Source organism: Streptomyces flaveus (assembly GCF_014647675.1).
Lineage (GTDB): Bacteria > Actinomycetota > Actinomycetes > Streptomycetales > Streptomycetaceae > Streptomyces > Streptomyces flaveus.
In genome coordinates this window covers 117,340-228,936 of the sequence record NZ_BMPQ01000005.1, presented here as the reverse complement: position 1 = coordinate 228,936, position 111,597 = coordinate 117,340, and the positions used below count along the sequence as shown (strand labels likewise).

The 111,597-nt window shown below is 69.6% G+C and carries 108 protein-coding genes and 3 pseudogenes (1 of these 111 only partly in view); 57 read left to right on the top strand and 54 right to left on the bottom strand.

Annotated features, from left to right (window positions below):
• Positions 1-30, bottom strand: the 5' end (the start) of a protein-coding gene (paaN, locus tag IEZ21_RS12970; RefSeq protein WP_189322032.1) for a phenylacetic acid degradation protein PaaN. 1,665 nt of this gene lie to the left of the window's left edge; only the first 30 of its 1,695 coding nucleotides appear in the window; it begins with the start codon at positions 28-30; its stop codon lies beyond the left edge, outside the window.
• A 201-nt stretch (positions 31-231) separates the two neighbouring features.
• Here paaN and IEZ21_RS12965 point away from each other — a divergent pair, with 201 nt between their 5' ends.
• Together IEZ21_RS12965 and IEZ21_RS12960 are read left to right on the top strand one after the other, a co-directional pair.
• Complete coding sequence (locus tag IEZ21_RS12965) at positions 232-1,746, top strand: 3-hydroxyacyl-CoA dehydrogenase (protein ID WP_189322031.1); 1,515 nt, start codon at positions 232-234, stop codon at positions 1,744-1,746.
• The gene (locus IEZ21_RS12960; protein WP_189322030.1) at positions 1,743-2,333 is read left to right on the top strand and encodes a TetR/AcrR family transcriptional regulator; all 591 of its coding nucleotides are present in this window, start codon (positions 1,743-1,745) and stop codon (positions 2,331-2,333) included. The genes IEZ21_RS12965 and IEZ21_RS12960 overlap by 4 nt, the downstream gene beginning before the upstream one ends.
• 81 nt (positions 2,334-2,414) lie before the next feature.
• On the opposite strand, the gene IEZ21_RS12955 is transcribed toward IEZ21_RS12960, so the two are convergent.
• A complete protein-coding gene (locus tag IEZ21_RS12955) occupies positions 2,415-2,900 on the bottom strand; it encodes an Lrp/AsnC family transcriptional regulator (RefSeq protein WP_189322268.1) in 486 nt (161 codons plus the stop codon).
• Between the two features lie 188 nt (positions 2,901-3,088).
• Here IEZ21_RS12955 and pdhA (IEZ21_RS12950) point away from each other — a divergent pair, with 188 nt between their 5' ends.
• The 7 genes from pdhA (IEZ21_RS12950) to IEZ21_RS12920 are packed head-to-tail and all read left to right on the top strand — an operon-like array spanning position 3,089 to position 11,222.
• A complete protein-coding gene (gene pdhA / locus IEZ21_RS12950; protein WP_189322029.1) occupies positions 3,089-4,240 on the top strand; it encodes a pyruvate dehydrogenase (acetyl-transferring) E1 component subunit alpha in 1,152 nt (383 codons plus the stop codon).
• On the top strand, positions 4,237-5,241 hold the full coding sequence (locus IEZ21_RS12945) for an alpha-ketoacid dehydrogenase subunit beta (protein ID WP_189322028.1): 1,005 nt from the start codon (positions 4,237-4,239) through the stop codon (positions 5,239-5,241). The genes pdhA (IEZ21_RS12950) and IEZ21_RS12945 overlap by 4 nt, the downstream gene beginning before the upstream one ends.
• Complete coding sequence (locus tag IEZ21_RS12940) at positions 5,241-6,782, top strand: dihydrolipoamide acetyltransferase family protein (protein WP_189322027.1); 1,542 nt, start codon at positions 5,241-5,243, stop codon at positions 6,780-6,782. Before IEZ21_RS12945 ends, IEZ21_RS12940 begins: the two co-directional genes overlap by 1 nt.
• Before the next feature lie 25 nt (positions 6,783-6,807).
• Positions 6,808-7,764 (top strand): NTP transferase domain-containing protein, encoded by a 957-nt coding sequence (locus IEZ21_RS12935; protein ID WP_246567658.1) that lies wholly within the window; start codon positions 6,808-6,810, stop codon positions 7,762-7,764.
• Entirely contained in the window at positions 7,761-9,044 is a 1,284-nt protein-coding gene (locus IEZ21_RS12930) for a molybdopterin molybdotransferase MoeA (RefSeq protein ID WP_189322025.1), read from the top strand. Before IEZ21_RS12935 ends, IEZ21_RS12930 begins: the two co-directional genes overlap by 4 nt.
• Positions 9,045-9,083: 39 nt before the next feature.
• The gene (locus IEZ21_RS12925) at positions 9,084-10,190 is read left to right on the top strand and encodes a potassium channel family protein (RefSeq protein ID WP_189322024.1); all 1,107 of its coding nucleotides are present in this window, start codon (positions 9,084-9,086) and stop codon (positions 10,188-10,190) included.
• Between the two features lie 51 nt (positions 10,191-10,241).
• The gene (locus tag IEZ21_RS12920) at positions 10,242-11,222 is read left to right on the top strand and encodes an NAD(P)H-quinone oxidoreductase (RefSeq protein WP_189322023.1); all 981 of its coding nucleotides are present in this window, start codon (positions 10,242-10,244) and stop codon (positions 11,220-11,222) included.
• 102 nt (positions 11,223-11,324) lie between these two features.
• On the opposite strand, the gene IEZ21_RS12915 is transcribed toward IEZ21_RS12920, so the two are convergent.
• A complete protein-coding gene (locus tag IEZ21_RS12915; RefSeq protein ID WP_189322292.1) occupies positions 11,325-11,753 on the bottom strand; it encodes a hypothetical protein in 429 nt (142 codons plus the stop codon).
• 196 nt (positions 11,754-11,949) lie between these two features.
• Here IEZ21_RS12915 and IEZ21_RS12910 point away from each other — a divergent pair, with 196 nt between their 5' ends.
• Entirely contained in the window at positions 11,950-12,489 is a 540-nt protein-coding gene (locus IEZ21_RS12910) for a bacterial proteasome activator family protein (RefSeq protein WP_033320381.1), read from the top strand.
• A 124-nt stretch (positions 12,490-12,613) separates the two neighbouring features.
• On the opposite strand, the gene IEZ21_RS12905 is transcribed toward IEZ21_RS12910, so the two are convergent.
• Positions 12,614-14,275 carry a Stk1 family PASTA domain-containing Ser/Thr kinase gene (locus IEZ21_RS12905; protein ID WP_189322022.1) on the bottom strand — a complete coding sequence of 554 codons (1,662 nt, stop codon included), beginning with the start codon at positions 14,273-14,275 and terminating at the stop codon, positions 12,614-12,616.
• A gap of 334 nt (positions 14,276-14,609) precedes the next feature.
• Between IEZ21_RS12905 and IEZ21_RS12900 the strand changes: the two genes are divergently transcribed.
• From IEZ21_RS12900 to IEZ21_RS12885, 4 genes are all read left to right on the top strand, one after another.
• On the top strand, positions 14,610-16,190 hold the full coding sequence (locus IEZ21_RS12900) for a protein kinase domain-containing protein (protein ID WP_189322021.1): 1,581 nt from the start codon (positions 14,610-14,612) through the stop codon (positions 16,188-16,190).
• A gap of 420 nt (positions 16,191-16,610) precedes the next feature.
• Positions 16,611-17,777, top strand: a complete 1,167-nt coding sequence (gene pdhA / locus IEZ21_RS12895) for a pyruvate dehydrogenase (acetyl-transferring) E1 component subunit alpha (RefSeq protein ID WP_189322020.1) — start codon at positions 16,611-16,613, stop codon at positions 17,775-17,777.
• A 2-nt stretch (positions 17,778-17,779) separates the two neighbouring features.
• Positions 17,780-18,760: an alpha-ketoacid dehydrogenase subunit beta gene (locus IEZ21_RS12890; RefSeq protein ID WP_189322019.1), complete on the top strand. Its 981-nt coding sequence runs from the start codon at positions 17,780-17,782 to the stop codon at positions 18,758-18,760.
• 10 nt (positions 18,761-18,770) lie between these two features.
• A complete protein-coding gene (locus IEZ21_RS12885) occupies positions 18,771-20,234 on the top strand; it encodes a dihydrolipoamide acetyltransferase family protein (RefSeq protein ID WP_189322018.1) in 1,464 nt (487 codons plus the stop codon).
• 392 nt (positions 20,235-20,626) lie between these two features.
• Here IEZ21_RS12885 and IEZ21_RS12880 read toward each other — a convergent pair whose 3' ends face one another.
• On the bottom strand, positions 20,627-21,526 hold the full coding sequence (locus tag IEZ21_RS12880; RefSeq protein ID WP_246567656.1) for a D-alanyl-D-alanine carboxypeptidase family protein: 900 nt from the start codon (positions 21,524-21,526) through the stop codon (positions 20,627-20,629).
• Positions 21,527-21,729: 203 nt separating this feature from the next.
• On the opposite strand from IEZ21_RS12880, the gene IEZ21_RS12875 reads away from it, so the two are divergent.
• Positions 21,730-22,431, top strand: a complete 702-nt coding sequence (locus IEZ21_RS12875) for a GntR family transcriptional regulator (RefSeq protein WP_189322017.1) — start codon at positions 21,730-21,732, stop codon at positions 22,429-22,431.
• Positions 22,428-23,741: an MFS transporter gene (locus tag IEZ21_RS12870; RefSeq protein ID WP_189322016.1), complete on the top strand. Its 1,314-nt coding sequence runs from the start codon at positions 22,428-22,430 to the stop codon at positions 23,739-23,741. The genes IEZ21_RS12875 and IEZ21_RS12870 overlap by 4 nt, the downstream gene beginning before the upstream one ends.
• A gap of 177 nt (positions 23,742-23,918) precedes the next feature.
• Here IEZ21_RS12870 and IEZ21_RS12865 read toward each other — a convergent pair whose 3' ends face one another.
• Positions 23,919-24,743, bottom strand: a complete 825-nt coding sequence (locus tag IEZ21_RS12865) for a maleylpyruvate isomerase family mycothiol-dependent enzyme (protein WP_189322015.1) — start codon at positions 24,741-24,743, stop codon at positions 23,919-23,921.
• Between the two features lie 137 nt (positions 24,744-24,880).
• Between IEZ21_RS12865 and IEZ21_RS12860 the strand changes: the two genes are divergently transcribed.
• Positions 24,881-25,684, top strand: coding sequence for a carbon-nitrogen family hydrolase (locus tag IEZ21_RS12860; protein WP_189322014.1), 804 nt, complete (start codon positions 24,881-24,883; stop codon positions 25,682-25,684).
• 22 nt (positions 25,685-25,706) lie between these two features.
• On the opposite strand, the gene IEZ21_RS12855 is transcribed toward IEZ21_RS12860, so the two are convergent.
• Together IEZ21_RS12855 and IEZ21_RS12850 are read right to left on the bottom strand one after the other, a co-directional pair.
• Positions 25,707-26,201, bottom strand: coding sequence for an LURP-one-related/scramblase family protein (locus IEZ21_RS12855; protein WP_189322013.1), 495 nt, complete (start codon positions 26,199-26,201; stop codon positions 25,707-25,709).
• Positions 26,198-27,196 carry a helix-turn-helix domain-containing protein gene (locus IEZ21_RS12850; protein WP_189322012.1) on the bottom strand — a complete coding sequence of 333 codons (999 nt, stop codon included), beginning with the start codon at positions 27,194-27,196 and terminating at the stop codon, positions 26,198-26,200. The genes IEZ21_RS12855 and IEZ21_RS12850 overlap by 4 nt, the downstream gene beginning before the upstream one ends.
• A gap of 52 nt (positions 27,197-27,248) precedes the next feature.
• On the opposite strand from IEZ21_RS12850, the gene IEZ21_RS12845 reads away from it, so the two are divergent.
• Positions 27,249-27,635 (top strand): cupin domain-containing protein, encoded by a 387-nt coding sequence (locus IEZ21_RS12845; protein WP_033320395.1) that lies wholly within the window; start codon positions 27,249-27,251, stop codon positions 27,633-27,635.
• Between the two features lie 45 nt (positions 27,636-27,680).
• On the opposite strand, the gene IEZ21_RS12840 is transcribed toward IEZ21_RS12845, so the two are convergent.
• From IEZ21_RS12840 to IEZ21_RS12830, 3 genes are all read right to left on the bottom strand, one after another.
• The gene (locus IEZ21_RS12840) at positions 27,681-27,932 is read right to left on the bottom strand and encodes a DUF6458 family protein (RefSeq protein WP_033320396.1); all 252 of its coding nucleotides are present in this window, start codon (positions 27,930-27,932) and stop codon (positions 27,681-27,683) included.
• A gap of 128 nt (positions 27,933-28,060) precedes the next feature.
• Positions 28,061-29,359, bottom strand: coding sequence for a M18 family aminopeptidase (locus IEZ21_RS12835; protein ID WP_189322011.1), 1,299 nt, complete (start codon positions 29,357-29,359; stop codon positions 28,061-28,063).
• Positions 29,360-29,524: 165 nt separating this feature from the next.
• Entirely contained in the window at positions 29,525-31,351 is a 1,827-nt protein-coding gene (locus IEZ21_RS12830) for an acyl-CoA dehydrogenase (RefSeq protein ID WP_189322010.1), read from the bottom strand.
• A 553-nt stretch (positions 31,352-31,904) separates the two neighbouring features.
• Between IEZ21_RS12830 and IEZ21_RS12825 the strand changes: the two genes are divergently transcribed.
• The 3 genes and pseudogenes from IEZ21_RS12825 to IEZ21_RS12815 all read left to right on the top strand — a co-directional run bounded on the left by IEZ21_RS12825 (position 31,905) and on the right by IEZ21_RS12815 (position 33,556).
• Positions 31,905-32,378, top strand: coding sequence for an SseB family protein (locus IEZ21_RS12825; protein ID WP_033320399.1), 474 nt, complete (start codon positions 31,905-31,907; stop codon positions 32,376-32,378).
• 135 nt (positions 32,379-32,513) lie between these two features.
• Positions 32,514-33,263, top strand: a pseudogene (locus tag IEZ21_RS12820) (pirin family protein); the annotation flags it as partial.
• A gap of 26 nt (positions 33,264-33,289) precedes the next feature.
• Entirely contained in the window at positions 33,290-33,556 is a 267-nt protein-coding gene (locus IEZ21_RS12815; protein WP_189322009.1) for a hypothetical protein, read from the top strand.
• Here the strand turns inward: IEZ21_RS12815 and IEZ21_RS12810 are convergent, their stop codons facing one another.
• On the bottom strand, positions 33,557-35,731 hold the full coding sequence (locus IEZ21_RS12810; protein ID WP_189322008.1) for a SpoIIE family protein phosphatase: 2,175 nt from the start codon (positions 35,729-35,731) through the stop codon (positions 33,557-33,559). It lies immediately after the preceding gene.
• 244 nt (positions 35,732-35,975) lie between these two features.
• Here IEZ21_RS12810 and aspS point away from each other — a divergent pair, with 244 nt between their 5' ends.
• From aspS to IEZ21_RS12795, 3 genes are all read left to right on the top strand, one after another.
• Entirely contained in the window at positions 35,976-37,739 is a 1,764-nt protein-coding gene (aspS, locus tag IEZ21_RS12805; RefSeq protein WP_189322007.1) for an aspartate--tRNA ligase, read from the top strand.
• A gap of 209 nt (positions 37,740-37,948) precedes the next feature.
• Positions 37,949-38,944, top strand: coding sequence for an intradiol ring-cleavage dioxygenase (locus IEZ21_RS12800; RefSeq protein ID WP_189322006.1), 996 nt, complete (start codon positions 37,949-37,951; stop codon positions 38,942-38,944).
• A gap of 217 nt (positions 38,945-39,161) precedes the next feature.
• Entirely contained in the window at positions 39,162-40,544 is a 1,383-nt protein-coding gene (locus IEZ21_RS12795) for a TerD family protein (protein ID WP_189322005.1), read from the top strand.
• 50 nt (positions 40,545-40,594) lie between these two features.
• On the opposite strand, the gene IEZ21_RS12790 is transcribed toward IEZ21_RS12795, so the two are convergent.
• Positions 40,595-41,347, bottom strand: coding sequence for an aminoglycoside 3'-phosphotransferase (locus IEZ21_RS12790; protein WP_189322004.1), 753 nt, complete (start codon positions 41,345-41,347; stop codon positions 40,595-40,597).
• A gap of 241 nt (positions 41,348-41,588) precedes the next feature.
• Here IEZ21_RS12790 and IEZ21_RS12785 point away from each other — a divergent pair, with 241 nt between their 5' ends.
• The 5 genes from IEZ21_RS12785 (at position 41,589) to IEZ21_RS12765 (ending at position 47,302) form a co-directional block, all read left to right on the top strand.
• A complete protein-coding gene (locus IEZ21_RS12785; RefSeq protein ID WP_189322003.1) occupies positions 41,589-42,197 on the top strand; it encodes a DUF4956 domain-containing protein in 609 nt (202 codons plus the stop codon).
• Complete coding sequence (locus tag IEZ21_RS12780; RefSeq protein WP_189322002.1) at positions 42,194-42,976, top strand: polyphosphate polymerase domain-containing protein; 783 nt, start codon at positions 42,194-42,196, stop codon at positions 42,974-42,976. The genes IEZ21_RS12785 and IEZ21_RS12780 overlap by 4 nt, the downstream gene beginning before the upstream one ends.
• Positions 42,977-42,990: 14 nt before the next feature.
• Positions 42,991-44,826 (top strand): carbohydrate-binding domain-containing protein, encoded by a 1,836-nt coding sequence (locus tag IEZ21_RS12775; protein ID WP_246567654.1) that lies wholly within the window; start codon positions 42,991-42,993, stop codon positions 44,824-44,826.
• A 191-nt stretch (positions 44,827-45,017) separates the two neighbouring features.
• Positions 45,018-46,346, top strand: a complete 1,329-nt coding sequence (locus tag IEZ21_RS12770; RefSeq protein ID WP_246567652.1) for a pectate lyase family protein — start codon at positions 45,018-45,020, stop codon at positions 46,344-46,346.
• Positions 46,347-46,579: 233 nt separating this feature from the next.
• Positions 46,580-47,302: a class E sortase gene (locus IEZ21_RS12765; protein WP_189322001.1), complete on the top strand. Its 723-nt coding sequence runs from the start codon at positions 46,580-46,582 to the stop codon at positions 47,300-47,302.
• Between the two features lie 43 nt (positions 47,303-47,345).
• Here IEZ21_RS12765 and IEZ21_RS12760 read toward each other — a convergent pair whose 3' ends face one another.
• The 6 genes and pseudogenes from IEZ21_RS12760 to IEZ21_RS12735 all read right to left on the bottom strand — a co-directional run bounded on the left by IEZ21_RS12760 (position 47,346) and on the right by IEZ21_RS12735 (position 50,629).
• Positions 47,346-47,579, bottom strand: coding sequence for a hypothetical protein (locus IEZ21_RS12760; protein ID WP_189322000.1), 234 nt, complete (start codon positions 47,577-47,579; stop codon positions 47,346-47,348).
• 183 nt (positions 47,580-47,762) lie between these two features.
• A pseudogene (locus tag IEZ21_RS12755) lies at positions 47,763-48,065 on the bottom strand (hypothetical protein); the annotation flags it as partial.
• A gap of 43 nt (positions 48,066-48,108) precedes the next feature.
• The gene (locus IEZ21_RS12750; protein ID WP_189321998.1) at positions 48,109-48,366 is read right to left on the bottom strand and encodes a hypothetical protein; all 258 of its coding nucleotides are present in this window, start codon (positions 48,364-48,366) and stop codon (positions 48,109-48,111) included.
• Positions 48,363-48,710 (bottom strand): hypothetical protein, encoded by a 348-nt coding sequence (locus IEZ21_RS12745; protein ID WP_189322264.1) that lies wholly within the window; start codon positions 48,708-48,710, stop codon positions 48,363-48,365. Before IEZ21_RS12745 ends, IEZ21_RS12750 begins: the two co-directional genes overlap by 4 nt.
• Before the next feature lie 263 nt (positions 48,711-48,973).
• Positions 48,974-49,930: a helix-turn-helix domain-containing protein gene (locus tag IEZ21_RS12740; RefSeq protein WP_189321997.1), complete on the bottom strand. Its 957-nt coding sequence runs from the start codon at positions 49,928-49,930 to the stop codon at positions 48,974-48,976.
• A 138-nt stretch (positions 49,931-50,068) separates the two neighbouring features.
• Positions 50,069-50,629 (bottom strand): ATP-binding protein, encoded by a 561-nt coding sequence (locus IEZ21_RS12735; RefSeq protein WP_189321996.1) that lies wholly within the window; start codon positions 50,627-50,629, stop codon positions 50,069-50,071.
• A gap of 154 nt (positions 50,630-50,783) precedes the next feature.
• Here IEZ21_RS12735 and IEZ21_RS12730 point away from each other — a divergent pair, with 154 nt between their 5' ends.
• Positions 50,784-51,659: a helix-turn-helix domain-containing protein gene (locus IEZ21_RS12730; protein ID WP_189321995.1), complete on the top strand. Its 876-nt coding sequence runs from the start codon at positions 50,784-50,786 to the stop codon at positions 51,657-51,659.
• On the top strand, positions 51,656-51,865 hold the full coding sequence (locus IEZ21_RS12725) for a DUF397 domain-containing protein (protein WP_189321994.1): 210 nt from the start codon (positions 51,656-51,658) through the stop codon (positions 51,863-51,865). Before IEZ21_RS12730 ends, IEZ21_RS12725 begins: the two co-directional genes overlap by 4 nt.
• Before the next feature lie 57 nt (positions 51,866-51,922).
• Here the strand turns inward: IEZ21_RS12725 and metG (IEZ21_RS12720) are convergent, their stop codons facing one another.
• On the bottom strand, positions 51,923-53,638 hold the full coding sequence (gene metG / locus IEZ21_RS12720; RefSeq protein ID WP_189321993.1) for a methionine--tRNA ligase: 1,716 nt from the start codon (positions 53,636-53,638) through the stop codon (positions 51,923-51,925).
• A 192-nt stretch (positions 53,639-53,830) separates the two neighbouring features.
• On the opposite strand from metG (IEZ21_RS12720), the gene IEZ21_RS12715 reads away from it, so the two are divergent.
• Entirely contained in the window at positions 53,831-54,040 is a 210-nt protein-coding gene (locus tag IEZ21_RS12715) for a type II toxin-antitoxin system VapB family antitoxin (protein ID WP_189321992.1), read from the top strand.
• Positions 54,037-54,474 (top strand): PIN domain nuclease, encoded by a 438-nt coding sequence (locus IEZ21_RS12710; protein WP_189321991.1) that lies wholly within the window; start codon positions 54,037-54,039, stop codon positions 54,472-54,474. Before IEZ21_RS12715 ends, IEZ21_RS12710 begins: the two co-directional genes overlap by 4 nt.
• Before the next feature lie 87 nt (positions 54,475-54,561).
• Here the strand turns inward: IEZ21_RS12710 and metG (IEZ21_RS12705) are convergent, their stop codons facing one another.
• Both metG (IEZ21_RS12705) and IEZ21_RS12700 read right to left on the bottom strand, forming a co-directional pair.
• The gene (metG, locus tag IEZ21_RS12705; protein ID WP_189321990.1) at positions 54,562-56,169 is read right to left on the bottom strand and encodes a methionine--tRNA ligase; all 1,608 of its coding nucleotides are present in this window, start codon (positions 56,167-56,169) and stop codon (positions 54,562-54,564) included.
• Between the two features lie 135 nt (positions 56,170-56,304).
• Positions 56,305-58,131: a VWA domain-containing protein gene (locus tag IEZ21_RS12700; protein WP_189321989.1), complete on the bottom strand. Its 1,827-nt coding sequence runs from the start codon at positions 58,129-58,131 to the stop codon at positions 56,305-56,307.
• A 263-nt stretch (positions 58,132-58,394) separates the two neighbouring features.
• On the opposite strand from IEZ21_RS12700, the gene IEZ21_RS12695 reads away from it, so the two are divergent.
• A complete protein-coding gene (locus IEZ21_RS12695) occupies positions 58,395-60,473 on the top strand; it encodes a PhoX family protein (protein WP_189321988.1) in 2,079 nt (692 codons plus the stop codon).
• Positions 60,474-60,541: 68 nt separating this feature from the next.
• On the opposite strand, the gene IEZ21_RS12690 is transcribed toward IEZ21_RS12695, so the two are convergent.
• Complete coding sequence (locus tag IEZ21_RS12690; RefSeq protein WP_189321987.1) at positions 60,542-61,558, bottom strand: endonuclease/exonuclease/phosphatase family protein; 1,017 nt, start codon at positions 61,556-61,558, stop codon at positions 60,542-60,544.
• A gap of 386 nt (positions 61,559-61,944) precedes the next feature.
• On the bottom strand, positions 61,945-62,733 hold the full coding sequence (locus tag IEZ21_RS12685) for an alpha/beta fold hydrolase (RefSeq protein ID WP_189321986.1): 789 nt from the start codon (positions 62,731-62,733) through the stop codon (positions 61,945-61,947).
• A gap of 87 nt (positions 62,734-62,820) precedes the next feature.
• Here IEZ21_RS12685 and IEZ21_RS12680 point away from each other — a divergent pair, with 87 nt between their 5' ends.
• Complete coding sequence (locus IEZ21_RS12680; RefSeq protein ID WP_189321985.1) at positions 62,821-64,218, top strand: aminotransferase-like domain-containing protein; 1,398 nt, start codon at positions 62,821-62,823, stop codon at positions 64,216-64,218.
• Here IEZ21_RS12680 and IEZ21_RS12675 read toward each other — a convergent pair.
• The 4 genes from IEZ21_RS12675 to IEZ21_RS12660 form a co-directional block, all read right to left on the bottom strand.
• Positions 64,133-65,032, bottom strand: a complete 900-nt coding sequence (locus IEZ21_RS12675; protein ID WP_189321984.1) for a hypothetical protein — start codon at positions 65,030-65,032, stop codon at positions 64,133-64,135. The genes IEZ21_RS12680 and IEZ21_RS12675 overlap by 86 nt on opposite strands.
• A 106-nt stretch (positions 65,033-65,138) precedes the next feature.
• The gene (locus IEZ21_RS12670) at positions 65,139-65,990 is read right to left on the bottom strand and encodes an ABC transporter permease (RefSeq protein ID WP_189321983.1); all 852 of its coding nucleotides are present in this window, start codon (positions 65,988-65,990) and stop codon (positions 65,139-65,141) included.
• Positions 65,987-67,021 (bottom strand): ATP-binding cassette domain-containing protein, encoded by a 1,035-nt coding sequence (locus IEZ21_RS12665; protein ID WP_189321982.1) that lies wholly within the window; start codon positions 67,019-67,021, stop codon positions 65,987-65,989. Before IEZ21_RS12665 ends, IEZ21_RS12670 begins: the two co-directional genes overlap by 4 nt.
• Positions 67,022-67,182: 161 nt before the next feature.
• Positions 67,183-67,575: a hypothetical protein gene (locus tag IEZ21_RS12660; protein ID WP_246567650.1), complete on the bottom strand. Its 393-nt coding sequence runs from the start codon at positions 67,573-67,575 to the stop codon at positions 67,183-67,185.
• Between the two features lie 133 nt (positions 67,576-67,708).
• Between IEZ21_RS12660 and IEZ21_RS12655 the strand changes: the two genes are divergently transcribed.
• On the top strand, positions 67,709-68,029 hold the full coding sequence (locus IEZ21_RS12655; RefSeq protein WP_189321981.1) for a DUF6191 domain-containing protein: 321 nt from the start codon (positions 67,709-67,711) through the stop codon (positions 68,027-68,029).
• A 196-nt stretch (positions 68,030-68,225) separates the two neighbouring features.
• On the opposite strand, the gene IEZ21_RS12650 is transcribed toward IEZ21_RS12655, so the two are convergent.
• From IEZ21_RS12650 to IEZ21_RS12640, 3 genes are all read right to left on the bottom strand, one after another.
• Positions 68,226-68,630, bottom strand: a complete 405-nt coding sequence (locus tag IEZ21_RS12650) for a hypothetical protein (RefSeq protein ID WP_189321980.1) — start codon at positions 68,628-68,630, stop codon at positions 68,226-68,228.
• Entirely contained in the window at positions 68,627-69,190 is a 564-nt protein-coding gene (locus IEZ21_RS12645) for a hypothetical protein (protein ID WP_189321979.1), read from the bottom strand. The genes IEZ21_RS12650 and IEZ21_RS12645 overlap by 4 nt, the downstream gene beginning before the upstream one ends.
• Before the next feature lie 232 nt (positions 69,191-69,422).
• Positions 69,423-70,607, bottom strand: coding sequence for a helix-turn-helix domain-containing protein (locus tag IEZ21_RS12640; RefSeq protein WP_189321978.1), 1,185 nt, complete (start codon positions 70,605-70,607; stop codon positions 69,423-69,425).
• A 119-nt stretch (positions 70,608-70,726) separates the two neighbouring features.
• Here IEZ21_RS12640 and IEZ21_RS12635 point away from each other — a divergent pair, with 119 nt between their 5' ends.
• Entirely contained in the window at positions 70,727-71,278 is a 552-nt protein-coding gene (locus IEZ21_RS12635) for a flavoprotein (RefSeq protein WP_189321977.1), read from the top strand.
• 277 nt (positions 71,279-71,555) lie between these two features.
• On the opposite strand, the gene IEZ21_RS12630 is transcribed toward IEZ21_RS12635, so the two are convergent.
• The 3 genes from IEZ21_RS12630 to IEZ21_RS12620 all read right to left on the bottom strand — a co-directional run bounded on the left by IEZ21_RS12630 (position 71,556) and on the right by IEZ21_RS12620 (position 74,287).
• The gene (locus tag IEZ21_RS12630) at positions 71,556-72,302 is read right to left on the bottom strand and encodes a hypothetical protein (RefSeq protein WP_189321976.1); all 747 of its coding nucleotides are present in this window, start codon (positions 72,300-72,302) and stop codon (positions 71,556-71,558) included.
• 116 nt (positions 72,303-72,418) lie between these two features.
• Positions 72,419-73,330: an ABC transporter ATP-binding protein gene (locus IEZ21_RS12625; RefSeq protein WP_189321975.1), complete on the bottom strand. Its 912-nt coding sequence runs from the start codon at positions 73,328-73,330 to the stop codon at positions 72,419-72,421.
• A gap of 645 nt (positions 73,331-73,975) precedes the next feature.
• Positions 73,976-74,287 carry a hypothetical protein gene (locus IEZ21_RS12620; RefSeq protein WP_189321974.1) on the bottom strand — a complete coding sequence of 104 codons (312 nt, stop codon included), beginning with the start codon at positions 74,285-74,287 and terminating at the stop codon, positions 73,976-73,978.
• 255 nt (positions 74,288-74,542) lie between these two features.
• Here IEZ21_RS12620 and IEZ21_RS12615 point away from each other — a divergent pair, with 255 nt between their 5' ends.
• Positions 74,543-74,983, top strand: a complete 441-nt coding sequence (locus IEZ21_RS12615) for a hypothetical protein (RefSeq protein ID WP_189321973.1) — start codon at positions 74,543-74,545, stop codon at positions 74,981-74,983.
• 177 nt (positions 74,984-75,160) lie between these two features.
• Here IEZ21_RS12615 and IEZ21_RS47025 read toward each other — a convergent pair whose 3' ends face one another.
• The 4 genes from IEZ21_RS47025 to IEZ21_RS12595 all read right to left on the bottom strand — a co-directional run bounded on the left by IEZ21_RS47025 (position 75,161) and on the right by IEZ21_RS12595 (position 79,488).
• Positions 75,161-75,697, bottom strand: a complete 537-nt coding sequence (locus IEZ21_RS47025) for a ribbon-helix-helix domain-containing protein (protein WP_213089294.1) — start codon at positions 75,695-75,697, stop codon at positions 75,161-75,163.
• Between the two features lie 214 nt (positions 75,698-75,911).
• Positions 75,912-77,117, bottom strand: a complete 1,206-nt coding sequence (locus IEZ21_RS12605; protein ID WP_189321972.1) for an ISAs1 family transposase — start codon at positions 77,115-77,117, stop codon at positions 75,912-75,914.
• Between the two features lie 331 nt (positions 77,118-77,448).
• The gene (locus IEZ21_RS12600) at positions 77,449-77,793 is read right to left on the bottom strand and encodes a hypothetical protein (protein ID WP_189321971.1); all 345 of its coding nucleotides are present in this window, start codon (positions 77,791-77,793) and stop codon (positions 77,449-77,451) included.
• A 348-nt stretch (positions 77,794-78,141) separates the two neighbouring features.
• The gene (locus tag IEZ21_RS12595) at positions 78,142-79,488 is read right to left on the bottom strand and encodes a hypothetical protein (RefSeq protein ID WP_189321970.1); all 1,347 of its coding nucleotides are present in this window, start codon (positions 79,486-79,488) and stop codon (positions 78,142-78,144) included.
• Positions 79,489-79,602: 114 nt separating this feature from the next.
• Between IEZ21_RS12595 and IEZ21_RS12590 the strand changes: the two genes are divergently transcribed.
• Together IEZ21_RS12590 and IEZ21_RS48795 are read left to right on the top strand one after the other, a co-directional pair.
• Positions 79,603-80,853, top strand: a complete 1,251-nt coding sequence (locus IEZ21_RS12590) for a molybdopterin-dependent oxidoreductase (RefSeq protein ID WP_246567648.1) — start codon at positions 79,603-79,605, stop codon at positions 80,851-80,853.
• Positions 80,854-80,864: 11 nt separating this feature from the next.
• Positions 80,865-81,377, top strand: a complete 513-nt coding sequence (locus tag IEZ21_RS48795) for a hypothetical protein (protein ID WP_246567646.1) — start codon at positions 80,865-80,867, stop codon at positions 81,375-81,377.
• 155 nt (positions 81,378-81,532) lie between these two features.
• Here IEZ21_RS48795 and IEZ21_RS48790 read toward each other — a convergent pair.
• The 3 genes and pseudogenes from IEZ21_RS48790 to IEZ21_RS12580 all read right to left on the bottom strand — a co-directional run.
• Positions 81,533-82,039, bottom strand: a pseudogene (locus IEZ21_RS48790) (class I SAM-dependent methyltransferase); the annotation flags it as partial.
• Positions 82,036-82,716 (bottom strand): TIGR04282 family arsenosugar biosynthesis glycosyltransferase, encoded by a 681-nt coding sequence (locus IEZ21_RS47535; protein ID WP_246567644.1) that lies wholly within the window; start codon positions 82,714-82,716, stop codon positions 82,036-82,038. The pseudogene IEZ21_RS48790 and the gene IEZ21_RS47535, both read right to left, overlap by 4 nt.
• Positions 82,713-83,450 carry a glycosyltransferase family 2 protein gene (locus IEZ21_RS12580; protein ID WP_373302219.1) on the bottom strand — a complete coding sequence of 246 codons (738 nt, stop codon included), beginning with the start codon at positions 83,448-83,450 and terminating at the stop codon, positions 82,713-82,715. The genes IEZ21_RS47535 and IEZ21_RS12580 overlap by 4 nt, the downstream gene beginning before the upstream one ends.
• Before the next feature lie 162 nt (positions 83,451-83,612).
• Between IEZ21_RS12580 and IEZ21_RS12575 the strand changes: the two genes are divergently transcribed.
• Both IEZ21_RS12575 and IEZ21_RS12570 read left to right on the top strand, forming a co-directional pair.
• Entirely contained in the window at positions 83,613-84,374 is a 762-nt protein-coding gene (locus IEZ21_RS12575; protein ID WP_189321967.1) for a response regulator transcription factor, read from the top strand.
• Between the two features lie 26 nt (positions 84,375-84,400).
• Positions 84,401-85,513 carry a sensor histidine kinase gene (locus IEZ21_RS12570; RefSeq protein WP_189321966.1) on the top strand — a complete coding sequence of 371 codons (1,113 nt, stop codon included), beginning with the start codon at positions 84,401-84,403 and terminating at the stop codon, positions 85,511-85,513.
• Between the two features lie 139 nt (positions 85,514-85,652).
• Here the strand turns inward: IEZ21_RS12570 and IEZ21_RS12565 are convergent, their stop codons facing one another.
• Together IEZ21_RS12565 and IEZ21_RS12560 are read right to left on the bottom strand one after the other, a co-directional pair.
• Complete coding sequence (locus tag IEZ21_RS12565) at positions 85,653-86,267, bottom strand: hypothetical protein (protein WP_189321965.1); 615 nt, start codon at positions 86,265-86,267, stop codon at positions 85,653-85,655.
• Between the two features lie 155 nt (positions 86,268-86,422).
• Positions 86,423-87,169 (bottom strand): response regulator transcription factor, encoded by a 747-nt coding sequence (locus IEZ21_RS12560; protein ID WP_189321964.1) that lies wholly within the window; start codon positions 87,167-87,169, stop codon positions 86,423-86,425.
• 203 nt (positions 87,170-87,372) lie between these two features.
• On the opposite strand from IEZ21_RS12560, the gene IEZ21_RS12555 reads away from it, so the two are divergent.
• Positions 87,373-88,782, top strand: a complete 1,410-nt coding sequence (locus IEZ21_RS12555) for a hypothetical protein (protein WP_189322260.1) — start codon at positions 87,373-87,375, stop codon at positions 88,780-88,782.
• 32 nt (positions 88,783-88,814) lie between these two features.
• On the opposite strand, the gene IEZ21_RS12550 is transcribed toward IEZ21_RS12555, so the two are convergent.
• From IEZ21_RS12550 to IEZ21_RS12535, 4 genes are all read right to left on the bottom strand, one after another.
• Positions 88,815-89,816, bottom strand: coding sequence for an NAD-dependent epimerase/dehydratase family protein (locus IEZ21_RS12550; protein ID WP_189321963.1), 1,002 nt, complete (start codon positions 89,814-89,816; stop codon positions 88,815-88,817).
• 350 nt (positions 89,817-90,166) lie between these two features.
• Positions 90,167-90,916 (bottom strand): DUF4240 domain-containing protein, encoded by a 750-nt coding sequence (locus IEZ21_RS12545; protein ID WP_189321962.1) that lies wholly within the window; start codon positions 90,914-90,916, stop codon positions 90,167-90,169.
• Positions 90,917-90,937: 21 nt separating this feature from the next.
• Positions 90,938-92,182 (bottom strand): amidohydrolase, encoded by a 1,245-nt coding sequence (locus tag IEZ21_RS12540; protein ID WP_189321961.1) that lies wholly within the window; start codon positions 92,180-92,182, stop codon positions 90,938-90,940.
• A 24-nt stretch (positions 92,183-92,206) separates the two neighbouring features.
• Positions 92,207-92,635, bottom strand: coding sequence for an ATP-binding protein (locus IEZ21_RS12535; protein ID WP_373302218.1), 429 nt, complete (start codon positions 92,633-92,635; stop codon positions 92,207-92,209).
• 84 nt (positions 92,636-92,719) lie between these two features.
• Here IEZ21_RS12535 and IEZ21_RS12530 point away from each other — a divergent pair, with 84 nt between their 5' ends.
• The 4 genes from IEZ21_RS12530 (at position 92,720) to IEZ21_RS12515 (ending at position 94,957) form a co-directional block, all read left to right on the top strand.
• A complete protein-coding gene (locus IEZ21_RS12530) occupies positions 92,720-93,568 on the top strand; it encodes a helix-turn-helix domain-containing protein (protein ID WP_189321960.1) in 849 nt (282 codons plus the stop codon).
• On the top strand, positions 93,528-93,788 hold the full coding sequence (locus IEZ21_RS12525; protein ID WP_189321959.1) for a DUF397 domain-containing protein: 261 nt from the start codon (positions 93,528-93,530) through the stop codon (positions 93,786-93,788). Before IEZ21_RS12530 ends, IEZ21_RS12525 begins: the two co-directional genes overlap by 41 nt.
• Positions 93,789-94,098: 310 nt before the next feature.
• A complete protein-coding gene (locus IEZ21_RS12520; RefSeq protein ID WP_189321958.1) occupies positions 94,099-94,242 on the top strand; it encodes a hypothetical protein in 144 nt (47 codons plus the stop codon).
• 103 nt (positions 94,243-94,345) lie between these two features.
• Positions 94,346-94,957 carry a dihydrofolate reductase family protein gene (locus IEZ21_RS12515; protein WP_189321957.1) on the top strand — a complete coding sequence of 204 codons (612 nt, stop codon included), beginning with the start codon at positions 94,346-94,348 and terminating at the stop codon, positions 94,955-94,957.
• Positions 94,958-95,089: 132 nt separating this feature from the next.
• On the opposite strand, the gene IEZ21_RS12510 is transcribed toward IEZ21_RS12515, so the two are convergent.
• Positions 95,090-95,983: an SDR family NAD(P)-dependent oxidoreductase gene (locus IEZ21_RS12510; RefSeq protein ID WP_213089293.1), complete on the bottom strand. Its 894-nt coding sequence runs from the start codon at positions 95,981-95,983 to the stop codon at positions 95,090-95,092.
• A 95-nt stretch (positions 95,984-96,078) separates the two neighbouring features.
• Here IEZ21_RS12510 and IEZ21_RS12505 point away from each other — a divergent pair, with 95 nt between their 5' ends.
• The 5 genes from IEZ21_RS12505 to IEZ21_RS12485 all read left to right on the top strand — a co-directional run bounded on the left by IEZ21_RS12505 (position 96,079) and on the right by IEZ21_RS12485 (position 99,983).
• On the top strand, positions 96,079-96,744 hold the full coding sequence (locus tag IEZ21_RS12505) for a TetR/AcrR family transcriptional regulator (RefSeq protein ID WP_189321956.1): 666 nt from the start codon (positions 96,079-96,081) through the stop codon (positions 96,742-96,744).
• A gap of 98 nt (positions 96,745-96,842) precedes the next feature.
• Positions 96,843-97,850 (top strand): permease, encoded by a 1,008-nt coding sequence (locus IEZ21_RS12500; RefSeq protein ID WP_189321955.1) that lies wholly within the window; start codon positions 96,843-96,845, stop codon positions 97,848-97,850.
• A complete protein-coding gene (locus IEZ21_RS12495) occupies positions 97,847-98,605 on the top strand; it encodes a TIGR03943 family putative permease subunit (protein ID WP_189321954.1) in 759 nt (252 codons plus the stop codon). The genes IEZ21_RS12500 and IEZ21_RS12495 overlap by 4 nt, the downstream gene beginning before the upstream one ends.
• Positions 98,606-98,743: 138 nt before the next feature.
• Complete coding sequence (locus IEZ21_RS12490) at positions 98,744-99,253, top strand: SigE family RNA polymerase sigma factor (protein WP_033320444.1); 510 nt, start codon at positions 98,744-98,746, stop codon at positions 99,251-99,253.
• The gene (locus tag IEZ21_RS12485) at positions 99,243-99,983 is read left to right on the top strand and encodes a L,D-transpeptidase (protein WP_189321953.1); all 741 of its coding nucleotides are present in this window, start codon (positions 99,243-99,245) and stop codon (positions 99,981-99,983) included. The genes IEZ21_RS12490 and IEZ21_RS12485 overlap by 11 nt, the downstream gene beginning before the upstream one ends.
• Positions 99,984-100,062: 79 nt before the next feature.
• On the opposite strand, the gene IEZ21_RS12480 is transcribed toward IEZ21_RS12485, so the two are convergent.
• Positions 100,063-101,007 (bottom strand): C45 family autoproteolytic acyltransferase/hydrolase, encoded by a 945-nt coding sequence (locus IEZ21_RS12480; RefSeq protein WP_189321952.1) that lies wholly within the window; start codon positions 101,005-101,007, stop codon positions 100,063-100,065.
• A 146-nt stretch (positions 101,008-101,153) separates the two neighbouring features.
• Between IEZ21_RS12480 and IEZ21_RS12475 the strand changes: the two genes are divergently transcribed.
• The 3 genes from IEZ21_RS12475 (at position 101,154) to IEZ21_RS12465 (ending at position 103,990) form a co-directional block, all read left to right on the top strand.
• Positions 101,154-101,729 carry a helix-turn-helix domain-containing protein gene (locus IEZ21_RS12475; RefSeq protein WP_189321951.1) on the top strand — a complete coding sequence of 192 codons (576 nt, stop codon included), beginning with the start codon at positions 101,154-101,156 and terminating at the stop codon, positions 101,727-101,729.
• Positions 101,730-101,826: 97 nt separating this feature from the next.
• Positions 101,827-102,711, top strand: a complete 885-nt coding sequence (locus IEZ21_RS12470) for a class I SAM-dependent methyltransferase (RefSeq protein ID WP_189321950.1) — start codon at positions 101,827-101,829, stop codon at positions 102,709-102,711.
• Between the two features lie 418 nt (positions 102,712-103,129).
• Positions 103,130-103,990 carry a DUF1963 domain-containing protein gene (locus tag IEZ21_RS12465; protein WP_189321949.1) on the top strand — a complete coding sequence of 287 codons (861 nt, stop codon included), beginning with the start codon at positions 103,130-103,132 and terminating at the stop codon, positions 103,988-103,990.
• Between the two features lie 164 nt (positions 103,991-104,154).
• Here the strand turns inward: IEZ21_RS12465 and IEZ21_RS12460 are convergent, their stop codons facing one another.
• The 5 genes from IEZ21_RS12460 to IEZ21_RS12440 all read right to left on the bottom strand — a co-directional run bounded on the left by IEZ21_RS12460 (position 104,155) and on the right by IEZ21_RS12440 (position 109,272).
• The gene (locus IEZ21_RS12460; protein ID WP_189321948.1) at positions 104,155-105,171 is read right to left on the bottom strand and encodes an FkbM family methyltransferase; all 1,017 of its coding nucleotides are present in this window, start codon (positions 105,169-105,171) and stop codon (positions 104,155-104,157) included.
• Between the two features lie 124 nt (positions 105,172-105,295).
• Entirely contained in the window at positions 105,296-106,534 is a 1,239-nt protein-coding gene (locus IEZ21_RS12455) for a cation:proton antiporter (RefSeq protein WP_189321947.1), read from the bottom strand.
• A gap of 7 nt (positions 106,535-106,541) precedes the next feature.
• Entirely contained in the window at positions 106,542-107,027 is a 486-nt protein-coding gene (locus IEZ21_RS12450; RefSeq protein ID WP_189321946.1) for a cation:proton antiporter regulatory subunit, read from the bottom strand.
• A 115-nt stretch (positions 107,028-107,142) separates the two neighbouring features.
• Positions 107,143-108,660: a flotillin family protein gene (locus IEZ21_RS12445; RefSeq protein ID WP_189321945.1), complete on the bottom strand. Its 1,518-nt coding sequence runs from the start codon at positions 108,658-108,660 to the stop codon at positions 107,143-107,145.
• Positions 108,661-108,756: 96 nt separating this feature from the next.
• A complete protein-coding gene (locus IEZ21_RS12440; RefSeq protein WP_189321944.1) occupies positions 108,757-109,272 on the bottom strand; it encodes an NfeD C-terminal domain-containing protein in 516 nt (171 codons plus the stop codon).
• A gap of 371 nt (positions 109,273-109,643) precedes the next feature.
• On the opposite strand from IEZ21_RS12440, the gene IEZ21_RS12435 reads away from it, so the two are divergent.
• Complete coding sequence (locus IEZ21_RS12435) at positions 109,644-110,705, top strand: PucR family transcriptional regulator (RefSeq protein WP_189322257.1); 1,062 nt, start codon at positions 109,644-109,646, stop codon at positions 110,703-110,705.
• Positions 110,706-110,772: 67 nt separating this feature from the next.
• On the top strand, positions 110,773-111,477 hold the full coding sequence (locus tag IEZ21_RS12430) for a response regulator transcription factor (RefSeq protein ID WP_189321943.1): 705 nt from the start codon (positions 110,773-110,775) through the stop codon (positions 111,475-111,477).
• The last annotated feature ends 120 nt before the right edge of the window (positions 111,478-111,597 follow it).

Here is a 111,597-nt window from a genome sequence, read left to right as displayed (position 1 = left end):
CTGGTGCGCGGTGAGTTCGGCGGCGGCCATCGGGGACCAACTCCTCGTCTCTGGAGCTCTTCGTTGAGCTCGCGACCTGGGCGGAAATATTGAGAGGTGTGACGCGAAGCGTCTCGTTCAGGGTGGTGGTGGGCGACGGGTGGGCAGTCAGAGTTAGAGTAACCGAACGATCGGTCGGGACAAGAGGGTCCGCTGAACCTGTGGAAAACCCCGTGCGGGAGGATCGCGAGCATGACAGCACTCGACCTCGCCGACCCGGTGGCCGTCGTCGGCACGGGCACCATAGGCCAGGGCATCGCCCAGGTCGCACTGGTCGCGGGCCACCCCGTACGGCTGTACGACGCAGTCCCCGGCCGGGCCCAGGCCGCGGCCGAGGCCATCGGTGCCCGCCTCGACCGGCTGGTCGAGAAGGACCGGCTGACCGGCGCGGACCGGGACGCCGCGCGCACCCGCCTCAGCCCCGCCGAGAGCCTGGCCGAACTGGCCGACTCGCATCTCGTCGTCGAGGCCGTCCTGGAGCGGCTCGACGTCAAGCAGCAACTGCTGCGCGAGCTCGAGGAGATCGTCACGGACGACTGCCTGCTCGCCACCAACACCTCCTCCCTGTCGGTGACCGCCATCGGCGGCGCCCTGCGAAACCCCGGCCGCTTCGTCGGCCTGCACTTCTTCAACCCCGCGCCGCTGCTGCCGCTCGTGGAGGTCGTCTCCGGGTTCGCGACGGACGTCACGTCGGCCACGCGCGCGTACGAGACGGCACGCGCCTGGGGGAAGACGCCGGTCGCCTGCGCCGACACCCCCGGCTTCATCGTCAACCGCATCGCGCGGCCCTTCTACGCCGAAGCCTTCGCGGTGTACGAGGCCCAGGCCGCCGACCCCGCCACGATCGACGCCGTCCTGCGCGAATCCGGCGGCTTCAAGATGGGCGCCTTCGAACTGACCGACCTCATCGGGCAGGACGTCAACGAATCGGTCACCCGCTCCGTGTGGGAAGCCTTCTTCCAGGACGTGCGGTTCACGCCCTCGCTCGCCCAGCGGCGGCTCGTCGAGTCGGGCCGGCACGGCCGCAAGACGGGACGCGGCTGGTACGCGTACGGGGACGACGCCGAGCGACCCGAACCGCACACCGCGGAGAAGGCCCAGCCGCCCGCGTACGTCGTCGCCGAGGGCGACCTGGGCCCCGCGGCCGAACTGCTCCCGCTGATCCGCGAGGCGAGCATCCAGGTCCGCGAGGACGAGGAGGACAACGGCACCCGCCTGGTGCTGCCCGGCGGAGGGCAGCTGGCCCTCGCGGACGGACAGACCTCCGTCGAGTTCCGTGACGTCGTCTACTTCGATCTGGCGCTCGACTACCGGAAGGCGACCCGGATCGCCCTGTCCGCCTCGCAGGACACCCGGCCGGGGACCCTCGCCGAGGCCATCGGGCTCTTCCAGGCGCTCGGCAAGGACGTCAGCGTCATCGGGGACGTACCCGGGTCGATCGTCGCCCGCACCGTGGCCCGCATCATCGACCTGGCGCACGACGCGGTCACCAAGGGAGTGGCCACCGAGGAGGACATCGACACGGCGATGCGCCTGGGTGTCAACTACCCGTTGGGACCCTTCGAATGGAGCCGAAAGCTCGGCAAGACCTGGGCGCACGACCTCCTGGAGGAACTGCATCTGCGCGACCCCTCCGGGCGGTACGCGCCGTCCCTCGCGCTCTACCGACATGCGTACGCATCCGACAAGCGGGAGGGCACCCCATGACCACCGCCAAGCGCGACACGTACACGCCGGAGACGCTGCTCTCCGTCGCCGTGCGGGTCTTCAACGACCGCGGCTACGACGGTACGTCCATGGAGCACCTCTCCAAGGCGGCCGGAATCTCCAAGTCGTCGATATACCACCACGTCGCGGGCAAGGAGGAGCTGCTGCGCCGGGCCGTCAGCCGGGCGCTGGACGGCCTCTTCGGGATCCTCGACGAGGAGCACGCGCGCGTGGGGCGTGCCGTGCGGCGACTGGAGTACGTCACCCGGCGCATGGTCGAGGTGCTCACCGCCGAACTGCCGTACGTGACGCTCCTGCTGCGGGTGCGTGGCAACACCGGCACCGAGCGCTGGGCCCTGGAACGGCGCCGGGAGTTCGACCACCGGGTGGCCGAACTCATGAAGGAAGCGGCGGCCGACGGCGACGTCCGCGCGGACGTGGAGTTCGGGCTTGCCACCAGGCTGGTCTTCGGGATGATCAACTCGCTCGTCGAGTGGTACCGGCCCGACGGTCGGGGCGTGAGCGAGCGTGAAGTCGCCGACGCCGTCGTGCGGTTGGTCTTCGAAGGGCTCCGCAAGGAGGAGTGAGATCCGGACCGCGCACCCCGAAGAAGCCGGGTCACATGCTCCGAAGAAGCCGGGACGCAGGCCGCGAAAGGGCAGTGGCGGTCAGCCCTCCGGCTCCACGTCCTCCTCCTCGAAGACGAGCAGGGTCCGGGTGCTGAGCACCTCCGGGATGGACTGGAGGCGGGTCAGCACCAGGTCGCGCAGATTCCTGTTGTCCGGTGTGTGCACCAGGAGCAGTACGTCGAAGTCCCCGCTGACCAGGGCGATATGGGCCACCTCGGGGAGCGCGCGCAGCTGTTCGCGCACCGTGCGCCAGGAGTTCTGCACGATCTTCAGGGTGATGTAGGCGGCGGCGCCCTTCCCTGCCCGTTCATGGTTGACGCGGGCGCCGAAACCGAGGATCACGCCGTCCTCGATGAGCCGGTTGATGCGCGCGTAGGCGTTGGCCCGGGACACATGGACGCGTTCGGCGACGGACCGTATCGAGGCGCGGCCGTCGGAGCGCAGCATCTGGAGGATGTCCTGATCGATGGCGTCCAGCGGACGCGGAGGAGTCTCGGCACGGCCGCCCTCCGGTCCCTCGGCCATTTGTTCAGGTGCCATGTCCCCCCGCCTCCATACCATGGACGTACTGCGTCCATCCCAGGCTGTGGAGAACCGTTTGTCCACAGCCTGGAGCTGCCTGTAGCCAAAATGTGCCGACGACCGAACAATCGGTAGGTGAGGCGCATCACATCCGGTGTGCCGCCGGACCACTCCCATGAGGAGGTGCCGTCATGACGGTCATGGAGCAGCGGGGCGCCTATCGGCCCACCCCGCCGCCTGCCTGGCAGCCCCGCACCGACCCCGCACCCCTGTTGCCGGAGGAGGCTCCGTACCGCGTCCTCGGCACGGACGCGGCGGCCGAGGCCGACCCGGGGCTGCTGCGCCGTCTGTACGGGGAGCTGGTGCGCGGCCGTCGCTACAACGCGCAGGCCACCGCCCTCACCAAGCAGGGCCGGCTCGCGGTCTATCCCTCCTCCACCGGCCAGGAGGCCTGCCAGGTCGCCGCCGCGCTCGTCCTCGAAGAGCGCGACTGGCTCTTCCCCAGCTACCGCGACACGCTCGCCGCCGTCGCCCGAGGCCTCGACCCCGTCCAGGCTCTTGGCCTCCTGCGCGGCGACTGGCACAGCGGATACGACCCCCGCGAGCGCCGTATCGCGCCCCTGTGCACTCCCCTCGCGACCCAGCTCCCGCATGCCGTTGGCCTCGCGCATGCCGCGCGTCTTCAGGGCGACGACGTGGTCGCGCTCGCCCTGGTGGGTGACGGCGGAACCAGTGAGGGCGACTTCCACGAGGCGCTGAACTTCGCCGCTGTCTGGCAGGCCCCGGTCGTCTTCCTCGTCCAGAACAACGGCTTCGCGATCTCCGTACCGCTCGCGAAGCAGACCGCCGCCCCCTCCCTCGCCCACAAGGCGGTCGGCTACGGCATGCCGGGCCGCCTGGTCGACGGCAACGACGCGATCGCGGTGCACCAGGTCCTCGGCGAAGCCGTGGCCCACGCGCGCGCGGGAGGCGGACCGACGCTCGTGGAGGCGGTGACGTACCGCATGGACGCCCACACGAACGCCGACGACGACAAGCGCTACCGCGGCGACGCAGAGGTCGAGGCCTGGCGCGCACACGACCCGATCGCCCTCCTGGAGCACGCGCTGACCGAGCGCGGGCTCCTCGACGAGGTCGGCATGCAGGCCGCGCGCGAGGACGCCGAAGCGATGGCCGCGGACCTGCGCGAGCGTATGAACCAGGACGCGGCACTCGACCCGATGGACCTCTTCGGGCACGTCTATGACCGGCCCACGACCCAGCTCCTGGAGCAGGAGGCACAGTTGCGGGCCGAACTGGCCGCCCAGGAGCGTCACCACGAGTCGGAGGGAGCGCCGCGATGACCACGGTCGCCGTGAAACCGGCCACCATGGCGCAGGCCCTCGGCCGCGCGCTGCGCGACGCGATGGCCGCCGACCCGGCCGTCCACGTCATGGGTGAGGACGTCGGCACCCTCGGCGGTGTCTTCCGGGTCACCGACGGGCTCGCCAAGGAGTTCGGCGAGGACCGCTGTACGGACACGCCGCTGGCCGAGGCGGGCATCCTCGGGACGGCCGTCGGCATGGCCATGTACGGGCTGCGGCCGGTCGTGGAGATGCAGTTCGACGCTTTCGCGTACCCGGCCTTCGAGCAGCTGATCTCGCATGTGTCGCGGATGCGCAACCGCACGCGCGGGGCGATGCCGCTGCCGCTCACGATCCGTGTCCCCTACGGGGGAGGCATCGGCGGCGTCGAGCACCACAGTGACTCCTCCGAGGCGTACTACATGGCGACTCCGGGGCTCCATGTCGTCACGCCCGCGACGGTCGCCGACGCATACGGGCTGCTGCGCGCCGCCATTGCCTCCGACGACCCGGTGGTCTTCCTCGAACCCAAGCGCCTGTACTGGTCGAAGGATTCCTGGAACCCCGACGAGCCACCGGCCGTTGAACCGATAGGCCGTGCGGTGGTGCGGCGCTCGGGCCGGAGCGCCACGCTGATCACGTACGGGCCGTCCCTGCCCGTCTGCCTGGAGACGGCCGAGGCGGCGCGGGCCGAAGGCTGGAACCTCGAAGTCGTCGATCTGCGCTCCCTGGTGCCGTTCGACGACGAGACGGTGACGGCGTCCGTACGGCGCACGGGACGGGCCGTCGTGGTGCACGAGTCCGGGGGCTTCGGCGGACCGGGCGGGGAGATCGCCGCGCGGGTCACCGAGCGGTGCTTCCACTACCTGGAGGCGCCGGTGCTGCGGGTCGCCGGGTTCGACATCCCGTACCCGCCGCCGATGCTGGAGCGGCACCATCTGCCCGGCGTCGACCGCATCCTGGACGCGGTCGCGCGGCTGCAGTGGGAGGCGGAGAACTGATGCCCCAGGTCCTCGAATTCAGGCTGCCCGACCTCGGCGAAGGGCTCACCGAGGCGGAGATCGTCCGCTGGCTCGTCCAGGTCGGCGACGTCGTCGCCGTCGACCAGCCGGTCGTCGAGGTCGAGACGGCCAAGGCGATGGTCGAGGTGCCCTGCCCGTACGGCGGCGTGGTCACGTCCCGCTTCGGCGAGGAGGGCACGGAACTGCCCGTCGGAGCACCGCTGTTGACGGTGGCGGTCGGAGCACCCGCCTCCGGTGACGCGGACGAGGGGTCCGGCAACGTACTCGTGGGGTACGGCACGGGAAAGCCGCCCGCGCGACGCGGAAGGGTACGGCCGACCGGCCCGGCGATTGCTGGGCGACAGCCGCGCGGTGGGCCCACGGAGGGGCCCGGCGGTGCGGATGTGGCGTCTCCCGGTCGCGGTGCGGACACGTCGGCAGCCGACCGCGGTGCGAACAGCGCTGTCGTGGGAACGGCGGCGCACGACACCGCCGCCCGCCGCCTCGCGCAAGACGTGGCGGCCACCGAGGGCCGGCCGGGCGGCGGAGACGAAAGCCGCGTCGACGGTCCCGTGCCGGTGATCTCTCCGCTCGTGCGGCGGCTGGCCCGGGAATACGGCCTGGATCTGCGGGAGTTGGCGGGATCCGGACCCGAAGGACTGATTCTGCGGGCAGACGTGGAACAAGCGGCGCGCGCGGCGCGCGCCGCCGGTGCACACGTCCGGGCGACGGAGACCGGGGCCGTGCCGTACGTGTCGGTGGCGTCGGAGCCCTCGGTCGCCCCCCACGCGCGCGTGCCTGCCGCGCCCGCCGGCGAGACTCCCGCGCGCGGGGGAGGCGTTCCCGCAGCCGCAGGCACCCGCATCCCCCTGCGAGGCGTACGCGGTGCCGCCGCCGACAAGCTCACCCGCAGCCGTCGCGAGATCCCCGACGCGACCTGCTGGGTGGACGCCGACGCGACGGAACTGATGCACGCGCGCGTGGCCATGAATGCGGCCGGAGGACCGAAGATCTCCCTCCTCGCGCTGCTCGCCCGCATCTGCACCGCGGCCCTCGTCCGCTACCCCGAGCTCAACTCCACGGTCGACATGGACGCCCGGGAGGTCGTACAACTCGACGAGGTGCACCTCGGGTTCGCGGCACAGACCGACCGGGGGCTCGTCGTGCCGGTCGTGAAGGACGCGCACACGCGGGACGCCGAGTCGCTGAGCGCGGAGTTCGCGCGGCTCACCGAAGCGGCGCGTACGGGGAAGCTCACGCCAGGGGAACTCACCGGCGGGACCTTCACGTTGAACAACTACGGCGTGTTCGGCGTCGACGGCTCCACGCCGATCATCAACCACCCCGAGGCGGCCATGCTCGGCGTCGGCCGGATCGCCCCCAAGCCCTGGGTGTACCAGGGCGAGTTGGCGGTGCGGCAGGTCGTACAGCTCTCGCTCACCTTCGACCACCGGGTGTGCGACGGCGGCACGGCCGGAGGATTCCTGCGGTATGTCGCGGACTGCGTGGAGGAGCCGGCGGTACTCCTGCGTTCCCTGTGATCGCCGTGGCACGCATACTCGTGGGGTGACCACGTACCAGCTCCCCGGCGATCCCGGCGATCCCGAGGTAGACGTACACGACGCCGTCGTGCTCGCCGGAGGCGCCGCCCGGCGGCTCGGCGGCGCCGACAAGCCCGGTGTGCGCGTGGGCGGACGCCCGCTGCTCGACCGGGTCCTGGCCGCCTGCTCTACTGCCGCGACCACCGTGGTCGTGGCCGACCGCAGGGCCACCGCACGCCCGGTGCTGTGGGCGCGCGAGGACCCGCCCGGCGCGGGTCCGCCGGCCGCGCTCGACGCGGGGCTCCGGCGGACCTCGGCGGCGTACGTCGTGGTGCTCTCCGCCGATCTGCCGTTCCTCGGCGAGGGGACGGTACGACGGCTGCTGGCGGCCCTTCGGTCGACCGAAACCGAAGGCGTGCTGCTCACCGACTCAGACGGCCGTGACCAGCCGCTCGTGGCCGCGTATCGCAGTTCGGCGCTGCGTCGTGAGCTGGCGGCGCTCGACGCCGAGCACGGTGGTCTGGCCGGGCTGCCGCTGCGGCTGCTCACCGGTGCGCTCGACCTCACCCGTATCACCGATCCCGTCGCGTCCTTCGACTGCGACACCTGGGACGACGTTGCTACCGCCCGGGCACGTATCAGGGAGCATGGGCACGTGTTGGATGAATGGATTTCCGCAGTCAAGGAAGAGTTGGACATCGACCTCGATGTCGACATCGGCGTCCTGCTCGATCTCGCCCGCGACGCCGCGCACGGTGTGGCCCGGCCCGCGGCACCGCTGACGACGTTCCTCGTCGGATACGCGGCGGCGCAGGCCAAGGGAGGTCCCGAGGCGGTGGCCGAGGCCGCCCGCAAGGCGACAGCGCTCGCGCTGCGCTGGGCGGAGGAGGAAGCCACCGCGGCACCGTCCGACCCCGGGACCGGCACAGCCGCCCCGTCCGACTCCGGGACCGTCACCGATGCGCGCCCGGACGCCGGATGACCGCCCACGGGCAGCACGAGGACGTCGACCTCGACGTGGAGGAGGTCCTCGCCTTGGTCAAGGACAGCGATGCCCACCGGCCCGGCGAGGCCACCCCCTGGCCAGAAGCGCGCGCCATCGCCGAGCGAGCCCCTCGCACTCCGGCCGCCCCCGTCTCCGTCCCGCTCGACGCCGCGCAGGGCCTCGTTCTCGCCGCCTCTCTCACCGCCCTCACGGATCTCCCGCCGTTCGACACGTCCGCGATGGACGGCTGGGCGGTCGCCGGACCTGGCCCCTGGCACGTCCGGCCGGAAGGGGTGCTCGCCGGGCACGCCGAGCCGGCGCCGCTCACCGACGGCGAGGCGGTCCGGATAGCAACCGGCGCACGCATCCCGCAGGACGCCACCGCCGTCCTGCGCAGCGAACACGGCCGCACCGACGACAACGACCGGCTGCACGCGACCCGGGACGTCGTGCACGGCCAGGACATCCGCCCGCGCGGTCAGGAATGCCGCTCCGGGGACGCCCTCCTGCTTTCCGGGACGCTGATCACCCCGCCCGTGCTCGGGCTCGCGGCCGCCGCCGGTTACGACACCGTCTCCGCCGTCCCGCGCCCACGCGCCGAAGTCCTCGTCCTGGGCGACGAGTTGCTCACCGAGGGCCTGCCCCACGAGGGCCTGATCCGCGACGCGCTCGGCCCGATGCTGCCACCCTGGCTGCGCGCGCTCGGCGCGGACGTCATCGCGGTGCGCAGGCTCGGCGACGACGCCGAGGCCCTGCACAAGGCATTGCAGCACTCCGAAGCCGACCTCATCGTCACCACCGGCGGCACCGCCGCGGGCCCCGTCGACCACGTCCACCCCACCCTGCGCCGCCTCGGCGCCCAGCTCCTGGTGAACGGCGTCAAGGTGCGCCCCGGCCACCCCATGCTGCTGGCCCGCACCAAGGAGAACCAGCACCTCGTCGGCCTGCCCGGCAACCCCCTCGCCGCCGTCTCCGGCCTGCTCACGCTCGCCGAACCCCTGCTGCGTACCCTCGCGGGACGCCCGGCCCCGAAGCCGTACACGCTGCCCCTGGGGGACGCGGCGCACGGGCATCCGTACGACACCCGGCTGATCCCCGTCGTGCTGCGCGAGGACCGGGCCGTGCCGCTGCACTACAACGGCCCGGCCATGCTGCGCGGCATCGCCGTGGCCGACGCGCTCGCGGTCGTCCCGCCCGGCGGTGGCCACCACGGCCAGGAGCTGGAGATCCTCGAGCTGTCGTGGGCGACGGCCGGGACTGGGGCAGGCATCGCATGAATCGGGTCGGGGGGACTCTCATATGAACCGGATCGGGGAGTGTTTCACGTGAAACTTCCGGGCCATGACGCGATCGCCCGCCAGGCGGACGAACGACTTGTGACCCATCGGGTGTCGCTTCCCCGCAGAACGGTGGAACGCCCGCTGCGGCAGGTCGCCAAACGGGTCGTGATGGCGCTGCTGTTGCTGGTCGGTACCGCCTTCATCGTCTATTTCGACCGCGACGGCTACAACGACAACTCCGACGGCTCGGTCGACCTGCTCGACGCGTTCTACTACGCGACCGTCACCCTCTCCACCACCGGGTACGGCGACATCACCCCGGTCAGTGACGCCGCCCGGTTCACCAATATCTTCGTGGTCACGCCACTGCGCGTGCTCTTCCTGATCATCCTGGTCGGCACCACTCTCGAGGTCCTCACCGAACGCACCCGGGAGGAATGGCGACTGAACCGCTGGAGGACCGCTTTGAGGGAGCACACCGTTGTCATCGGCTTCGGGACGAAGGGCCGCTCGGCGATTCAGACCGTGTGTGCGACAGGGCTGAAGAAGGAGCAGGTCGTGGTCGTCGACCCCAGCTCGAAGGTGGTCGACGCGGCGACGGCGGACGGGTTCGCGGGCGTGGTCGGCGACGCCACGCGCAGCGACGTACTCCTGAGGGCCGAGGTGCAGAAGGCGCGGCAGATCATCATCGCGACCCAGCGCGACGACACCGCCGTACTCGTGGCGCTGACGGCCCGGCAGCTCAATCGCGGGGCGAAGATCGTGGCCGCGGTCCGCGAGGAGGAGAACGCGCCGCTGCTGCGTCAGTCCGGCGCCGATGTCGTCATCACCAGCGCTAGCGCGGCCGGACGGCTGCTCGGACTCTCGGTGCTCAGCCCCAGTGCGGGCATGGTCCTGGAGGACCTCATCCAGCAGGGCAGCGGGCTCGACATCGTCGAACGGCCTGTTGTGAAGGCCGAGGTGGGGCGTGGACCGCGGGAGGTGGACGACCTGGTCGTCAGTGTCGTACGAGGGCATCGCGTGCTCGGGTACGACGAACCGGCCATCGGGAAGCTCCAGTTGACGGACCGTCTGATCACCATCGTGCGGAAGTCGCCGCACACGCAGGTCGCGCCCGACATCAAGCGTCTGCCCGAGGCTTGAGCGGCAGGAGGGGTCATCGGTCCGCCGGCCCCTCGGGAGTAGCCTCGCCGCATGCGTGCGATCACGATTCCTGAACCTGGTGGGCCCGAGGCGCTGGTGTGGGACGAGGTCCCGGATCCGGTGCCCGGAGAGGGCGAAGTGCTGGTCGAGGTGGTGGCCGGAGCGGTCAACCGCGCCGATCTGCTCCAGCGGCAGGGCTTCTACGACCCGCCGCCCGGCACCTCCCCGTACCCGGGCCTCGAATGCTCCGGACGGATCGCCGAGCTCGGCCCCGGCGTCTCGGGATGGTCCGTCGGCGACGAGGTGTGCGCGCTGCTCGCGGGCGGCGGGTACGCCGAGAAAGTCGCCGTACCGGCCGGACAGCTGCTGCCCGTGCCCGAGGGCATCGAGCTTCAGCAGTCGGCCGCGCTGCCCGAGGTGAGCTGTACGGTCTGGTCAAACGTCTTCATGATCGCCCACCTCCGCCCCGGCGAGACCCTCCTCGTGCACGGTGGCGCGAGCGGCATCGGCACCATGGCGATCCAGCTGGCGAAGGCGGTCGGCGCGAAGGTCGCCGTCACGGCGGGCAGCAAGGGGAAGCTGGCGTACTGCGCGGAACTCGGCGCGGACGTCCTCATCGACTACCGCGAGCAGGACTTCGTCGAGGAGATCAGGACCGCCACGGACGGTACGGGCGCGGACGTCATCCTCGACATCATGGGCGCCAAGTACCTGGACCGGAACGTCAAGGCCCTCGCCACCAACGGCCGCCTCGCGATCATCGGCATGCAGGGCGGCGTCAAGGGCGAGCTGAACATCGCCACACTCCTGGGCAAGCGGGCCGCCATCACCGCGACCTCCTTGCGTGGCCGGCCCGTCGCCGAGAAGGCGGCGATCGTCGCGGCCGTACGCGAGCACGTCTGGCCGCTGATCGCCGGCGGCCATGTACGCCCGGTCGTCGACCGTGAGCTGCCGATGAGCGAGGCAGCCGCGGCGCACCGCGTGCTGGAGGAGAGCGGGAACATCGGGAAGGTGCTGCTGACGCTCCCGTAAGACCCCTTCAGCACGCTCGCGGCGGGCACCCGGCTCTTCGCGGGTGCCCGCAAGGCGCCCAGCACGCTCCCGTACGGCACCGTGCACGCTCTCGTACGCGTCTCAGCCGCGCCGTACGCGCAGGCCGAAGAACGCGAGCCCCAGGCCGAGGCCGATGAGGACCAGTCCGCTGCCCAGGGGGAGGACGTGCGGCACGGGTTCCGGGGAGGGCGGCGGCGCGGCGTGTGGTGACGGCTCGAAGCCCACGGCGGGGCCGACGGTGATCAACGGGCCGACCGGGATGTCCGGCACCTCCGGGACGCCGGGGTCGATCTCCGGGCGTAGGGCGTCCTCCCCCGGCGCAGGCTCCCGGCCCGGCCTCTCCCGCCCCACGCCCGCATGGCTGCCGGCGCGCGACTCGCCGGGGTCCGGCTCGACGGCGTACGAAGCGGCGGGCGGCGCGACGGACGAGGCGTACGAAGCATGGGCGGGGGCCGTCGTCAGGAGCAGTAGCAGGCCGGCTGAGCTCAGCGTGCGAAGCCACGGAGTCATGTCGATGACCCCCTCCCGATGCTCGGGCGCCAAGACGCATCAAGCGTCACACGTGCCCCGCGCCCCGGCATCTCGGTCACGCAGCGAACTCACTGTCCGCGTCCGCCCGGCGCGAACACCGGCTCCGTACACGGTGGATCACTTTCGCGAGGGGGCACCAAGGTGGTGAGGTGTACGGGTGCGAGAGAATGGCGGCATGGAGATGCCGAGGAACGAAAGGTCGCCGGAGAACCCACAGATCCTGGTCGTTGGCCAGGACGGAATGGCTCTCGGCGGCGGAGGAGACGACGACTCCCGCGAGGTCCCGGTGACGGAGATGGTGGAGCAGCCCGCCAAGGTCATGCGCATCGGGAGCATGATCAAGCAGTTGCTGGAGGAGGTGCGCGCGGCACCTCTGGACGAGGCGAGCCGGGTCCGCCTCAAGGAGATCCACGCCAGCTCGGTGAAGGAGCTGGAGGACGGTCTCGCTCCCGACCTCGTCGAGGAACTGGAGCGGCTGTCCCTGCCGTTCACGGAACAGTCGGTCCCCTCCGACGCGGAGCTGCGTATCGCGCAGGCCCAGTTGGTGGGCTGGCTGGAGGGCCTTTTCCACGGAATCCAGACGACCTTGTTCGCCCAGCAGATGGCGGCCCGTGCCCAGCTGGAGCAGATGCGCCGCGCCCTGCCGCCGGGCGTCGGCGGCGAGGGCGACGACGAGCCGCACAAGGGCGGCCGCTCGGGCGGGCCGTACCTGTAATGCCGTACCTGTAGAGCCGTACGCGTAAGGCGGCAGCGCGCAGAGACAAGGGGCCCGGCACGGATGCCGGGCCCCTTCGCGTGGCCTTGAGGATCGATGTCCGGAGGATCAGGCGGCCCGAGGATCAGGCGGGATTGCCCGTCGAGACATCGAGCTGGATCTTCGGCATGTTCTTGGGGTCGACGTCCGTGTCCTTCGCGGGGAACTGCTTCATGACCGTGCCGTCGCCGAAGGTGTTCTCGTCGACCGGCCTCTCTTCGTACTGCCAGCCCGCTTGCTGCAGGCACTTCTTCACCGAATCGATGTTCTTGAAGGAGAAGTCGGGCAGTTTGATCTTGTTGGGGTCGTTGTACGACTCGTCCGGCTCCGTGCACTCCTCCGCCTCGATCGTCTTCGAGGGATCCGGAGCCTTGTACTCGGCCTTCTGCTCCTGCGTCGCCGACGCGCTGGCGGTGGCGCCGGCACCGGCGTCAGCGCCACCGCCCTCGTTGTTGCCGTCCCCGCCCAGGTTCAGCGCCACGATCAGGCCGACGACGGCGGCCAGCGCGACGACGGCCGAGCCGATGATCACCGGCAGGTTGCTCTTGCGGCCGCCGCCGCCCGGGGAGGGGGCCGAGGGCTGCTGCGGGGAGATCGTGTACGGCGGCGGGGTCGACAGGCCCTGCTGCGGGGAGTACGCCGCGGTCTGCGGAGGCGTGGCGTAGCCGCCCTGCTGCGGGTAGCCGTAGGCCGGGGAGTACGGCGCGGGCGAGGGGGTCGGCGGGCCGTACGGACCGGGTGTGTACGGCGTCTGGACGTTCCCCGCCGGGCCCGGTGCCGCGGGGTCGACCGGCGGGAAGACCGCGGAGCCGACCCCGGCGCCGCTCGACGTCTGCGCGCCCGGGACGATGCTGGGCGCGGCTGTGTGCAGCGACTGGGCCACGCGCTGGCACTCGTCGCGCATCGACTCGGCGCTCGGGAAGCGCTCGTTCGGGTTCTTCTTCAGGGCGCGGGCGATCAGTGCGTCCACGGCCGGTGGCAGCGAGCGGTTGATCGAGGAGGGCACGACGGGCTCCTCCTGGACGTGCGCGTACACGATCGCGATCGGTATGTCCGCGTCGAACGGCAGTCGTCCGGTGACCAGCTGGAAGAGCATGATGCCGACGGAGTACAGGTCGGAGCGGGCGTCCACGGCCCGGCCGAGTGCCTGCTCCGGGGAGAGGTACTGCGGGGTGCCGACCACCATGCCGGTCTGGGTCATGGAGGTGACGCCGGACTGCATGGCGCGGGCGATGCCGAAGTCCATCACCTTGACGACGTTCCGCTTCGTCATCATGACGTTGCCCGGCTTGATGTCGCGGTGGACCAGGCCCATCTCGTGGCTGATCTCCAGCGCCGCCAGCACGTCCGCGGTGATCTTCAGGGCCTTGTCGGCGGGCATCGCCCCGTACTGCGCGGTGTCCGCCTCGAGGACGGAGCCGAGCGGCTTGCCCTCGATGTACTCCATGACGATGTACGGGGTGATCACACCGTCAAGATCGTCCTCGCCGGTGTCGAAGACCGAGACGATGTTCGTGTGCGTGAGTTTGGCCACTGCCTGGGCCTCGCGGCGGAAGCGCTCGCGGAAGGCCTGTTCGCGTCCCAGCTCGGTGTGAAGTGTCTTGATCGCTACTTGTCGGTCGAGCACCGAGTCGTATGCGAGATGGACCGAGGCCATGCCGCCTTCGCCGAGCAGATCACGCAGCTGATAGCGGCCGCCGGCGACCGCACGCCCCGCGTACCGGCCCTGTGCGCCGTCCTGGCTCATGTTCTGCGTCCCCCATCGGCGTGCGCCGTCGCGCGGACCAAAGCTGCTGGCGTGCTCCCGCGGCCGGTGATCCTTTGTCCATTCCCGGCCAAGTCTGCCCGAGGGCACTGACACGTCAAGCGCGGTGCCCGATCCGTGACCGTACGCGAAAGAAGAGTCGCGGAAGCGTTACAGGTGACGTGCGGCCGGTACACAGAATTTGCACCCGGAGACCCGCTACGGGTTTCATGACCCGTCCATCTCGCACCGGCGCCTCGTGTGGAGGCTGTAGCGTGGCCCGTTGGAGACGGTAACAACCACCGCGCGGACGCGGGTGAAACGACGGCGAGGACTGATGGCACAGCAGCAGCGCGCTCAGGGCCCGTCCGACCCCGAGGCGACTGGCGGCGGTATGTCAGATGCGCCGGACATGTGGGGTAACGGCGGGCTTGTCGGGGACGGCCGGTATCGGCTCACCCACAGACTCGGCAAGGGCGGCATGGCCGAGGTGTTCGCCGCCGAGGACGTACGCCTGGGGCGTACGGTCGCGGTCAAACTGCTCCGTTCCGACCTGGCCGAGGACCCGGTGTCCAAGGCCCGCTTCACGCGCGAGGCCCAGTCGGTGGCGGGCCTCAACCACCACGCGGTGGTGGCGGTCTACGACTCCGGCGAGGACACGTTCGCCGGCAACACCGTGCCGTACATCGTCATGGAGCTCGTCGAAGGCCGTACGATCCGCGATCTGCTGCTCAACGCCGAGGCACCCGGGCCCGAGCAGGCACTGATCATCGTCTCCGGTGTTCTTGAGGCGCTGGCGTACTCGCACCAGCACGGCATCGTGCACCGTGACATCAAGCCCGCGAACGTGATCATCACCAACGCGGGCGCGGTGAAGGTGATGGACTTCGGCATCGCGCGCGCACTGCACGGCGCGCAGTCGACGATGACCCAGACCGGCATGGTCATGGGCACGCCCCAGTACCTCTCGCCCGAGCAGGCGCTCGGCAAGGCCGTCGACCACCGCAGCGACCTGTACGCGACGGGCTGTCTGCTGTACGAACTTCTCTCGCTGCGGCCGCCGTTCACGGGTGAGACCCCGTTGTCGGTGGTCTACCAGCACGTTCAGGACATTCCGGTGCCCCCGTCCGAGGCTTCGGACGTGGCGCCGCCGGAGCTGGACGGCCTGGTCATGCGCTCCCTCGCGAAGGACCCGGACGACCGGTTCCAGACCGCCGAGGAGATGCGCGGGCTTGTCCAGTACGCGCTGCAGATGCTGTACGACCAGGGCAGCCACACCGGCGGCAACTGGAACACCGGTCCCGTGATGATGCACGAGAGCGGCAGCACCCCGGCGATCGGCATGGCGGGTACGAACGTCATGCCGCACCACAGCGACTCGGGCACCACGCAGATCCCCTCCCCGATCCTGCCGAACCGCGGCTCGGGCGGCGACGACGGGGGCTTCGCGGGCAACGGCAACCGGGGCAGCGGGCGCGGCAAGCTGTGGATCCTCGCCGTACTCGCGGTGGTCGCCATCACGGCGGGCGTCGCGCTGGCCCTCCAGAACAAGGGCGGCGACGATGACGGGGGCGGCGGCACTACGCAGTCGCCGACGACCTCGCAGACCGAGAAGGACCCGACGCCGAGCGAGAGCCCCTCGTCCGAGGCGACAGAAGAAGAATCTCAGGACGACGGCGCCGGCACGGGCACGGACCCGGACTACACGCCGCCGACGTTCGAGCCGACGGACGACCCGACGGTCGAGCCGACGCAGAAGCCGACCGAGCCCACGGGCGAGCCCACGCCCTCGGAGTCCGTGCCGACAGAGCCGACGGACGAGCCGACGGACGAACCGACGGACGAACCGACGGACGAACCGACGGACGAACCGACGGATGCCGCCGTCGGCGGTGTCGGCGACCCGGGCGGGCAGTAACCGATCCCGAAGCACCCTCCACGCGCGCGTGCGGCCCGAAAACGGGCTCCACGCGCGCGTGCCGTTTGCCGGACTCACTGCTCCACCGAGGCGAACTCTTCCCGTCCCCAGGGTGACCGGGATAACGTGCCGGTGTTCCGGCCCCCTGCAAGGCTGTGACCAGCGGCTGTTCCCGACCTGCGCGAACTGTGAGGAAATCCGAACCAGAGGTTACTTGGATATCCAAGCAAAAATGCAGGTCAGGAGGGGTTTCCCACAGGTGTGGGGCACTGGGTAACGTGCCTGTTGCAGGGCGCTCGCCGGGGCACCTGTCACGCCTGTTCCCGGCCGAGGGCACCTACCCGTGCACGGGTACCGGAACAGGCGAGCCGCACTGGTCACCCGGCAATCCCGGGGGGCCGGACCGACGGAGGAGCACACGTGACCGTGGAGAGCACTGCCGCGCGCAAGCCGCGACGCAGCGCCGGTACGAAACGCACCAGCGCCAAGAAGCCACCGAGCCCGAGCACCGAGCTCGTGCAGCTGCTGACGCCGGAGGGCAAGCGCGTCAAGCACGCCGAGTACGACCCGTACGTCGCCGACATCACCCCCGAAGAGCTGCGTGGTCTGTACCGCGACATGGTGCTCACCCGCCGCTTCGACGCCGAGGCGACCTCGCTGCAGCGCCAGGGCGAGCTGGGCCTGTGGGCCTCGCTGCTCGGCCAGGAGGCCGCCCAGATCGGCTCCGGGCGGGCCCTGCGCGACGACGACTACGTCTTCCCGACCTACCGCGAGCACGGCGTCGCCTGGTGCCGCGGCGTCGACCCGACCAATCTGCTCGGCATGTTCCGCGGCGTGAACAACGGCGGCTGGGATCCCAACAGCAACAACTTCCACCTCTACACGATCGTCATCGGCTCGCAGACCCTGCACGCCACCGGCTACGCGATGGGTGTGGCCAAGGACGGCGCGGACTCGGCCGTGATCGCGTACTTCGGAGACGGCGCCTCCAGCCAGGGCGATGTCGCCGAATCGTTCACCTTCTCCGCGGTCTACAACGCCCCCGTGGTGTTCTTCTGCCAGAACAACCAGTGGGCGATCTCCGAGCCCACCGAGAAGCAGACCCGCGTCCCGCTCTACCAGCGCGCGCAGGGCTACGGCTTCCCGGGCGTACGCGTCGACGGCAATGACGTACTGGCCTGCCTGGCCGTCACCAAGTGGGCCCTGGAGCGGGCCCGCAGGGGCGAGGGACCCACGCTCGTCGAGGCGTTCACGTACCGCATGGGCGCGCACACCACCTCCGACGACCCGAGCCGCTATCGGCACGACGACGAGCGGCTTTCCTGGGAGGCGAAGGACCCGATCCAGCGCCTGCGCAGCTATCTAGCGTCCGAAACTGACACGAATGAGGGGTTTTTCGGGGAACTCGAAGCCGAGAGCGAGGCGTTGGGCAGGCGAGTGCGCGAAGTGGTACGTGCCATGCCGGACCCGGACCACTTCGCCATCTTCGAGAACGTGTACGCGGACGGGCACGCGCTCGTCGACGAGGAGCGGGCCCAGTTCGCCGCCTACCAGGCGTCGTTCGTTACGGAAGGGGAGGGCGAGTAGCGATGGCGGCAGAAAAGATGGCGTTGGCCAAGGCGATCAACGAATCGCTGCGTACGGCCCTCGACGCCGACCCCAAGGTCCTGATCATGGGCGAGGACGTAGGCAAGCTCGGCGGTGTCTTCCGGGTCACCGACGGGCTGCAGAAGGACTTCGGCGAGGACCGGGTCATCGACACCCCGCTCGCCGAGTCGGGCATCGTCGGCACGGCGATCGGCCTCGCACTGCGCGGATACCGCCCGGTGGTGGAGATCCAGTTCGACGGCTTCGTCTTCCCCGCGTACGACCAGATCGTCACGCAGCTCGCGAAGATGCACGCGCGAGCGCTCGGCAAGATCAAGCTGCCGGTCGTCATCCGCATTCCGTACGGCGGCGGAATCGGCGCCGTCGAGCACCACTCCGAGTCCCCGGAGGCGCTGTTCGCGCATGTGGCGGGCCTGAAGGTGGTCTCGCCGTCGAACGCGAGCGATGCCTACTGGATGATGCAGCAGGCCGTCCACAGCGACGACCCGGTGATCTTCTTCGAGCCCAAGCGGCGCTACTGGGACAAGGCCGAGGTCGACCCCGAGGCGATCCCCGGGCCGCTGCACAAGGCTCGTGTGGTGCGCGAAGGCAGCGACCTGACGCTGGCCGCGTACGGCCCGATGGTGAAGGTCTGCCAGGAGGTCGCGAACGCCGCCCAGGAGGAGGGCAAGTCGCTGGAGGTCCTGGACCTGCGCTCGGTCTCGCCGATCGACTTCGACACCGTCCAGGCCTCGGTCCAGAAGACCGGCCGCCTGGTCGTGGTCCACGAGGCCCCGGTGTTCTTCGGCTCCGGTGCGGAGATCGCCGCGCGCATCACGGAGCGGTGCTTCTACCACCTGGAGGCACCCGTCCTGAGGGTCGGCGGCTACCACGCCCCGTATCCGCCGGCGCGCCTGGAGGACGAGTACCTGCCGGGCCTGGACCGGGTGCTCGATGCCGTCGACCGCTCGCTGGCGTACTGAGGAGAGGGTCGTGACGACGATGACGGAAGCGTCCGTGCGGGAGTTCAAGATGCCCGACGTGGGCGAGGGACTCACCGAAGCCGAGATCCTCAAGTGGTACGTCCAGCCCGGTGACACTGTCACGGACGGGCAGGTGGTCTGCGAGGTCGAGACGGCGAAGGCGGCCGTCGAGCTGCCGATTCCGTACAACGGGGTGGTGCGGGAGCTTCGCTTCCCCGAGGGGACGACGGTCGACGTGGGCACGGCGATCATCACGGTCGACGAGGGCGGTGGGGATGCCGGGGCCGGTGGGGCCGGTGGTGCTCCTTCGGTCGCGGAGCCCGAGACGCCTGCCGAGACTCCGGCTCCGGCCGCACCACAAGCGCCGAAGCCCGAGGGGCGCAAGCCGGTCCTGGTCGGGTACGGCGTGGCCGAGGCGTCGACGAAGCGGCGTCCCCGTAAGGGGGTTCCGGTTCAGCAGGCCCAAGCCCAGGCCCCGGCCCGGGCCCAGCAGCCCGAGGCGGCGGCTGCGGTCCAGGGTGAGCTGAACGGGCACACGAGTCCTGTGGACCGCCGGTCTCCGGTGGGCCGTCCTCTGGCGAAGCCCCCGGTGCGCAAGCTGGCCAAGGATCTGGGTGTGGACCTGGCGACGGTCACCCCGTCCGGTCCGGACGGGGTCATCACGCGCGAGGACGTGTACGCGGCGTCGGCGCCCCCGGCTCCCGAGCCGGTGCAGACTCCCGTAGCCGCTCCATCGCCGGCGCAGGCACCGGCGGCGGTGTCGCACGAGGGCGCCCGGGAGACCCGTATCCCCATCAAGGGCGTCCGCAAGGCCACGGCGACCGCGATGATCGACTCGGCGTTCACGGCGCCGCATGTCACGGAGTTCGTGACGGTCGACGTGACCCGCACGATGAAGCTCATCGAGGAGCTCAAGCAGGACAAGGACCTCGCGGGCCTACGCGTGAACCCCCTCCTGCTCATCGCCAAGGCCCTCCTGGTGGCGATCAAGCGGAACCCCGAGGTGAACGCGTCCTGGGACGAGGCGAACCAGGAGATCGTCCTCAAGCACTACGTGAACCTGGGCATCGCGGCGGCCACCCCCCGCGGCCTGATCGTCCCGAACATCAAGGATGCCCACACCAAGACCCTGCCCGAACTGGCGCAGGCACTCGGCGAGTTGGTGTCAACAGCCCGCGAGGGCAGGACATCCCCCGCTGCCATGCAGGGCGGCACGGTCACGATCACGAACGTCGGAGTCTTCGGCGTCGACACGGGCACGCCGCTCCTCAACCCTGGCGAGTCCGCGATCCTCGCCGTCGGCACCATCAAGCTCCAGCCGTGGGTCCACAAGGGCAAGGTGAAGCCCCGCCAGGTCACCACGCTGGCGCTCAGCTTCGACCACCGCCTGGTGGACGGCGAACTGGGCTCCAAGGTGCTGGCGGATGTGGCGGCGATCCTGGAGCAGCCGAAGCGGCTGATCACTTGGGCGTGAGGCTGTCGACCGGGTAGGTCCAACGATGAAGGGGGCGCCGCAAGTTCGGATTGCGGCGCCCCTTTTGCCAGGGGCCGTACCGACCGGACGAACAGCTCCTGGTCGGATACCGGGTGATCGAGGTCGGCGGCCTGGAACGGGCGGTGGAGATCGCCGCTCGGATCTCCGTGTCCCCTGGCCGGGGCGGTGAGCCCGTGAACATCCCGGTGGAGCTTCACGCCGTTCCGCCCCGCCCTGCGTGAGTGCCTGCGTTCAGAAACGGGTGGCCCCGGCGCCGCCGGCCGGTGCCGGGGTTCGGAGAGGGCCCGCAGCATGCCGTGCAGGCGCCGGCGGGCCTTCTCCGTCGTACCTCTTCTGGAGCCGACGCTCTGACGTCAGCCTCCAAGGGCGCTCTATCGCCTGAACGCGTAATCCATCATCTTCTTCGCGTCCGATGCGCGGCTCGTCGACGAAGTCGACGCCAGCACCGTGCCGATGACCGTCTTGCCGTTGCGGGTGGCGGCGAAGACCAGGCAGTACTTGGCCTCCGGGCCGGAGCCGGTCTTGACGCCGATGGCGCCGGTGTAGGTGCCGAGGAGGGGGTTCGTGTTCGTCCACGGCGCCATCGTGCGGGTGCCGCCGGTCCTCGTGGTCGTCTTCGCCGTGTACTTCTTCGTCTTGACGATCGAGCGGAACGTGGAGTTCTTCATCGCGCTGCTGGCGATCTTCGTCAAGTCGCGCGGCGTGGAGTAGTTCGCGCCCCTGCCGATGCCGTCGAACGAGTCGAAGTGAGTGTTCGCCAGGCCGAGGTCCCTGGCCTGCTTGTTCATCTTGCCGATGAACGACTTCACGCGGGCGGCCCGCGTCGAGCCGGAGCCGAACTTGTCGGCGAGCGCATACGCGGCGTCGCAGCCGGACGGCAGCATCAGCCCGTACAGCAGCTGACGGACCGTGACCTTGTCGCCGACGATCAGCTTGGCGTTCGAGGCCCAGTTGTTCTGGACGATGTAGTCGCTGTACGCCTTCTGGACCGTGACCTTGGCGTCCAGGTTGAGGTTCGGCTGCGACAGTACGACCTTCGCGGTCATGATCTTCGTGGTGGAGCCGGTGGAGCGGCGGGTGTCCGCGGCCTTCGTGTAGAGCGTCCTGGCCGTGCCGTTGTTCATCACGTAGCCGCCCTTGGCGGCGATCGTGGGCGCGGTGAGGGCCGTCGCGGGCGCCGCGGTGAGTGCTCCGGTCGCGAACATGGCTCCGGTGGTCATGACCACGGCGGCAGCTCTGCGGAACCGTACGTCCTTGATGCCGGTTTTCAAGTCGAGTACCCCGATTGCGTTGAGTGCCTCAAATGCCCTGAATGGGCGGTCGCTTGAGCGAGTCGCCGTCTCCTGCGACACGTATGACACGTAAGTAGCACAGATGGATGTACCGCTCGTAGGGCGGGGTCCTCATTGATGCCACACGTCCGCATCCTGGACGGCCCGCGACGATGCGTACGTGTTGTATCTATGCTGTGCGCATGCCTGCAGCGCCCTCCCCGACCTCGACCGAAACCGCGTCAGGACCAGCCAAGCAGCCACCCGCCAAACAACCCCCCGCCGCCGAACGCGTCTACGCCCACGTCAAGCAGGGCGTCCTGGAGCGCCGGTACGAGGGTGGGACGCTGCTCACCGAGGGCGAGCTGGCCGAGGCGGTCGGGGTGTCACGAACCCCCGTTCGCGAGGCGCTGCTGAAGCTCGAGGTCGAGGGGCTGATCAAGCTCTACCCGAAGAAGGGCGCGCTGGTCCTGCCCGTCTCCGCGCAGGAGATCGCCGATGTCGTGGAGACCCGGCAGCTCGTCGAGGAGCATGCGATCCGCAAGGCGGTGCCGGCCTCGCCCGCGCTCATCGAGCGCCTGACGCAGCTCTTGGAGAAGCAGCGGGAGCAGGCCGAGGCCGGTGACCTGGCGGCAGCCGCCGTCACCGACCGCTGCTTCCACGCCGAGATCGTCCGCAGTGGGGGGAACGCCATCCTCTCGCGGCTCTACGACCAGCTCCGCGACCGGCAGTTGCGCATGGGCGTCGCCGTCATGCACGCCCACCCCGACCGCGTCACCAAGACGCTCACCGAGCACCGCGAGATCCTCGAAGCGCTGCGCTCCGGTGACGCGGAGGCGGCCGTCGACCACGTCCACCGGCACGTCAGCTGGTTCTCCAGCCTCGCGCGGGGTGACGTCCGATGACCGCCGCGGGAGGCTCCAGGACCGCGGTCCTCCCCGGCGATCCGCCCGGCGGCCGCCGCGCCGTCCTCGTCTGGTCCGTCGGCGTCGCCGTCTACTTCGTCGCGGTCATCTTCCGTACGTCCCTGGGAGTGGCCGGACTCGACGCCGCCGACCGCTTCGACGTGGGCGCCTCCGCGCTGTCCACCTTCTCGATCCTCCAGCTCCTCGTCTACGCGGGCATGCAGATACCCGTCGGCCTGCTGGTGGACCGGCTCGGCACCAAGAAGGTGCTGACCATCGGCGTGGTCCTGTTCACGGCAGGTCAGCTGGGCTTCGCCTTCTCGCCCTCGTACGGGATGGCGCTGGCCGCTCGCGCGCTGCTCGGCTGCGGTGACGCGATGACGTTCATCAGCGTGCTGCGGCTCGGCGCACGCTGGTTCCCGGCCCGGCGCGGCCCGATGGTCGCGCAGATGGCGGGCCTGGTGGGCATGGCGGGCAACCTCGTCTCGACGCTCGTCCTGGCCCGGCTGCTGCACGGCGTCGGCTGGACCGCGGCCTTCGCGGGCAGCTCGCTCGCGGGCGTCCTCGTCCTCGTACTCATGCTGCTGTTCCTCAAGGACCACCCCGAGGGACACGAGCCGGAGCCGTTCCCGCACTACGGCGCCGCGTACGTGCGCCGGCAGATCGCCGCGTCCTGGCGGGAGCCCGGGACGCGGCTGGGGCTGTGGGTGCACTTCACCACGCAGTTCCCGGCGATGGTGTTCCTGCTGCTGTGGGGCCTGCCGTTCCTCGTCGAGGCGCAGGGTCTTTCGCGGGCGACGGCCGGTGAGCTGCTGACGCTGGTCGTGCTCTCCAACATGGCCATCGGCCTGGTGTACGGGCAGATCGTCGCCCGGCACCACGCGGCACGGCTTCCGCTGGCGCTCGGCACGGTGCTGTCGACGGCGGCCGTCTGGGCCGCCACGCTCGCGTACCCCGCCGACCATGCCCCGATGTGGCTGCTGATCGTGCTCTGCACGGTGCTCGGCGCCTGCGGTCCCGCCTCGATGATCGGCTTCGACTTCGCTCGCCCCGCGAATCCGCCCGAGCGTCAGGGCACGGCCTCCGGAATCACCAACATGGGCGGTTTCGTCGCCTCGATGACGACGCTGTTCGCGATCGGTGCGCTGCTGGACGCCACCGGTGACGACTACGGCATCGCCTTCTCCACGGTGTTCGTGCTCCAGGCGCTGGGCCTCGGCCAGATCCTCCGCCTGCGCCGCCAGGCCGCCCGCCGCGAGCGCGAACGGCTGGTCGCGAGCCGGGTGGAGACGGTGCACGTGCCCGCGTGACCGGTGCACCTGCCCGCGTGACACAGCGCGGTTCTTCGTAACTGCCCTTCGCGGTACGGCGCGGGCCAGGTGTGCGGCAGCCTGACGGCGGGCCACGAGGTGAACACCCTCGCGCCCGCCGGGGCCCGATCCCCGCTCAGGCGTCCGGCGCACCCGCGGCCCTCGCCGGTGCGTGCGCTACTGCGTGACCACGAAGTGCCGCAGGATCGCCGCCGCCAGCTCCGGATCGCCCTCCGTCTTGATGCGGTCCGCCACCGAGTCGACGGTGACCCGGCCGCAGGCCAGCCGGAAGTACGTCTCCCAGTCGAGCGTGAGGGTGGCCGCCGGACCGAGCGAGACGGCGCCGTCTATCGTGCCGTGGCCCTCGGCGTCGACGCGGACCGTGCGCAGGAAGTCGACCGGTCCGTGCACGTCGAAGACGACCGCGGAGTTCGCGGGCGCGCCCGCTTCCTTGGCGACGACCTTCGGCAGCACGGCGAGCAGATCGTCCCGCACGATGTACGCACCCGGCGAGTCCAGATTGCCCGGCCGGCCGAGCGCGGTGCGCAGGTCCTGCTCGTGCACCCAGACGTCGAACGCGCGGTACCGCATGGACTGTTCGAGGGTGATCTCCGAGCCCAGCGGACCGCGCACCTTGGCGTGCGGCTCGCGCGACTCGTTCCGCAGCTGCCGGTTGCGGCGGATGATCGTGTACTCCAGCTCGGACGTCATCTCCGGTGCCGTGTGGTGACGGCGTACGTCGACCTGCATCTCCATGTACCGCTGGTGCTCGTTCGACACGTGGTACAGGTCGCGCGGCAGCGTGTGGATCGGGCGCGGGTCGCCGAGCATCTCGCAGTCCATACCGATCACATGCGAGACCACATCGCGGACCGACCAGCCCGGGCAGGGGGTCCGCCGGTTCCACTCACCCTCCACGAGCGGCTGCACCAGCTCGGATATCGCTTCCACTGAGTGGGTCCAGGCGTCGGCATAGGTCTGAAGGCTGGGATGGAGACTCACGGGACCCCTCGGGCGGTTCGTGCGCGGGCATAGGTGTCTTGGACCGCTAAGTTACGCTGCTGCAAGGCACCCCGGCAGTGCTTTCGTGTGACGATCGTAGGCCCGTTTCGCGGGTCGAATGCCAGGACGGTGGTAGTGTGCGCGCCTCCCTCATCCAGATCGGTGTATACGACGGCAAAGGGGGCGAATCGATCGACGCGCGCCGACAGCGTGTGGCCGCCCTCGTCCGCGAGCAGGCCGGTGCCGATCTGGTCGTGCTGCCCGAACTGTGGACAACGGGGGCGTTCGCCTACGAGTCCTTCGGGACTCAGGCCGAGCCGCTGCACGGGCCGACGTACGAGGTGATGGCCAAGGCGGCGAGCGACGCGGGCGTATGGCTGCACGCGGGCTCCATCCCCGAGCGGGACCCCGACGGCCTCCTCTACAACACCTCACTCGTCTTCTCCCCCTCCGGCGAACTGGCCGCCTCGTACCGCAAGATCCACCGCTTCGGCTTCGACAAGGGCGAGGCGGTGCTGATGAGCGCGGGCGCGGATGTCGTCACCGTACGACTGCCGTCGACCACGATCGGCCTGGCGACCTGCTACGACCTCCGCTTCCCCGAACTCTTCCGCCGCCTCGTCGACACCGGCGCCGAAACCCTCGTCGTCCCCGCCGGCTGGCCCGAACGCCGCCGCTCCCACTGGACGCTGCTGGCCCAGGCCCGCGCGGTGGAGAACCAGTCGTACGTCCTCGCGTGTGGAACGGCCGGTACGCATGCGGGAGTTCCGCAGGCCGGTCACTCGATCGTGGTGGATCCGTGGGGCGAGGTGCTGGCCGAGGCGGGCGCGGACGAGGAGGTGCTCACGGTGGAGTTCGACCCGGGGAAGGTGGGCGTGACGAGGGATCAGTTCCCGGCGCTGAAGGACCGGATGCTGGGCCTGGAGCCCCCTGGCCGTTAGCTCTCGGGCCTCCCGTTGGCTCTCAGTCCTCCCGTTCCTTCTCGGCCAGATGGATCACGCACACCGCCACCGCGATCAGCAGCGCCGGGTCCGCGTCCTCCCGTACGACGTCGACGCCGTACGTCTCCCGCACGTGAAGCCGGCGCCGGGAGATGACGGCGAGCAGCTCACCGTCGTACTCGATGGCGAATTCGCGGTCGAGGATCTTGCCGCTGACGTCCAGTTCCGTGCTGCCGTCCGCCAGGGCCACCCGATAGTGGTTGCGCAGCAACGACAGCCGTTTGCGTCTGATCCGCGCGAGCGGCCCGCCGTCCCGCTCGATCACCATCGTGTCCCGCAGGGCGAACATCTTCTGGTGGATGTCGATCAGGATGCGCCCCTGGGTGTCCTTCAGCTCGAAGGTGTCCCGCAGCCGCATGGCTTTGCCGTCGACGAGGAAGACCTTGTTGCCGCGGTCGTCCTCGATCCAGTAGTCGTCACCGATGCCGAGGAGCCGGTCGCGTACGAGGAATTTCATGTCTGTAGCGGTTCCCCGGCGGCCGGTCCGAAACGCCGCCGGTAGGCCGATGGGCTGAGCCCGGTCTCGCGTCGCACACGCGCGCGTAGGTTCGCGGCCGTCCCCAGCCCGCTCCGGGCGGCCACCACGTCCAGCCGCTCCTCCCCCCGCTCGATCAGTCGGCAGGCCAGCGCCACCCTCTCCCCTGTCAGCCAGGCCAGCGGAGTCGTACCGAGCTGGGTGCGGAAGCGCCGGTGCAGCGTCGCGGGGCTGACCGCCGCACGCGCCGCCAAGTCCGCCACCGTCAGCGGCTCGCCCAGCCGCTCCTGAGCCCACGCCAGCAAGGGGCCCAGCGACTCGTCGGGCACGTCGGGCACCGGCCGCTCCACGAACTGCTTCTGCCCGCCGTCCCGGTGCGCGGCGAACACCAGCCGCCGGGACACGGCATTGGTGACTTCGGCGCCATGGTCACGGCGTACGACATGCAGGCACAGGTCGAGTGCGGCGGCACTGCCCGCGGCGGTCAGGATGTCGCCCTCGTCGACGAAGAGCACGTCCGGCTCCAGCAGTACCTTCGGATGCAGCTCCTGGAAGGTGTCGGCCCAGCGCCAGTGAGTGGTGGCCCGGCGTCCGTCGAGCAGGCCGGCTTCGGCGAGCGCGAAGCTTCCGGTGCACAGGCTCATGACACGAGCCCCACGCGCGTGGGTGCGCCGGATGGCGTCGAGTACGGCGGCGCCGCGTGGCACGACGTTGTCCGGGCGGCCGGGTACGACGAGGGTGTCCGCCTCGTCGACCGCCTCCAGCCCGGGCACGCCGGTCAGCGTGAAAAAGCCGTGGTTCATCCGGACCTCGGGCATGGGCGTGCACAGCGTCACGTCGTACAGCGGTCCGGGGAGGCCCAGTTCGGGCCGCGGCAGCCCGAACAGCTCGGTCGCGACACCGACCTCGAAGGGGTTGGTGCCCTCGTCCACGATCACGGCGACCTTGTGCGGACAGTGCGAGGATCCTTGCGACATATGCGATTCCTAGCACTCGTGCGACGCTAAGACCACCCCGCACGATGAGCCCATGGAACCCATCTCGCTGGAAACGGCCCTCTCCTCCTTCACGGAAACGTGGAGCCCCCGAATCGTGACGGCCGTCAACGACTACGACGTCCGCGTGGCCAAGGTCGAGGGCGAGCACCTCTGGCACGTCCACGACCACACCGACGAGTTCTTCCTGGTCCTGAACGGCGAACTGCACATCGCCCTGCGCGAACCGGCCGGCGAGCGCACGGTCGTCCTGCCCCGGGGCGCCGTCTTCACAGTCCCGCGCGGCACCGAGCACAAGCCGTACGCTCCCGTCCCCACCGAGATCCTCGTCCTCGAACCGACCGGCACCTCCACCGTCGGCGACCGCCACGACGAGGTACCGGACCATGTGGACGCGACTACGGGGCACGCGCTGGCCTGACCCGTCACCGAACGGTGCCGTGGCCGGCGGTCGAGGGAGTGGCGATCAGATGCCGTAACCGTCGCTGTATCCGTCCCGGCGGCTGTGGTGCCGTTCCTCGTCGATCACCGGTGTCGTGGGCGGCACCACCACACGCCGGCGCTTGGCGACACTGCTGAACGTCGCGACGCCGATCAGGCCGACGACGATCAGGATGATTCCGACCAGGTCGAGGTTGACTCCCTGCATGTCCCAGTCGGTCGCGAACGTGAGGATGGCCCCCACCGCGATCAGAATGATGCAACCACCAAGACCCATGAGTCCGGCCTCCCTGTGCTGTCCGTCTTCAACGGCTGTTGCGGACCCGGGCCGGGTACCCCCCGCCGGACCGGCCATGCGGAGGCGAGCACTCACTTCATGCGGAAGCTCGGGGAGGACTGTCCCAACTAACCCTCCAGGAACGCCACCAACGCGTTCGCCAGCAGGAACGGGTCCTCCGTGGCGCACAGTTCGCGGGCGCTGTGCATGGAGAGGATGGCCACGCCGATGTCGACCGTCTTGATGCCGTGGCGGGCGGCGGTGATGGGGCCGATGGTCGTGCCGCAGGGCATCGAGTTGTTGGAGACGAAGGACTGGAAGGGTACGGCGGCCTTCTCGCAGGCGGCGGCGAAGACCGCGCGGCCCGAACCGTCCGTGGCGTAGCGGTTGTTGACGTTGACTTTGAGGATGGGGCCGCCGCCCGCGCGCGGGTGGTGCGTCGGGTCGTGGCGCTCGGCGTAGTTCGGGTGGACCGCGTGGCCCGTGTCGGAGGAGAGACAGACGGTGCCGGCGAAGGCGCGCGCCCGGTCCTCGTACGTACCGCCGCGCGCGAACACCGAACGCTCCAGCACACTTCCGAGCAGCGGACCGTCCGCCCCCGTGTCCGACTGCGAGCCGTTCTCCTCGTGGTCGAACGCCGCGAGCACCGGGATGTACGGGAGGGCCGAATCGTAGGTCGCGACGGCCGCCAACGCGGCCGTACCGGCGTGCACGGACAGGAGGTTGTCCATACGCGGGCCCGCGAGCAGTTCCCTGTCCCGGCCCAGGTACGACGGTGGCTCGATGGAGTGCGTCATCAGGTCCCAGCCGGTGACCTCGCCCTCGGCCAGCCCCGACTCCTGCTCCAGGAAACGGATCAGATCACCGTCGCGTACGTCGTTGCCGAGGCCCCAGATCGGCTGGAGATGCCGCTGCTTGTCGAGCTTGAGGCCCTCGGAGGTGACCGATCGGTCCAGGTGGATGGCGAGTTGGGGGACTCGCAGCAGGGCGCGGTCGATGTTCACCAGGCGGGTCGTGCCGTCGCGCAGCGAGAGCCGGCCGGCCAGGCCCAGGTCGCGGTCCAGCCAGGAGTTGAGCAGCGGGCCGCCGTAGATCTCGACAGCGACCTGGCGCCAGCCGTGCGCACCGCTGTCCGGCCGCGGCTTCACGCGCAGATTGGGGGAGTCGGTGTGCGCCCCGACGATCCGGAAGGGCGTGTGCGGTTCGGCGCCCTCGGGCACGTACCAGGCCACGATCGCGCCCCCGCGCACCACATACTTCCCGCCGTGCGCCCCCTCCCACGCGTCCGTCTCGGCGACCTGCCGGAAGCCGGCCTTCTCCAGCCGCTCGGCCGCGTTCGCCACCGCGTGGTACGGCGACGGGCTGGCCGTCAGAAAGGACATGAGGTCGTCGGTATGGCCGCGATCGAAGCGTGGGGGTGTGCGCATGGGTTCACCTTAACGACGTACGAGGGCCCGCTCCCGGCGATGGGGAACGGGCCCTCGTAAGGGGTATGTGGAGGGGACCACCGACCGGAAGGTCACTTTCCGGTACGGCTCCGGTATGGGCGTAAACGCTCCTGGAAAGGCCGCCTCGTATGTACGGAAGCGTTCCTAGAAGGCCGCTTCGTCGAGCTCCATCAGCTCCAGGTCGGTGCCCTCGGCGAGCTTGCGCGCACCAGTGACGCCCGGCAGGACGTTCGCCGCGAAGAACTTGGCCGCGGCGATCTTGCCGGTGTAGAAGGCCTTGTCCTTGGCCGGGGCCGTCTCCAGCTTCTCGGCCGCGACCGCGGCACCCTTCAGCAGCAGGTAGCCGACGACCACGTCCCCGGAGGCCATCAGCAGGCGGGTGGTGTTGAGCCCGACCTTGTAGATGTTCTTGACGTCCTGCTCGGTGGCCGCGAGGTCCGTGAGCATCAGGCCGACGATGGCCTCCAGCTCGACGGCGGCCTTGGCGAGCTGCTCGCGGGCGGCCGACAGCTCCTCGCCACCCGTACCGGGCGCCAGGAACTTCTTGATGTCCTCGGCGAGCGAGTTCAGCGCCGCGCCCTGGTTGCGGACGATCTTCCGGAAGAAGAAGTCCTGGCCCTGGATCGCGGTGGTGCCCTCGTAGAGAGTGTCGATCTTGGCGTCCCGGATGTACTGCTCGATCGGGTACTCCTGCAGGAAGCCGGAGCCGCCGAAGGTCTGCAGGGACTGCGCGAGCTGCTCGTACCCCTTCTCGGAGCCGTAGCCCTTCACGATCGGCAGGAGCAGGTCGTTCAGGGCCTCGAGGGCGGCGGTGTCCTCGCCCGCGGCCTCCTTGACCATGATCTCGTCCTGGATCGACGCGGTGTACATGACGAGGGAGCGCATGCCCTCCGCGTACGCCTTCTGCGTCATCAGCGAGCGGCGCACGTCCGGGTGGTGCGTGATGGTGACCTTGGGGGCGGTCTTGTCCATGAAGTTCGCGAGGTCCGGGCCCTGGACGCGCTCCTTGGCGTACTCGAGGGCGTTCAGGTAACCCGTCGACAGCGTCGAGATCGCCTTCGTGCCGACCATCATCCGGGCGAACTCGATGATCCGGAACATCTGGCGGATGCCGTCGTGCTTGTCGCCGATCAGCCAGCCCTTGGCGGGGTGGCGGTCGCCGAAGGTCATCTCGCAGGTGTTGGAGGCCTTGAGCCCCATCTTGTGCTCGACGTTCGTCGCGTACACGCCGTTGCGCTCGCCCAGCTCGCCGGTCTCGAAGTCGAAGAGGTACTTCGGTACGAGGAAGAGGGACAGGCCCTTGGTGCCGGGACCGGCACCTTCCGGCCGCGCGAGCACGTAGTGAAGGATGTTCTCCTCCATGTCGTGCTCACCGGACGTGATGAAGCGCTTGACGCCCTCGATGTGCCAGGAGCCGTCCTCCTGCTGAACCGCCTTGGCGCGCCCGGCGCCCACGTCCGAGCCCGCGTCGGGCTCGGTGAGCACCATGGTCGAGCCCCAGGTCCTGTCCACGGCTATCTGGGCGATGTGCTTCTGCTGCTCGGTGCCCTCGTCGAAGAGGATGCGGGCGAACGCCGGGCCGGAGGAGTACATCCACACCGCCGGGTTGGCGCCCAGGACCAGCTCCGCGTACGACCAGATCAGGGACGGCGGGGCGGTCGTGCCGCCGATCTCCTCGGGCAGGCCGAGCCGCCAGTACTCGGAGTCCATGAAGGCCTTGTAGCTCTTCTTGAAGCTGTCCGGTACGGGCGCGGTGTTGGTCTCCGGGTCGAAGACCGGCGGGTTGCGGTCCGCGTCCGCGAAGGACTCCGCCAGCTCGTTCTCCGAAAGTCGGGTCAGCTCTTCGAGGATGCTCTTGGCGGTCTCGGTGTCCATCTCCGCGAACGGGCCGGTGCCGTACAGCTTGTCGCGCCCGAGCACCTCGAAGAGGTTGAACTCGATGTCGCGGAGATTCGACTTGTAGTGCCCCATGGCGACGGCTCCGTTAAGGGATCGGGTGAGGTTGGTGATTCCTCAGACCTAGGTTCGTGTACAGCAAACAGCCACGATGATGCTACCCGTGGGTAATAAGAATCAACCCCTAGCGGCTCAAGTGTGAGGTAACCCTCCGGGTTCGGGCGGGTGGGTTTGTGGTGGGTTCGGTTCATGGGCGACTGCGGGTGCGTCGTGGCTGGTCGCGCAGTTCCCCGCGCCCCTAAAGGCAAAAGCCTGCGGCTCCACCCACCGTCAGCCACGACGTGCTCGCAGCCTTCCTCCGGCGGGAGGGGTCGTGGGCCGGTGCGTCGTATGCCCGTCGCTTAGGTTCTGTCTCGGAGGGCCAGGGCCTTGTACCAGGCCAGGGTCGTATGCCCGGCCTGCGACGGGCTGACGCACCGGCCCGCGACCCCGCACCCACCACGCACCTAAGGGGCGCGGGGAACGGCGCGACCAGCCACAACCAACCGGCAGTCGCCAATGGACCGAACCCACCCGCCCGGTAGGCGCCCCACCCAACCGCCGGAGGCAACCGGCTACTCTGACCCCCATGTACGGCTACGACCAGACCGCGGGCCCCGGCCAGCAGCAGTACGCGCAGCCTCAGCCGCCGCCCCAGCCCGGTGGGTATGGCCAGCAGAGCGGGCCGCTGTACCCCGAGCCGTCGCCGCCCTCACTCGCGGACGCGGTGCGCGCGTTCACCACGGGGGCGATCTCCGCCGAGGACTTCCAGCAGGTCTTCGCCACGTCCAAGGTCTACTGCCCGCGCGGTGACAACCCCGGCTTCCTGGCGCTGCACAACACCCAGCAGCCCGTGATCCCGATGTTCACCTCGCTCAAGGAGCTGCGCCGGTACGCCGGCAAGGAGTCCAAGTACTTCGTGATCACCGGCGCCGAGGTGATCGACCTGCTCCCCACCGGCTACGGCTTCGTCCTCGACATGGAGGGCGAGCACCGCATGGTCTTCGACGCGAAGGCGGTCGAGCAGATGGTCGATTTCGCGATGCGCCGAATGTACGGCTGACGTGCCCCGACACCGTGCGCGCCCGGAGGGAATTCCCTCCGGGCGTTCTCTGTTCTGGGTAGCAGGAAGTTCAAGAATCAACTAATCTCGGAACACAAGGAGGTACTGTGGTGGCGCCGGCCGAGGCCGTGGCGGAAAGGGACCCCGTGGCATCCGCACAGAGGCTTCGAGACCGTCACGTACATCATCGACGGGATCTTCGACCACCAGGACTCCAACGGTGGTGGCGGCACCATCACCAACGGCGACACCCAGTGGATGACGGCCGGTTCGGGCCTGCTCCACATCGAGGCGCCGCCGGAGTCGCTGGTCATGTCCGGCGGTCTCTTCCACGGCCTGCAGCTGTGGGTGAACCTCCCGGCCAAGGACAAGATGATGGCGCCGCGCTACCAGGACATCCGCGGCGGCAACGTCCAGCTGCTCACCACTCCCGACGGAGGCGCGCTGCTGCGCGTCATCGCGGGCGAGCTGGACGGTCACGCCGGCCCCGGCATCACGCACACCCCCATCACGATGGTCCACGCGACCCTCGCGCCGGGTGCGGAACTCACTCTTCCGTGGCGCGAGGACTTCAACGGGCTGGCGTATGTGCTGGCGGGCAAGGGCTCGGTCGGTGCCGAGCGCCGTCCGATCCACTTGGGCCAGACGGCCGTCTTCGGCGCCGGCGGATCGCTGACCGTCCACGCGGACGAGAAGCAGGACTCCCACACGCCGGACCTCGAGGTCGTCCTCCTTGGCGGGCAGCCGATCCGTGAGCCGATGGCGCACTACGGGCCCTTCGTGATGAACACCCGCGAGGAGCTGCAGCAGGCGTTCGAGGACTTCCAGAAGGGGCGGCTGGGTACGATTCCGGCCGTGCACGGGATGGCCGAGGGCGGTCTCTGACAGTACGGAACGGAAGGACGACGGGCATGGCACAGGAGAATCCGGAGTTCCACCTCGTGTTCCATCCCGTCGTCGGGGAGCCGCTGGCCGTCAGGAGCCGTGACTTCGAGTCGCTGGAGTCGGCGGAGGACAGCGTCACCGAGGCGCTCGAGCAGGGGCGCACCCTGCGCTTCGAGCTGAACGGCCGGGACGGCGTCGACAGTGGGACCGTTCTGGTCAACTGTTCCAACGTCGTCGCGGTCAAGGTGCGGCCGGTGTCGGCGACAGGCGCCGACGACGGCCAGTACCTGTGATCACGTACCGGTGATCGTCCCGGGCTCCCCGGCGCCGTCCGGTTCGTAGAGCTCGAACCAGATGCTCTTGCCCTCGCCCCGCGGGTCCACTCCCCAGGCGTCCGAGAGCAGCTCCATGAGCATCAGGCCCCGCCCGGAGGACGCCAGTTCTCCGGGCTGACGCTTGTGGGGCAGGGCATCGCTGCGGTCGGTGACCTCGACCCGGATCCGGCGGGAGCCCGCCTCGCCCGTCATCTCGGCGACGAGCAGCGCGTCGGCGTCCGTGTGCACGAGTACGTTCGTGACCATCTCCGAGGCCAGCAGCACCGCCGAGTCGACCTGGTCCTCGGAGGCCCAGTCGTGCAGCAGCTCTCTCAGCTGCTGGCGGGTGTCCGCGACCCGCTCGGGCTCGTCCTGTGCGACGGTCAGCACGGTGCGGCGTACGGACGTCCGTGCCGCCGGCTGGTCGCCGCAGCCGCAGCCCTCCCCCTGCCGGCACAGCAGCAGGACGGCGATGTCGTCCTCGCGGCGGTCCACGAGCGGCCCGGTCGTGTGGTGCGAGGAGGGCCCGTGCACGGCCTGGACCAGTGCGTCGGCCAGCGCTTCCAGGTCGCTCTGCTCGCCGTCGTGGCTCTCCAGGATCTTGCGGATCCTGAGCCAGCCGGTGTCGAGGTCGTGCCCGCCGGTCTCTATGAGCCCGTCCGTGCAGATCAGCATGGTCTCGCCGGGTTCCAGGGCGAGCCGGGTCGTCGGATAGTCCGCGTCCGGGTCGATGCCGAGCGGCAGTCCGCCCGCGGTCGGCCGGGTCAGCACGGTCCCGTCGGCCATCCGGATCGCCGGGTCCGGGTGCCCGGCGCGGGCGATGTCCAGTACGCCGGTCGCGGGGTCGACCTCCACGTACAGGCAGGTCGCGAAGCGCAGATCGGCGGCTTCCTCGTCGGACGTCATCCCGTACAGGAACCGCGAGGCGCGCGACAGTACGGCGTCGGGGCGGTGCCCTTCGGAGGCGTACGCCCTGAGCGCGATCCGCAGCTGGCCCATCAACCCGGCGGCGCGTACGTCATGGCCCTGGACGTCGCCGATGACGAGGGCGAATCTGCCTCCCCCGGGCTTGGCCGGGGAGGTGCCTCCGGGGAGCGGGATCATGTCGTACCAGTCGCCGCCGACCTGGAGCCCGCCGCCGGTGGGTACGTACCGCGCGGCCACGCTCATGCCCGGGATCTGCGGCCCCAGGTTGGGCAGCATCGAGCGCTGGAGGCCGTCGGTCAGCTCGCGCTCGGATTCGGCGACACCGGCGCGCGAGAGGGCCTGCGCGAGCATGCGGGCCACGGTGGTGAGGACGGAGCGTTCGTCGGGCGTGAAGGAGACGCGGTAGGTGAAGGCCGCCATCCAGGCGCCCATCGTGCGGCCCGCGACGACGAGTGGCAGAAACGCCCACGACTGCCGTCCGAAGCCCCGGGTGAACGGCCAGGAGGCGGGGAAGCGTTTCCGGTAGTCCTTCGGGGAGGAGAGATAGACGGCACGGCCGGTGCGTACGACTTCCGCGGCCGGATGGTCCGTCTCCATGGACATCGCGGAGAACGGGCCCTCGTCGTCGGAGTGGTGCCCGTGATGGCCGATGAGCGTCAGCCGGTCGCCCTGCGTGCCGTAGACGGCCAGTCCGTCCGGTGAGAACCCGGGCATCGACAGGCCGGCCGCGACCCGCAGCACCTCCGCCGTGGACCGTGCCTCGGCCAGTGCGCGCCCGGCGTCCAGCAGGAACGCCTCGCGGGAGCGGCGCCAGTCGCCGGTGACGGGCGTGCGCGCGGCGGCACCCGGCGGTGGCTCCGACACCTCCTGAAGGGTGCCGACCAGCTGGTAGGAGTGCGATTCAGGGTTGTACGACGGCTTGGAGCGGCTGCGCACCGTACGCAGTACGCGCCCCTGCCCGTCCATGACCCGCATCCGGAGTTCGGCGATGGTGCCCTCGGAGGCGGCGAGCTGGACGACCGGTCCGACCTCGTTCCAGTCGACGGGGTGGAAGCGGGCGCGGGCGCCGGCCTCCGTGAGCGTTATCGGCTCGGCGGGAAGTCCGAGCATCCGTGCGGCCTCGGCATCCAGAGTGACCAGTTCGGCCGCGTTGTCCCAACGCCACAGGCCGGTCGCGAGGGTGGCCAGGACGTCCCCCACGGCGGGCAGGGGCTCACCAGTGCGCATTGGGACACTGTAGGAAGAGGTGATCGTGAGAAGCCACCAAAGGGAGAAAGGCCACCCTTCAGAGAGGTGGACCGTGACCGGCCCGTGATGGTCGTGACCCGCTCGTAATGGTGGGGAGGCGGGCTTGGGCTCCCCGGTACGCTTGGGTCTGTGTTTCACGTGAAACACAGACCGTGACAACACGGGCCGTGACATACAGGCCGTGACACACAGACCCCGATCCGCGAAGACTGGATGAACGACGATGCATCGGTACAGGTCCCACACCTGCGGCGAGCTCCGCGCCTCTGACGTCGGCAGCGACGTCCGGCTGAGCGGCTGGCTGCACAATCGGCGCGACCTGGGCGGCATCCTCTTCATCGATCTGCGTGATCACTACGGCATCACACAGCTGGTCGCCCGCCCCGGCACGGCCGCGTACGAGGCGCTGGACAAGCTCTCCAAGGAGTCGACCGTCCGCGTCGACGGCAAGGTCGTCTCGCGCGGCGCCGAGAACATCAACCCGGATCTGCCGACCGGTGAGGTCGAGGTCGAGGTGAGCGAGGTCGAGCTGCTCGGTGCCGCTGCCCCGCTGCCCTTCACGATCAACACCGAGGACGGTGTGAACGAGGAGCGGCGCCTGGAGTACCGCTTCCTGGACCTGCGCCGCGAGCGTATGCACCGCAACATCATGCTGCGTACGGCGGTCATCTCCGCGATCCGCAACAAGATGACGACGCTCGGCTTCAACGAGCTGGCGACCCCGATCCTGACGGCCACCTCGCCGGAGGGCGCCCGCGACTTCGTCGTCCCGTCCCGTCTGCACCCGGGCAGGTTCTACGCCCTTCCGCAGGCCCCGCAGCAGTTCAAGCAGCTGCTGATGATCTCCGGCTTCGACCGCTACTTCCAGATCGCGCCCTGTTTCCGCGACGAGGACGCGCGCGCGGACCGTTCGCCGGGCGAGTTCTACCAGCTCGACGTGGAGATGTCCTTCGTCGAGCAGGAGGACGTGTTCCAGCCGATCGAGCAGCTGATGACGGAGCTGTTCGAGGAGTTCGGCAACGGCCGCCATGTCACCTCCCCCTTCCCGCGGATCCCGTTCCGTGAGGCGATGCTGAAGTACGGCTCCGACAAGCCGGACCTGCGGGCCCAGCTGGAGCTGGCCGACATCACCGACATCTTCGAGGGCTCGGAGTTCAAGGCCTTCGCGGGCAAGCACGTACGGGCGCTGCCGGTGCCGGACGTGTCCTCGCAGCCCCGTAAGTTCTTCGACCAGCTCGGTGACTACGCCGTCTCGCAGGGCGCGAAGGGCCTGGCGTGGGTGCGGGTCGCCGAGGACGGCTCGCTCACCGGCCCGATCGCGAAGTTCCTGACGGAGGAGAACGTCGCGGAGCTGACGAAGCGGCTGTCTCTCGCCGCCGGTCACGCGGTGTTCTTCGGCGCGGGCGAGTTCGACGAGGTCTCGAAGATCATGGGCGCGGTGCGGGTGGAAGCCGCTCGTCGCGCGGGCCACTTCGAGGAGGGTGTCTTCCGCTTCTGCTGGGTCGTGGACTTCCCGATGTTCGAGAAGGACGAGGAGACGGGAAAGATCGACTTCTCCCACAACCCCTTCTCGATGCCGCAGGGCGGAATGGAAGCCCTGGAGACGCAGGACCCCCTCGACATCCTGGCCTGGCAGTACGACATCGTCTGCAACGGCGTCGAGCTGTCCTCCGGCGCGATCCGGAACCACGAGCCGGACATCATGCTGAAGGCCTTCGGTATCGCGGGCTACGAGGCGGAGACCGTCGAGCGTGAGTTCGCGGGCATGCTCCGCGCGTTCCGCTTCGGCGCCCCTCCGCACGGCGGCATCGCGCCGGGCGTCGACCGGATCGTGATGCTCCTGGCCGACGAGCCCAACATCCGGGAGACGATCGCCTTCCCGCTCAACGGCAACGCGCAGGACCTGATGATGGGTGCGCCGACGGAGCTGGAGTCTGCGCGGCTGCGGGAGCTGCACCTTTCGGTGCAGAAGCCGCAGCCGAAGTAGCTCCGCTGGAGGTGCAGTTATTCGGCTGCGGGTACGTCGTGGCTGGTCGCGCAGTTCCCCGCGCCCCTGAAAGGAAGGCCTGCGGCCTCCTTTCAGGGGCGCGGTGTTGCCCGGAACCGATGCCGGTTCCGGGCAACCTGTGAGAGTCCCGTGGAATCGCACAGTCCGTACCCATGTTGCTGACAGGCGCCGTCCCTAACGTCCTGCCCATGACTGGGACCGAGCCTCACAAGACTCAACAGCCAAAGCACAAACGGAACTTGACGCGACGCAAGGTCATCGTGGCGGGTGGTGCGGCGGTGGCCGCGGTGGGTGTCGGCGGTGGTATCGCCGCGACCGCTAACGCGGGCCAGACGACCGGCACGGGCAAGGCTGCCACCGCGAAGGCCGCCGGCAGTGCCGCGGAGGAGTGCTACAAGCTCACCTCCGAGACCACCGAGGGCCCGTACTACATCGACGCGGACAAGATCCGCCGCGACATCACCGAGGACAAGGAGGGCATCCCGATGACCCTCCGCATCAAGGTGATCGACTCCGAGAGCTGCAAGCCGATCCGGAACGCGGCCGTCGACATCTGGCACTGCGACGCGCTGGGCATCTACTCCGGTTACGAGGACGCCTCCACCGGTGGCGGTGGCGGTGGCGGTGGCGGCGGTACGCCGCCCAGCGGCACCCCCTCCGACGTCCCGTCCGGTACGCCGACGGGCTCCCCGCCGGAGGGCGGCGGTGGCGGCGGTGGCGTGCACGAGGAGCCCACCGACGACGAGCGCTATCTGCGCGGCACCTGGCGGACGGACAAGCAGGGCTTCGTCACCTTCAAGACGATCTTCCCGGGCTGGTACCGGGGTCGCTGTGTCCACATCCACACCAAGGTGCACGTGGGCGGCGAGTGGACCGACGCCGGTTACGAGGGCGGCAACACCTGCCACACCGGTCAGTTCTTCTTCGACGAGAAGTCCGTGCTCGCCTCCGCCGAGGTCGAGCCGTACTCGACGTCGACGACGGAGCGCACCACGCTCGAAGAGGACACGATCTACGACCAGAGCGGCACCACGGGCGGTCTGCTCAAGCTGAAGTACAAGAAGGGCGACATCGCCAAGGGCGTCGTCGGCTCCATCACGGTGGGCGTGGACCCGGAGGCGACGAACACGGGCACGGGCGACTCGGTCCAGCCGGGGGCGTCGGCGTCCGCTTCGGCGAGCTGACGGACGTACGGCTCGCTCGCCGCGGGTCCGGAACCTTCCCCCAGGTTCTGGACCCGTTACCGGGGGCCTGCCGGGAGCCTGCTGGAGCTTCCGCGACGACGAGGCCGTGCCTCCTTTCTGGGCCCATGGTTTGTGCCGGGGCGCTCCTCTCCCATGGTGCCGTGTGGCAAGGTGGCCGGACCGTGAGTCGGGTGGGGCACAACACAAGTGAGGTGGCATGGCTGAGCTTGGCAAGGGCGGCAACATAGCTCTGGGGGCGGGCCGTGTCACCGCTGAACTGCACAGCGTGGGGGAACCGGTCGACCTCAGCGCACTGCTGGTCGGCGCGGACGGCAAGGTCAGGTCCGACGACGACATGGTCTTCTACAACCAGCCCTCCGCCGAGGCGGGCGCGGTGCGTCACCTCGCCGCCGACGCCGGTGGCCCGGAGCGTATCGAGGTGGACCCGGCCGCCCTGCCTGCTGACGTGGACCGGGTCGTGCTGGTCGGCAGCTGCGATCCCGACGACGTGGCGCGCACCTTCCGCGAGGTGAAGGAGGTGCGGATGCGTGCCGTCCAGGACGGCGCCGAGCCCATCGAGTTCCGTCCTCCGGACCTCACCGACGGCGAGCGGGCCGTGCTTCTGCTGGAGATCTACCGCCGGGGCGAGGCGTGGAAGCTCCGCGCCATCGGTCAGGGGTACGCCGAAGGGCTCGCGGGCCTGGCCACCGACTACGGCGTACGGGTGGAGGAGCCCGAGGTGGAGGAGCCCGAGGCCGCCGACGAGGAACTTTCGTACGACGCCACAACGCCCGCTCCTCCGGTGACCGCCTCTGCCTCCACCTCCGCTCCCGCTCCCGCTCCCGCCCCGAGCCTGGTCAAGCCCCCGCTCGGCACCATCAGCCTCGACAAGGGCGGGCAGGCCTCGATCAGCCTGGACAAGGGGGACCGTGAGCTGGTCGTCACCGCGTCGCTGGAGTGGGACGGGGGCAGTGAGCAGCGGCGCAAAAGGGGCGCCGACCTCGATCTGTACGCCCTGTTCGTACCGGCTTCGAAGGCCGTACGGGGCGTGAAGACACCGGGCACCCTCGTCAAGTCCGGTCACGTGCCGCAGGGAGAGCCGTTCCGCCCCGAAGCGAACGGGCCCGCCGGTGCGAAGAACACGGTGACGAAGGGAAAGGGGCAGGGGAAGGACACGGCGCACGGTGTCGTCTACTACAAGCGCCTCGGCTCGGTGAAGAACCGGCCCTTCATCTGCCTGGACGGCGATGCGCGCGTACCCGGCTGCGAAACCGTCCGCATCGTCCGCCCCGACGAGCAGGGCTACGTCCTGCTCTGCGCGTACTCCGCCGTCAGCAACGGATTCGGCTCCTTCCGCAGCTTCGGCGCGAAGGTCGTCGTCACGGACGGCCGTGGCTCCACCGTCACCGTGCCGCTCTTCGAGAACGCCAAGACGCGTTATTGGGTCGCCATCGCCCTCGTCGACTTCACCGACCCCGACGGTGCGGCCATCCACCACATCGAGGCCTACGGCGGCCGTATGACGGAACGCCGCCCGGTCCTCCACCTGGACGGTGCTGTCGAGATGAACGGCGGCCCGGTGGAGTTCAAGAGGAGCTGATCCCTCGGCTACCAGCACACCCCGGCTATCAGCACCTGCCGGCTACAAGCTCACGTAACGCTCCACAAAAGCCGGTAGAAGTCGGTCCGCGCCGGGTCCGGAGCGATGCCGTACGCGTCGAGGAGGGTGTCGTCCCAGCCCGGGCCGTAGTTCCACTCGGTGCTCCAGGTGGCGACGGCCAGGTCGGCCCAGCGGTCGGCGAGGCCCAGGGTGCCCATGTCCACGTGAGCGGACCAGGAACCGTCCTCGTGCAGCAGGGTGTTAGGGGCGCAGGGGTCGCCGTGGCAGACGACGAGGCGGTCGACCGGCGGCGGGTCGGGCAGGGCCGTGGGTGTCTTGATGCCTGCTCGCCGGGCCTGTTCCAGACGGTGGTCGACCGACCAGCTGAACGGGCAGTCGGTCACGGGCAGTTGGTCGTGCAGGGCCCGTAGCCCCGTTCCCAGGGCACGTACCGCCGTGGCGGGATCCGCCTGCCACCGGGGACTGACGGCACTCTCGCCGGCCAGTGCGTACGTGACGAGCCAGGCTCCCTCTTCATCGGCTCCGTGCTCCCGGACCCGAGGTACGGGCGTGAAGTCCCCGGCCCAGCGCAGCCGCTCCACCTCGGCGCCCAGGTCCAGGCCGGACTCCGCCGGCGCCCACTTGGCGAACAGTTGCCCCTGACCGTGGTCGTCGCCGATACGGAAGGTCAGGCCGCCCAGCTGGTTCTGCCAGACGGGCAACAGCGGCCGGTCTCCGGCCAGTTCGGCGATCGGCGCGGGCACGCGCACGGCGGAGGTCGGTGGTCCGGCGTAGGAGGGCATGGGCGCATGATTCCTGCCCACGGCTCCGCGAGCGAGCGGTTTTCCGCGCCCGCCGCGCCTGCCGTGCGCGATGCGTGCGCAACGCCCCGTCGGTAGCGCGTGGTTCACCTCACGTACTCCTCGCGTACTTCTCAAGCCGCCTTAAGGCAACCCAAAGGAACTTCACAGCCGGCCCCCGGATCGTCGTGTCCATGAGCGAACCCATCGCATACGACGAGAGACCCGGGAAGAGGCAACGGCCATGAAGCAGCTGGTACTTGTCGGGGCCGACCTGGTTGCCATAGCCGTCCTCACCTTCGCCGTGTACTTCCCGCGTCACCACCGCCGGGACCTGGTCACCGCCTTTCTCGGCGTGAACGTCGGGGTGCTCGCCGTGGCGATGACGCTCAGTTCCGCCTCGGTGGGGATCGGCCTGGGGATGGGGCTCTTCGGGGTTCTGTCGATCATCCGGCTGCGGTCGTACGAGATCGCGCAGCACGAGATCGCGTACTACTTCTCCGCGCTCGCCATCGGCCTGCTCGCCGGGCTGCCGGAGACGGTGAACGTGCTGAACACCGCGCTGATGGCGCTCATCGTCCTCACCCTGTACGTCGGCGACCACCCCCGGCTGTTCCCGCGGCACCGGCAGCAGAGCCTGCGCCTGGACTCCGCGTACACCGATGAGGACGCCCTCCGCTCGCACCTCGAAGTGCTGCTCGGCGGGCGGGTGGTGAACCTGTCGGTGAAGGACCTCGATCTCGTCAATGACACGACCCGCGTCGAGGTCCGGTACGTCGTGTCCGGCACCGGTGCGCGGCTTCCCGAGAAGATCGAGTCGCCTTCCGCTTCCGCGCAAGGGATTCGGTCATGACCAGCGTCGACCCCGTCGTGGCCGCGCTGCCGCCGATCGGGCTGGACGAACTCGTCGAGCGGGCCGGGCTGCTCACCCGTCTCGACCGCAAGTACATGCTGCCCGTCGCCGATCTGCCGTTCATGCTCGCGGGACTGGACGACGACGTCCGGGTGCTCGAAATGGGCGGCGGACAGCGGGAGTTCGGATATCGGTCCATCTACTTCGACACCCCCGGGATGGACGGCTATCTGGCAGCCGCGCGCCGCCGCAGGCGACGGTTCAAGCTCCGCATCCGTACGTATCTCGATTCCGGTCAGCACTTCTTCGAGATCAAGACGCGCGGGCCGCGCGGCACCACCGTCAAGCAACGCATCCCGTACGAAGGGAACTTCCGGCGGCTCGGGGGCGAGGCGCGGGCGTACGCCGACACGGTGCTCGCCGAGGCCGGGATCAACTCCGGGGGTTTCCGGTTCGTCCCGACGCTCACCACGTTCTACCGGCGTACGACGCTGTTCTTCCCGGCCACCGGGAGCCGGCTCACCGTCGACACCGGGCTGACCTGGACCCTGCCCGATGGCACCGCTCTGCGGACCGATGACCGGGCCATCGTCGAGACCAAGTCGGGCCGGGCGGGCTCGGGCGCCGACCGGCTGCTCTGGTCGCTGGGGCACCGGCCGTGTCCCGTCTCGAAGTACGGCACCGGGCTCGCCGCCCTGCGCCCCGAACTCCCCGCCAACCGCTGGCTGCCCGTCCTGCGGCGCCACTTTCCCACCGCACTCCACGGGAGCCTCGTATGAGCAAGAAGACGCGCGTGAGCACGAAGAATCGCGTGAGCACGCAGATGAGAACGGCACGGCTGTTTCGTACGAAGGTGGCGAGCGCCCTCGCTTCGATGGCGCTGGCCACGGCGGTGCTGGCCGGATGCTCGTCCGGTGACAGCGACAGCTCCTCCTCCGGCTCGGGCTCGGGTTCGAGCTCGGCCGAGTCGGCGGGCGCCGCGGCGGACGGGACGCAGACCGCCGCCGCCGTCCTCGCCGACAACAAGGCGGACCATGCCGAGGACGGTGACACGGACTGGGACGAGTCCGAGGCCGTGGACATCGAGCTGAACGGCGACTCCGCCTCCGCCGAGGGGGACGGGGTCACGGTCGACGGGGCCACGGTGACCATCACCGCGGGCGGTACGTATCGGATCGGCGGGAATCTCAGTGACGGGCAGATCGTCGTCGACGCCCCCGACGCGACCGTGAAGCTGGTCCTCGACGGCGTCGACATCTCCAGCTCCTCCGGCGCGGCGATCGCCGCCACCGCGGCGGAGAAGGTCGTGGTCGTCCTGGCCGACGGCAGCGAGAACACGCTCGGCGACACCGACTCGTACGCCGAGGACGCCGAGGCCAACGCCGCCCTCTACAGCGCCGGCGACCTCACCGTCGCGGGCGGCGGAACTCTCACCGTGCACGGCAACGGCAATGACGGGATCGCGAGTGCGGACGGCCTGGTCATCGCCTCCGGGACGGTCACGGTCGACGCCGTGGACGACGGCATCCGGGGCAAGGACTACCTCGTCGTGAGCGGCGGCAAGGTCACCGTCACCGCGAAGGGCGACGGGCTCAAGGCCGACAACTCCGAGGACGCGGACGCCGGTTACATCGCCATCGACGGCGGCACGGTCACCGTGACCGCCGAGGGCGACGGTGTCGACGCGGCCTCCGACCTCGTGGTCACCGGCGGGAAGTTGGACGTCACGAGCGAGGCCGCCGACGACACCTCCGCGCACGGGCTGAAGTCGGGGGTCATCACCGTTCTCGAGGGCGGCACCGTCGACGTGGACTCGTCCGCCGACGCCGTCCACAGTGACGCGGCCGTGCACATCAGCGGCGCCGGTGTCACCGTCTCGGCCGGGGACGACGGCGTACACGCGGAGGGCGATCTGGTCGTCAGCAAGGGCGAGTTGAAGGTCGCTGGGTCGACTGAAGGACTCGAGGGGAAGGACATCACGGTCAGCGGAGGCACGGCGACCGTCACGTCAAGCGACGACGGCATCAACGCGTCGGGCGGTACGACCACGTCGGACAGCGGCGGCGGCCAGGGCGGCCGGGGAGGCGGCGGTGGCAGTGAGACGGGCGACTACACCGCGAAGGTCACCGGCGGCACCCTCGTCATCAACGCCGACGGCGACGGCTTCGACTCCAACGGCACCGCCGAGATCACCGGCGGCACGGTCGTCGTCAACGGCCCGGAACAGGGCGGCAACGGCGCACTCGACGTCAACGGCAGCTTCACCATCAGCGGCGGCACCCTCCTCGCCGCCGGCAGCGCGGGCATGGCGGTAGCCCCCGACAGCGAGTCCGAGCAGGGCTGGGTCTCGGCCACGCTCGACTCGGCGGTGGAGGCGGGCACGACCCTGCACGTCGTCGACGCGGACGGCAAGGTCGTGGCCTCGTACGTCACCTCGAAGTCGATCCAGAACGTCGTCTACTCCGGAGACGGGATCGAGAGCGGGGAGGAGTACGCGGTGTATGCGGGCGGCGAGACCTCGGGCGCGAGTACGGGGGGCCTGGCGGCCGGCGGCGAACTGGGCTCGGCGGAGGAGATCGCGACGGTGACGGCGGGCGATGCTCCGGAGGGCGGTTTCGGTCGGCGGTGAGGCGAAAGGCGGGGGAGGACGTGTGTGAATGACCATCAACCCCCGCTTGCCTTCCCCTACTTGCCCCTGTTCGACGGCAACCTTTCCGTCGCCCGTGACCACAGATGAGTCGGAAGCCCTTCACCGGGCCTCCACGGACCATGTGCACGTTCCGCATCGCGTGCACCCGAACCATCCGTAAGGACTCATTCGTGGCATCCCCCTCCCACCGCCGGTCCCTCGGCCGGAGACGTACCGCGCTGGTCTCGGCCGCTGCCGTGGCGGCCGCCGGTCTCGGCGCCATCCCCTTCGTGATGAACGCGAACGCGACTCCCGTCGAGCTGGCCCGCCAGTCGCTGCCCGCCAAGGACGGCTGGGCGGCGAGCGGTTCCGGTACGACGGGCGGCTCGAAGGCCGACTCCGCGCATGTCTACACCGTCAGCACCCGCGCCCAGCTGGCGAAGGTGCTGGGCAAGGGCACCGACTCCACGCCGAAGATCATCAAGGTGAAGGGCACGATCGACGCGAACGGCGGCAGCAGCTGCGCCGACTACGCCGCCGGTACGGGTTACTCGCTGGACGCCTACCTCAGGGCGTACGACCCGAAGACGTACGGCAAGAAGATGCCGTCCGGCACCCAGGAGAACGCCCGCGAGGCCGCCGAGGCCAAACAGAAGAAGAACATCGTCTTCAAGGTGCCCGCCAACACCACCATCGTGGGCGTCCCGGGCACGAATGCCGGCATCAAGGGCGGCAGCCTCCAGGTGCAGGACGTGAAGAACGTCATCATCCGCAATCTCACCTTCTCCGCGACCGAGGACTGCTTCCCGCAGTGGGACCCGACGGACGGCTCGTCGGGTGAGTGGAACTCGAACTACGACTCGGTGACCCTGCGCGGCGCGACGAACGTCTGGGCCGACCACAACACGTTCACGGACGCGCCGAACTTCGACAACTCGCTGAAGACGTACTTCGGCCGCAAGTACCAGATCCACGACGGCGCCCTCGACATCACCAACGGCTCCGACCTGGTGACCGTCGAGCGGAACGTCTTCACCTGCCACGACAAGACGATGCTGATCGGCAGCAGCGACTCCGACACCAAGGGCAAGCTGCGAGTGACGATCCACCACAACGTCTGGAACGGCGTCGTCCAGCGCGCCCCCCTGGCCCGTATCGGCCAGATCCACCTCTACAACAACCTCTACGACACGGGCACGCTGAACGGCTACCAGCCGAAGTACAGCATCGACTCCCGCGCCAAGGCCCAGGTCGTCGCCGAGCACAACGCCTGGAAGCTGCCGTCCGGCGCCAAGGTCGCCAAGCTGCTTTCAGGCGACGGCACCGGCTCGATCGCCGGTACCGGCAACCTCGTCAACGGCAAGGCGACCGACATCGTCGCCGCGTACAACGCCGCGTCGTCGAAGAAGATCAAGACGACGGTGAACTGGAAGCCGACGCTGACCGCGGACCTCCAGACCTCGGCGAAGAACCTGCCGACGGAGCTGCTGAAGACGACGGGCGCGGGGGTTCTCAACTGACCTCGCGCTGATCCCCTCTGCGGGGGCAGGCAGTTGCGAAAAGCGTGAGCACTCTCCCGGAGAGTGCTCACGCTTCGCTCGTCTGAGCACCTGGAGGGCATGTTCCCTCCGGGTGCTCACGCTTTTCACGGCGGCCTTCTGCGGCGGAAGCCGTGAGCTTCGACTTCAGGGGAACGCCTGTTCCGTTCCGGGCGTTGTTCTCTGTGTTGAGTCCGGCTACCGGTCCGAGTGCCATGTCCCGTTCCCGAGTCTTTTCCGTCGCGCTCTCCAGCGCTGTCATCGTCGTGCTCGTCGGCTGCTCCACCGGCGGCGCGGAGGCGGGCGCCGACGCGCGCGCTCCCAGCCCGCCGTCCACCACCACCGAGCCGACGACCACCCCCGCCGAGCCCTCACGGAACAGCCCTTCTCCCACACCGACCCCCTCCAAGCCCAGCACCCGGACCCAGACCGCGTCGCTCACCATCCCGGAGATCGGCCTCAACGGCCTGCGCGTAGTCCCGTACGAGGGAACGACCGACGACTGGCCCGGCACACAGATCCAGAACGAGGGCGTCGCCGCCAGCCCATACGGCAGCCGCGGCGGCGTCGGCCCCGGCGAGATCGGAAACTACCTCGTCACGGCCCACCGCCTCTCAGCCGGCGGCCCTCTGCGCGACCTCCCGGCCCTCGACAAGGGCGACACGGTGACAGTCACCTCGGGCGGCACGGTCTACGAGTACGAGATCACCGACACCAGAAGCACATCCTTCCGCTCCGAGCGCTCCCTGGCCGAACAACGGGCCGCCGTCCCCGGCCACCCGGGCCGCCAGCCCACCGAAGCCATGATCACCATCTCCACCTGCGCGACCCCCGAGGACGACGCGGCCGGCAACTTCTGGCGCGACGACAAGGGCAACCCCGAACACCGCATAGACAAGATCGGCGTGCTGACTTCGACATCGCCTGCAGCGACGTAGGCGCTCACGAGAGGCACGGTCGGGTCGGTGTCTAGGTTCGTGGCTACTCGTCCGTGAAGACGTCCTTGGCTGTCGGGGCGGTGACGGCGTGCCGAAGCCAGTGGCGCAGGATCGTGGTGTTGCGGCAGTTGGTGATCTGCTCGCGGACCTGGTCGGGAACGTCGATGCCGCGCTGCTCCAGAACGAGCAGGATGTCCTCCGCGCGGCTCTGGGCGCGGCCTTCCTCCCGGATCTCTTCCGAGATCGGCGACGAGAAGAACGCAAGGTGTTTGATCACCAGTTCCCTCCACAGTTTCAGGGTGGCCGGATCAGAGGCAAGACGCTGTGAGAGCAGCTCGGTCAGAGTGTCCGCGCCAGAGACCATGAGGAGGCCCCGGGGGTCCGCACAGGGCTCGACGGAAGTGGGAACGCGTCAGAGCTGAGCGTGTATTTTCCGGGAATGTGCATTGGCGTGCTGGGACTACTCATCCGCGAAGATCTCGTCGGCTGAGAGAGCGGTGAGGGCTCGGTCGAGCCAGTGGCGCAGGATATCGAGGTCGTCGCAGGCGGTGATGCGTGCGCGTGCCTCGTCCGGGACGTCGATGCCGCGTCGCTCCAAAATGAACAGGATGTCCTCGGCCCGGCCCTGGGCCCGGCCCTGGGCCTGGCCTTGTGCTCGGCCTTCGTCGCGGGCTTCTTCAAAGATGGGCGACTTGTAGAAAGAAAGGTCCACGGCCACTAGTTTCCTCCACAGTGCTGCGGCGGGCAGCTTGCCCAGGCCCTTGATCAGGCCGGAATGAAGGGATCGTCGACAAAGCCACCGTCTCTCAGAACCCCAGATAGGTGATCTGGACGACGTAGACCCGCTCGCTACGTACGACGACTTGGTACGTGAACATGCCGCCCGGGACGATGATGTCCCCGCCTTTCGGATCGATCCCGGTGTGGGCACGACCGTGTACGTGTAGCGCCTCCGCGGCTCTGACCAACTCGTTCGCTTTCTCTTCCACACCGGCGAGGAAGCTGGGTGGAGCGGTGCGGGCGGCTTCCTCCGCGCCGAAGGCGTACTCCCACTTCCAGCTCACTCGCGTACTGCCTTCATGGCCTCATCCAGAACGGCGCTCAGCTCCCGCAGGGCTTCCTGTGCGACGGCGGGATCCTCGTGCTCCAGGTTGCTCTTCGCACGAGCGTGGCGGGTGGACAGCTCGGGACGGCGGGCGATCTCGACGTCCCTGGCCCAGGCGAGGACCCAGCTTCGTACAGGACTCAGGGACTGCCACTCGACGGCCTTGGCGAAGGCTTCGTCCTTCGTGTTCTGCAACTCCTCCAGACGGCCGGGATCGACGACGGCGAGGGCGGCGCGCAAGGCATCAGGAGTCTGCTCGGGACGGGGGATCAACTCACGTCCGCGATCGGCCTGGGTGCTCATGGTGTCCTCCAGAGGGTGCCCCGGCCAGAGTATCCGGCCAGGGGCACGGCAGAGCTGGTCCGCGAGCGGAGCGGGCCCCGGGTCCCGGGCGCCTCTTGCGTACTCGCGTGTCGCTGCGAGGAAGACGGCTTGATGCTCGGCCTCGATCTCAGCTTCCTCCCGTTCCTCGACGCCCATCTCGGCGAGAAGACGAGCGGTCTTCTCGGCAGCTGCTGGGTCGCTCTTCAGGAGCGCGCGCCTGCGCTCCCGCAAGCTCTCGCTGCTCACCGCGCCACCTCCAGGCGTCCGCCTGCCATGCCGGGAACCCTGGCGAGGCGCTCGGTGCAGTTGCGGCAGAGGGTGCTGGGTTCGGGGGAGCGGAAGGCGGTGTCGCAGCCGTCGCAGTTGCGCAGGGGATGCCTGGCGGGTGGGGGTGGTTCGGGGGTGCGGTACGGCGGGAGGGGTGGGAGTTGGGCGGTGAGGCGGTGGGCCAGGAGGGCGGCCGGGCGGTGCAGGGGTTCGGGTGGCAGGTCGGTGGTCAGGGCGTGGCGTACGGCGGTGGGGGTGAGGTCGCGTTCCAGCCAGGCGGCGACGCCGGGGGCGAGGTGTTCGGCGTCGGTGGCGGAGAGGAGCAGGCGGGGGTCTTCGCGGCGCAGGCCGGCGAGGAGGTCGATGGCCGTTTGGAGGAGGGCGGCGGAGGTGTAGGCGGGCTGGGGTACGGCGGGCAGGGCGCGGCGTGGGGGCTTCTTGCGCTGTTCGGCCGCCCGCCGGGCTGGAGGCTTGGCCGGGGGGTGGGGTGCGTCGTCGGACGCGTCCCCGTGTTCGGGTGCGTCCCGGTGTTGGGTCGCGTTCCCGTGTCGGCCCGGCTGGTTGCAGGAGACGGTGCGGGTGACGATGTGGCCCTTGTCGGTGCGTTCGCGGGTGCGGCGCAGGTAGCCGTGGGTTTCCAGTTCGCGTAGGGCGGCGGCGATGCGGGTGGGGCCCTCGGGGAAGCGGTCGGCGAGGGTCTTGATGTCGGCGCGGGCGCCGGTGGGCAGCGACTGGATGTGGACGGCGAGTCCGATGGCCAGCCCGGACAGCTGCGGGTGCTGGGCGAGGTGGTTGCCGATCACCGTGAAGCGGGTGGTGTGGCGGGAGTTGTCGTGGATCACCCCGCCCGCGGGGGCGTTGCGGTGCAGGTGGTTTTTGCCCGTCGTACGGGTCGGGGCGTGCGGGGGCGCGCTAGGGTTCTGCTCATCCATCAGGAAGGGGTCTACTTCCTCGGTGGTCAGGCCCTCGCACTGGGATTGCCGTCCCGGCGGGGGCCGTCGCATGTCTGCTGTTGTCGCGCTGAGCGTAGAGCAGGCAACCCGTCCCGAAGCCAGCTGAGTTGGTGATGTTCACTCGTGCGAGTGAGCGGGGGCCGTGGGAGGGAGGGGTGGGGTTTGGTGGGGTTTCTTTCCCTCTCGTGGTTCTTTGGGAAGAGCGCCAGGTCCACCGGAGCACGGGTTTCCGAGCTCCGGTGAGTGCGGTGCCGGTGCCAGGTCGAGTTCGGCCCAGACGGTTTTTCGGGGGACGGGGCCCAGTTCGACGCCCCAGCGGTCCGCGAGGGCCTCGACGAGGAGCAGGCCGCGTCCGGACTCGGTATCGGGGGTGGGTGGTTGGCAGCGCGGGAGGGTGTCACCGCGTGTGTCGGTCACCTCGATGCGAAGCGTGTCGCTGCGGGTCAGGAGCGCGAGGCGGAAGTCCCGGCCGGTGACGCGGCCGTGGGTGGCGGCGTTCGCGCCGAGTTCGGCGACCACGTGGGCGGCCCGGTCGGGGACGCCGTACGGCAGGTCCCAGGTGTGCAGCCACTCCGTGGCGAGGAGCCGCGCGAGACGGGCACCGCGTGGGGTGGGCGACAGCAGGACGCTGAAGTGGCGGGCGGGGGCGTGGAGTTGGGTGGCGTTTTCCTTGTTCACATCACTGAGCGTGGCGGTGCGTGGTTACCGTGAACAGTGACGACGCCGGTACGTACGGTGACCGTCCGAGGCTTGTCCAGTGCTGTCCGGGCTGTCGGAACCGGCCGTAGGGGTACGGGCGTTGCGGCACGGAGGTACGACGGAGGGGTGCGGTATGTCGGTGGACGGCGAGGTACGTCGGCTCAAGAGCGAGGAGGACGAGCCGGGTTGGGAGGTCGATCCGGACGACGACTGGGGTGTGGCGGTCATCGCGACCGTGGGGCGGCAGTTGAAGCTGCGGCGGGAGGCGGTGGGGATGCGGGCCGCCGAGTTCGGGGAGGCGGTGGGGTATGGGGAGGACCTCGTCTACAAGATCGAGGGAGGGAAGAGGATCCCTCGGGGCGAGTATCTGGACAAGGCGGACGAGGTGTTGGACGCGGGTGGGCTCATCTCCGCGATGAAGGAGGATGTGGCCAAGGTCCGGTATCCGAAGAAAGTTCGGGACCTCGCACAGTTGGAGGCCAAGGCGGTCGAGATCGGGGTGTACGAGTGCAACATCATCGCCGGTCTGTTGCAGACGCTGGAGCATGCCCGGACGCTGATCGAGGCCAGGCAACCGCCGTATTCGCCGGATGACGTGGAACGGATGGTGGCCGCTCGTATGGACCGACAGTCGGTCTTCGACCGGGACCCGGCACCCTCGCTCAGCTTTGTGCTGGAGGAGGCGCCACTGCGGCGGGAAGTCGGAGGCACAATGGTGTGGCGGGAGCAGCTCGAACGTTTGCTGGAGGTGGGCCGGTTGCGTAACGTCACGCTTCAGGTGATGCCGACAAAGAGCGACGCTCACCCGGGCCTGGACGGCAGGATCGAGCTGCTGAAGTTCGCGGACGGTACGGCCGTAGCGCGCTCCGACGGTGCGTTCAACGGCCGCCCTGTCTCCGATCTGAAGCAGCTGCGCATCCTCGAGTTGCGGTATGGCACCATCCGGGCACAGGCACTCCCGATGCGGGAGTCGCTTGCCTTCATTGAGCAACTGCTGGGAGAAACATGATCCGCAAGGCTTCCGCCGGGGGCGTCTCCGAACTGGTGTGGTTCAAGAGCAGCTACAGCGGCGGCACCGATGGCGAGTCCTGCGTCGAACTCGCCACCACCCCCGGCACCGTCCACGTCCGCGACTCCAAGAACACCGGTGGCCCTCAACTCGCACTGACGCCGGAGGCCTGGGCGGACTTCGTCACGTACGCCTCAGGAAGCTGATCCTTCAAACGCAAGGGCCCGGTCACGTCGTACGACGTCACTGGGCCCTCGCGCTGGTTACTCCGACTCGCCGCCGAAGCGCTCCTTGTACGTCTCCAGGTCCTCGTCCGTGATCTTGGCGAAGAGGACCGGGGGGACCGTGAAGGGCGTACCGACCGGGACGGAGGACAGGGCGTGGGCCTCCTGAGGCGTGACCCAGGCCGCCGTGTCGTTCGGCAGCGTGAACGCCGAGCGCATCGCCTTCGCCGAGGACGGGATGAAGGGCTCGGAGATGACCGCGTAGAGGTGGATGAGGTTCATGGCCGTACGGAGGGTCAGGGCCGCGCCCTCCGGGTTGGTCTTGATCTCCAGCCAGGGGGCCTTCTCCTCGAGGTACGAGTTGCCGGCCGACCAGAGCGCGCGCAGGGCGGCCGTCGCCTTGCGGAACTGGATGGCCTCCATCTGCTCCTCGTACTCCGCGAGGAGGCGGGCGATCTGCTCGCCCAGCCTGGCCTCCGCCTCGCCGGGCTCGCCGCCCGCCGGGACGTCGTCGCCGAAGCGCTTGCGGGAGAAGGACAGTACGCGGTTGACGAAGTTGCCCAGCGTGTCCGCCAGGTCCTTGTTCACCGTGGCCGTGAAGTGCTCCCAGGTGAACGACGCGTCGTCCGACTCGGGGGCGTTCGCCATCATGAAGTAGCGCCAGTAGTCGGCGGGGAGGATGTCGAGGGCGTCGTGGGTGAAGACGCCGCGCTGCTGCGAGGTGGAGAACTTGCCGCCGTAGTAGTTGAGCCAGTTGAAGGCCTTGATGACGTCGACCTTCTTCCACGGGGCGCGGGTGCCCAGCAGGGTCGCCGGGAACATCACGCTGTGGAAGGGGACGTTGTCCTTGCCCATGAACTGCGTGTAGCGGACGTCCGTCTCCGACTCCCACCACCAGGAACGCCAGTCACGGTTCTCCGGGTCCTCGTCCGCCCACTCTTTCGTCGAGCCGATGTACTCGATCGGGGCGTCGAACCAGACGTAGAAGACCTTGCCGTCGGCGGCCAGCTCCGGCCACGTGTCGGCCGGGACGGGGACGCCCCAGTCGAGGTCACGCGTGATGGCGCGGTCGTGCAGCCCCTCGGTGAGCCACTTGCGGGCGATGGAGGAGGCCAGCACCGGCCAGTTGTCGGCGCGCTCGTCGACCCAGGCCTCGACCTCTCCTGCGAGGGCCGACTGGAGGAGGAAGAGGTGCTTCGTCTCGCGGATCTCCAGGTCGCTGCTGCCGCTGATCGCCGAACGCGGCTCGATGAGGTCGGTCGGGTCCAGTACGCGCGTGCAGTTCTCGCACTGGTCGCCGCGGGCCTTGTCGTAACCGCAGTGCGGGCAGGTGCCGATGATGTAGCGGTCCGGCAGGAAGCGGCCGTCGGCGTTCGAGTACACCTGACGGATCGCCCGCTCCTCGATGAAGCCGTTCGCTTTCAGCTCGCGGGCGATCTCCTGCGTGATGTCGCGGTTCTGCGGGGAGGAGCTGCGGCCGAAGTAGTCGAAGGCCAGCTCGAAGCCGTCGTACACCGCTTTCTGCGCGTCGTGCGCCTGCGCGCAGAACTCGTCGACCGGGATGCCCTGCTCCTTGGCCGCCAGTTCGGCCGGGGTGCCGTGCTCGTCGGTCGCGCAGATGTAGAGGACGTCGTGGCCGCGCTGGCGCAGGTACCGGGAGTAGACGTCCGCCGGGAGCATGGACCCCACCATGTTGCCCAGGTGCTTGATCCCGTTGATGTACGGAAGGGCGCTGGTGATGAGGTGTCGAGCCATTGCGGGTTGCTCCCAGGTCGCTACGTGGGGTGACGGATATCGATGCCGGCTGCACCGCCGGGCCGTCCTACGAACCTTGGAATCGTAGTCGACCGGGGCGATCGGGAATGATCGTCCATCCGGGCCGCAGGTGGACACTCCCAAGGGTTATATATATCCTGAGTGTCGCGCATCTATATGGGGAGGTCTGTCATGTCGAAGCTGCTCATCGAGGTCGACGACGAGGCTCTGGCGGAAGCCCAGGATCTGCTGGGCACGAAGACCAAGAAGGACACCGTCAACACCGCGCTGCTGGAAGTCGCCAAGCGGCGCAGCCGGGCCATAGCGCTGGCTGAACTCCGTGAGATGGGAGCGCGAGGTGACTTCGACATCCTTCTGGACAAGAGGAACTACCGCCGGTGAGTGACGTCTCGTATCTGATCGACACCTCGGCAGTCGTGCGCCTGCTCAGCAGCGATGCGTACGACGAGCGATGGGAGCAGGTGCTCGACAACGGGCTGGTCGCGCTCTGTGACCTGACCGAACTGGAACTCCTCTTCTCCGCCCGTTCCGGAAAGGACCGGGATGCCAAACAGGAGCGTCTGCGGCGGCTGTTCAGCTGGACCCTGATGCCCGACGGCATCTATCAGCGCGCTCGCGAGGTTCAGCAGCTTCTCACCGACAACGGTGAGCACCGCTCGGCCGGACCGGTCGACCTGCTCGTTGCCGCCACGGCCGAGTTGGCGGGCCTGACCCTGCTCCATCACGACCGGGACTTCGAGACCGTCGCCCGCCGTACGGGCCAGTCGACTGTCTGGCTGGCCGAGCCCGAATCCGAGTCTGAGCCCGAGCCCTGAGAACGCCGGTGGGAATGACGGGGCCCCAGGAACGAACAGTTCGTTCCTGGGGCCCCGTCATGTGCTCATGTACGTACGCAGTACGTATTACGCGTTCGGCTTCTCCTCCAGGCGCGGGAAGAGCACCGCGCCCTTGGTGATCGTCGCGCCCGCCGGGAGCCGGCCCCAGACGGCGGCGTCGGCGAGCGTCTGGTCGGGGAGCGCGCCGAGGACGGCGTCCGCGCCGAGGGAGTCCCAGAGCTTCTGCGAGGTGTCAGGCATGACCGGGTTGAGCAGGACCGCCACCGCGCGGAGCGACTCCGCCGCGGTGTAGAGGATCGTCGCCAGGCGGGCCTGGCCCTCGGAGGACTGGTCCTTGGCCACCTTCCACGGCTCCTGTTCCGAGATGTAGCCGTTGACCTGCTTCACGAAGTCGAAGATCGCCAGGATGCCGCCCTGGAAGTCCAGGTCGTCGCCGATGCGGCGGTCCGCCTCGGCCGCTGCCTTGGCCAGTCCGTTCTGGACGGCCTTCTCGGCCTCGCCCACGGCCGTCGCCTCCGGCAGCGCGCCGCCGAAGTACTTGCCGACCATCGCGGCCACGCGCGACGCGAGGTTGCCGTAGTCGTTCGCCAACTCGCTCGTGTAGCGGGCGGAGAAGTCCTCCCAGGAGAACGAGCCGTCCTGGCCGAACGCGATCGCGCGCAGGAAGTACCAGCGGTACGCGTCCACACCGAAGTGGGACGTCAGATCCTGCGGCTTGATGCCCGTCAGATTCGACTTCGACATCTTCTCGCCGCCGACCATCAGCCAGCCGTTGGCCACGACCCTGCCGGGCAACGGCAGACCCTGCGCCATCAGCATCGCGGGCCAGATGATGGCGTGGAAGCGGAGGATGTCCTTGCCGACCAGGTGTACGTCGGCGGGGAAGGTGTTCTCGAACTTCTCCGGGTTCTCGTTGTAGCCGACCGCCGTCGCGTAGTTCAGCAGCGCGTCGATCCACACGTAGATCACGTGCTTGTCGTCCCACGGGACCGGGACGCCCCAGTCGAAGGTGGAACGGGAGATGGAGAGGTCCTGGAGGCCCTGGCGGACGAAGTTCACGACCTCGTTGCGGGCCGACTCGGGCTGGATGAAGTCCGGGTTCGCCTCGTAGTGGGCGAGCAGCTTCTCGCCGTACTCGCTGAGCTTGAAGAAGTAGTTCTCCTCCTTGAGGATCTCCACCGGCTTCTTGTGGATGGCACACAGCTTCGTGCCGTCCTCGGCCTCGATGAGGTCGCCGGGGAGTTTGTACTCCTCACAGCCCACGCAGTACGGGCCCTCGTAGCCGCCCTTGTAGATCTCGCCCTTGTCGTGGAGATCCTGGACGAACTCCTGGACGCGGTCCGTGTGACGCTTCTCCGTCGTACGGATGAAGTCGTCGTTCGCGATCTCCAGGTGCTCCCAGAGGGGCTTCCAGGCTTCGGTGACGAGCTTGTCGGCCCACTCCTGCGGGCTGACGCCGTTCGCCTCCGCGGTGCGCATGATCTTCTGACCGTGCTCGTCCGTGCCGGTGAGGTACCACACCTTCTCACCGCGCTGACGATGCCAGCGCGAGAGCACGTCGCCTGCGACGGTCGTATAGGCGTGGCCCAGGTGAGGAGCGTCGTTGACGTAATAAATGGGGGTGGAGACGTAGTACGCCTTCCCGCCCTGCTTCTCGGATCCATTGGCCGCCATGGTCGAAATCGTACTGGCCCGGGGAAGACCGACTCACATCGATTACGGGTGGGGGATCACGGGATTACGGGACGACGGGAACAGGGCCCGGGGTGAGCCGGGCCCTGTCGGTCGTTGGGAGGTTCTACGAGGTGGCTACGGGCGCCAGTTCGCCAGTACGCCCTCGTAGAGCTCCTGGTCGGTCAGCTCGCGTGGGGTTTCGCCGGCCAGGAAGTGGGCCGTGTTGTCCGACTTGAGCTTGCGGAGGTAGTCGAAGGCCTTGTTCTCCGGGTCACCGAAGGCGACGAAGGAGAAGAAGACGGCGGGGTGCTTCTTCGCCGCGTCCGTGAGGGACTGGGTGGCGGGGGTCCTGGCGTCCGGGGCACCGTCCGTCTGGAAGATCACGAGTGCGGGGTCCGTGGTGGCGGACTTCTCGTAGTGGCTGATGACCTCTTCGACGGCCGTGTGGTAGCTGGTACGGCCCATGCGGCCGAGCCCTGCGTGCAGGTCGTCGATCTTGTTCTCGTGGTCGGTGAGGGTGAGTTCGCCCGTGCCGTCGAGTTCCGTGGAGAAGAAGACGACGTGGACCTTGGCCTCGGGGTCGAGGTGGGCGGCGAGGGCGAGGGCCTGCTCGCCGAGGGCCTGGGCGGAGCCGTCCTTGTAGTACGGGCGCATGGACGCGGAGCGGTCCAGGACGAGGTAGACCTTGGCGGTCGTGCCGGTGAGGTTGCGGGTGGTGAGGGTTTCGCGGGCGGCGTTGTAGGCGGTGACGAGGGTGGCGGGCATGGCCTCGGCTTCGCCTTCGGCCTTGTCGTTCCCACCCGCACCACCCGTGGCGGTTTCGTCGTCGGGTGCGGGTGGCCCCTGTGGGGTCTGATCGCCGTCGGCGGCCGCGGGCTCGTCCGCCTGGGCGGTGACAGGGGTCGGCTCGGTTTCGGGAGCCACCTCGGCCGCGGCGGGCTCCGGCTCGGCGTCTGCGACGACCGCCTCCGGCTCGGGCAGGGCTTCCGGTGCCGCCTCGGCGACGACCGGCTCTGCCTCCGGCGCGGGTGCCGGTGTCGCCTCAGCGGCGACGGGCTCGGGCTCGGGTTCCGGAGCCGTCTCGGCCGCGGCGGGCTCCGGCTCGACGACCGGCTTCGGCTCGGGAGCGGGCTCGGTTTCAGCCTCCGGCTCGGGCACGGCTTCCGGCGTTACCTCATCGATGGCCGGCTCGGGCGCGGGTGCCGGTGTCGCCTCAGCGGCGGGCGCAGGCGCAGGCTCGGCTTCGGCCTGCGGCTCGGATTCGAGTTCCGAAGCCACCTCGGCTGTGACGGGCTCGGGCTCCGGCTCGACGACCGGCTCCGGCTCCGCTTCAGCCGCCGCAGGCTCCGGCTCAGGAGCCGCCTCGGCCACCGGCTCCTCGGCGACAGCCTCAACCTCGGGCTCCGCCTCTGTCACCGGGGCCTTCTCCGCCACAGGCTCCGGCTCGACCTCGGCCGCCGCAGGCGTCTGCTTCGCCTCAACCTCCGGCTCAACGACCGGCTCCTCGGCGGCAGCCTCAACCTCGGGCTCCGCCTCTGTCACCGAGGCCTTCTCCGCGGCAGGCGCCGTCTCCGGCTCAGCCGCCGCAGGCGTCGGCTCAGCCTCACGTTCCTGTTCCCGGGCCGCAGGCACCGGCACCGTCACGTTGTCGAACGCCGCCGACACCAGGTCATCCACCGCCGACCCCTTGGGCTCAGCCGCCGATGCCGGCACCGAAGTCTCCGGCGCGGAAGCCGACCGTTCAGCCGCCGCAGGCACCGACACCGACACCGGTTCGGACGCCCGCTCCGGCGCCGGAGCCGGGACCGAAGCCGCCCGCTCCGCTTCCGCTGTCGGAGCCGAAGTCGCCCGTTCAGCCACCGGAGGCGTCTGCTCAGCTGCCGCAGGCACGTCGGCACCCTCGGAGGTGCGCCCCTTGCGTGACTTTCCGAATGCGTTTCGCAGGAGGTTGAGAATGCCCATGTGCGCAACCCTTCGCATGAGGTCTTTCCGTCAATCCCTGGCCAGGACGGACACGTAAGGTTAGCCGCCAGGTTGGAAGATCTACTTCAGGGTCGGACCTCCAAACGGGCCGCGACCCCACCTTGAGCCGGACCGCCGACGTCAACGCCGTATCAAAGCCGCATCAACTCCCCCACGTTCACTCCTCGTTCACCTGAAGGCAGTGTGGCCGAACGCGCGTGCCCCTAGCGTCACGCCCGACCCAGGAAATATTGGGAGGGACCGTGCGCAACCTGCTGCCACTGATCGGCTCGACCGGCTCACACCCCGGTGGCCGTTCGGCGATGACCTGTAGATTCCGGTGTGGTGACGCCTGCTTCCACGAGGTGCCCAACACCACCACCAACGAGTACGTCGGCGATGTCATCGCCGGTGCGCTCAGCCGCCGCTCCATGATGCGCGCCGCCGCCGTGGTGACGGTCGCGTCGGCAGCCGGGGGTGCGGTCATCGGCGCCGGCGCCCCGGAGGCCGCCGCGCAGACCGCCGAGGGCGCGGCCCCGGCGGCGTACAACAAGGGCGGCAAGGGGGCACGCGGCCTGAGGTTCACGCCCGTCGCGCCGAACACCGCCGACACCGTGACCATCCCCGAGGGCTATGCCCAGAACGTGGTCATCCGCTGGGGCGAGCCCATCCTCCGCGGCGCCCCCGCCTTCGACCCGGACAAGCAGAGCGCCAAGGCGCAGTCGGGCCAGTTCGGCTACAACTGCGACTACCTCGGTCTGCTCCCGCTGCCGGGCGAGCGCGGCCGTCAGGTGCTCGTGGCGAACCACGAGTACACCGACGAGATCCTGATGTTCAAGGGCTACGACGACGCCAAGCCCACCCGCGAGCAGGTCGAGATCGCCTGGGCGGCGCACGGTCTGTCCGTGGTCGTGGTGGAGGAGGACCGCAAGAGCGGCAAGCTCACCCCCGTACCCCGCCACCACCTCAACCGTCGCGTCACCGCGACCACCGAGTTCAAGGTCACCGGTCCGGCCGCCGGGTCCGACCTCCTCAAGACCTCCGCCGACCCGACCGGCACCAAGGTCCTCGGCACGCTCAACAACTGCGCGGGCGGCGAGACCCCCTGGGGCACGACGCTGCACGGCGAGGAGAACTTCAACCAGTACTTCGCCAACAGCAGCCGGGCGACGGACAAGCGGTACGGCATCGGCACCGCCGCCTCCGAGCGCAAGTGGGAGCTGTTCGACAAGCGGTTCGACGTGGCCAAGGAGCCGAACGAGGTCCACCGCTTCGGCTACGTCGTCGAGCTCGACCCGTACGACCCCACCTCCACGCCCCGCAAGCGCACCGCGCTCGGCCGCTTCAAGCACGAGGGCGCGACCGTCCGCCTCACGCACGACGGCCGTCCGGTCGTCTACTCCGGTGACGACGAGCGCTTCGACTACTTCTACAAGTTCGTCGGCAGCAAGCGGATGGCCCACGGCCACAGCCGCCGGGCCCGCGAGCACAACCTGACGCTCCTCGACGAGGGCACGCTGTACGTCGCCAAGCTCACCGGCGACTCCCCGGCGATCGAGATCGACGGCACGGGCAAGCTGCCGAAGGACGGCGAGTTCGACGGCAGCGGTACGTGGATCCCGCTGGCCACCGCCACGGCGAAGGGTGCCGTCTCGCACGTCGAGGGCATGACCGCCGAGGAGGTCTTCGTCTTCACGCGCCTCGCCGGTGACAAGGTCGGCGCCACGAAGATGGACCGGCCCGAGGACATCGAGCCGAACCCGCACACCGGCAAGGTGTACGTCGCGCTGACGAACAACACCAACCGCGGTGTCGGTACGAATGCCAAGGCCGACGAGGCCAACCCGCGCAACGCCAACAAGCACGGCCACGTCCTGGAGCTCACCGAGCGCTGGAACCGCCCGGAGAGCACGAGCTTCGCCTGGTCGCTGTTCCTCGTCGCGGGCGACCCGAAGGACCCGGCGACCTACTTCGCCGGCTTCCCGAAGGACAAGGTCAGCCCGATCTCCTGCCCGGACAACGTGGCCTTCGACCGGTACGGCAACCTGTGGATCTCCACGGACGGTGCCCAACTCGGCTACCACGACGGTCTGTTCGGCGTAGCTACGCGCGGTGACCGGCGCGGTGAGCTGAAGCAGTTCCTGACCATGCCGAACGGTGCCGAGACCTGCGGCCCGATCGTCCAGGACCGCCGCGTCCTGGTCTCGGTCCAGCACCCGGGCGAGATCGACGACGCCACGGTCGAGAACCCCGCGAGCACCTGGCCCGACGGCCCGGGCACGTACGTCCGCCCGTCGGTGGTCGCGGTGTACCGCAAGGACGGCCGCGACATCGGCGTCTGAGCAGCGTCGACTTCTGACGTGTACGTGTGTGGGCCGCCCCTCCTGCAGAGGGGCGGCCCACACCGCGTTCAGTCCTGCTCGTGGAGGGTCAGGTCCAGGAGGAGGGAACGGTGGTCCGAGTTCTTCAGGTCCAGGAAGCGGGACCTGTCCGCCGCGAAGTCCTCGGAGACCAGGATGTGGTCGATCTGGGTGCCGAAGGCCGGGAGCGTACGGGCCGGCCAGGTCGGAGTGCGGGCCTCGCCGGTGAGTCGGGCGCCGTCACGCAGGCCCGTGTCCAGGAGGCGGCGGAACGCGGCGTGGTCCTGGGAGGCGTTGAAGTCGCCCGCGAGGATGGTGGGGCGGGTCCTGTCGGCGGCGGCGTAGTCGCGCAGCGCGTCCAGTTCCCTCTGCCAGTCGTCCACGTGGGCCGGGAGCGGGGGCATGGGGTGGGCGAGCTGGACCCTCACCTCGCGGCCCTCCACGTCGGCGATCGCGCCGGGCATGCCCATGGTGCCCTTGACGCCGGGGGCCGGCTTGAGGGGGTACCGGCTGAGGATGACGGAGCCGTCCGAGCCGTAGCCCTCCACGGCCTGGCGGTAGGGGTACGTCTCCTTGGCCCCCTCCGCCCGGAAGGCCCGCGTCAGCTTCTCGTCGCAGGTGACCTCGCACTCCTCGACGAAGACGAGGTCCGGCTTTTCGCTCCGTACGATCTCGATCAGCTCGTCGGTGGCCTGGCCGAACTCGACGTTCGACGTCAGCACGCGCAGCTCCGCGACCGGGGTGCCCTTCGGCTCGCTCGTCTTCCCGTACGGCTCGATGAACCAGGCGATCGCCGCGGCTGCGAGCACGCCCCACACGAGGCCGACGCGCCAGCGCGCCAGGCCGGCGAGGAGGAGGGCGAGGCCGGTGGGCGCGAGCAGCCAGGGCAGGAACGCGATGACCTGCGGTACGGGGGTGATGCCGTCCGTGTCGGCGATCCGGCACCCTACGACGATGCTCACGCCGAGGAGCAGCAGGGCTGCGATCCAGACGCCGGCCGCGCGCCCGGGCCGTCGCGCCACCGGGGCGTCGGCCCACTCGTCCGCCTCAGCCGTAGCAGTACCCAAAGTCCGCACCTTCCGTTCTGCCTGGATCCTCCCTCAAAGACGGGGTGGGTGGGGGGAGGGTTCCTTTCCCCAGCCCCGCCCCTTCCCGAGGCTGGGGCTGCCGCCCCAGGCCCCGCTGCCTCCGGCGGGTGGGCGCCTAGCGGGGTGGGGTGTTGGGGATTGTGTGCGGGTGCGGGTTGTCGTGGGTTGCTCGCGCAGTTCCCCGCGCCCCTAAAGCAGGGGCTGCGCCCCTTTAGGGGCACGGGGAGGCGCAGGTTTTTCAGGGGCGCGGGGAACTGCGCGACCAGCCACGACGGGTCCGCAGTCGAAACACGACCTTCCTTGTGGGGGTCTGGGGGCGTAGCCCCCAGTTTCGGGAAGGGGCGGGGCTGGGGAAGAAAACCCGCTCAAGCAGAGCCGTCGACACGGCCCAAGAACCTCGCCAGCGCCCCGTTGAACTCCCCCGGACGTTCCAGGTTCGGCATGTGGGCCGCCCGGGCAATGACGTGGAGCGTGCAGTCGGGGAGCGCTTCGGCCATCGTCTTCGCGTCCGAGACGGGGGTGTATTCGTCGTCCTCGCCCACCACGACCAGGGACGGGACCGTGACCCGGGTCAACAGGTCGCGGTAGTCGGGGCGTTCCGCCCGGCCGCGTAGGGCTGCTGCCGCGCCCGGTGGAGGCGTGGCGGTCATCATGCCGTGGACGTGAGCGGCCACGGACGCGTCGGCGTACGGCGCGACCATCTTGTGCAGGACCTCGTCCGCGTAGCCGCGCATGCCCTCCTTCAGGAGCCGGTCAGCCATCTCGTTGCGGGACTTCTTGCCGGACGGAGTCTCCGGGGAGGCGAAGGTGTCGGCCAGGATCAGGCCCCGGATGCGGTCCGGGTACTGGGCGTAGCACTCCATGGCGATCTGGCCGCCCATCGACAGGCCGCCGAGGACGAAGTGCTCCACGTGCAGTTCGTCCAGGAGGGCCGCTATGTCCTCGGCGAACGTGGAGAGTGGCGTGAGGCCGGGGACGACCGGCGAGGCGCCGTAACCGCGCAGGTCCGGGGCGATCACCCGGCGCGTCGGGGAGAAGGCGCTCACCTGCGGTGTCCACATCGTGTGGTCGAAGGGGTGGCCGTGGATCAGGACAAGGGGCAGGGGAGTTGAGAGTTTCGCGCCTTTGTCCTCGTATGCGAGGAAGGGAGCCATGAGTGGACCCTAGGCGGCATCGACTACTCGGTGCAATGAGAACTTTGCCCTCGGTGCAATCCCGAGGGTGATGGGAGATGAGCGCGCGTGGAGGACTACCGGCGGATCGCCGACCGGCTGGCCGAGGAGATCCTCACCGGGCGGCTCAAGCCCGGTGAACGGCTGCCGCCGCAGCGGGTGTTCGCGCGGCGGCGCCGTATCGCCGGGTCCACAGCGGGGCGTGTCTACGCGGAGTTGGTGCGGCGAGGCCTTGTGGTCGGCGAGGTGGGGCGGGGGACGTTCGTACGGGCGGGGCCGGTGCCGTCGGGGCGGGCGCTGGCCGAGGAGGAGGAAGAACAGGACAAGGCCGCCGGGCCGCGTATCAATCTGGAGCTCAACTACCCCTTCGCGGAAGGACAGTCGGAGCTGCTCGCCGTCGGGCTCGCGCCCCTGCTGCGGGCCGACGTGCTGGCCGAGGCCACGCGTACGGTGCCCGCCACCGGCACACCCGCCGCGCGCGAGGCCGTCGCCGGGCTCCTGGGCGGTCCGGGGTGGCGGCCCGACCGGGAGAGGGTCCTCTTCGCCGGGAACGCCCGCCAGGCCATCGCGGGCGCCCTCGCCTCACTCGTACGGCCCGGAGGACGCGTCGGCGTGGAGGCGCTGACGTATCCGCTGGTCAAGGAGATCGCCGCACGGATCGGCATCACGCTCGTACCGCTCGCGATGGATGAAGAAGGGCTACGGGCCGACGGCCTCGTCGCCGCCCATCGCGCCGCGCCGCTCTCCGCCGTCTACGCCCAGCCGACGCTCCACAATCCCACCTCCGTGACGATGGGGGACGGAAGGAGGCGTGAACTGGCCGGAGCCCTGCGGGAGTTGGACCTTCCCGTCGTCGAGGACCGGATCTGGTCCTTCCTCCGGGACGGCCGGGCGGGCCCCACTCCCCTGGCCTCGTACGCCCCCGAGCGCACGTATCTCGTCGACGGGCTGTCCAAGCGCGTCGCCCCCGGCCTCACGGTCGGTTTCCTCGTCGTGCCGCCGGGGCGGGTGGGCACGGTCGCCGAGGCGCTGCGGTCGGGCGGGTGGACGGCGGGGCGGTTCGCGCTGGAGGCCGCGGTGCGGTGGATCGGCGACGGGACGGTCGAGCGGCTCGTCGCGGCCAAGCGGGCGGACGCGCGGGCGCGGCAGCGGCTCGTCGAGGAGTGGCTGGGGGAGTTCGCGGTACGGGCCGATCCGTACGCGTACTACACCTGGTGGGAGCTGCCGCCGCCCTGGCGCGCGGACACGTTCACGGCTGCGGTGGCGGCACGCGGGGTGGCGCTCACGCCGGGGCGGGCGTTCGCCGTGGAGCCCCAGCGCACACAGGCCGAGCGCACGCAGGCGGCGCGTCCCACCACGCCGGGCTCCGCGGCGGACGCCGTCAGGCTCGGGCTCGCGTCTGTTTCCGTGCCGGTGCTGGAGGAGGCTCTGCGGATCGTGCGCGACGTCGCGCGACACGGTCCGTGAGCCAGGTCGCCGCCGCCACCGTGAGGCCGAGGACGAGGATGGTCCACGCTGCCGTGCGGAGCGTGGACGTGAGAGCGTCGTAGACCGTGGCCGCCACGTCGCGGGAGACGTGGGGCGGCAGGTCGGCGAGGGTCACGGCGCGGCCCACCGCGGTCGCCAGGGTGAGGAGGGCGGCGCCCAGCGCCGTGCCCAGTGCCGTCGCCATGATCGCGCGGCGGCGGCGTACGGCAAGGAGGATGCCGCCGACGGCCAGCGCCACCGCCGCGAGCGGCAGCCAGAAACCCGCGAACTCCAGCATGCGGAAACCCCTCCGGAGCGTGGCCACTTCCTGGCCCTCGAGGACCGTGATCTCGGTGTGTGCGACGGGGATGCGGTGCGCCAGCGGCACGCGGTCGGCGGCCAGCCGGTCCTTGATCTGCTGTGTGACGGGAGCCAGATCGAGCGTGACCGTGTTGTCGTGCTCGCCGCGCAGGGTCCGTAGAACGGCGTCGTGCGCGGCCCGGTTCGCGGTGTCCCAGGCGGCGCGGAAGGTAGGCGTACCGGTGAAGGACAGCACCGTCTCGTGCACGAACCGCCGGAACTCGTCCTCGAGCGGCCCGGCCTCCACCTTGGCCATGATCCTGTCGGTGACGGTGTCCGTGACCGCCCCGCGCACATCGGGCCCGGCGGCGAGCGGCCCCATCGTGTCGACGTACCGCCGGGTGTCGCCGATCTCGTACTTCGCCCACGCCGAGAGCCCGCCGAGCGGCACGAGGAGGCAGCCGAGGACGATCAGTACCGCCGAGAGAATTTTCCGAACACCGACTCTATCCACAGCTCAAGAAAGAACCCCGGCCGTGCCCCGTAGCCATCGGGGCACGGCCGGGGTGACTGCATCCGGACGTGGATTGCGTTCTTCCGGGGGACACCCCGGCCGGCTGTCACTTGCGGTTGTACAGCCGCATCGTCACCGGCCCGAGCACCGCCACGAACACCGCCGACCAGCCCAGCGTCCACGCGATCTCCTCGGTCGGCCAGGAGCCGCCCATCAGATCGCGGACCGCCGAGGCGACGTGCGTGATCGGGTTGTTGTTGACGAAGGCCTGGAGCCAGCCCGGCATCGTCTCGGGCTCGACGAAGATGTCGCTGAGGAACGTCAGCGGGAACAGCACCATCATGCTGACGCTCATCACGCCCTTCTCCGTGCGCATCAGCAGACCGACCATCGTCCACACCCACGAGAAGGCGAAGCAGAAGACGATCAGCAGCACCACGCCCGCCACCACGCCGGGGAAACCGCCGTCCGGGCGGAAGCCCATGATCAGGCCGACCGTCAGCATCACGATCGACGCGAGCGTGTAGCGCAGGGCGTCACCGAGCAGATAGCCGACCATCGTCGACGGCCGCCAGATCGGCAGGGAACGGAAGCGGTCGAAGACGCCCTTCTCGATGTCGATGTTGATCGCGAGACCCGTATACATCGTGATCATGGACACGGACATCACGAGGATGCCGGGCAGCAGATACTGGATGTACTCGCTGGGTGAGCCGGCCAGGGCACCACCGAACAGGTACGTGTACATCAGGATCATCATGATCGGGAACGCCGTCACATCGAACAGCTGCTCCGGTACGTGCTTGATCTTGAGCATCGCCCGCCAGCCGAACGTCAGCGACGTCTGCAGCGCGTTCGGCCGCGGCGGCCGCTCCCGGGCGACGAGCAGTTCGGCCAGGCTCTCGGTGCGGACCGGGGCGAGTTCCGTGCTCTCGGTGGTCTGGGTCGCGGTGCTCATGCCGTGGCCTCCTTCGTCTGTGCCTCGTCGGTCGTCCGGTCGTGGTCGGTCGGGCTGCCGGTGAGGGCCAGGAACACCTCGTCCAGGCTCGGCTGTCCCAGCGAGAAGTTGTCGACGATGATGCCCGCGCGGGCGAGTTCGGCGAGGGCCCGGGAGGCCTTCTCGGAGGGGCCGACGCCGTTCGCGTCTCCGTTGCTGCCGACCCGGGCGGTCAGGGCCACCGGGTCCGGTTCCAGCTGTACGTCCGCGTCGAGGGCCTGCCTGAGCAGGAGCTCGGCGTCGGGGCGCTGGTCCGCGTCCCGCAGCCGTACGTGCACGGCGCCGGCGCCGACCGAGGCCTTCAGCTCGCCCTTGGTGCCCTCGGCGATGACCTTGCCCTTGTCGATGACGGCGATCCGGGACGCCAGCTGGTCGGCCTCGTCGAGGTACTGCGTCGTCAGCAGCACCGTCGTGCCCTGGGCGACGACCGCTCGTACGATCTCCCAGACCTGGTTGCGGCTGCGCGGGTCGAGGCCCGTCGTCGGCTCGTCCAGGAACAGCAGGTCCGGGGTGTTGAGGATCGACGCGGCGATGTCGATACGGCGCCGCATACCGCCGGAGTAGTGCTTCACCTGGCGGCCCGCCGCCTCCGACAGGCCGAAGGCGGCGAGGAGTTGGGCCGCGCGTTCGTACGAGGCCTTCTTGCTGTGGCCGGTCAGACGGGCCAGCAGTACGAGGTTCTCCGTGCCGGTGAGGTCCTCGTCGACCGAGGCGTACTGCCCGGTGAGGCTGACCCGGCTGCGGACCGCGTCCGCCTCCCGTACGACGTCGTGGCCGAAGACGTGGGCCTCGCCGCCGTCGGGGCGGAGCAGGGTCGCCAGCATCCGTACCGTGGTCGTCTTGCCCGCGCCGTTCGGACCGAGCAGGCCGTAGACCGTGCCCCTCTCGATGCGCAGGTCGACGCCGTCCACGGCACGGTTGTCGCCGAAGGTCTTCACCAGGCCGGCGGTCTCGATCGCCGGCCCACCTCCGGCAAGGTGGTCGCTTTTCATGTCCGCCCCATCCAGTCCTCTACGAGTGCTGAGCTGTCGTTGAGATGTAGACCCCCACCGGGCAGCAAACTCATCGTAGATTTCGGCACTGGATTCGTCGTGGGCTTTTTGTCCTAGTCCCGCGGTCGCCCCCGAGACCTAAGTCCTCCGTCGTGTGGACGTCAGCCCTCCGTCGTGTAGAAGCGGTAGAACACCACCACGAACGCGCCCGCCGCCACCGCGAACGCCACGGCCGCCGACCGCAGCACGCTCGAGCCGGTGAGGCCGTGCAGAAACCCGACCGCGACGCCCGCGAAGCCCGCCCATGCGGCGGCACGCAGTTCGCGCGGCAGGTGCGTGCCGAGCAGACGCAGCCCGAGGTACCCGGCCACGAAGGCGACCGCGGCCACGACGCCGAGCAGGACGTTCCAGCCGGTGATCGGCCCCGCGTCCCGCCCGATCGCGGCGGCCCACAGGCCGTAGACGATCCCGCCGAGCACGGGGGCGGTGAGCTTCGTCGCGAGCTGTACGGGACTGCCGTGCCACCGCGCGGTACGTGACGCTGCGTGAGCCATGACCCCACTCCTCTCTCCTCGCCCCTGCCTCCAGAGCACACCTGGGGGGCGGAGCGGGCAAGTCGGAGCGGTGGCGCTCCGCTGGTTGTGCGGGATCTGTCGGCATCGGCCCCCGGCCCGGATACTCGGGGGCATGGAATTCGTCGTTTTCGTGACCTTGCCCGGACTGGTCATCCTGCTGACCGTTGTGGCTTTCGTGGATCAGCTGCTTCTCCATGCCGGGCGGGCCGGACTGCTGCCATGGCGGAACAGCGCCCGGCAGGGCCAGATATCGGCGACCGGGTTCGAGCAGCTCCATGCGAGCTTTTCGCCCGGGAAGCAGAACGAACTCAAGGAGCGGCAGTCGGCACTGGTGATGCGGGACGACGAGGAGGACGGGGCGCCGCCGAACCGCACAACAGTGGACCTGGAGGGAGGAACCGCGGTCGTCCGGATGCCGCAGGCCGACCAGTAGAAGGCCGGTCGTCACGGTCTCACCAGTCCGCCCTTGAGCCCGGCGGCCAGCCGTACTCGTCAGTCGCGGCAGGTGCTGAGGTGCTCGAGGTAGGTGCGCTGTGCGGCCTGTTCACGGTGGTACGTGCGGTTGTCGGCAGCCAGTTGCATGTGTCCGCTCCCGCTGCCTGCGTCGCAGTGTTGCCATCGGATGGCGCTCATACCCGGGTCCCGACCGCGATCGCGTCACGGCCAGACAGGGCGATCAGTGCGCGCAGCACGATGACGAGCTGCCGATCGTCCACCTCCTGCACTCGGATGAGGCTCGTCTGATGCGCGCCTGCCATGGACAGCACCAAGTCGAGGAAGGCGCGCTCTCGGTCGTCGAGGCCGAGGCGGTAGAGACGGCCGCCCATGTGTTCCCAGGCGCATTCCACGCCGTGGTCCGTCTCCCGGACCAGCGCTGCCCGCACCGCGTTCAGCGTGAGGAGGTGTTCCTCCCCGACAAGCGCCTGCACGGCCACCCGCTCGCGCAGGCAGTTCGCCGAAGCAAGCAGCAGGTCCCTTAGCGGCGGCGCGACCTTCTCCTCGGTGGAGGTTTCGGTCTCGGAGCTCTCGTTCATCCGAGCGCCTCCGATGCCTGCCGGTAGCGGCCCGTGGCGACGAGCTGCGCGACGGCCCCGGCCGAGCAGAGTTCACCGGGCGACGGCATCGGAACCGACCAGTACGGACACCACACGTCCGGAGCGTCTCGGTTTACACCGGGCCGCGGAACGCCGAGATGCCAGCCCCGGCCGAGACAGTCCGTGTCCGGCGCACGCCACCGGGCGGCGGTACTGGCCGGCACCAGCGCGTAGTACCGGCCCTGACGCGGATCACGAATCACCGGGCCCTGGAGAAGGGCCTCGGCGAGATACGCGTCCACCTTGTCGGCCTCTTCGGTCCCGGCGGCGGCATGCACGATCACTTCCGGGATGCGGATCGCGGAGAACAGCGTGCCGCAGCGCAGCAAGGCGATCCCGTGCTCGGCCCACTGCATACGGGCCTCGGTGTGTCTGCCGGCTGCGGCCAGTAGCCAGTGGACAATCGCCAACTCCCGGTCAGCGCGGGTGTGTACAAGCACACCGGGCTCTGGTTCGACGGGCGTCAGCGCCGCGTCAGTTGGCAGGGTTGTACGTTGCATGGTGTCGACGCTCCTTCGCAGCGTTGGCATGCCCCGGCGCCGTCGCGAGCGGTTGCCGGGGTGCAATCTGCGACGACCGCAGCGACTGCGCGCCGTGTCAGCCGCAGGCCAATCAGTGCACCGTGCGTCCACGTCCCGCTGTCCCCACGTCGTCAATGACCAGGTGAGAGACCAGCGTGACGCTGTGAGAAGGCAGGAACACTCACAGTTTTGTGAGTGCTGTGAGCGTGACCTAAAGGCCGATCCACGCGGCCATGTGGTTGAGCGTGTCCGGGGTCCGACGCGACAAATGCACCAAGCCGGTGATCGTCTCGCGAGCAGCCGGGTGGTACCGGGTCTGCTCCGGCGCCCAACGCCGCGCCTTCACAAGGTGCTTGAGGGCAGCATCTGTGTGCCCGGTCTCCATTTCCGTGCGGGCTCGGTCGATGAGGAAGTGCGCGCGGCGGCTCATCGGCAGTGCGGGCGGCAGCTTGATCTTGCGTGCCTGCTTGAGGGCATCGTCGTACCGGCGCATCTCGACAGCCGCAGACATCCGGTGCAGGTCCACGTTCGTCGGGCCGAAGCTGAGCCAGTGCACGTCCGATGCGTCACCGATCCGTCCTGCGATCTCCCGCGCCGCATCGATGTGCCGGTTCACGGCGGTCTCGTCCCCGGCTCGTGCGGAGATGACCGAAGCGCCAAGGTACAGCTGCCCGGCGACGGCGAGAGCCTCGCGGGTTTCCTCAGCTTGCCCGACCACCCCGTGACCGGAGGCGACGAGCCGCTGCCCGATCCGGTACTCGCCCTCCCGGAAATAGACGAGCGCCCGCATGTACTGGCGGACCGCGGCAAGGCACGGATCGGAGGCACGCTGTGCTGCCCAGTCCATCCGGTCCAGGGCCACGGCGGACAGGTCGTAGTAGCCGAGCTTGACGGTGATGTCGTGGGCGGTGCGATACGTAGAGGCGAGGGCCTGCCACAGCTCGCTGGACGGCGTCGACCAGGCGATATGGGTGAGTTCGGCGATCACGCCGGGCAGCTCGCGGGCCGCGTCGCGCAGGCGTGTGGCACGAACCTGCGAGCACAACTGGTCCGCTGCTGTGACGAGTTCGCCGGCGGGGCGCGTGGTGAGGTCCGGGTTGGGGCCGAGGTCGTACAGGTCGAGGGCCTCACGGATCGGCCGCACGAGTTCGGCGAGCCGGTCCCGCTGCAGTTCGGTCACATACGGCTGCCCGGTCAAGGTCGTCACGTCAACCTTGAGCACACGGGAGACAGCGGCGACGAAGTCTGAAGTCGCGGGCCTGGCTCCGCATTCGACCTGGTTGAGCAGGCTGTACGAGTAGGGGAGGCGGTCGGCGAGCTCCCGCTGGGTGAGCCTGGCCAGCTTCCGCTGTTCCCTGATGCGAGTGCCTGTGTGATCGTCGTCCAGTGTGGGCACTACTGGTCTCCGTTCTGAGCAACCACTTGGAACGGTACCCGCGCCGGACGGCTCGGGCGCATGCTTCCGTCCCCGACTCCCTTCCGGGCAGGGGTGGTTGCCTGTGATCCGATAGGGCCATGACGACTTCCCGCGTGCTCTACCTGTTCGGTTCCGCGGCCCCGCCCGTCTTCGATGTCGGCAGGGTGATCCAGGACGCTCAGGCCCGCGGCTGGGACGTGTGCCTCGGACTGACGCCGACGGCGGCCCGTTGGCTCGACCCTCAGTTGTCGGAGCTGGAGCGGCTGACCGGAAATCCGGTGCGGTCCGAGTACAAGTTGCCGGGCGAGCCGGACGTGTGGCCGAAGGCGAGCGTGATTGCATTCGCGCCGGCCACCTTCAACTCGATCAACTCGTGGGCGGCTGGCCTGACACACGATTTCGTGGTGGGCGTCGTCGCGGAGGGAATCGGTAAGGGCATCCCTATGGTGGCGATGCCGTGCGTGAACGCGGCCTACGTGCAACACCGGGCGTTCGAGCGGAGCGTCGCCGAGCTGCGGGCCATGGGCGTGCACGTGCTGTACGGGGAGGGCGGGTTCGTACCGAACCAACCGGGCCAGGGCAAGCCGAAGGCGTACCCATGGCATCTGGTACTCGATGCGGCCGAGCAGATCGCGCGCGAGCGCGCATGACGAAGGGCCCCCTCCCGCCCGAAGGCGAGAAGAGGATGGTCACCGAGATCCTCGCGAAGCCGGAACACCGGCCCACTGTGACGCCCCTTACTCTCAGCGTGGGTAAAAAGCTCCAGCTTTCGATAACCGAGCGTCACCTCGAAGCAGAAGTTGCCCACTGCGTTGGGGGCGTGGCCGCTGCGCTGCTCGGAGCTGGCGGGTACGGGAATAGTGCCGGAACATGAGAAACCCCGGCTGGTCGGGGGAGGCCAGCCGGGGCGTCATTGAGGTGAGAAGGTCAGGGCGCTTTGGCGTCCCGTTGGCAGTAGGCCCACCACCCGGCTGCCGTGATAGCCGCCGTGTACAGGCAGAACACCGTGACCGCGACCGAGGTGGACAGGTGGGAGCCGACCAGCGCCTGAGCGAAGGGTTTCTCGTCTCCCGAGTATGCCGAGACGTCGGTGAGCATCGCCCGGCCCGCCGCGAAGGGCAGCCAGTTATTGACGCCGTCCAGCCCCGGTATGTACCCGAGGAGTGCTCCCGTGATGCGCTCACCGAGCAGCGGCCACAGAACCAGGAGCAGGACTGGAACGATGCGGCTGCGCAACAGGGCGACCGCGGCCAGGCACAGGAGCGCCCAGCACCCCATCCACACAACGAACCGGGCAGCGGGCGCCAGGACTTCGGTCCAGTTTGGCTGGGGAGCGCCGGCCATGGCCAGCGATGCTGCGCAGGAGACTGCTCCGAGCAGTGCGCTGACGGCGGCTGTGCCAGCTCCTATGGTGAAGCCGACCGCGCACTTGGCTCCGTAGGCGGTGGCGCGTCCGTTCACGGTCAGCCAGGTTGTGCGTGCGGCGCCTGACACCAAGTCGGTCGAGACTGGCCCGGTGCCCAGGACGAGCACGAAGAAGCACAGGGCTGGGATCTGGAGGGAGAGAGGGGTCCACGCAATCGCGTCTGCCACCGTCACGGCGCTGACAGTGTGCTGCTTGTCGAGATCGAGCAGGACCGTGATGCCGGTCAGCACGCTCAGGACCGTCACCACGGAGAGCAGGATCCAGGTCGACCGCAAGGCTGCCAAATGCCGCCACTCGTACCGGCATGCCCTGCGAAACGCGTCAGCGGGCCTGACCGTCACGGGTACAGTTGCCACACCGCTTGTCACGAGATCTTGAACTCCTCTTGCGCTACGCCGAGGTAGAAGTCTTCCAACGACGGGTTTCCTTCGTGCAGCCAGTACAGCGGTACCCCGGCCTGCAGTGCGAGCGTGCCGATTCGTACGCGGTCCAGGCCTGTGACGGTGGCGCTCTGTCCGCCGACAGGAGCCAGGTGCCCGCCGTGTTCCGTCACCAGTTTGGCCAGGGCCGGCAAGTCCGGTGCCTCGAGCGTCACGATCCGTCGGTCGGCCGCGCGCTTGAGAACCTCAGTCATCGGTTCCGCCGCCACGACCCGGCCGCGGGTCAAGACCACTACCCGGTCGGCCAGTTGCTCCATCTCGCCCAGGAGGTGGCTGGAAACCAGCACGGCCTTGCCCTGCGCTGCCTGGCCCCGCAGAAACTCACGCAGCCAGCGGATCGAATGAGGATCGAGCCCGTTCGCGGGCTCATCGAGGACCAGCACCGGCGGATCACCCAACAGTGCCTGGGCGATGCCTGCGCGCTGCGCCATACCCAGCGACAGTTCGGCCAGCTTTCGCCTTGCGGCATCGGTCAGCCCGACGGTCTCCAGCAGGCTGTCCACGCGTTCGTCGGGCACCGCGGATCCCGCGGCCACCATGCGCAGATGTGCGCGCAGGCGGTGTGCGGAGTGGCCCGCCACTCCCCCCAAAACGGCTCCGACAACTGTGCCGGGTGCTCCCCACTCGTGCAGAGGCCTGCCGAGATAGTGCGTTTGCCCTTCACCTCTCAAGAGGCCCAGCATGAGCTGGATCGTTGTGGTCTTTCCCGCGCCGTTGGCGCCTACGAAGCCGGTCACCTCGCCAGCACGGAGAGTGAGTGATACGTCATCCAGGACCCGCTTGTTGCCGAAGGACCGGCTGAGACCTCGGGCCTCGACGAGCACCTCGCCCTTCACTGCGCCCTTCCTTCGCGTGGTGGACCGGGCCGGTTGCCAACGGGCGATGTGGCCGAAACCACCACCGTATGCAGACCTCTTCGCCTCATGTAGAATCCTCTGGCGTTATCGCAAGGGGGAGGAAGTCTCCAAAGGAGATCTGAACAGGCGTGGAAACCGAGAGGTCCCTGCGCGGATTTCTTCCCCCGATTACTTCTTTCTGGGCATGCGGCATAGACGTGCGCATCTATCAGAGGCTCGCTTTATTGCCGTGCAAGTACAATCAATTGCCAAGCCAGTACGGCGTGCACGAGAACACACATACCCCACACCCCGGGACCGCGGGTCCCATGTTGAAATGCCGTCACCCATCCAACTGACACCAGAATCACGGACATGGCGCAGAGGATCCAGGAGACGGCAAGCCATGGCGTGGAGAGCTCTGTAAGGAACCTGATCGCGGCGAGTGGCGCAAGCGTCAACAGAGGCAGAGCCCATGTGCCTTCGGTGGCCGTACGGGAAGACGTGGTGTTGGTCATGGGGCCCTCCGTGTCTCCGTTTTACGGTGTGCGAACAGCGGACCGGGTCTACCCAGGTGCCTTGAGGCAGACCCGGTCCGCTGCCATTCAGTCAGGGAGCCAGATCACTCGGGTTCCCTGGCCGTCATCAGTGCAGGGCGTTGTAGATCTCCAGAAGCGTCAGCCCGGGAGAGATCGCAGCGAGAGGGGCCCTCACCCACCAGGACAAGCCGTCGTACCACTTCTTGAAGTCGCTGTACTTGCCGGCGATGGCCCTGGCGAAGCCGCCAACCTTCTTGAAGGCGGCTCTGATCGCGTCCCACTTGCTGGCGGCCGCGGCCTCACCGCTGGCGATCTTGGTCATCTCGGCCCGCTCGGCAGCCGAGAGGCTGGCGGCGAACGGGCTCGCCAGCAGGGCACTCGCGGCCTGCCGGGCCTCGACCTGCTGCGTGACTGACACAGCTTGGGGCGTGGCCGCCGGAGCCGTGGACGCCTGTGCCAGGCCAGCAGCCCCGCCAAGGGCTATGGCAGCGGCAGTCGAAACGGCTGCCATGCGTAGAGCATTACGATTCATTCGCGTTATCCCTCGCGTCGTCGCAAGGGGGAGGAAGCCCATAGGGCGACCTGAACAGGCGTGGAACCGAAAGGCCCCCCGGACTTCTTTCCCCCGATTACATGAAGCTTGTCGATTCCCCCCGGTCAAGGAGGAATCAACGTGTTGGCGTCTCAGTATTCGGACGCCGAACAACGTGCACAGTATCTTCAGATCGATCACTTGACCACCGTGAATTGGTCACCAGATTGGTCACCAAGTGACGAATATTGGCCACATTTCGCTATGACCTGCGGCTTCGTGCACCGAAGCGTGCCGGCCTTTGGCTTGAAACCGACGCGGGTGTGGCTCGGTGTCCCCCGGTGGGCGGACTTCCTCGTGGCTACCAAGTTCCTGCCTCTGGTCCAGGCTCTCGTCAAGCAGTCGGCTGGCAGCCCCTTACCCGGGCTCGTGCTACAGCCGCAGATCTTCGAGTTGGTGACAGAACCTGATCGTTTCGCGCTCGGTGGCAGTGTCAGGCCTGCTCCGCAGGTCGCTGTTCCGCAGCACACCTCCGAGGCGGTGACCGCTTCCGACCGGCCCGATCGGCCGCTCAGGAAGTGAGGCTGTAGTACTCGCCCGTCTCCCTCGGTGTGATCAACCCTCGTCTGCGCGCAGGCTCAGCGCACTGTCGTACGGCGACGGCGGGATGCGGAGGTCTCCGCCTGGGCTGATGCCGGGCATGACGAGAAGTCCCATCCCGACATTGGCTGGCATCGCGGCGCTGACAGCCTGCGCGGTTCAGGCGGGACGCGGCCCGTCCTTGCGCCGACCGAGCCCGATCGCCACCAGAGCCCGTACCGCTTCGGCGCGCGAGTAGCCGTTCTCCGCGGCGAACCGGTCCACATCGTCGAGAAGCTCACCGAGTCGCACCTGGACCCGCCCGCCGATCTGCGGGCGGCCCGGCCCTCGTTCGCCCGGCAGTTCAGACAGCCACTGACGGACCACCTGTTCGTGACCGTTGCGCAGGAGCCACTCCGCCGCCTGGTCATCGGAGAGAAATTCATGCCGGTCACCGCCGGGAAACCTGTCGGCCAGTTCCCTGCGGATCAGGGCCGTCTCCAGTACCCAGCGATCCCCGGCCGTACGCAACAGCCTCTCCCGTACCGCCCGCGTGATGCTCTCCCTCCCGCCCCTCCATCGGCGTGCGGTCGACCGCTCCTCGTGCACCGCCTCCGGATATGCGGCCTTGGCCTGGTCAGTCTCGAACCATCCGTCAACCTCACGGAGCGGTACGCTGTCGACTTCGTCGTACCGATAGACGCAGAGGCGTGCCATTGGAACCCCCTGCCCTAATTAACGACATCGCTAATGTGCCAATGAAGCGAACTGTCCGCAGCGGGACGGCCGTATCAAAGTGCCTGGGGCACTGCTCGCGCTGTGCCGCGGCAACCGGCGGGCCATCAGTTTCGGGAAAGGGTGGGCTTGGGGAACGAAAACCCCCGCGCTCACCACCCAGGGCCGCGTCGTTCAGGTGACGTGTCCTGGTTGATCACATGATGCCGAGGGTGATCAGTGGACGGTTGGCGTCGCGGGTGTGGTGGCGGAGTCCAGCGGCGATGTTCGTCTGGTCGGCGAGTCGGAGAGCGCCGATGGCCAGGTTGCGCAGGGATGCCATGGCACGTGGAGCGGTGCCGGTGCGTACGCGGGAGGCGTCCTCGGCGTACGTGGTGTCCCTGACGTGGTGGATCTTGTTCTCGATGCCCCAGTGGTCGCGGACGCGGCGGGCGATCTCGGTTGCGTCGGCCTGCTCCGCGGTCAGGTCGGTCACCCCGTAGACGCGTTCCAGGGTGACCTTGCCGGTGGTGACGACCCGTCGGCGGCGCACGATCTGGACGGCCTGCACCGCGTGGGGGAACGCGATCCCGGTGACGGCGGCGGCCTTGATCCGGCGGATCTCGTCGCGGCCGTGCGCGGTGGCCCGCGTCCTGTCCAGGAGCGGCACCTCCCGCCACGGCAGGGCCTTCAGCCACCGGTGCAGGGTGGGCTGGTTGCCCTTGATCAGCGCGATGTAGTGGGCGTGCTTGTCCTCGACGAGGAAGCGCGCGTGGGCGATCTGCGAGTGGAGGGCGTCGAAGGTGACCACCGTGCCGTGCAGATCGAGCGGGGCAAGCAGGGGCCGGAAGACGGTGATCTCGTTGGTCTTGCCGTCCACCTCGCGCTGGGCGGTGACCAGGCCGGTCCCCGTCATCGCGGCGAGCAGATGGACCTGGGTGCCGTCGGTGCGGCGGGCACCGCGCACGGTCTTGCCGTCCACGGCGAGGGAAGGCAGAGGCCGGTCGCTGTTGTTCTCCTCCTGGCCGGCGGCGCGTTCGCGCCCGGCGAGCCAGCTTCCGACGGCCGTATCCAGCGCGTCGCCGTCGATGAGCTGGAGGATACGGCGCACAGTGGCCTCGGCCGGGGCGACGGGGCCGCGGTCCGGCTCCCGGCATGGGCCACCGAGCCGGGCCAGGACGTGCGGCGGGGCGTCGGCGGCCCACTCCGCGATCGCGGCCAGGGACTTCGCTCCGGCCAGGACCGCGCACGCGGCCAGGGACAGGACGAAAGCGAGCGGGTGCCGTCGGCCCTGGCCCCGCCGGGGATCGGGTACCTGAGCCAGGCAGGTCAGCAGGCCGGAGAGGTCATCGGGGGCGGTCGGTGCGGCGCCGGTGAGTTGGCCCAGAGGGCCCGGGATGAGCGAGGATGAGCGGGCAGGCACGGTCTTCCGTCGTGGTGATCAGGGACTCGACACCTCATGATCACCGGAAGTCGTGCCTGCCTCCGCGTTAGCCCCCGGCGCCCACCCCGCGGTCCTGCCCCAGCTCCTGAAGCCCCATCAACCCGGATACACCTTCTGAACGACGCCGCCCTGCACTCCAGCCTGGGGCGCTGTGCGTGTTCTGACATTCGGACTACCTGCGACAGCAGGGCGCTTCGGCGTAGCCGCGACCTTCACGCTCCGTACAGGTTCATCCGTTCAGGATGGGAGCGAACTCGCCATCGAGACACGAGGCGGTGCAACGAGTGGATGCCGAGGTCGATTCAGCGGGTCAGATGTACACCCTGGATGAGCAAACGTTGCCGAACGATGTGTCCTCGCACACCCTGAATGAACTGATGGCGCCGACATCGGCCCAGCCGCACCCGTCTTTCGAGCCGTTGCCATCCGAGACTTCGCCATGCTTGCTTCCGGAGCCCCAGTACTCGGCATAGACCCCGTTGCCGTCACCTTCCTCGTCACAGGCGTAGAGGTTTTGGCTTGAGTGCCAATAGCGGGCGTAGTCATCCCCCTGGCGGACCGTGGTTATGGCGGCGTGTGCTGTCCCTGTCCCCAAGACCAAGGGCACGGCGGCCAACGCCGTCACCATGCCGAGCCGTCCAACGAGCTTCTTCACAGGTTCTCCTTCGGCCTCTCGGGCGGTGACCTGCCCAACATCGACACGCGCTTTCCGTGCACTTTCATATTGGTAAATGTACCGACCCATGTGTAGGCAAGATCAGTGTTCGCTGCGCAATGGTGAGCTTTGGATGCGGCCACTGTGAATCAGGGTGGTTCCCTAAACAACCTGCATACTTGTAGGTTGACTGATCTCGCTACGCAGGTGCGGTGCCCCTCGGTAGCGAATCACGGGGCGTCGAGAGCTCCATGATCTTGGAATCCCGACCCTGTCACGTTCGTGGAACCTCACCGAGTGGCAGATCGACACGAACCGGACATCAAGCGACTACGCCGAAGCCCTGGCTCACCACCCCGTGTGGAACAGGTGGTTCACCGTCAGCGCCACCGTCGCCTGGGCAGCAAGCCACCCCCGCTGCCCGCCCCGTGGCAGCAGCGCCGTCGCGGGCAGGAGCCAGAAGGCAAAGGGAAGCCAGATACGTTCCGTCTCCGCCTTGCTCATGCCGGAGAAGTCGGCGACAAGCACCATGAGGAGCCCGGCGAGGATCAGACCGAGAAGCCGGTCGGTGGTGGTCGGGGTGCCGGCGCGCAGGCGTCGGACAGTGGCCGGCACGGTCGCGAACGTGCGGCGCAGGCCCGCCACCGTCGCCAGCCCCACGAGGAGCACCGTGCATGCGAGGTTGGCCCAGACGAAGTACCAGTACGGGCGGATGGCGGCCGTGCCCTGGTAGTAGCGCTCGACCAACAGGTGGTACGCCTCCCACCAGTTGAAGCCCGCGAGGGTGAAGGCGGCGGGGACGACGGCCGCGCCCGCCAGTAGCGGGAGGAGGAGGGTCAGTGGCCACTGTCGCCAGGTCAGCAGGAGCACGGCTGCGGTGATGATCGCGAACAGGGTCAGGCCGTACGAGAGATAGACGGTGAGGCCCAGCAGCAGTCCGGAGCCGAAGGCGAGTGCCTTGCGCCCACCAGTCGCGGCCAGTGCCAGCAGTGCCACCGCCCACGCCGCCACCGCCGCGAAGTAGCCGTCCGCCGACGCCCCCACCCAGATCGCCGCCGGGGCCAGGGCGACGAACGGGGCGGCTCGGCGGGCCAGGGTCTCGTCGGCGAGGGTGCGTACGGCGACGAGGACCGCCGCGGCGGCGGAAGCGCCCACCGTGATGCAGAAGACGCCCGCCCAACCCCCGCCGCCGAGGCCGATACGGTCCAGCCAGACGAAGGTGAGCGTCGCGGCCGGGGGATGGCCGGCGATGTGCGGGGGCCAGTTGTCGGGCGAGTCGAGCAGGATGTGCTGGGTGAAGCCGCGCAGGGTGGCCCCGATGTCGTCGAAGCGGTCGATGACCGTCAGGTACTCGTAGCGCGTGGTGAGCCGTCGCTCGATGCCGTAGTGCCAGCCGTCGATCAGCGCGAGGGCCCACGTCCAGGCCATGGCGACGAACCAGGTCACCGGCACGAGCGCCCGCCACGGCAGGCGGGCCGCGAGAGAGGGACCGTACGCGATCACCGCCGCGGCCAGCGTGATCGCGGCCGGAGTGCCGGGCCCCACCTGCGGCGACCACCAGGCGTACAACGGCGCCCAGGCGAGGTGCAGGTTGCCGTAGGTGTTCTCGAGGATGTGGCCGACGACGGCGGCCGTGGCGAAGAGGAGCACCGCGGCCCCAGCGGCGTACAGGTCACGGCGAAGGTCACGGTTCACAGCGGAAACGCTAGGGCGGAAGCCACCCCGTGGCGTCCCGGCCAGCACGGACGTCAGCGTTTCGTCATGAGTCCAGCCCCTCTCGGCCCGCCCGTACCGGCCTACCGTCGGGGCATGAGCGAACGGCTCCCCACCTCCCCCGCCTTCTGGCGCAGCCCCCTGCGCGGCCCCCGGCTCACCTCGCTGCTCGGTGTCGTGCTGCTCGCCGGGCTCACCGTCCTGTTCGTGACGGGCCTCGTGTCGTACGCCGCGTACAACCCGAACCTCTCGCCGGTCAACGACAAGACCCCGGACAAGGGCCTCCTCGGCTTCTACCTCTTCGCCTGGCCCACCGACCCGCCCTGGCTGTACCGCCTCAACCAGGGCACGCACGTCACGCTCGGCATCGCCCTGATCCCCGTACTCCTCGCCAAGCTGTGGTCGGTCATTCCGAAGCTCTTCGAGCTGCCGCCCGCGCGCTCGCTCGGCCACGCGCTGGAACGGCTCTCGCTGCTCGTACTGGTCGCAAGCGCGCTGTTCGAGTTCGTCACGGGTGTGCTGAACGTCCAGCTGGACTACCTCTTCCCCGGCTCCTTCTACCCCCTGCACTTCTACGGCGCCTGGGTGTTCTTCGCCGCCTTCGTCGCGCACACAGTGCTGAAGACGCCGACGGTGCTGCGTAACATCCGGCAACGCGAAGGGGGCCAACAGAGCCAACAGTGCGAAGAACAGGGGGAGTTGGTGTCACCCCGGCCCGACGCGCCCACCGTCTCCCGGCGTGGGGCGCTTGGATTCGTCGGTGGCTCTTCGCTGTTCCTGTTCGTCACGACCGTGGGGCAGAACTTCGACGGGCCCCTGCGTCGAACGGCGGTGCTCGCGCCGCACGGTGGTGCCAACCCGGGCTCGGGACCCGGCGGCTTCCAGATCAACAAGACGGCCGCGGCCGTGGGGATCCGGGCGACCGAGACGAGTGAGGAGGCGTGGCGGCTCGTAGTCGAAGGGCGTCGTACGGTCCGGCTCAGCCGGGCCCAGCTCCATGAACTGCCCCTGTACAGCGCGGCGTTGCCCATCGCCTGTGTGGAGGGCTGGTCGACGGGCGACCAGTGGTGGCGAGGCGTACGGCTGCGGGATCTGGCGGAGTTGGCGGGGTACGACCGGGGCCAGGAGCCCGATCTGTTCGTGGAGTCGCTCCAGCGTGCGGGTTCCTTCCGGCGGGCCGCCCTGCGCGACAACCAGGTCCGCGACCCGCGCTCGCTGCTCGCCCTGTATGTCAACGGCGAGCCGCTGACCCCCGACCACGGCTACCCGGCGCGCATCATCGTCCCCGCCGCACCCGGAGTGCTGAACACCAAGTGGGTGGCCCGGCTGACGTTCGGAGACCTGTGAGGAGCCCTGCGATGCACGTACGAATGCACGGACGCATGACGAGCGTACGGAACCGGTGGCGCCGCTGGTACGGCGAGAGCCCTCTCCAACTCCTGCTCCTCGCCTGCTCGTTCGCGCTCGTCGCGTATGCCGGCGTACAGCTGCTCGCGGGGGACTGGTGGGGCGTACTGATGTGGATGGTCGGGGCGGCGCTGCTGCACGACCTGGTGCTGCTGCCGTTGTACGCCGTTGCCGACCGGGTCGTCGGGACGGCGCTCGGGGCGGTCGGACGCCGGGAGTGGCTGATGTTCGTGCGCGTCCCGGCGGCCCTGTCCGGACTGCTCCTGCTGGTGTGGTTCCCGCTGATCAGCGGGCGGGTGGAGCGGCGTTACGAGGCGTCCACCGGCTCGTCAGGAGATGTGTTCCTGGCCCGCTGGCTGCTGATGACGGCCGCGCTGTTCGGGGTGTCGGCGCTGTGGATGCTGATCCGTTCGGTGCGGGCGCGGCGCAGGGCCACGAAGCAGCGGCCGTCCGCCGTCCACTGACCGGCCGTACCGTCTGCACCGTCCGTACGCCAGCCGAGCCGGCGTGCGCGCCTCAGCAGGGCGCGGCTGCCGAGCCGGGCCCAGGGGAACGGGGTTCCCGCGGCTCCCTGGGCGTCGGTGACATGGACCTGCACCTGCTCGTCGATGTCCACGGGCGCGGTCTCGGCGATCAACAGGCCGCCCGGAGCGAGGAGTTGGGCGATCCGGCGCAGCAGGGCGTCCGGGTCGCCGCCGATCCCGATGTTCCCGTCGATGAGCAGCGCCGTGTCCCAGCGGCCCTCCCCCGGCAACGGCTCGAACACCGACCGGCGCAACGCCTGCCCGCCGAGCCGGACGGTGTGTGCGACGGCCGCCTCGCTGACGTCGATCCCGAGCACGGTCCGCCCCCGCAGGGCGAGCGCCGCGACCAGCCGCCCGGGTCCGCAGCCCACATCCAGTACGGCCCCTTCGCACCGCCGCAGCGCGGACAGATCGGCGGCGTCGGCCCGCGCACACCACCGCTCGACCTCCAGCGGGAGCAGCCATCCGTCGGTACGGCGGAGGAAGAGCGGGCCGCGCCCGTCGCGGAGGGCGTCCGCGTACGGGTCGACACACCACGCGGTCGCCGTACCCGCACCCGTATCCGTACTCGTACTCGTACTCGTCGCGCTCGCCGTGCTCATCGCCCCACGACCGATCGCTCGACGTCCGGTCGCTCCACGCCTGCCCGCCGCACGCCCGCCCCCACCCGCTCGTACTCCGCCGCGAACCGGCTGCCCTGCCCCTGAACCATGACCTGCTCGGCGACCAGCCAGGCGTCGTACGCCGTGTCGACGTCCCGCAGCCGCGGCAGATCTCGTACGCGCAGTCCGGCGGCGGTGAGCCGGGCCCGCTGCACGGCTCCTGTCGTGGGCGTCGACATCGGTACGCCACGCAGCAGCGCGGGGTCCGGGTCGGCGAGCCCCAGCGCCCAGAAGCCGCCGTCCTCCGCGGGCCCGAACCAGGCGTCGCAGTCCGTGAAGTCGGCCCCGGACGTGAGGAGTTCGGCGGTCACCTGCGGGGTGTCCATGCCGATGAGCAGCGTCGGTCCGACGCAGTCCGCGAACGCCGCGGCCAGCCGTTCGTCGAGTCCGCCCGCGCACTGCGGGACCACCTCGACGCCGGGCGGCAGCCATGGCCCCGGCTTCCCGTCGAGCACCAGGACCCGCCGGTCCGCGGGTGTCGCGAGCACCGCGCTCAGGGTGTCGGCCAGAGCGGCCTCGGCGAGCGCCGCCGCCTCCTCGGGCGTGTACGGCGGGGTGAGGCGGGTCTTCACGCGTCCGGGTCGCGGTTCCTTGGCGATGACGAGCAGGGTGGTCATCGGTGGGCTCCTCCTTGGAAGGGTCCTTGGCCGGGGCCTTGGCTGGTGGCGTAAGCGGGCTGCTCCGTCAGCACCCGGCGCATGTCCCGTACCGCGTGCCAGGTCCCGCGCCAGGTGCCGGTGACCTTGGAGGTGCCGGTGCGCGGCAGATACGGGACGTCGTGCTCGGCGATGCGCCAGCCGGCGTCGGCGGCGCGGACGACCATCTGCAGGGGATAGCCGCTGCGGCGGTCCGTGAGCCCGAGGCCGAGGAGGCCCTCGCGGCGGGCGGCGCGCAGGGGGCCGAGGTCGTGCAGGCGTACGCCGGTGCGGCGGCGGAGCATCCGGGACAGCGCGAGATTGCCCGCGCGGGCGTGTGCCGGCCAGGCGCCACGGCCCTGCGGGCGCCGCCGCCCGAGCACCAGGTCGGCCTCGCCGTCACGGATCTCGCGTACGAAGGGCACGAGCAGGGACGGGTCGAGCGAGGCGTCGCAGTCGCAGAAGCAGACGATGTCCGCGGTGGCGGCGAGCAGCCCCGCGTGGCAGGCCGCCCCGAAGCCGCGCCGCTCCTCGTGGACGACTCTCGCGCCGAGGTCGCGGGCCACGTCGGCGGAGCCGTCGGTGGAACCGTTGTCCACGACGAGCGCGCGCCAGCCCTCGGGGATGAGGGCCAGCACCCAGGGGAGCGCGGCGGCTTCGTTCAGGCACGGGAGGACGACATCGACGTCGGGTTTCGTGGCGGGGTTGGGGTACACGGCTTTCACAGTACGAACGTGAAGCGGACATAACAGACAGCGGCTCCTTACGAAACACGGACGTCGGTCCGCCGCCTCGCAATCCGCCCGCATCTCCTTACGAATCAAGGACGGACGAAGCGGGGCAGGACATCCGCGCACCCCTGGTGCGACCCTGACGACATGCACCAGCCGCAGCCGCAGCCGCACGACAACCACGGCCACTCCGGGACCCGCGTCCTCGTCGTCGACGACGACCCCACCGTCGCCGAGATCGTCTCGGGCTACCTCGACCGCGCCGGATACGTCGTGGACCGCGCCGTCGACGGCCCCGCCGCGCTCGCGCAGGCCACCGCGCACTGGCCCGACCTGGTCGTACTGGACCTGATGCTGCCCGGAATGGACGGCCTTGAGGTGTGCCGCCGGATGCGCGGGCGGGGTCCCGTACCCGTGATCATGCTGACCGCCCGCGGCGACGAGGACGACCGGATCCTCGGCCTGGAGGTGGGCGCCGACGACTACGTCACCAAGCCGTTCAGCCCCCGCGAGCTGGTCCTGCGCGTCGAGTCCGTACTGCGCCGCAGCCGGCCCTCCGCCGAGCCGCGCGGGCTGCTGCGCGCGGCCGGACTCAGCGTGGACCCGGAGGGCCGCCGCGCCACCAAGGACGGTACGGAACTCGCCCTCACCGTCCGCGAGTTCGACCTCCTCGCCTTCTTCCTGCGGAACCCCGGACACGCGTACAGCCGTGAGGAGCTGATGCGCGAGGTCTGGGGCTGGGACTTCGGCGACCTCTCCACGGTCACCGTCCATGTCCGCAGACTGCGCGCCAAGATCGAGACGGATCCGGCGCGGCCCGCGCTGATCCAGACGGTGTGGGGGGTGGGGTACCGCTTCGACACGGCCGGTGCCGACGCGGCCGGTGTTTCCGACGGAGGGGAGGGCTGATGATCGCCATGGAGGAAATACCCCCCATGCAGGACATACTCCTCATCGCCTTCTTCGCCTTCCTCGGGGCGGCGGCCGCCGGGCTGTTCGGGGCACTCACGCTGTGGTTCGTCCGGCGGCGGTCCCTGACCGTCTCGCTGTCCGTGGTCACCGCCGTCGCCGTGACCGCGATGCTCGCCGGAACACTGGCGGTGGCGCAGGCGATGTTCCTGAACGATCACGACCTCACCGTCGTGACGACCGTCGTCGCGATGGCGGCCGTGGTCTCCCTGGCGACGGCGATGCTCCTGGGCCGCTGGGTGGTCGCCCGCAGCCGGGCGCTCACGCTCGCCGCCCGCTCCTTCGGCGACGGCGGCGACTTCGCCGCGCCAACAGGGCACGCGACCGCCGAACTCGACGCACTGAGCCGGGAGTTGGCGGCCACCAGCGCGAAGCTCCACGAGTCCCGGGACCGCGAACGCGCCCTGGAGACCTCCCGGCGCGAACTCGTCGCCTGGATCTCCCACGACCTGCGCACCCCGCTGGCCGGACTGCGCGCCATGTCGGAGGCGCTGGAGGACGGGGTCGCGGCGGATCCGCACCGGTATCTGCGGCAGATCCGCACCGAGGTCGAGCGGCTCAACGACATGGTCGGCGATCTCTTCGAACTGTCCCGCATCCACGCCGGCGCGCTGGCGCTGAGCCCTTCACGGATGTCGGTGTACGACCTCGTCGGGGACGCGCTCGCGGGGGCGGACGCGCTTGCCCGTGAGCACGGTGTGCGGCTGGTGGGGGCCGGGATCGATCCGGTGCCGGTGGAGGTCGACGGCAAGGAGATGAGTCGCGTACTGGGGAATCTGCTGGTCAACGCGATTCGGCGGACGCCGTCGGACGGAACGGTGGCCGTTTCCGCGCACCGGTCCCCGGAGGGGGTTGTGCTGTCGGTGACGGACGGTTGCGGGGGGATTCCCGAGGAGGACCTTCCCCGCGTCTTCGACACGGGGTGGCGGGGGACCCATGCGCGTACGCCCCCGGCGGGGGCGGGGCTCGGGCTCGCGATCGTGCGCGGGATCGTGGAGGCCCACCAGGGCCGGGCGATCGTACGAAACGTCTCGGGGGGCTGTCGTTTCGAGGTGACGTTGCCGACCGTCGAGGCGTAGGAATGCGGGTCGTTCGCAGGCTGCGGACCCGTTGCGTCGTGGCTGGTCGCTCCCCCGTCGTGCATCGCGGCGGAGCCGCACATCGACACAGCCCCGCGCCCCTCACAGGGCGCGGGGAACTGTCATCTCGCCCGCGTGCTCAGCAGTCGCCGGAGCCCGTCTCCGCCTCGCGGAACACGGGGCTCTCGCCGTACGTGTTGTCGGGGTCGATGCCGGTCATCGTCACGTCGTTGACGTACCAGATGTAGTGGCCGTAGTAACGGTCGCCGAAGTTGAGCTGGTAGTAGCCGTGCGACCTGACCATGTGCGCCCGGTGGGTGAGCCAGCCCTTCTTCTGCGGGCCGACCCACAGGCTCTCGGTGTGCGTCTCGGTGTGGGACTTCTCCCAGGTCTTCCCGGTGGCGACGCTGAACCCGGCGGTGAAGGCCTCGAAGGCCCCGCCGAACTCTATGGTCTGGGTCGTCGAGGTGCCGGTCGTCGTGGTGTCCGACCACGTCTTGGACAGGTTCTGGTTGACGCTCGTGCAGTTGTACGCGTCGGAGGTGACCCGCTGCTCCGGGCCGAGGTACTTCTCGACCGACTCGACATGGAACTCGCACCGGTCCGTGCCGTTGTTGCACTGCTCGAGGAGCTGCGCGACGGTCGGCTGTTCCTCGTGGTCGGCCATGGCGGTGCCGGGGGTGGCCACGACGAGGGCGGCCAGAGCGATCGCGGAGCCCAGGGCGGCCGCGACTTTTTTCCGTACAGAGGACATGCTGCTGTGCTCCCTGTGGGGGTGGGAAACAAAGGAGGCAGCCCCGAGCGGAGGCCGCGGCCCCAGTGAAGCGAGCGCGGATCCGGAACCGCTCCGTACGGGATAAGGATTTGATGAAGGTTGCGGCGCGACGCGGACGACGCGGACTTCGACGGTCAGACCGCGGACAGCCGGTAGCCCACCCCACGGACGGTACGGATGAGTGACTGGTCCTGGTCACCCAGCTTGCGGCGCAGGTAGTAGACGCAGGTGTCCACGATGCCGGAACTCTCGTCGCGGTGGTTCCAGACGCGCTCCTGTATCTGGGAGCGGGTCAGCACCCGGTCGGAGTTCTCCAGCAGATAGCGCAGCAGGGCGAATTCGGTGGGGGTGAGCCGGACCGGGCGCCCGGCCGACCACACCTGGTGTGCGTCGGGATCGAGTTGCACATGACCGACGCTCAGACAGCGGCGACGCGTGGGCCGTTCGGCAGTGCGGCGCAGCAGGGCGCGGATACGGGCCGCCACCTCCTTCAGCTCGAACGGCTTGGTGACGAAGTCGTCGCCGCCCACGTCCAGTCCGCGCACCCGGTCGTCGACCCCGCTGCGTCCGGAGAGGAACAGCACGGGCATGGTGAGGTCCCGTTCGCGCAGGGTCCGGCAGACCTCGAAGCCGTCGAGGTCGGGGAGGTTGACGTCGAGCAGGACGAGGTCGGGGATGCGCCGTGTGACGAGACGCAGGGCCTGGTGGCCGGTGGCTGCGCAGCTCACCTCGAAGCCGAGGAATTCCAGGGCCATGGTGAGCACGTCGCGGACGCCGACGTCGTCCTCCACCACGAGGAGATGGGTGGCGGGGGCGGCGCCCGAGGGGGCGGAGGGCGAGGAGACAGCGGTTGTGGGGGAGTTGGGGACAGGCTTGGTCATGTCCTGTTCCTTTGCTGACTTTTTGAGACCTCAAAGCTTCACAGGCGCACCCATGGTCACACGTACCCGCAGGTAGGGTGAGGGACTTCGTCCGCTTGCTCGAATCCACCGTCTTCGGGTTCCCATGGCTCCCTCTGTCCCCGCTTTGCACGCGCAGCGGTTACGGTGCTGACGTGCTGATCGATGGGGAGGGGGCGGGAACGATGCCTGGAACGGTGCTGCTGCTCGCGGCTTCGCCGGCGGGCAAGGGGTGTCTGGTGGACGCGGCGTCGGTGCTTCCCGTGCTCGCGGCGGTGGCGCCCGCGGTGCTCTCCGGCGCGGACACCGCGAACGTCGTCGAGCTGGCCGACCCCCTGGAGCCCCAGGCCGTCCTGACCCGCCTGCGCGCCGCCGCGACGGCCCCCGGCCCGCTGACGGTCTTCCTCACCGGCCAACTCCAACTCGACCGCCGCCAACGGCTTCCGCACCTGGCCCTGGCCCGTACGACCCCGTCGACCGTCCGCTACACCGGCTTCCCCTGGCACTGGATCCGCGAGGAGCTGCGGCTGCGCGCCCCCGGCAGTACAACGGTGTTCGTCGACCTCCACACCGACGCGGAGACCTGGCAGCACCTGGTCACGCAGCCGCTCGCCGTCGGGCCCGGGGCCCGGCTGTACGGACGGATCGCCCCGCCCCCGCCCCGGCGGACGCTCGCGGTCCCGACGTACATGAAGTCCGTCGCGACGATCCTGCGCAGCGGGCACCGCCCGGCGCCGTCCCAGTTGCACCAGCAGGCGTTGACGCGGGTGTCGGGGGAGGAGCCGGATGCCGTCCGGCGGGACCTCGTGCTGGCTGTGGAGTCGGGGGCGGTGCGGGAGTCTTGGGCGACGGGGGCGACGGGGGCGACGGGGGCGGGTGTGATGCCGGGCGCGCCCGCGGTGCCGGAGCCCGGCGGGATGCCGGGCACGGCCGCGGCTGCAATGTCCTCCGCGCCTGCGGTGCCGGAGCCGGCTGCGGCGCGGGGTACGGGCGCTGCCGCGGAGCCCGCGCCCTTCATGCCTGCCCCCGCCGTTCCCGCGCCCTTCCTCCCCGCTGCTTCCCCGCCGGAGGCGCCCGCGCCTTTCGTCCCTGCCGCCGCGCCGCCGGAGACGCCTGCCCCGCCACCGGAGGCATCCGACCCCTCCGACCCCTCCGACCCTCACGCCGAGATCGCCTCCGCCGTGGAGGCCGGGCGGCACGATGACGCCGACGGGTTGGCCGCACGCTGGGAGCAGGACGCGCTGCGTACGTACGGGCCCGGTTCGGACGAGGTCGTGCACTGGATGGAAGTACGGGCCGACCTGGCCATGTTCGCCGGGGACGCCGTCCGCAGTTGCCGGACCTGGCTGGCCGTGGCCGACGTACGCCTCGGCGCGGGTCAGCCCTCGGACGCACCCGGCGTCGAGGCGGCCGTCGACCGGGCCCACCACCAGTGGGGCCGTATCGCCGAGGCGGGCCCGGCCCGCGAACTGGGCGTCGCCCTCGCCGAGTTGCGCGCACGCGTACCGGGCCGCCGCGAGGGCGCGCTCCAGCACGTACACCAGCGTCTGGAGCGACTCGGGACGACGCAGCAGGTGGGGCAGCAGGTGGGCTGACGAAGTACCCGGTCGACCCGGTCGTTACCTCGTCAGCCGGGATCCCTCAGCCCCGCCGCCGTGGCGAACTCCCGTATCCCCTCCTCGAACCCCACCTCGGGCTTCCACCCCAACTCCCCCCGCACCCGCGCCGAATCCGCCGTGATGTGCCGTACGTCGCCGAGCCGGTACTCCCCGGTGACGACGGGCGCAGGCCCTCCATGGGCGGCGGCCAGCGCAGCGGCCAGCTCGCCCACGGTGTGCGGATCCCCGCTGCCCACGTTGTACGCCCTGAACGGGGCCGCGTCCGAAAGGGCCTCCAGAGCCAGCACATTGGCGGAGGCCACATCACGCACATGCACGAAGTCCCGCCGCTGCCCCCCGTCCTCGAAGACCCGAGGCGACTGACCACGCGCCAGCGCGGACCGGAAGAAGGAGGCGACCCCGGCGTACGGAGTGTCACGCGGCATCCCCGGCCCGTACACGTTGTGGTACCGAAGCGAAACCGTCCGCCCGCCCACCGCACGGGCCCAGGAGGCGGCCAGATGCTCCTGGGCGAGCTTGGTCGTGGCGTACACGTTCCGGGGATCGACGGGAGAGTCCTCACCCACGAGCCCTGGCGCCAACTCATCCCCGCACACAGGACAGTTGGGCTCGAACCGTCCACCGTCCAGATCGGCGACATCCCGAGGCCCCGGCCGTACGACCCCATGCCGCCCGCACTCGTACCGCCCCTCCCCATAAACGACCATCGACCCGGCGAGCACCAGCCCTCGCACTCCCGCGTCCGCCATGGCCGACAACAACACGGCGGTCCCGAGATCATTGCTGCTCACATACGCGGCCGCGTCCTCGAACCCCTTCCCAAGGCCCACCATCGCCGCCTGATGACACACGGCATCCACCCCGTCGAGCGCCCGCCCCACGGCGTCCCGGTCCCGCACATCGCCCCCGGACACGAGGTCATAGACGACCCCCTCATGCCCCCGCCCTCGAAGCGCCGCCACAACCGCCGACCCGATGAACCCGGCTCCGCCGGTGACCAGTACTCGCATAACGCGAACGCTAGGCCCGCACCCCGCCGAACACCGCTTCCGCGCCCAGCACGTCACGGCTCCGTAAGAAGCGGGCAGCGCCTGCGGCCGACCAGCTGACGCAGGCCGCGTCTGCGGAAGTGGTGTACCACCCGGCGGGGCGACGGTCGGGACGGTCCCATGTGGACGCGTACTCCAGGACGTACACGGATCGCGGCCCTGTGGCCCCTACCCTGCAAAAGCGTGAACAGTGAGGGGGAGTATGCCCTTCGGGCGCTCAAACGAGTGATGCGTGAACACGGCAGGGAGAAGTGCTCACGCTGTGGGCTCGGCACCCATGCTCGGCAGCGGTCACCGTTGACGAAGCGAGGTCAGCCTTCGATGGTCTGTGGAAGCGACGGAATCGCTCCCAGGGAAAGCCCGTCGGATACGTGCGTCAGGCAGGTCGCGAGATCGTCACTGGCTACTTCAGCTGCTTGCCTCGCCTTGCCGGGCAGGCGCAGCCGACGGGCGCGCTGCTGGTCGACGCACATGCTGAACTCCACGAAACCGTGCCTGCGACGCAGACTTGGAGGCCGACGCAGTTCCGCGGACTTCATCAGCTCAAGGATAATGAACAGCCTGGGCGATTCAGCTGCTTCCCACCACCGGGACCACTCCGGAGAATCCTCGATGAGATCTATGAGTTGCTCGACCGATTTCTCATAGATGGGCGGGATGGTGAAGTCTGATCCGAAGCTGACACCCAGCCACCCTCCCCCATCAGGGAGTTCAGGAAGCCCCTGAAGGAACTCCAGCACCTCGGGTGCCGCCTGCTCAAGAAGAATTGCCTCCTCGCAGTCCCACTCGCGTTCACGGAACTTTTCCGGCTCACTCAGAACGAGTGTGTACACACTCTTCCCGGCGGCCAGCACCGCGCACGCTTCCGCTCCACCCAACGGAATATCGGCTTCTCCTGCCCGCCGACGGAGTTCGGAAAGGTGTCTTTCAAGATGCCGCTGGAACGCGGCGACATCCTCGTCGTCCTCTCCCAGAAGGAGTTCGTGGAGTTCATGGACAGATGCTTCGTCGGCGCATCCTTCCAGTTCGTCGATGGCGGCCCAGAACTGGGATTCATTCACGGGTCGTTCCTCTCACTCGAGTCACCGCCCCGCCAGCATCTCCAGCGCCCCCGACACCAACGTCCGCACCCCCGGCCCCACCGTCCCCAGGTCGGGCGCGAAGTGCGGGCTGTGGTTGCTCGGTACCGCCGCGAGCTGTTGCATCAGGTCGCCGGCCGTGGCCGCCGCGTTCCATACGTCGGTGGGGGTGCTCGTCACGAACCAGTACGCGTACGGGAGGCCGCCCTCGGCGAGGAAGGGGAAGTCCTCGCTGCCCATCACGGGGCCGAAGTCGAGGACCGTGCCCGCGCCGAAGACCTCGCCGTGGACGGCGGCGATGCGGCGGTCGGTGTCCATGTCGTTGACGGTGACCGGGAAGCTGCTGCCGACGGTGACCGTGGGTTCGCGAGGGCAGCCCGCCGCCGCGCACTCGCCCGCCGCGATGCGGCGGATCGAGGCGAGCATCCGGTCGCGTACGTCGGCGGACTGCGTACGGAGGTTGAGGGCGATGTGCGCCTCGGTCGGGATGATGTTGTGCCGGGTGCCCGCCTCGATCCGCCCGACCGTCAGGACGGCGGACTCGCGGGCCGCCAACTCCCTTGATACGACGGTCTGCAGACGCGTCACGATGTACGCCGCCGTCACCACCGGGTCGACCGTCGCCTCGGGCCTGGACCCGTGCCCGCCCACCCCGTGCACGACGATGTCGACGTCCGTCGCGGCGGACATGATCAGGCCGGGCGAGTGCGCGTACAGCCCGGTCGGCCCGGGCGTCGCGTGCTGCGCGAGCAGGACGTCGGGGCGCGGGAAACGTTCGTACAGCCCGTCCCCGACCATCGCCGCCGCCCCCATGCCGGTCTCCTCGGCGGGCTGGCCCACCACGAGCAGCGTGCCGGACCAGGTGTCGCGCCCGTCGGCGAGCGCGGACGCGGCGCCCGCCAGCCAGGTGACGTGCAGGTCGTGCCCGCAGGCGTGCATGACGCCGGGCGTCTCGGAGGCGTACGGCAGCCCGGTCTCCTCGGCGACCGGCAGCGCGTCCATGTCGCCGCGCAGCAGAACGGTCGGCCCGTCGCCGTTGCGCAGCAGCCCCACCACCCCCGTACCGCCCACGCCCTCGGCCGTCTCGTACCCGGCCGCCCCCAACCTCTCCGCGAGCTTCGCCGCCGTCCGGTGTTCGGCGAGGGACAGCTCCGGATGGCGATGCAGGTCGCGGTAGAAGTCCTCAAGAGCGGGGAGCGGAAGATCCCCGGTCAGGTCCAGCGCGGTACGGGCGGCGGGAGAGGTCACAAGTTGCAGCGTACGGTCATGTCTTCATGTCCGTGCCTTGGCGTCGCACTCGAACCACACGGTCTTGCCGGGGCTCCCGTCCGTCAACGGTTGCCAACCCCAGCGGTCCGTCATCGCCTCGATGATCAGCAACCCCCGGCCGCCCTCCGCCAGTTCGTCCACAGCTGTGGACAACGGCGGCGAGGGGCAGGCGTCCGTCACCTCCACCCGCACCCCCTCCGGCTGCCGCAGCATCAGCAGCGAGCAGCGCCGCCCCGGTACATGCCGTACGACGTTCGCCACCAGCTCCGTGAGCGCGAGGCCCGCCGCGTCGATCAGTTCGGGCATCTGCCATGCCATCAGGTACGCCCGGAGAATGCGGCGCAAGTGCCGGGCCGAATGGTCACCGACGGTGAAGTTGCCGCCATACCTGGCGCCAAACCCCGCCTCTGGAAGGTCAGTTGCATGATTCACGCCACCAGAGTGGAGTGATCTGATTACGCTCGGCTACACCCGGAACGAAACGATGTGCCGTGTGCACTTGGGAGTTGGCGCCCCATGGTCAATATCCGCAACCTCGATCCCAGCGCGAGCCCGCTGGACTACTACGGCGCGGAACTGCGCCGCTTCCGCGAAGCGGCGGGGCTCAACCAGAAGCAGTTGGGTGCCGCGGTGTTCTGCACCGGGTCCCTGATCGGGCAGATCGAGACGGCCCACAAGGTTCCGACGCGGGAGTTCAGCGAGCGGGTGGATGTGGCCCTTGAGACGGAGGGCGCCTTCTCGCGGTTGATTGGGCTGGTGCTGCGATCACAGCTGCCGAGTTGGTTCCAGCCGTACGCGGACATGGAGGCGCGGGCCACGTACATCTGCACCTACCAGGCGCAGTTGGTGTACGGGCTCCTTCAGACGGAGGAGTACGCCCGAGCGGTGCTGGCAACGGGTCTGCCGAGCAACCTTGATGACCTGCTGGCGGCTCGTATGGAGCGCCAGCGCATCCTCAAGCGAGAGCACCCGCCTCTAACGCTGGTGATCCTGGACGAGGCCGCGCTGCACCGGCCCATCGGCAGCCGAAAGGTCATGCAAAACCAACTCGCCCACTTGTTGAGCTTCCGGGAGCACCGCTGGGTGCGAATTTCGGTGCTCCCCTTCGCCGCTGGTGAACACGCAAGCCTGATCGGCTCGTTCAACACACTTCGCTTCGATGACGACCCGGACATCGTCTACACCGAGGACCTCATCTCCGGCCACATGACGGCCAACCCGGAGACGGTCAGGGAAGCCGCACTCCGTTACGCTGCACTTCAGGGTGCCGCCCTCTCCGTAGAGGACTCGGCAGCACTGATCACCCGCGTAATGGAGGAACGCTATGGAGACCAGCGAGGGCGTGACCAACACGCGGTGGCGTAAGTCGACGTACAGCGGCAACACCGGCGGCGATTGCGTCGAGTGCGCCCCGCTCGGCACCGCCGAGTGGCGCAAGTCGACCTACAGCGGATCGAGCGGCGGCGAGTGCGTCGAGGCCGCCGACCTCACCCCCCACATCGCCGTCCGCGACTCCAAGAACCCCGAAGGCGGAGCCTTCACCGTCACCCCCGACGCCTTCTCCGCCTTCGTAACCTCCCTCTAGCCCCCGGCATGTAGTCGCGGAAATGTGACACTCCCACCCCCACCTGTCACATTTCCGCGCGCACACCCACCCCACCCCACACCCCTCAAGGCGCCGGACGCGTCAAAGCGACGGGTGCGCCGGAGCCGACGTCGGCTTACCGCTACTGACGAGTCAACTTCCGCTTGTGGCAAGCCAGTTAGTGCTCGCGGAAAGCGGGCAGGAGGCCGACGGCCCCTCTTGCCTCGGAGTCCGTTCCGCCCTACGTTAAGTTGCGCGTTAAACCTACGATTGCCCTCACTTAACGCACTGACGATGCGAGGTTGTCGCCGTGTTCCGACGCATGTCCACGCGCTATGTCTCGGCGCTCCACGTCACGGCCCGCCATGTCTCGGTCCGCTACCTCACGGCCCTGTGCGCCGCGATCGTCGCCTGCGCGGCCCTGATCAGCGCGGGTGCGGCGGGGCCGCATTAGTGACAGCTCCGGTTCCCGGACCGATGAGTTTCCGCGCGGCACCAGGTCCATATAGGGAGAGGGGACGGTTGGCGGCCCCCTGCCGAAAAGAGAGTGGTGCGCTATGAGGCTGGTATTGCAGGAGTTCCTGTCGCTGGACGGCGTCTCCCAGGGGCCCGGTGCCCCGGACGAGGACACGAGCGACGGATTCACGCAGGGCGGCTGGTTCGTGCCGCATCTGGACGAGGAGTTCGAGCGGCTGGCCGGCACATGGCTCGGGCAGGCGGACGCGTTCCTGTTCGGCCGCCGTACGTACCTGAACTTCGCGCGGGACTGGCCGAAGATGACCGAGCACCCGTCCGCCGCCATCCTGAACGGCCTGCCGAAGTACGTGGCCTCCCACACCCTGACCAAGGCCGACTGGAACCCGACCACGATCCTCTCCGGCGACATCCCCGCCCAGGTAGCCGAACTGAAGCGGCAGCCCGGCCGCGAACTCCAGATCCACGGCAGCGCCCGCCTCGGCCAGTCCCTGCTGGCCGCCGGCCTGATCGACGAACTACGCCTCGCGATCGCCCCGGTCGTCGTAGGCACCGGCCGCCGCCTGTTCCCGGACGGCGGTGCCCCGGCCGGCTTCCGGCTCCTGAGCAACGAGACGACACCGGGCGGACTGACGATCCTCGTCCTCGAATCGACAGGGCTTCCGGAGTACGGGACGTACGGGGCTGACAGGTAGGTCCTCCGTGGTGCAGGATCCGGCGCTGCTGGCCGGTGCGGATTTCCGGTGGCCCCGGCTTTGCCGTCATCGGCCCGTGTGACGGCAAAGCCGCGCCAACCTGATGAGCGAGACGCCTGCCCTCCCCAAGGCCTAGACAGGGAACTTCACGCCGGTGAGGTTCTCGGAGACGGCCCACAGGCGTTGCTGGACGGTCCGGTCGTAGGACTCGGGGCTGGACTCGACGACCTGCGGGTGTCCTCGGTACTCGCCCATCCCGTCCGGGCCGTAGTACTGGCCGCCGAGGACGGCGGGGTCGGTGGCCGCGCGCAGGGTCGGCAGGGCGCCCATCTCCGGCTTCTGGCTCATCAAAGGCCCGATCACGGGGGTGATCACCCGCATCGCGGCGGGGAGGTTGCGCATGAGGTCGGTGTTGGCCAGACCCGGGTGTGCGGCCACCGCGTTCGTGCTGCCGTGCAGGGCGAGGCGGCGTTGCAGCTCGTAGGTGAACAGCAGGTTCGCCAGCTTCGACTGTCCGTAGGCCGCGACTCGGCTGTAGGACCGCTCCGACTGCAGGTCGTCGAAGTGGATGGCGGCCCGGATGCGGTGGGCGACGCTGCTGACCGTCACCACCCGCGAGTCCGGCACGGGCAGCAGCAGGTCCAACACCAGCCCGGTGAACGCGAAGTGGCCGAGGTGGTTGGTGCCGAACTGCAGCTCGAACCCGTCGCGCGTGGTCTGCTTCGGCGGGTACATCACACCGGCGTTGTTGATCAGCAGGTCGATCCCCGTGTGCGTTCCGTGCAGGTCGGCAGCGGCGGCGCGGATCGACTCCAGTGACGTCAGGTCCAGCTCCTGCACGGTGACGTCGCCGGACATGCGGGCGGCCGCCTGCCTGCCCTTCTCGACGTCCCGCACGGCCAGCACCACCGTCGCCCCGTGTTCCGCCAGGGCGCGGGCGGTCTCGAAGCCGAGGCCGGTGTTGGCGCCGGTCACGACCGCCACCCGCCCCTTCTGCTCGGGTATGTCACGCTCGGTCCACTTCATGTCGATCTCCTTATAGACCGTTAGTCTCTTATGGCTTCGACAGTAAGAGACCGTCGGTCTGCTGTCAAGAGACCGCTGGTTTGTAAACTGGGGCCATGACATTCCAGCGGGCACGCAGCAAGGAGCAGCGCGAGATCCGGCGCCAGACGATCCTGGACACGGCGGCGGCGATGCTCGACGAGATGCCGGTGGCCGACCTGAGCCTCAACGAGCTGAGCCGACGGGTCGGGCTGGCCAAGTCGAATGTGCTGCGTTACTTCGAGTCCCGTGAGGCAGTGCTGTTCGAACTGCTGGAGCGCGCCATGGCGAGATGGCTGGTGGAGCTGCCGGACGAACTGGCCAAGGGTGTCGACCCACACCTGTCGGCGCGCGAACGTGGTGACCAGATGGCTGCGGTACTCAGCGCGTCCCTCGCACGCCAGACGGTGCTGCTCGATCTCATCAACGCACAGCCCAATGTGCTGGAGCACAACGTGTCCGTCGACGTCGTGGTGCGCCACAAGCGGACGGCCATCGCCGGCCTCGCGACCATGACCGACCTCATCCGCCAGTACGTGCCGGAACTCGGCGACGGCGCCCGGACGGTGGCCATGATGACGATGATCCTGGCCGGCGCCCTCTCGTCCTACTGCCGGCCCTCCGCCAGCGCTGCCGCCGCCTACGAAGCCGACCCCGCCGTGAGCGTGCTCCGCCTGGACCTGCGCACCACCCTGGAACACGCCACCGCCACGCTGATCGCGGGCACACTGGCACGCGCCTGACACCAAGGCACCGAGGAGCCCGCACAGCGGCACCGGTTAATCTGCCCGGAGCGTACGGAGGTACGGACGTACGACCTGTGAGGCGGGAAGCAAGGGGCGTGGAGGAGCGAGGGAGTCTGGCCGACGGTGCGCGGTTGGCCGCGCGGGGGGTTGTGTATCTCGTCGTGGGCGGGGTCGCCCTCGTTGCGATCGTCACCGTTGGGTCCGTGCTCGGGCCGATGTTCGCGCTTGATCTTGCTACGCCTGCCATGGCGGCCTGGTGGACCGTGTTCACGTCCATAGCCGTGCAGGCGATGCCTTTTCTGCTGCTCGGGACGGCGGTGTCCGCGGGGATCGGGGCGTTCGTGCCGGAGCGGGTCTTCAGCCGCGTACTGCCCAAGAAACCGGCGTTCGCCGTGCCGGTCGCGGGGGCGGCCGGGGTGGTGCTTCCCGGGTGCGAGTGCGCTTCCGTGCCGGTGGCCGACAGTCTGATGCGGCGCGGTGTCGCGCCGGCCGCCGCGCTGGCCTTTCTGCTGTCCGCGCCCGCCATCAATCCGGTCGTGCTCGTCGCCACCTCCATCGCCTTCCCGGGCAACCCGGCCATGGTCGGCGCCCGGCTCGTCGCCTCGCTCGGCACCGCCGTGGTGATGGGGTGGCTGTGGGTCCGGTTCGGGAAGGAGGAGTGGCTGCCCCAGCGGCGTACGACCGGCAAGGGCACGTCCCCTACCGGGTGGCGCGGCTTCCGGGACGGGCTGCAGCACGACTTTCTGCACGCGGGCGGCTTCCTCGTCCTGGGCGCGGCTGCCGCGGCGACCTTCAACATCCTCGTGCCGCGCTCCGTGCTCGACCTCTTCACCGACTCGCCCTGGCTGTCGGTGCTGCTGCTCGCCGTACTCGCCGTCGTGCTGTGCGTCTGCTCCGAGGCCGACGCCTTCGTCGCGGCCTCGCTGACCGGGTTCTCGCCGACCGCGCGGCTCGCGTTCATGGTGGTCGGGCCGATGGTCGACCTGAAACTGTTCGCCCTCCAGGCAGGTACCTTCGGGCGGGCCTTCGCCATCCGGTTCTCGTCCGTGACGTGGGTCGTGGCCGTGGCGAGCAGTGTGGGTGTGGGGTGGTGGCTGCTATGAGGTTCCGTACGCAGGGGGTGTTGCTGCTTCTGTGCGGGGCGGCGTTGCTGAGGGTGTCCCTCTTCAGCGAGCTGTATCTGCGGTATGTGAAGGAGGGGCTGCGGCCGTATCTGATCATTTCCGGGGTGCTGCTGGTCGTGCTCGGCGTGCTGGGCCTCGTCAGGCGTGAGAACGGTGACGGCGGCCGTCGTGATCACGGCGACGACGACCATGGCCATGAGGGTGAGGACGGGCACGAGGACCATCACGGTCACGACCACAGCCGCAGCCCCCGTATCGCCTGGCTCCTCGCCGCCCCCGCCCTCGCCCTCATCCTCTACCCGCCGCCCGCCCTCGGCTCGTACAGCGCCGAGCGCGAGGAGGCGAAGGTCGCGGCACAGGGCGTCGGTACCTTCCCGAAGCTCCCGGCGGGGGACCCGGTCGAGCTCACCCTGAACTCGTTCGCGTCGCGCGCGCAGTGGGACAGCGGCGCGTCCATGAAGGGGCGCACCCTCCGGCTGACGGGCTTCGTGACGAAGGACGACGACGGCAGGTGGTACGTCGCCCGCCTCTTCGTCAACTGCTGCGCCGCCGACGCCGCGCCCCTGAAGGTCCAGGTCCGCGGCGCGAAAGCCCCCGCTCGCGACACCTGGGTCACCGTCACCGGCACCTGGCACCGCACCGGCACACCCGGCTCGGACGAGGCCCGCCCGGTCCTGAACGCCACCTCCGTGCGACGCGTCGACCAGCCCTCGAACCCGTACGAGAAGCGCTGACCCTGGCTGAACTTCGGTCAACTACCGTGTTGTGCTTCGATGTACGCGACCCAGGGACCCGTACACCCGACCCAGGGACCCGTACACACGGCAGGGACGACCGGGTCGCACGACGTCCCGCAGACTCCGGCGGGGGGCATGACCGAGGAAGAGTTCGACGCGTTCTACGCCGCCGCGTTCCCGCGGCTGACCGGCCAGCTCTACGCCTTCACCGGGGACCACAGTGAGGCGCAGGACGTCGTCCAGGAGGCGTTCGTACGTGCCTGGGACCGGCGGCGGGAGTTCCTGGCCGAAGGGGCTCCCGAGGCGTGGATCCGTACCGTCGCGATGCGGCTCGCGGTGAGCCGCTGGCGGCGGGCGCGGCGTTGGCTGGAACTCGTGCGCCGCAATCCGCCGCCGGAGCACATGCCGGGGCCGGGGCCCGAGCGCACCGCGCTGGTCGAGGCGCTCAGGGCGCTGCCCGAGGCGCAGCGCAGGGCAGTCGTACTGCACCATCTGTGCGACCTCACCGTCGAACAGGTAGCCTCCGAAACCGGTGCGCCCGTGGGCACCGTCAAGGCCCGGCTGTCCCGTGGCCGCGCGGCGCTGGCGCGGTGGCTGAGCGAGGCCGACGAACTGGCTGAGAGGGAGGACGATCGTGTCCGATGAGCCCCGGCCGCCCGCCGAGCCCCACCGCGAACTGGCCCGCACCCTCCATGAGTTGGCCGAGAACCACGAGACCCCGCTGCCCGCCCCTGGCGCTGAGATCCGCCGCCGTGCCGTACGCCGTCGGCGGCGCCGTCACGCCTCCCTCGCCACGATCGGTGCCGGCGCGGTGGCGGCCGTGTCCGTGGTCCTGAGCATGGCGTTCGTCGGCGGAAAGGACGGCCACTCCAGGCCGCCCGCGCAGCCCGCCGCCACGCTGAAGGCACCGGGTCCGTCGTCCGTCGCCGGCTCGGTGCCCGCCGCGACCGTCAACCTCTCGCGGCGTGAACTGGTCGTCGGGGGACGCGTCCTGCCCATCTCCGCGGGGGCGGCCAAGACGCCCACGCCGACGGGCCGTATGACGGTCACCGGCAAGTACAAGGTCGCAGCCCTGCCCGCCGACACGCTCGGGTTCGGGCGAGGGTACGAGACGAAGACGCCCTGGGTGATCCAGCTGCGCACCCCCCAGAACCGTACGAACTACATCGTCGCCTTCACCCTGGACGAGAAGGCGCCCGGCAACTACGACAGCACGGCGGGCTGGATCGGGCTGCGCCGCGGCGACGCGGAGTGGTTGTACCGGCGGCTCGACACGGGTGCGGTGGTGGCGGTGGTGGGAGCGGCGCCCAGGCCGACACCGATGCCGGCGACGCCGACTCCGGTGCGGACGATGCCGAGCGGCACGGCGTCGTGACGTACGTCTGCGTCAGTACGTACCTCTGTGTCCGTCCGTACGTCCGTGTCAGTGCCCATGGGGCATGAGCCGGACGGCGTCATTCCGCCCGTCCCATGGTCACCGTCCGCGTCCCCGGAGTGAAGTCGGTGAAGGACTGGTCCCAGCTTTCGGTGGGCCAGTGGTAGGTGACCTGGCCCTCGGCGGGGCGGTAGTGGGCGGTGTAGACGGTGCCCATGCCCGTGTCGTAGGCGGAGTTGTACAGCGGTGGCTTCAGCAGCGCCGGGAGGTCCGGACCCGCCGCCCGGACTGTGGCCAGGCGTTCCTGGGTTCGGCTCTGCTCTTCCTGCTCGTCCGAGACCGGCAGGTGCTGGTGGTTGGTGGCGCAGGCGTCCGGAGCCTCGGTGAGGGGGATGTCGGGGCCGACGTACACGGTCATGGCGCGGTCGGCATCGACGAGGGTGACGTTCTGGGGGATGGCGATCGGGATCGTACGCAGCTTGTCGACGGCCTCGTCGACCGTCTCGCAGGTCTCCAGGAGATAGCGCAGCACGATGAGGATGGCGAAGCCGGGGCCGTGGACGAAACGTCCGCCGAAGGTGAGCGAGACGGCGAGGCCCGCGTCGTTCATCCCGTCCAGCAGGCCCCAGCCGGCGTCCTGCATGCCGATCACGGGCCGGAGGAAGTGGGAGGAGACGATGGTGCCTTCGCAGTCGGCGGGGTCGAAGTCGTAGTTCCGTAGCAGGGCGCCGCCGACTCCGATCTGGCTGCAGCCCGCGAAGAACGGCCGTATACCGGCGAGGGTGAGGAAGGTTTCCCCTCCGGGGCGGTCGAGCCCGGCCGCCAGCCGGTCGAGTACCGGCACCAGTTCCGGCATATGGACCTCGAACAACTCCCGCGGGCGGGCCGCTCCCTCCGGGGTCTTGCTCTCCTCGGTCAGCCACCCGTCCGCAGCCGGCCACAGGGCCTGCGTGTGGGCGGCCCAGGTCCCATCGGTGCCGTCACCGACATCGATGGCACGAAAGATCTTCTGCTGCTGGGGCACGGCTCGGCTCCCTCGGTGGGGTGGCGTGGGAGTGAAGTGCGGTCAACGTACCTAAATTCAGGGCGAATTCACCAGGGTTCCGATCAGATCATGAGCTTGCGGCGGGCGGGGCCCGCGCCTTGCGTACAGGGCATACGGTTTTGCCCATGACGCAAGACGACCAGGGTGAGCTCGACAGCCTCGTACGCAAACGGATCCGCGCCCTGCGTATGGCGCAGGGCTGGTCCCTCGACGAACTGGCCACCCGCGCCCGGCTCAGCCCGTCCACGCTCAGCCGCATCGAGAACGGCCGGCGCCGCCTCGCGCTGGATCAACTCCTCACCCTCGCCCGCGCCCTGGACACCTCGCTCGACCAGCTCGTCGAGACCGCCACCGACGATGTCATCTCCAGCCCGATGATCGACGCGGCCCACCAGCGGATGCAGTGGCCCATCCGCGCGGACCCGGGCATGACCGTCGTACGTCAGCGGATGACGGACCCGCCGCCCGACAGCCCCTCGCGCATGCGTGCCCACCCCGGCCGTGAGTGGCTCGTCGTGCTCTCCGGTACCGCCGTCCTGCTCCTTGGCAACCGGCGCTTTCGCGTGGAGACCAACCAGGCCGCCGAGTTCCCGACGATGCTCCCGCACGCCATCGGCGCCGAGGGCGGGCCGTGCGAGGTCCTGGGCATCTTCGACCGTGACGCCCGGCGCGGCCACCAGCGGGGCGAGGGCACCGAATGACGGGTTTCTTGCGCAGTCGGCAGGCCGAGCGGCCATCGTCTTGCTCTTTCGGGGAGCAGCCGCGTCACACGCCCGTGGTCCTCTTAGCGTCGTCGGCATGACTCACACATCCCAGCGCGCATCGCACGACCATGAAGCGCACGCCGTCCACCAGCACGGAGCGGACCACGACGCCGACGGCCAGGCGGAGATCCTCGACCTGGATGCCGAGGTGCTCGCCGAACACATCGCCTCCATCACCGCATGGCTGCCAGTCGGAGCCGACCCCCGTCACATCGTGGATCTGGGCTGCGGGACCGGAACCGGCACCTTCGCACTGCTCAAGCGGTTCCCCCATGCCGAGGTGACCGCCGTCGACACCTCGAACAGCCACCTGCACCGCCTGCTCGAGAAAGCCACGGCAGAGGGCCTGGCCGACCGGGTGCACACCGTCCAGGCCGACCTCGATGCGACCTGGCCCGACCTCGGCACGCCCGAACTGGTCTGGGCATCAGCCTCCATGCACCACATGGCCGATCCCGACCGCGCCCTGCGCCAGGTCCGCAACACGCTTGCGCCGGGCGGGCTGTTCGCCGTCGTCGAACTGGACGGCTTCCCCAGGTTCCTGCCCGAAGACGCCCCCGAAGAGCGCCCCGGTCTCGAGGAACGCTGCCACGCCGCGCTTGCGCGGCACCATGCCGAACATGTGTCGCACCGCGGCGCGGACTGGGGAGCCAAGCTCACCGCCACCGGCTTCACCGTCAAGGCCGAACGCACCGTCACCGTGAACCTTGGCCCGCCCCACACCGACGCGGTCGGCCGCTACGCGCTCAGCAGCTTGCGCCGGCTGCGGAGCGGTGCCGCCCAGGCACTGACGGCCGAGGACCTCACCGCCCTTGACCGGCTGCTCGACACCGAGGGGCCGCACAGCGTCCTGCGGCGGGGCGACCTGACGGTACGCACCGAGCGCATGGTGTGGGCCGCGACTGCCTCCGGCGGTTAAGCGGGTGGGTTCGTTTTTTGGGTGCGGGTGCGTTGTGGCTGGTCGCGCAGTTCCCCGCGCCCCTTGGGTGGGTGGGGGGTGCGGGGTCGTGGGCCGGTGCGTCAGCCCGTCGCAGGGCGGGCATACGGCTCTGGGCTGGTACAGGGTGCGGGTTCTCCGAGACCGAAGCTAAGCGACGGGCATACGACGCACCGGCCCACGCCCCCTCCCGCCGGAGGGAAGCTGCGGGTAGTTGGGGGCACGGGCTTGCCCGGGGCGCCGGGGTCTTCGGGGCGCGGGGAGCCGCAGGCTTTTGCTTTTCAGGGGCGCGGGGAACTGCGCGACCAGCCACGACGCACCCGCAGTCGAAAACCGCGCCCTCAGCGGAGCGCCACCGCTTTGAAGCCGCTGTGTCAGTCCTTCCCTCTACGGTTTGCCCATGACTCCTGAGATGTGGGCCCGGTTAAGTCCCTTTCGTGACAAGGCGATCGCGCAGGGCATACCGGCGGACGACGTAGAGCGATGGCTGGCCACCGCCCGCCCCTGCGCGACGCTGACGCGGGACGGGGACGGGCCGGTCGTGGGCCGATTCGGCGGTCCGCTCCTGCTTCCGGCCGACACCCCGGACCCCGCCCACCCCTTCGTCGCCGCCATCGACCTCGCGGCCCTGCCCGCCGACGCGACGGACCTGCCCCTGCCTCCCGACGGCCGGCTGCTGCTCTTCGCCTTCCCCGAGACCGCCGACAATGACGAAACCATGGGAAGCGTGGTGTACGTCCCCGTCGGCACTGCCGTGGCCGAACGGGACAAGCACGCCTGGAACTCCTCCGACTGGGATGACTACGAGGCGATGTTCGCGGAGTTCCCGCAGGGTCCGCTGCGGGCGACGGCCGATGTGTCGCTGCCCTGCCACAAGTCGGTCATACAGCCCGGCATGCCGTGGGGCGGGCCGATTCCCGGGCATCCCCGCTGCGAGGAACTCGTCGCGGTCTGGGAGAGCACCCGTGCGGACATCGCCCCCGCCGGGCCGCTGCAGATCGGGGGATACGCCGATGAGGAGGCCATCGACAACGACCCGATCGCCTATGCCGTGGACCGCGCGGTGAAAGCCGCGGAGGCAGGCTGGGGGGACGGACCGGTTTCGGGTGACGTCTCGGACTGGGTGCTGCTGGCCGACTGGCAGGCCGGCATGGATGTGGAGGGCTGGGAGAGCTCCACCGCCCACTGGGTGATCCAGCGCGAGGACCTGGCCGCGCGGCGGTTCGACCGTGCGTTCACCAGCGTCTTCTGGAATCCCTGACCTGGGCCTGGGCAGTTTCGTTGCTGGATCAGACACAGACACTGGGGGGGCGCGAGGGCTTCTCGTGAGAATGTGACAGTCTCCCGCCCGACTGTCACATTCTCGCGCCACACCCGCCGGGCCGGACGCTCGCGCGCACCGCACCGCTCCGCGGACCCAACCGCTCAGCCGTCGGAGGCAACCGCAGCCGCGCGGACCATCACGCAGTCGAACTCCACAACCCGCCCCGTAGCCGGTTCCCGAGTCACCGGGTACATGCCCGTGATCTCGAAGCCCGCCTCCTCGTAGATCGCGACAGCCTCGTGCATCTGCGGGCTGCCCTCGTAGAGCCGCAGGAGGGCGACCTCCGACTGCATGCCGACGAAGTCGTCGATGCGCTTGCCGGCGCCCGCGAAGACCTCCAGGTCGTAGCCCTGGGTGTCCATCTTCAGGTAGGGCCGCGGGTCGGCGATGCCGTCCAGTGCCTCGTCCATCACCGCGTCGAGGCGACGGATCTCGATCTGCTCCATGGTCGACTTGGCGAACCGCTTGTAGCGGCCCTTGCCGTATTCGGTGGGCGGGAGAAGGGAGTTCATGGAGTTCCAGTTGGAGTGGATCTCCATGGTGGCTTCTTCACGGCCGAGGCCGCAGTTGTAGACGTGCCAGTCCGGGTCGTTCTCCGCCTTCTTCTGCAGCTTGGCGAAGTGCTCGGCGGTCGGCTCGAAGGAGACGATGCGGCCGGTGTAGCCGTGGCGGCGCAGGCGGGTGCCGTACTGGCCGGCGTTGGCGCCCACGTCGAAGACGACGTTCACCTGGTACTTGTCCAGCAGCCCGTTCACATGGTGCGCGCACAGGTAATCGGCGGCGGCCAGCTGGAAGACGCGTTCGTCGCCCTTCGCCGCCTCCGGGTCGAACAGCAGGTGCGCCCCGGTCTGCCCGAGCGCGGCGTTCTTCCACTTCGCCGTCTTCGGCTTGGCCTTGGGCCCTCCGCCACGACTGCGGCTCACCAGCCACGCGTCCGGCCCCACGGGCGTCACCCCGTAACCGCTGCTTCGGCGGGCCAGCAGATCCGCCCCCGCCTCCAGAGAGATCCGGGCACGGCCGCGTCGCCGGGAGACCAGGGCCTCTCCCGGACCGATATCGAGCACCTGCACCCCGAGCTTGGGGGCCAGCTTGAGTAGTCGCCTGTAAAGGGTCTGCATTCAGACACCTTTACATGCGAGAGGCCATTAGTTGAACCGATCTCATAACTTCCTGTTCATGCGGGCGCCGGAAGCAGCCCCGCGGGCGTTCACTCAGGCTCCGGAACGCTATTGCCCCATATTCTCAAGGCCGAGGCCCCCGCCCCGCCGGCTCCGGCGCACCCTCCGCCTCCGCCTCCGGAGGCGGCGTCGCCGCCCGGCGGCGGACAACGGCCGTCAGGCGCGTGGCCACCGGCTCCGTGAAGCGAGCCGTGAGGGGGCCGACGATGACCAGGATCAGCACATACGCCGTGGCCAGCGGCCCGAGGGACGGTTCGATCCCGGCCGTGACCGCAAGGCCGGCGATCACGATCGAGAACTCGCCGCGCGCCACCAGCGTGCCGCCCGCCCGCCAGCGCCCCTTCGTCGAGATCCCGGCCCGCCCGGCGGCCCAGTAACCCGTGGCGATCTTCGTGACGGCGGTGACCAGGGCCAGAGCGAGCGCGGGCAGCAGTACCGGCGGAATGCTGGCCGGGTCGGTGTGCAGGCCGAAGAAGACGAAGAACACGGCGGCGAACAGGTCCCGGAGCGGGGAGAGCAGATTGTGCGCGCCCTCCGCCACCTCCCCGGACAGCGCGATGCCGACCAGGAACGCGCCCACCGCCGCCGAGACCTGGAGCTGCTGGGCGAGCCCGGCGACCAGCAGAGTCAGGCCGAGTACGACGAGCAGCAGCTTCTCGGGGTCGTCGCTGGAGACGAAACGGGAGATGAGGCGGCCGTACCGCACCGCGACCATCAGGACGAGCGCCGCCGCACCGAGCGCGATGGCCAGCGTGACGCTGCCCGAGGCGAGGCCCGCGCCGGCCACCAGGGCGGTGACGATCGGCAGATAGACGGCCATCGCCAGGTCTTCGAGCACCAGGATGCTGAGGATCACGGGAGTCTCACGGTTGCCGAGCCGCCCCAGGTCGCCGAGGACCTTGGCGATGACTCCGGAGGAGGAGATCCAGGTGACTCCGGCGAGGACCACGGCGGCCACCGGACCCCAGCCGAGCAGCAGCGCCATGGCCGCGCCCGGCAGGGCGTTCAGGGCGGCGTCCACCAGGCCCGCCGGGTACTGGGTCTTGAGGTTGGAGACGAGATCGCTCGCCGTGTACTCGAGGCCCAGCATGAGCAGCAGCAGCACGACGCCGATCTCGGCGCCGATCGCCACGAAGTCCTCGCTGGTGCCCAGCGGCAGCAAGCCGCCCTCCCCGAAGGCGAGTCCGGCGAGCAGATACAGCGGGATGGGCGAGAACGAGAACCGTCCGGCGAAGCGGCCCAGCAGCCCCAGGCCGAGGATGATGGCGCCGAACTCGATCAGAAAGACCGCGGAGCTGTGCACTGCCGGTTCACTCCCGTCCGAGTATCGCCGCGGCCGCCTCCACGCCCTCGCGGGTGCCGATCACGATGAGAGTGTCCCCGCCGGCCAGCCGGAAGTCCGGCGCCGGCGACGGGATCGCCTCCGCCCGGCGCAGCACGGCGACGATCGAGGCGCCGGTCTCGGTACGCATCTGCGTCTCGCCGAGCAGCCGTCCGTTCCAGTACGAGCTCCCGGACAGTTCGAGGCGTTCGGCCACCAGGCCGAGCTCGGTGGTGGACAGCAGGTTCGAGCTGTGGTGCGTGGGCAGCAGGGCGTCCACCAGGGCCGCCGCCTCCTTCGGCGTCAGATGCACGGACAGGGAGCAGGCGTCCGGGTCGTCCGTGCGGTACGCGCTGAACGTCCGGTCGCCGTCGCGGTGCGCGACCACCGACAGGCGGCGCCGCTCACGTGTCGTCAGGTCGTAGCGCACCCCGATCCCCGGCAACGGCGTACTGCTCAGGCGTGGTGTGCCCATGGCTGGTCCCCTGTCCGATCCGTACGTGTCCACGGGGCTGTCCACGCCCCACACAGGCACCGTACGCAACCCGCATGAAGGCCGGCGCCCCCGGGCGGAACGCCGGCCTCCGTGGTCAGCCGGTCACTTCGATCTTCCCGTTGGCCGTCTCCGCGGATACGGCCGTCCTGCCCGCCGTGATCCCCTTCAGCAGCTCGGCGAGGTCAACTCCCGTGGTGGAGCTGAGGAGTTCCATGCCCTGCGCGACATTGTCGGCGACCGTACGCGACAGCTGGCTGGCGCCGTCCGTCGAGATCACCGTCATCTTGTCCACTGCGGAGAGCGGCTCGGAGGCCTTGGCGACGACCTGCGGCAGCACCTCGACGAGCATCTGGAGCACGGCCGCGTCGCCGTACTGCGCGAACGCGTCCGCCTTCTTCCGCATGGCCTCCGCCTGGGCGGCACCCGTCGCCCCGATCGCGGCGGCCTCCGCCTCACCCTCCAGCCGGACCGCCTCCGCGATCGCCGCACGCCGGGACCGCTCGGCCTCACCCTGCCTGAGGCCCTCGACGGCCTCCGCCTCGGCCAGCGCGGAGCGGCGCTGCTTCTCGCCCTCACCCGACAGCCGCGCCCGCTCGGCCTCCGCCTGCGCGGCCGCGATGGCGGCCAGCCGCTCGGCCTCGGCCTGCTTCACGCGGGCCACCCGCTTGGCCTCCGCCTCCTGCTCGGCCTCGTACCGCCGGGCGTCGGCGGGCTTACGTACCTCGGTGTCGAGCTGACGGTCCTTCAGTGCCGCCTGGCGCTCGGCCACCTTCTCCTGCTGGATCAGGACGTCCTGCTGACGGGCGGCCTCGGCGAGCGGGCCTGCGGCGTTGGCCTGCGCCGCCGCCGCGTCCGTCTCCGCCTTGATCTCGGCCTGCTTGAGCGCGAAGGTCCGCTGTGCGATCGCGATCTCCTCCTCCGCCTTCAGCCGCGCCTGCTCGGCGGCCCGCCGGGCCACGGCCTCCGCGATGTCGGCCTCCTGCTTGGCACGGGCGGCCTCCGGACGGCCCAGGTCCTCCAGGTAGGAGCCCTCGGTGGTGATGTCCTGGATCTGGAAGGCGTCGAGCACCAGGCCCTGCCCGGACAGGCTCGCCTCGGCCTCCTCCGCCACCTGCCCGGCGAACGCGGCCCGGTCCCGGATGATGTCCTCCACCGACATCCGGCCCACGATGGACCGCAGCGCGCCGGAGAGCACCTCCTGGGTGAAGCCGACGATCCCGTTCTGCTGCATCAGGAACCGCTGGGCCGCGGCCCGGATCGAGTCCTCGGAACCGCCGACCTTGACGATGGCGACGCCTTCGAGGTTCGCCTTCACGCCGCGCAGCGTGACCGCGCCGCGCACCGAGATCGGGATGTGCCGCGAGGACAGGTCGAGGGTGAACTTCTGCTGCACGAACGGCACGACGAACACGCCGCCGCCGACCACGACCTTCTGGCCGCTGTTGTCGGTGAAGATGCGGCCGGTCTCCGGGTCGGTGGACTTCTTGCCGCGCCGCCCGGTGACGATGAACGCCTGGCTCGGCCCGGCCACCTTGTAGCGGGTGACGACGACGAGCGCGAGCAGCACGAGGAGTACGACGACTCCGACGACGGCTATGAGGACTGGACTCATGATGAATTCCCCCCTGCCGGCCCCGTGGACGGCAGATCGGTGCGTACGAATGATGTGCGGGGTGTGGGGTGTGCTGTGCGGAGTGTGATGTGTGGGTCAGCGCTCGACCGGGCGGACCGTCACCGACGTCGTCGACAAGATCCCCTCGACCCAGATCTCGGCGCCCCGCGGGATGGGAACGGCGCTCTTGGCCGCGTACTTCACCGGCTGGCCCGCGAGATACACCAGCACCTCGCCATAGCCGTCGGCCGGGATCGCGGTGACCACGGAGCCCGAGGAGCCCACCAGGTCCTCACTGCGCGGGGTGACGTCGGGATCGTCCCGCATCAGGGCCCGGCTGAACCTCCAGGTCAGCCAGCCCGCCCCGGCACCCGCGCCGACGCCCACAGCGGTGGCGGGTCCTGCGCCGAGCCCGGTCGTCCCCAGCACGATCGCCCCCGTGAAGCCGAGCATCGACACGAACCCGGCGATCACCGGCAGCGACAGCAATCCGTCGAACAGCCCGTCCAGCACCCCGACCCCGTCGAAGATCCCTTCCAGCACCCCGTCGAAGACGAGCGCCAGGACGAGCAGAACGATCCCCGCGATGCCGAGACCGAGAAAGAAGGTCATGCGGTACGCCCCCCGTGTCCCCCGCGTACGCCGACCACCTCGGCGTACGGGAATCATCTCAGGCATGTGCCCCATCGCACACTGCCGTACTCCGGCAATCTTTACGCCGCCTTGATGCCGGTTCCGGCCCATGTGCAGGGGGCCGGCCGCGGGCCAGGATGACGGGGCAGGAAACAAGGGGAGCACGGGGGAGCCACGGGGGACGGATACGGGCCCCGGTGCCGGGGTGTCGACGGGGGAAGACACTGGCACCGGGGCCCGGTTCTGTGCTCTGTGCCCTGTTCCGGCAGTGAACCACTCCCTGGCGGTCCACCCCAGCCGCGTATGCGTTAGAAAGGCGTCAAGGGTTGATGACGTATCAGGGGGTGTGCATGGCGGGGCGGGACGTGCCCGAGGAGTATCTGGACGGCTTCGCCGTCATCCTCGCGGACGCCTCCGCGACCGGCCGCCGGCTGACCCGCGACGAACTCGACTCCCGCCGGGCGCTGGGCGAACGGGCCGCCGAGGCCGGGTACGGCCTCCGCGCCCTCGTCGGCGCGCACCTGGCCGCCGCCCGCGCCCACTGGCCGGCCGCGAACCTCGCGTCCACGGACAGTGTGCTGGCCGCCGTCGAACAGACCGTCGACGCCTTCGCGGAGGGTTACGAGCGGGCCCAGCGTCAGGCCGTACGCCAAGAGGAGGCGGCCCGGCGGGAGTTCATCGACGACCTGCTGTACGGACGCAGCGACCTGGGCCGGATCGCCGAGCGCGCCGAACGCTTCGGGCTGCGCCTCTCGCACGCGCACGCCGTCGCCGTGGCGCAGGGCAGGGCCGGGTACGACGATGGGGACGCCGTCTCCCGCGAGGTGGAGCTCGCGCTGATCGGCCGGTTCGGCGACCGCAGCATCCTCGTGACCACCAAGGACGGGCGGCTCGTCTGTATCGCCCCCGGCGACCAGGACGAGGTCCTCGCCTTCTTCGCCAAGCAGGCGTACGCGGCGACCGACGGCGGCCAGGTCGCCATCGGCCGCCCGCAGCCCGGGCCCGGCGGGGTCGTCCAGTCGTACGAGGAGGCCCTGAACGCCCTCGACCTGGCCGAGCGCCTGGAACTCGACGCCCCCGTACTCCGTGCCGCCGACCTCCTCGTCTACCCCGTTCTCACCCGCGACCGCCAGGCCATGGCGGACCTGGTGCTCAATGCCCTCGGCCCGCTGCGGCAGGCCCGCGGCGGCGCCCGGCCCCTCCTGGACACCCTCACCGAGTACTTCGCCTCGGGCTGCGTCGCCGCGGAGGCGGCCCGTCGGCTGTCGCTGAGCGTGCGGGCCCTCACCTACCGGCTGGACCGGATACACCGGCTGACCGGCGCGAATCCCGCGGACCCGGTGCACCGGTACACGCTGCAGACGGCGGTGATCGGGGCGCGGTTGCTGGACTGGCCGGAGAAGGAGTTCTGAGTCGGCGTTTCCGAGCGGGGTTCGGGGGGAGTCGTCGCCCCTCGGCCCCGTACGGCAGGATTCGGCCATGACCGAGCGAGCCACGACCGAGCGCGACCGTCCCATCCGCGTCCTGATCGCCGACGACCAGGACATGGTGCGTACCGGCTTCCGTTTCTTCCTGGACGCGCAGCCGGACATCACGGTGGTCGCCGAGGCGGCGGACGGGGAGCAGGCCGTCGCGCTGGCCCGCGAGACCCGGCCGGACGTGTGCCTGCTCGACATCCGCATGCCGAAGATGGACGGCCTGGAGGCGACGCGGCTGCTGGCGGGCCCGGAGGTCCCGGACCCGATGCGGGTCGTCGTGGTGACCACCTTCGACCTCGACGAGTACGTCTACGGGGCCCTCCGCGGCGGAGCCTGCGGCTTCCTCCTCAAGGACTCCGGCCCCACGCTGCTCGCCGAGGCGGTACGCGCGGCCGCGGCGGGCGACTCCCTGGTGTCCCCGTCCGTCACGGTCCGCCTCCTCAAGCACGTCACGGCCGCCACGGCGACGCCCGCCCCGGCCGCACCGCCCCCGGCGAAGCCCCAAGAACCGCTCACCGACCGCGAGTTGGACGTCGTACGCCTGGTCGCCCTCGGCCGCACCAACGCCGAGATCGCCGCCGACCTGTACGTCTCCCTCTCCACGGTCAAGACCCACCTGGCCAGCGTCCAACTCAAACTGGCCGCCAGGAACCGTGTGGAAATCGCGGCGTGGGCATGGCAGACGGGGGTGGCCTCCGCCGGTTAAGCGGGAGCCTACGAGGGTGGGGGGTTCGGTTCGTTTTTGGGTGCGGGTGTGTGGGTGGCTGGTCGCGCAGTTCCCCGCGCCCCTGGGTGGGTGGGGGTGCGGGGTCGTGGGCCGGTGCGT

Bases quoted from the DNA above. Each gene is read 5' to 3' on its own strand.
- IEZ21_RS12470 (WP_189321950.1), top strand. From the start codon at position 101,827: ATGACTCACACATCCCAGCGCGCATCGCACGACCATGAAGCGCACGCC.
- IEZ21_RS12730 (WP_189321995.1), top strand. From the start codon at position 50,784: ATGTCGGTGGACGGCGAGGTACGTCGGCTCAAGAGCGAGGAGGACGAG.
- IEZ21_RS12475 (WP_189321951.1), top strand. From the start codon at position 101,154: ATGACGCAAGACGACCAGGGTGAGCTCGACAGCCTCGTACGCAAACGG.
- IEZ21_RS12435 (WP_189322257.1), top strand. From the start codon at position 109,644: ATGGCGGGGCGGGACGTGCCCGAGGAGTATCTGGACGGCTTCGCCGTC.
- IEZ21_RS12530 (WP_189321960.1), top strand. From the start codon at position 92,720: ATGGTCAATATCCGCAACCTCGATCCCAGCGCGAGCCCGCTGGACTAC.
- IEZ21_RS12825 (WP_033320399.1), top strand. From the start codon at position 31,905: ATGTACGGCTACGACCAGACCGCGGGCCCCGGCCAGCAGCAGTACGCG.
- IEZ21_RS12445 (WP_189321945.1), bottom strand. From the start codon at position 108,660: ATGAGTCCAGTCCTCATAGCCGTCGTCGGAGTCGTCGTACTCCTCGTG.
- IEZ21_RS12590 (WP_246567648.1), top strand. From the start codon at position 79,603: ATGAGCGAACGGCTCCCCACCTCCCCCGCCTTCTGGCGCAGCCCCCTG.
- IEZ21_RS12465 (WP_189321949.1), top strand. From the start codon at position 103,130: ATGACTCCTGAGATGTGGGCCCGGTTAAGTCCCTTTCGTGACAAGGCG.
- IEZ21_RS12665 (WP_189321982.1), bottom strand. From the start codon at position 67,021: ATGAAAAGCGACCACCTTGCCGGAGGTGGGCCGGCGATCGAGACCGCC.
- IEZ21_RS12515 (WP_189321957.1), top strand. From the start codon at position 94,346: ATGAGGCTGGTATTGCAGGAGTTCCTGTCGCTGGACGGCGTCTCCCAG.
- IEZ21_RS12525 (WP_189321959.1), top strand. From the start codon at position 93,528: ATGGAGACCAGCGAGGGCGTGACCAACACGCGGTGGCGTAAGTCGACG.
- IEZ21_RS12780 (WP_189322002.1), top strand. From the start codon at position 42,194: ATGACCAGCGTCGACCCCGTCGTGGCCGCGCTGCCGCCGATCGGGCTG.
- IEZ21_RS12430 (WP_189321943.1), top strand. From the start codon at position 110,773: ATGACCGAGCGAGCCACGACCGAGCGCGACCGTCCCATCCGCGTCCTG.
- IEZ21_RS12655 (WP_189321981.1), top strand. From the start codon at position 67,709: ATGGAATTCGTCGTTTTCGTGACCTTGCCCGGACTGGTCATCCTGCTG.
- IEZ21_RS12910 (WP_033320381.1), top strand. From the start codon at position 11,950: ATGGAGATGCCGAGGAACGAAAGGTCGCCGGAGAACCCACAGATCCTG.
- pdhA (WP_189322029.1), top strand. From the start codon at position 3,089: ATGACGGTCATGGAGCAGCGGGGCGCCTATCGGCCCACCCCGCCGCCT.
- IEZ21_RS12940 (WP_189322027.1), top strand. From the start codon at position 5,241: ATGCCCCAGGTCCTCGAATTCAGGCTGCCCGACCTCGGCGAAGGGCTC.
- IEZ21_RS12715 (WP_189321992.1), top strand. From the start codon at position 53,831: ATGTCGAAGCTGCTCATCGAGGTCGACGACGAGGCTCTGGCGGAAGCC.
- metG (WP_189321990.1), bottom strand. From the start codon at position 56,169: ATGGCGGCCAATGGATCCGAGAAGCAGGGCGGGAAGGCGTACTACGTC.
- IEZ21_RS12870 (WP_189322016.1), top strand. From the start codon at position 22,428: ATGACCGCCGCGGGAGGCTCCAGGACCGCGGTCCTCCCCGGCGATCCG.
- IEZ21_RS12440 (WP_189321944.1), bottom strand. From the start codon at position 109,272: ATGACCTTCTTTCTCGGTCTCGGCATCGCGGGGATCGTTCTGCTCGTC.
- IEZ21_RS12460 (WP_189321948.1), bottom strand. From the start codon at position 105,171: ATGCAGACCCTTTACAGGCGACTACTCAAGCTGGCCCCCAAGCTCGGG.
- IEZ21_RS12645 (WP_189321979.1), bottom strand. From the start codon at position 69,190: ATGCAACGTACAACCCTGCCAACTGACGCGGCGCTGACGCCCGTCGAA.
- IEZ21_RS12955 (WP_189322268.1), bottom strand. From the start codon at position 2,900: ATGGCCGAGGGACCGGAGGGCGGCCGTGCCGAGACTCCTCCGCGTCCG.
- IEZ21_RS12900 (WP_189322021.1), top strand. From the start codon at position 14,610: ATGGCACAGCAGCAGCGCGCTCAGGGCCCGTCCGACCCCGAGGCGACT.
- IEZ21_RS12670 (WP_189321983.1), bottom strand. From the start codon at position 65,990: ATGAGCACCGCGACCCAGACCACCGAGAGCACGGAACTCGCCCCGGTC.
- IEZ21_RS12965 (WP_189322031.1), top strand. From the start codon at position 232: ATGACAGCACTCGACCTCGCCGACCCGGTGGCCGTCGTCGGCACGGGC.
- IEZ21_RS12650 (WP_189321980.1), bottom strand. From the start codon at position 68,630: ATGAACGAGAGCTCCGAGACCGAAACCTCCACCGAGGAGAAGGTCGCG.
- IEZ21_RS12920 (WP_189322023.1), top strand. From the start codon at position 10,242: ATGCGTGCGATCACGATTCCTGAACCTGGTGGGCCCGAGGCGCTGGTG.
- IEZ21_RS12745 (WP_189322264.1), bottom strand. From the start codon at position 48,710: ATGAGCACCCAGGCCGATCGCGGACGTGAGTTGATCCCCCGTCCCGAG.
- IEZ21_RS12570 (WP_189321966.1), top strand. From the start codon at position 84,401: ATGCAGGACATACTCCTCATCGCCTTCTTCGCCTTCCTCGGGGCGGCG.
- IEZ21_RS12635 (WP_189321977.1), top strand. From the start codon at position 70,727: ATGACGACTTCCCGCGTGCTCTACCTGTTCGGTTCCGCGGCCCCGCCC.
- IEZ21_RS12685 (WP_189321986.1), bottom strand. From the start codon at position 62,733: ATGGCTCCCTTCCTCGCATACGAGGACAAAGGCGCGAAACTCTCAACT.
- aspS (WP_189322007.1), top strand. From the start codon at position 35,976: ATGCATCGGTACAGGTCCCACACCTGCGGCGAGCTCCGCGCCTCTGAC.
- IEZ21_RS12905 (WP_189322022.1), bottom strand. From the start codon at position 14,275: ATGAGCCAGGACGGCGCACAGGGCCGGTACGCGGGGCGTGCGGTCGCC.
- IEZ21_RS12845 (WP_033320395.1), top strand. From the start codon at position 27,249: ATGGAACCCATCTCGCTGGAAACGGCCCTCTCCTCCTTCACGGAAACG.
- IEZ21_RS12810 (WP_189322008.1), bottom strand. From the start codon at position 35,731: ATGCGCACTGGTGAGCCCCTGCCCGCCGTGGGGGACGTCCTGGCCACC.
- IEZ21_RS12790 (WP_189322004.1), bottom strand. From the start codon at position 41,347: ATGCCCTCCTACGCCGGACCACCGACCTCCGCCGTGCGCGTGCCCGCG.
- IEZ21_RS12960 (WP_189322030.1), top strand. From the start codon at position 1,743: ATGACCACCGCCAAGCGCGACACGTACACGCCGGAGACGCTGCTCTCC.
- IEZ21_RS12575 (WP_189321967.1), top strand. From the start codon at position 83,613: ATGCACCAGCCGCAGCCGCAGCCGCACGACAACCACGGCCACTCCGGG.
- IEZ21_RS12510 (WP_213089293.1), bottom strand. From the start codon at position 95,983: ATGAAGTGGACCGAGCGTGACATACCCGAGCAGAAGGGGCGGGTGGCG.
- IEZ21_RS47535 (WP_246567644.1), bottom strand. From the start codon at position 82,716: ATGACCACCCTGCTCGTCATCGCCAAGGAACCGCGACCCGGACGCGTG.
- IEZ21_RS47025 (WP_213089294.1), bottom strand. From the start codon at position 75,697: ATGGCACGCCTCTGCGTCTATCGGTACGACGAAGTCGACAGCGTACCG.
- IEZ21_RS12505 (WP_189321956.1), top strand. From the start codon at position 96,079: ATGACATTCCAGCGGGCACGCAGCAAGGAGCAGCGCGAGATCCGGCGC.
- IEZ21_RS12830 (WP_189322010.1), bottom strand. From the start codon at position 31,351: ATGGGGCACTACAAGTCGAATCTCCGCGACATCGAGTTCAACCTCTTC.
- IEZ21_RS12850 (WP_189322012.1), bottom strand. From the start codon at position 27,196: ATGTCGCAAGGATCCTCGCACTGTCCGCACAAGGTCGCCGTGATCGTG.
- IEZ21_RS48795 (WP_246567646.1), top strand. From the start codon at position 80,865: ATGCACGTACGAATGCACGGACGCATGACGAGCGTACGGAACCGGTGG.
- IEZ21_RS12740 (WP_189321997.1), bottom strand. From the start codon at position 49,930: ATGGATGAGCAGAACCCTAGCGCGCCCCCGCACGCCCCGACCCGTACG.
- IEZ21_RS12785 (WP_189322003.1), top strand. From the start codon at position 41,589: ATGAAGCAGCTGGTACTTGTCGGGGCCGACCTGGTTGCCATAGCCGTC.
- IEZ21_RS12815 (WP_189322009.1), top strand. From the start codon at position 33,290: ATGGCACAGGAGAATCCGGAGTTCCACCTCGTGTTCCATCCCGTCGTC.
- IEZ21_RS12835 (WP_189322011.1), bottom strand. From the start codon at position 29,359: ATGCGCACACCCCCACGCTTCGATCGCGGCCATACCGACGACCTCATG.
- IEZ21_RS12765 (WP_189322001.1), top strand. From the start codon at position 46,580: ATGTCCCGTTCCCGAGTCTTTTCCGTCGCGCTCTCCAGCGCTGTCATC.
- IEZ21_RS12450 (WP_189321946.1), bottom strand. From the start codon at position 107,027: ATGGGCACACCACGCCTGAGCAGTACGCCGTTGCCGGGGATCGGGGTG.
- IEZ21_RS12660 (WP_246567650.1), bottom strand. From the start codon at position 67,575: ATGGCTCACGCAGCGTCACGTACCGCGCGGTGGCACGGCAGTCCCGTA.
- IEZ21_RS12725 (WP_189321994.1), top strand. From the start codon at position 51,656: ATGATCCGCAAGGCTTCCGCCGGGGGCGTCTCCGAACTGGTGTGGTTC.
- IEZ21_RS12550 (WP_189321963.1), bottom strand. From the start codon at position 89,816: ATGCGAGTACTGGTCACCGGCGGAGCCGGGTTCATCGGGTCGGCGGTT.
- metG (WP_189321993.1), bottom strand. From the start codon at position 53,638: ATGGCTCGACACCTCATCACCAGCGCCCTTCCGTACATCAACGGGATC.
- IEZ21_RS12490 (WP_033320444.1), top strand. From the start codon at position 98,744: ATGACCGAGGAAGAGTTCGACGCGTTCTACGCCGCCGCGTTCCCGCGG.
- IEZ21_RS12890 (WP_189322019.1), top strand. From the start codon at position 17,780: ATGGCGGCAGAAAAGATGGCGTTGGCCAAGGCGATCAACGAATCGCTG.
- IEZ21_RS12875 (WP_189322017.1), top strand. From the start codon at position 21,730: ATGCCTGCAGCGCCCTCCCCGACCTCGACCGAAACCGCGTCAGGACCA.
- IEZ21_RS12855 (WP_189322013.1), bottom strand. From the start codon at position 26,201: ATGAAATTCCTCGTACGCGACCGGCTCCTCGGCATCGGTGACGACTAC.
- IEZ21_RS12930 (WP_189322025.1), top strand. From the start codon at position 7,761: ATGACCGCCCACGGGCAGCACGAGGACGTCGACCTCGACGTGGAGGAG.
- IEZ21_RS12945 (WP_189322028.1), top strand. From the start codon at position 4,237: ATGACCACGGTCGCCGTGAAACCGGCCACCATGGCGCAGGCCCTCGGC.
- IEZ21_RS12565 (WP_189321965.1), bottom strand. From the start codon at position 86,267: ATGTCCTCTGTACGGAAAAAAGTCGCGGCCGCCCTGGGCTCCGCGATC.
- IEZ21_RS12915 (WP_189322292.1), bottom strand. From the start codon at position 11,753: ATGACTCCGTGGCTTCGCACGCTGAGCTCAGCCGGCCTGCTACTGCTC.
- IEZ21_RS12795 (WP_189322005.1), top strand. From the start codon at position 39,162: ATGGCTGAGCTTGGCAAGGGCGGCAACATAGCTCTGGGGGCGGGCCGT.
- IEZ21_RS12840 (WP_033320396.1), bottom strand. From the start codon at position 27,932: ATGGGTCTTGGTGGTTGCATCATTCTGATCGCGGTGGGGGCCATCCTC.
- IEZ21_RS12800 (WP_189322006.1), top strand. From the start codon at position 37,949: ATGACTGGGACCGAGCCTCACAAGACTCAACAGCCAAAGCACAAACGG.
- IEZ21_RS12560 (WP_189321964.1), bottom strand. From the start codon at position 87,169: ATGACCAAGCCTGTCCCCAACTCCCCCACAACCGCTGTCTCCTCGCCC.
- IEZ21_RS12700 (WP_189321989.1), bottom strand. From the start codon at position 58,131: ATGGGCATTCTCAACCTCCTGCGAAACGCATTCGGAAAGTCACGCAAG.
- IEZ21_RS12495 (WP_189321954.1), top strand. From the start codon at position 97,847: ATGAGGTTCCGTACGCAGGGGGTGTTGCTGCTTCTGTGCGGGGCGGCG.
- IEZ21_RS12555 (WP_189322260.1), top strand. From the start codon at position 87,373: ATGCCTGGAACGGTGCTGCTGCTCGCGGCTTCGCCGGCGGGCAAGGGG.